Raw genomic sequence first — 113428 nt, 5'->3', positions numbered from 1 at the left:
CCTGGCCCTCGCTGCCGCTGGGGAACCCGAGGGGACGGCCGCCTTGGCGCTGCGCCAGACGGCCGGTCGGGGCCAGCATGGCCGTGCCTGGCAGTCCCTTTCCGGCAACCTGCATCTCTCGCTCCTGTTGCGTCCGCGCGAGGCACCGCGGGAGCTGCCGCAGTATTCGCTGCTGGCGGCGGTGGCCCTGGCCGATGCCGTGGCGGGTGTCCTGCCGGCCAGCGTGCCGCTTTCCCTGAAATGGCCTAACGACCTGTTGCTGAACGGCGCCAAATGCGCCGGCATCCTCTTGAACTCCGGCCTGGACGAAGAAGGGGCGCCGTGGATCGTGCTGGGGATCGGAGTCAACCTCACCCATGCACCGCAGATTCCTGATAGATCCGTGACATGTCTTGCCGATGTCTGTGGGGCATCGCCTGGACCGGAGGCCTTCGCGCGCAGCCTGCTGGAGCGTCTCGACCATTGGCGGCAGCGCCGGGCGGCGGAAGGCTTCGGTCCCGTCCGGACCGCCTGGATGGCCCACGGGCCGGCACCCGATGCCATCCTGACGGTACGGGGATCACGCGGATCGATCACGGGGCGGTTCGGGGGGCTGGCCGAGGATGGGGCGCTCCTGATAGCGACGGAAGAACGCGTTCACACCGTTGTCGCGGGTGAACTCGCGGGCTGAGGGAGGCCAAGATCCATGTTGCTGGCCATTGATGCAGGCAACACCAACGTCGTCTTCGCGGTCCATGACGGCCGGGAATGGCGCGGCCGCTGGCGCATCGCCACGCGGGATGACCGGACCAGCGACGAATACGCCGTCTGGCTCCTGGCCTTGTTCCGTCATGCAGGGCTGAACCCCTCGGCGATCGACCGCTGCGCCATCGGCACCGTGGTGCCGGCCGCCCTGTACAACCTGCGCCGCCTGTCCCGCGAATGGTTCTCCTGCGAGCCGCTGGTGGCCCGGGCCGCGGTGGAGTGGGGCTTCCAGATCCTGGTGGACCGCCCGAAGGAGGTCGGCGCCGACCGGCTGCTGAACGCCCTGGCGGCGCACCACCATTATCACGGACCTCTGGTGGTGGTGGATTTCGGCACTGCCACCACCTTCGATGTCGTGGACGGGAAGGGCAGCTATCTCGGTGGCGTGATCGCTCCCGGCATCAGCCTGTCGATCGAGGCGCTCCACCGGGCCGCCGCCCGCCTGCCGCGGATCGGCATCGGCCGGCCGCAATCGGTGATCGGGCGGGACACGGTGCCGGCCATGCAGTCCGGGATCTTCTGGGGCTATGTGGGGCTGATCGAGGGGATCGTGGAGCGCATCCGCGCGGAGTTCGGCGCGCCGATGAAGGTGGTGGCCACCGGCGGACTGGCGCCGCTCTTCGCCGAGGGTACCGCCGTGATCGAGAAGACCGACCCCGATATCACCCTGGAGGGGCTGCGGCTGTTGGCGGATCGTAACCCCACGCCCATCTTCCACCGCACCAGTTTGCCCGACGTGCTGAAACCGGACCCGGATTAGATGTTTATCAGAACGAGAACAGAATGACAGAACCCACCTCCGGCCTCGCCCTGATCCCGCTCGGAGGGACCGGGGAAATTGGCCTCAACCTGAACGTGTATCGCTGCGACGGTGCCCTGCTCGCAGTGGATTGCGGCATCGGTTTCGGCGGCACCGACACGCCGGAAGCCGAGGTCATGGTCCCCGATGCCGGCTGGCTGGCGGAGCGGCGTGGCAAGCTGGTCGGGCTGGTGATCACCCACGCGCATGAGGACCATCTCGGCGCCGTGGCACCGCTCTGGCCGCAGCTCCGCTGCCCGATCTATGCCAGCCCCTTCGCCTCCGCCGTCCTGCGGCGGAAGCTGGGCGAGGCCGGGCTGCTGCACCAGGCTGAACTGCACACCATCCCGCTCGGCGGCAGCCTGGAGCTGGGCCCCTTCGCCATGCGCTTCCTCCGGGTGGCGCATTCGGTGCCGGAGGCGCAGGCGCTCTCGATCCGGACCTCCTATGGCACGGTGCTGCACACGGGTGACTGGAAGCTCGACCCGAACCCGCTCCTGGGCCTGCCGACTGACGAGGAAGGTTTCGAGGCGCTGGGGCGCGAGGGCGTGCTGGCCATGGTCTGCGACAGCACCAACGCGCTGGTCGAGGGCTATTCCGGCAGCGAGGCGGATGTCCGCCGCGAGTTGACGTCGCTGATCGGTGAGTTGCGTGGCCGGGTGGCGGTGACCTGCTTCGCCACCAACGTGGCGCGGGTGGAGAGCATCGCCCATGCCGCGCGGGCCAATGGCAGGCAGGTGGCGCTGTTCGGGCGCTCGTTGCGCAACGCCGATGCGGCGGCGCGGGAATGCGGCTACCTGAAGGAGACGCCGCCTTTCCTGAGCGAGGACGAGGCAAGCTACCTGCCGGACGAGGAGCTGCTGAGCGTCTGCACCGGCAGCCAGGGCGAGCCGCGCTCGGCACTGTCCAAGATCGCCGCCGACACCCATCCCAACATCTCGCTGGGGGAGGGGGATACGGTGATCTATTCCTCCCGCCAGATCCCCGGCAACGAGCGTGCCATCGCCCGGGTGCAGGACCAGCTCCGCCGCGCCGGCTGCCGCGTGGTGACCGCCGACGAGCGGCAGGTGCATGTGTCCGGCCATCCGGCGAAGGGTGAGCTGAAGCGCCTCTATGAGCTGGTGCGGCCGCGCTTCTCCGTGCCGGTGCATGGCGAGTGGCGCCACCTGGAGCAGCATGCCGAACTGGCGCGTGCGATCGGCGCGACGCCGATCCTGATCGAGGATGGCGACGTGCTGGAACTGTCGGGCAACAAGCCGGATGTGGTGGATTCCGTCCCCACGGGGCGCCTGGCCATCGATGGCGACCGGCTCCTGCCGCTGGAAGGCGGGGTGCTCTCGGCGCGCCGGCGGATGCTGTTCAACGGGGTGATCGTCGCCTCCCTGGCGGTGGACCGGGAAGGGCGGGTGCGCGGGGAGCCCCAGGTGTCCGCCCCTGGCCTGTTCGAGCAGCTGGACGCAGAGCCCGGGCAGATCGCCACGGAACTGGCCCGGGCGGTGGAGGAACTGCCGCTCAACCTGCGCCGGGACGACGACCCGCTGCGCGAGGCCGCCCGTGCCATCCTGCGCCGGGCGCTCGGCCGCCGGTTGCGCAAGCGGCCGATGGTGGACGTGCATCTGCTCCGGGTTTGAGCCATGGGCGTCGTCACCGGGATCGTGGTGTTCTTTCTGGTCTGGTGGACCGTCCTTTTCGTTACCCTCCCTCTTGGGGTGCGGCCGGACACGGATGCTGAATCGACACCTGGTGGCTGGCGGGGTGCGCCGCTGGCGCCCCGCCTGGGGCGGAAGGTCCTGCTGACCACCGCCATTTCGGCCGTGGTCTGGGTCGGATTGGAGATGGTCATCCGCAGCGATTACCTCTCCTTCCGCCATGGCTGGCTGGCGATGCACTGATTTCAGGCTTTTCGCTTAATGTTTGAACTCATCAGCTATGGGAACGGGCTTCTCCGGTAAAAATAGCCTAATTTGTGCTCTGCAACCTGGGTTTTGCGATTGCGAAGAGGGATTGGAACGGTCAGATTCAGGAACAGGAAGAGGGTTGGTCCTCTTCCTGCCGTGTGACTGGCGTTTCCTCCCTAAACTTCGGGCCGTGCCTCCTGGCGCGGCCCTTTCTTTTTGTCGCTTTCCGGGCCGTTTCGCCGCAGCGCGATCCGCTCTAGGTTGCGCTCCCTGAACCGCTTCCCGGGGGGCCTTCCCCCTGGGCCCCGCTTTCCCGGAGACGACTGCCTTGCGCCTGTCCCGCGCCTTCCTGCCCACGCTGAAGGAAACGCCCGCCGAGGCGCAGATCGCCTCGCACCGCCTGATGCTGCGCGCCGGGCTGATCCGCCAGACGACCGCCGGCATCTATGCCTGGCTGCCGTTGGGTCTGCGCGTGCTGCGCAACATCGGGCAGATCGTGCGCGAGGAGCAGGACCGCGCCGGATCGCAGGAGATCCTGATGCCCACCATCCAGGCCGCCGAGCTCTGGAAGGAGAGCGGACGCTACGAGGACTACGGCAAGGAGATGCTGCGCATCCGCGACCGGCACGATCGTGAGATGCTCTACGGCCCGACCAACGAGGAGGTCATCACCGACATCTTCAAGGGCTTCGCCAGGTCCTACCGCGACCTGCCGCGCAACCTGTACCAGATCCAGTGGAAGTTCCGGGACGAGGTGCGCCCCCGCTTCGGCGTGATGCGCGGCCGCGAATTCCTGATGAAGGACGGCTATTCCTTCGACATCTCGCCGGAGGCGGCGCGGAAGTCCTACCACCGGATGTTCGTCTCCTATCTGCGGACCTTCGCGCGGATGGGGCTGAAGGCGATCCCGATGCGGGCGGACACCGGCCCGATCGGCGGCAATCTGAGCCACGAGTTCATCATCCTGGCGGAGACGGGCGAGAGCCAGGTCTTCCTGCACCGCGACCTGCTGGCCTACGACCCGCTGGCCGAGGCGCCGGACTATGATGGCGACCTGACGCCGCATGTCGATTTCTGGACCAGCCGCTACGCCGCCACCGACGAGATGCACGACGAGGCCGCCTGGAACGCCGTGGCGGCGGAGGAGCAGGTCTCGGCGCGTGGCATCGAGGTCGGCCATATCTTCTATTTCGGCACCAAGTACTCGGCGGCGATGGGCTTCCAGGTGACGGGGCCGGAAGGCAACCCGGTGCATCCGGAGATGGGCTCCTACGGCATCGGCGTGTCGCGCCTCGTGGCAGCGGCGATCGAGGCCAACCACGACGAGAACGGCATCAAATGGCCGGATGCCATCGCGCCCTACAAGCTCGCCATCCTGAACCTGAAGAGCGGCGACGCAGCCTGCGACGCGGTCTGCGAGCGGATCTATGCCGCCTTTCCGGAAGACGCGGTCTATGACGACCGCCCCGAGCGTGCCGGCGTGAAGTTCGCCGATGCCGACCTGATGGGCTTCCCCTGGCAGGTCGTGGTCGGCCCGCGCGGCGCAGCGGCCGGCAAGGTCGAGCTCAAGCGGCGCATGACCGGGGAGCGCGAGGAGCTGTCGGTCGAGGACGCACTGGCCAAGCTCCGCCCCTGATGTTCAACGCCTTCGAGCGTATGGTCGCCTTCCGCTACCTCAAGGCGCGGAAGGGCGAGCGCTTCGTCTCGGTGATCGCGGTCTTCTCGCTGGTGGGCATCGCCCTCGGCGTGGCGACGCTGATCATCGTGATGAGCGTGATGAACGGCTTCCGGCAGGAGCTGCTGGGCCGCATCCTCGGGCTGAACGGCCATATGGGCGTCTATTCCGCCGCGGGCGGGAAGCTGCCGGATTTCGACGACATCGCCGCGAAGGTCCGCGCCGTGCCCGGCGTGGTCACGGCCACGCCCATCGTGGAAGGGCAGGTGCTCTTCACCTCCGATGCCGGCGGCGCCTCGGGCGGCATCGCCCGCGGCATCCGGCCGGAGGACCTGCGCACGCGCCCGCTGATCGCCGGCAATATCCGCCTCGGCAGCCTGGAGCGTTTCGGCGGCGACGACACCATCGTCGTCGGCACGCGGCTGGCGCAGAAGCTCGGCCTGCGGCTGGGCGACCGCATCACCCTGGTCTCGCCGCAGGGGCGCACCACCGTCATCGGCACCGTGCCGCGCCTGCGATCCTATGAGGTCGTGGCGATGTTCGAGGCGGGGATGAACGAGTACGACAGTTCCTACGTCTTCCTGCCCTTCCGGGCGGCGCAGGTCTATTTCCAGATGCAGGACACGGCCTCTCAGGTCGAGGTCTTCGTGGACAATCCCGACCGCGTCGGCACCATCGCGCGGGAGATCTACGCCGCGCTGATGCCAACCCGTGTGCGCATCCTCGACTGGCAGAGCGCCAACTCCTCCTTCTTCAACGCGGTACAGGTGGAGCGGAACGTGATGTTCCTGATCCTCACCCTGATCATCGTCGTGGCGGCCTTCAACATCGTCTCCTCGCTGATCATGCTGGTGAAGGACAAGACCAAGGACATCGCGGTGCTGCGCACGGTGGGCGCCACGCGCGGCGCGATCATGCGGATCTTCCTGCTCTGCGGCGCCAGCGTCGGCGTGGCGGGGACGCTGATCGGCTTCCTGATCGGCATCGTCTTCTGCGCCAATATCGAGCGCATCCGCGAGGCGCTGCAGGCGCTGACCGGCACGGAGCTGTTCAGCCCGGAGGTCTATTTCCTCACTCGCCTGCCGGCGGTGGTGAACCCGCACGAGGTGGCGCAGGTGGTGCTGATGGGCCTCGGCCTGTCGTTGCTGGCGACGCTCTATCCCTCCTGGCGGGCGGCGAAGACCGACCCGGTGGTGGCGCTGCGCAATGAGTGAAGCCCATGATTCCCCGCTGCGCCTCGCGGGGCTGGAGCGGCGTTACCGCACCGAGGCGGGGGAGCTCCCCGTGCTGCGCGGCGCCGAGCTGACCCTGCGGGCGGGGGAGATCGTGGCGCTGGTCGCCCCTTCGGGCACCGGCAAGTCCACCCTGCTGCACCTGGCGGGGCTGCTGGAGCGGCCGGACGGAGGCGAGGTCTTCGTCAACGGCCGCGCCGCCGGGGGGCTGGATGACGGCGCCCGCACCGCCCTGCGGCGGGAGGCGATCGGCTTCGTCTACCAGTTCCACCACCTGCTTCCCGAGTTCACCGCGGAGGAGAATGTCTGCCTGCCGCAGATGGCCGCCGGGGTGCCGCGCGCCCGTGCGGTGGAGCGTGCCCGGGAACTGCTGGCCGGCTTCGGGCTGAACGGGCGGGAGCATCACCGCCCCGGCCGCCTTTCGGGCGGCGAGCAGCAGCGCGTGGCCATCGCCCGTGCCCTGGCGAACGGGCCGCGCATCCTCCTCGCCGACGAGCCGACGGGGAACCTGGATGTCGGCACCTCCGACCGGGTCTTCGCGGAACTGCTGGAAAGCGCGCGGGAGCGGGGGCTGGCGGCGCTGATCGCCACGCACAACCCGGAACTGGCGGCCCGGATGGACCGCGTGGTGGAGCTGCGGGACGGGCATCTGCGCGAGGCCTGAGCCCGCCCTGGCCGGTTCCTAGTGGCTTCCGGAATCGGCGCCGGGCAGGTCGAGCGTGACGCTGGTCACGTTATCCTGGCGGCTCATCACGATCCGGCCGCCATAGGGCTCGGACAGGCTCCGCATGAGGTGCATGCCGTCGCCATCCGCGGCACCGGGGGAAGGGCCCCAGCCGTCATCGGTGACGCGGAGCTGCCAGCCCTTGCCCAGCCGGGCGAAATCCACGGCGATCTGTCCGCAGAGGCGGACATGCAGGCCATGCTTCACGGCATTGCCCACCATCTCATGAGCGACGCACAGCACGACGCTTTCCAGGTGATCCGGGCAGGCGCCGTCGATCCGCAGCGCCAGGGCGATGCGCTGGTCCGGATCGGCCATCAGACCGACCACCTTCTCGCAAAGGGAGCGGAGGCGCTCATCCAGCGGCTGCGGCTCCCGGGTGAAGCCGAAGAGGTCGTCGGAGATCCCGGCGGAAAGGCTGATCCGGTTCTCCAGGTCCCGCACCAGGCGCCGCCCTTCCGGGGTGGCCTGGAGATCCTCCGAATGCCAGAGCTGGGCCAGGATCCGCTGCAATGCGTTCTTGGAGTGGTGGCGGAACTGCCGGAGTGCGTCGTCGCCGACGGAGCGCTGCGGATGGTTCATCATCCTGGTCAGGGAAGCGATCAGCGAAGCATCGGAGACGTCGAGGGACAAGGAACCGCTCCAGGGAGTGATGTGACGGGCGGATCATTTGTGGGAAAAAATCCCACGCAAGTGGCGGAAGCCATCCTTGTGGGCGTTTTTCCCACATGAGAAGCGTGGTAGTGTAGGCTGAGCCTCAGGACCCATCCCTCCGGATGCCAGTTGTTCCCGACCGCGCCGGCCTGCCTCTGCCGGACAGCCTGACCAAGCCCCTGCGCCGCCTCCTGCGCCCCCTGGTGCGGCTGCTGATCCGCAGCGGCGTGACCTTCCCGGTGCTCGCCGACCTGCTGCGCGGCCTCTATGTGGAGGTGGCGGGGCGGGAACTGCTCACGGACCCGAAGAGCCGCACGGACAGCCGGATCAGCCTGCTGACCGGCGTGCACCGGAAGGAGATCCGCCGGCTGCGCGAGGAAGGCGGCGACCTGGCGGAGGTGCCGGCCGTGGTGACGCTGGCCACCGGGATCATCGCGCGCTGGCTGGGGCAGCCCTCCCATACTGGCCCGGACGGACAGCCGCTGCCCCTGCCGCGCAGCGCGCCGGAGGGCGTGCCGTCCTTCGAGGCGCTGGTCGCCTCGGTCACCACCGATGTCCGGCCGAGGGCGGTGCTGGACGACTGGATCGCCCAGGGAGTTGTGCGGCTGGACGAGGAGGATCGCGTACACCTGCTGGCCACGGCCTTCCTGCCGGCGCCGGGCAAGGAGGAGCAGCTCTTCTTCTTCGCCCGCAATCTGCACGACCACCTCGCGGCGGCCACGGCGAATGTCGTGGCCTCCGGGCCGGCGCCCTTCCTCGACCGCAGCGTGCATTACGATGGGCTGAGCCCGGAGGTCGCGGCGGTGCTGGAGGCGGCCGGGCGCGAATCGGCGCAGCGGCTCCTGGTCGAGATCAACCGCCTGGCGCTGGCCATGCTGGAGGAAAGGGGCGAGGCCGTGGCCGTGGCCGTGGCCGGGACCGCGACGCGCCGGTTCAATCTCGGCGTATATCTTTATGCCGAGGATGACGGGAACCGCGTGGAAGGGTGACACGCATGCGTTGGGCTGCGCGATCCCGGCGGGACGATCGTGGCGACGCGCATCGACCGCCGCGCGCCCGGGCCGGTCACCGTCCATGGCCCGCTGGCGCGCGACGCGGATGGCGGCCTGCGGATCGGTGCGCTGCCCGTCAGCCCGGATGCCGGCATTGATGTGCGGCCGGGCGGCTACGTGGTGGCCAGCGGCCCCCTGTCCGGCGGCCGGATGCTGGCGCGCTCGGTGGCGGCGGACCGGCTGCTGACGGACCTGCCGGCCAGCTTCGGCCCCGGCGTCGGGCGCTTCGTGGTCGAGTCCTACATCGGCTGGGATGGCGGCTATCTCCGCCCCGGCTATGGGCTGGGGCCGGTCGCGCCGCCGCTGCAGGGCGGGGCGGCGGGGCGCGGCGTTCTCGACCTGCGGCGGGAACCCGGGCGCGGGATCGTCGCGACCGGGCTGCGGAACGCACCCTTCGCCACAGGGGCGGTGGGCGGGGGGCCGATGGGCCCGCAAGCCCCGGCCATGGGGTCCGGCAGGGGTGGCGGCGCAGCCGGACAGGCGGCGCCTCGTGGGACTCCGGGCGCGGCGCGGGCCGAGGCCGTCCCGATGGGGGCAAACGATGCGGGGCGGGCGGGCGGTCGCTGGGAGCCGGCCCCGGTGCCGGGCGGCCGTGGCCAGGGCGGCTCATTTCCGCGGGACCAGGCCCGCGGGCAGAGGCCGGGCCCGGGTCAGGGCATGCCGCTGGATGGGGCCCCCGGGGGAAGCGATAGCCAGGGTGTGCCCGCCGGGCCGATGCGGGGGCGCTGAGGCGATCATGCGGGCGGGGGAGGGGTGCATTGCCGCCCACTCCCGGCCCGAATCGGCCGCCTGTGCTACAGGGGGAGACATGTCCGGCAGCTTCGTCCATCTCCACGTCCATTCCGCCTATTCCCTCGCGGAAGGCGCCATCAAGGCCGACAAGCTTCCCGGCCTCGCCCGCAAGCTGGGCATGCCGGCGGTGGCCCTGACCGACACGGCCAACATGTTCGGCGGGCTGGAATTCGCCCAGTACGCCACGAAGGAAAACGTGCAGCCGATCATGGGCTGCCAGCTCTGGCTTTCCCGACGTGCGACGGAGGAACGGCCGGAGCCGATGCGCTGCCAGCCCGATCCGGTGGTGGCGCTGGCGATGGACCGCCAGGGGCTGGTCAACGTGCAGCGCCTCTCCTCGCTCGGCTGGCTGGGCGAGGACATCTCGGGCCTGCCCTGCATCGATCTCGACCAGCTCCGAGAATGCAGCGAGGGCGTGACGCTGCTGACCGGCGGCACGCGCGGGCCGCTCGGCCGGCTGCTGCTGGAAGGGCGGCGCGACCCGGCGGAGCATCTGCTGCACGCCCTGCACGAGGCCTTCGGCGATCGGCTGGCGGTGGAGCTGACCCGCCATGGCACCGACCGCGACCGCGCGGCGGAGCCGGGGCTGATCGCGCTGGCCGATCTCGTCGGTGTGCCGCTGGTGGCGGCCAACGACGTGCATTTCGCCGAGGCACGGATGTACGAGGCGCATGACGCGCTGCTCTGCATCGCGCATGGCCGCACCCTGGCCGAGCCGGACCGGCCGCGCTGCACGCCGGAGCACTGGTTCAAGCCGCCCGAGGCGATGCGCAAGCTCTTCGCCGACCTGCCGGAGGCCTGCGACAACACGCTCGCCATCGCCCGCCGCTGCGCGGTGATGGCGGAAACGCGCAAGCCGGAGCTGCCGATCTGCCCCAAGGTGCAGCCGGGCATGACCGAGGCCGAGACGGTGCGCGACATGGCCAAGCGTGGGCTGGAGGCGCGGCTGGATGCGCAGGGCACCACGGACCGGGAGCCCTATCGCGAGCGCCTCGCCTTCGAGCTCGACATCATCGAGAAGATGGGCTTCGCGGGCTATTTCCTGATCGTGGCCGACTTCATCCAGTGGGCCAAGGCGCAGGACATCCCGGTGGGGCCGGGGCGTGGCTCGGGCGCCGGCTCGGTGGCGGCCTGGGCACTGACCATCACCGATCTCGACCCGATGCAGTTCGGCCTGCTGTTCGAGCGGTTCCTGAACCCCGAGCGCGTCTCGATGCCGGATTTCGACATCGACTTCTGCCAGGACCGGCGCGACGAGGTGATCAACTACGTCCGCCGCGAATATGGCGAGGACCGGGTGGGGCAGATCATCACCTTTGGCCGCCTCCAGGCCAAGGCGGTGGTGCGCGACGTGGGGCGCGTCATGGGCATGCCCTATGGTCAGGTGAACAAGATCGCCGAGCTGATTCCCTTCAACCCCGCCAAGCCGGTCAGCCTGCGGCAGGCGATCGACGGCGAGCCGCGCCTGCAGGAATTGCAGAAGGCGGACGAGACGGTGGCGCGGCTGATGGAGACGGCGCTGGAGCTGGAGGGGTTGTTCCGCAACGCCTCCACCCATGCCGCCGGCGTGGTGATCGGGCGCAAGCCGCTGATCGACATCGTGCCGCTTTACCGCGACCCGCGGGCGCCGGACCTGGTGACGCAGTACTCCATGAAATACGTGGAGAGCGCCTCGCTGGTGAAGTTCGACTTCCTGGGCCTGAAGACGCTCACCGTGCTGCAGCGCGCGGTGCAGATGCTGGCGAAACAGGGCATCGAGGTCGATCTCGCCCGCATCCCCCTGGATGACACGAAGACCTACGAGATGCTGGCGCGGGGCGATTCCGCCTCGGTGTTCCAGTTCGAATCCCAGGGCATGCGCGACGTGCTGCGCATGATGCGGCCCGACCGGTTCGAGGATCTGATCGCCGCCGTCTCGCTCTACCGGCCGGGGCCGATGGCCAATATCCCCGCCTATTGCCAGCGCAAGCATGGCGAGGCCTGGGACGCGCCGCATCCGAAGATGCGGGCGCTGGTCGAGGAGACCTATGGCATCCTGGTCTACCAGGAGCAGGTGATGCAGATCAGCCAGGAGTTGGCGGGCTATTCGCTCGGCGGCGCCGACCTTCTGCGCCGCGCCATGGGCAAGAAGAACCGCGCCGAGATGGAGGCGCAGCGCAAGATCTTCGTCGAGGGCGCCACGAGGAACGGCGTGCCGGAGAACAAGGCCGGCGAGATCTTCGACCTGATGGAGAAGTTCGCGGAATACGGCTTCAACAAGTCGCACGCCGCCGCCTATGCCCTGGTCGCCTACCAGACCGCCTGGCTGAAGGCGAACCATCCGGAGGAGTTCCTCGCGGCCTCGATGTCGCTCGACCTCGGCAACACGGACAAGCTGGCCGGGCATATGGGAGAAGCCTCGCGCCTCGGCATCAAGGTGCTGCCGCCGGACGTGAATCTTTCCGAGGCGGAGTTCAACGTCGAGATCGCCGAGGACGGGAAGAAGTCCATTCGCTTCGCCCTGGCCGCGGTGAAGCGCGTCGGGCTGGGAGCCATGCGCGACCTCGTGGCCTCCCGCAAGCAGGGCGGCCCCTTCCGCTCGCTGGTGGATTTCGCCGCCCGCGTCGATCCCAAGCTGCTGAACAAGATGCAGCTGGAGAACCTCGCCCGCGCCGGGGCCTTCGAGGGACTCGACCGGAACCGCGCCCGGGTGATGCATGGGGCGGAGGCGATCCTGCGCCGCGCCCAGTCCTCGGCCGAGGAGCGGTCGAGCGACCAGATCGGCCTCTTCGGCGGGGTGGCGGCGGAAGAGGCGCCGCTGCGCCTGCCGGAGCGCCCCGACTGGCCGACGCTGGAGAAGCTGGCCGAGGAGGCGGAGGCGATCGGCTTCCACCTCTCGGCGCATCCGCTGGACAGCTACAAGGAAGTCCTGGCCAAGCTGCGCGTCACCCCCATCGCCCGGATGGAGGCGGCGGCGCGCGGCGGGGCGGGGGTCATCAAGCTGGCCGGGACCGTGGTCGGCACCAAGGAGCGCACCACCAAGACCGGCAGCCGCATGGCCTGGGTCCGGATCTCCGATTCCAGCGGCAGCACCGAGGTCACCTGCTTCTCCGAGGTGCTCTCCAAGTCGCGCGAGATCCTGAAGGAAGGCATGGCGGTCATCTTCGCCGCCGATGTGCGGATGGATAGCGATGCGCTGCGCCTGACCGCGAGTTCCTGCGAATCGCTCGACCAGGCGGCCTCGGCGGTCGCCACCGGCATCCGCATCCTGGTGGCGGAGGAGGAGGCGGTGCACAGCGTCGCCGAGATCCTGCGCGGCGAGGGCAGGGGCAAGAGCAAGGTGGTGCTCGTCCCCTGCCTGGGCGAGACGCAGGAGGTGGAGATCACCGTGCCGGGCACCTGGAACGTCTCGCCGCGCCTGACGCAGCGGCTGCGCGTCCTGCCCGGCGTGACGGATGTGCGGGCGGCCTGATCCGCAGCCGGCGTGACGGCCCCGGCGGGACCGCCCCCCTCCGGCGGTGGCCGGGCCCCGTCAGAAGGCGATGGTCCTGCCCGGCTGGGCGGCCTGCCCGCGCGTATAGGACACGCCGTGCACCTTCACCCCGCGGCTGTCGAGCAGGGTGATGATGCCGCCACGGTTGGACAGGGTCATGGGGGGCTGGACCCCGACCTGCCGCGTCGCCCCGGCCGCGATCGTGCCGGAAAGCGGCATTCTGTCCTTCATCCGGTCGGCCAGCGACCAGTTCTCCAGGCTGACATCCTCGTGCGAGGTGTTCAGCAGCGTGACCGTCTCGCGCTCCGGGCTGGCGGTGTCGTTCACCAGGGCCGCGACGATGCGGACCAGCCCGTCCGGCATGTCCACCGTAGGCAACCGGTCCGGCGCGACGATGCCGGGCTGGCGCGCCGCCGCATCGCCCGCCGGGCCGCTGCCCGCGAGGTCCAGCGCATCCGCCGTCCGGTCATCGGTATGCCAGGCCTGGGTGGCGAATTTCAGGAAGATCGCCACCCACTGGCCCTGCCGGGGGAACTGGAACAGCAGGCCGCCATCCTGCCAGGGGCCGTTGTCGCCGGCGAAGCGGCCGGGCGGGTTGCCCTGGTTCATGTGGATGTCGTGGATGCCGCGGCCGGGCAGGAAGCCGAAATAGTTGTCACGCTTCTTCGGCTCCGGGCCCCAGGGCTCGCCGAAGGCGTAGATCGCCGCCATCTCGTCGGCCATGGCGCGCTGGACATACATGCCGATCTTCTCGTTCAGGTCGTTGTCCGGCCCGGGCGCCTGGATCGGCAGCCCCACCATCTGCTGCGGCTGGAAGAGGTTGCCGCGGATGAAGTCGAGCGCGATGCCGCCCGGCCGCGAGGGGACCGGGTGCATGCCCGGCTCGATCGCCGACAACTGCTCCAGCATCGGATGCTCGAAGCGCGTGTCGACGTAATAGAGCACCTGGCTGCCGTCCTGCGACTGGACGTTGACGGCGATGCGGTAGCGCTCCGTGTCGTCGACGACCAGCACCTGATAGTGCGGGCTGGTGCCGGAGCCCTGACGGACATCCACCGGCCGGCCCTTCAGGACAGAATACTGCTTGAGCGGCATGTTCGGCTCCCTGGGGGTTGGGGGTCCCGCTACGCCACGCCGGCGAAGTAGAGCCGCCTCGCATGGCGGGCGTTGCGGTCGCCCGGCGTGAAGTAGTCCTCGGTCCAGTCGCCCTCCTCGACCAGGAAGCGCGACGCGAAGTCCTCGGGCGTCTTTCCCGGGTTGTTCCGCAGGAAGATCCCGACCGCCTGCCGGAAGGCGTAATGCGCGTGCAGCCGGAAGAACTCGCCGAGATAGATGTCGGCCACCCGCGTATCGCCGCGGATCACCAGCATGTTCTCGTCGTTGGCGCTGATGCCGGCCTCGCTGAAATTCGCCGAGCCGGTGACAACCACGGGGTCGTCGGAGAGCGGGTCCGCGAGCATGAACTTGGTGTGGATCCACTGGACATGCGTGTCGGGAACGATGCGGTCGATCTCGCCCAGCCACTGGTCGAAGCCGCTCAGCGGGATCCGGTTGCCGATGGCGATCACGACATTGGGTCGGGCCTGGAGCGCGCGGATCGCGGCGATCTGCGCCTCCTTGTTGCGGCCGTTCCACTCCTTCTCCATGAGGCCGAGGCGCAGCACGGCGTCGTCGCGGCCATAGACGTTGCGGAAGCGCTCGTTCATCCCGAAGGCGAAGGTCATGCACAGGGCACGCCGCGCCTGCCCGGCGATCTCCGCATACCAGTCGAGGGCCTCCAGGCCGGAGCGCGGCGAGAAGACCGGCGCCATCCCGCCCTTCGGGACCTCCGCCGGGGCGGGGCTGTGTCCGGTGTTCCAGGCGCGGTAGGCGGGCCGGGCCCGATCGGTCGGCGGATCGCGGCGAAGCTGGCCGAAATAGTCGAGATAGGCCTGCGCCACCCCGGCATCCTCGACGATGTGCACGCAGTTGGCGTGGCCGAAGAGCCCGTTCTCGGTCAGGTTGGTGGAACCGAAGAGCAGGGCCTGGGGCTTGTCCCGGTGCAGCAGCACCAGGAACTTGTTGTGCATCAGCTTGCCCTGGGTGCGGGGGGTGCAGATGCCGCGGATCCGCGCGGCGCGGATCGCCGCCTCGTTCTCCGCATGGGCGCTGCCGCCCGCGATGTCGTCGAAGACGATCTCGACATCCGCCCGGCGGCGTCGTGCCGCGCCCAGCGCCTCCAGCACCGCCGGCCACTGGAATTCATAGAAGGCGCCCCTGAGCGCCCAGCTCTCGTCCTTCGCACGGGCGACGAAGCCCAGGATGCCTTCCTCCAGCCCGCGCGACAGCCATGCATAGGCGGCCGGCCCGACCGCCGAAGGCTTCCTGTTCTGGAAGCGCCGCGCATACTCCTGGGTCGCGACGGCGCCGCGGTTGAACAGCACGCTGTGCGCCGCCCCCTCCACCGGCTCCGTCCGGATGTCCAGGCGGACCGGATCACCCTGCCGCAGCGCGCCGGGCACGCCATACATGGGCACGGCCTCGTAGGTGTAGTCGCGGCCGGGCCTGGCCGAGTAATCCGCCCACTGGAAGGTCTGGAACGGGTGCAGCAGGCTGGAGAACTGCTCGCCGGCGCCGATCGAGGGCCTGACCGAGCGGAAGGTCTTGCTGCCCTTCATCCAGACGCTCTCGTCCTCCGCCCTGTCGGTGCGGCGCACTGCAAAGCCGCGCAGGCCGCGCCGCCCCCGTGCGTCGATGTCGAAGCCCAGCAGGACGACATGGCATCCGGCCACGGCCTGGACCATCATGCCGGGATGGAGGTGGCGAACCCGCATGGTTTCCCCCTCGGCCGGGCCAGCCGGCGGCGCGGCCCCTTGCATTCCGGTAGCAGAATGGAATGCCCGGGCCCGGAGCCGTCTGTGTCCCAGGGCACCGGGCGGCGGAGGAGAAGGAGGGGGAAAGCCCCGGCTTTCCCCCCCCGCTGGGCGATACGTCAGCCCATCTTCAGCTTCCGATCACCCCGCCATCCTTCCGGACGATGCTCACCACCGAAGGGCGGGGCGGCATGTCGTCGCGGAAATCCGGCCAGCGGGTGGTCGGCGCGGCATAGGTCGTGGTCGGGTCGTCATTGGCCGGGTGCTGCACCGCCACGAAGAAGCCGCGGCTGTCCGGCGTGAACACCGGGCCGCACATCTCCGCGCCCGTGGGGGTGCGGAAGAACATGCGGGTGACGGCGCGGCCGCGGCCGGTGGTGTCGCAGGCCCAGATGCCGTCGCCGATGCCGTTCGCCGACTGCTGCTCGCCCTGGTCGGTGGCGATCCAGAGCCGGCCCTGGCCGTCGAAGGCGATGTTGTCGGGGCAGGCGAACCAGCCGGAAGGGGAGACGCCGGCACCGTAGGAGGCGTGGTGCTCCTCGATCTCCGGGTTCCCGGCCATGATGAACATCTCCCAGGCGAAGCGGGCGGCGCCGTGGTCCGGCTTCCCGTTGCGGTCCGGGGGCGTCATCTCCAGGATCTGGCCATAGAGATTCTTCGCCCGCGGATTGGCCTTGTCGAGCTGGTCCGCCTTGCGCTGGTTGTTGTTGGTCAGCACCACATAGACCCGCCCCGTCACCGGGTTCGGCTCCACGTCCTCCGGCCGGTCCATCGGCGTCGCCCGCAGCAGGTCGGCGGCGCGGCGGACATCGATCATGACATCGGCGGCGGAGCGGAAGCCGTTCTCCGGGGTGAGGGGGCCCTCGCCGAAGACCAGCGGCAGCCATTCCACCTGGCCGTCATCGCCAAAGCGGGCGACGGAGAGGGTGCCGTGGTCCAGCAGGTCGCGGTTCGCCTCGCGGTTCTGCGGGTCGTAGCGGTCGCGGCTGACGAAGCGGTAGAGGTACTCGAAGCGCTGGTCGTCGCCCGTATAGACGGCGACATGGCCCTCCGGCGTGAGGGCGGTGGTGGCGGCCTCGTGCTTGAAGCGGCCCAGGGCGGTGCGCTTCACCGGGGTGGAGTCCGGGTCGTAGGGGTCGATCTCGACCACCCAGCCGAAGCGGTTCGGCTCGTTCGGCTCCTTGGCCAAGTCGAAGCGGTCGTGGAAGCGCGCCCAGCCCTGGTTGGACTTGCCGTTCAGCCCCATGCGCTTCCAGGCGGCGGCCTCCGGCCCCTTCGTGGCGTCGCCGGAGAAGTAGGTGTCGAAGTTCTCCTCGCAGGTCAGGATCGTGCCCCAGGGCGTGACCCCGCCGGCGCAGTTGCCGATCATGCCGAGGACGCTGCGGCCCTCCGGGTCGGCGCCGGTGCGCAGCCGCGTGTCGCCGGCGGCGGGGCCGGAGATCCGCATCGAGGTGGTGGCGGTGATGCGGCGGTTCTGCGGGCCCAGCACGACCTGCCAGGCGCCGTCCTGCCGCCGGACCTCGACCACGCTGCCGCCGATCGACTGCATGGTGATGTCCACCTGCTCGCGCGTCAGGGCATCGCCCATGGTCTTCGCGTCCAGGCTGGGAAACATCATCTGCGCCTCGGGATACTCGTGGTTCACCCAGAGCAGCCCGTGGTCCGAGGAGGCCGAGCCGCGAGGCAGCGGCAGAAAGGCCTGGAAGTCGTTGTTGTAGCCGAACTGCTGCGCCTGGGCGGCGGCGGTCTGGCGGTGCGGGTCGAATTCCGGCGCCCCCGGCAGGACCTTGTCGCCCCAGCGGATCAGCACCCGGGCCTCGTAGCCCTCCGCAACGGCGAGGTCCGGGCGCGGCCCATGCTGGATCTCGGGAAAGGTCAGGCTGGACAGGCGCTGGCCCTGGCCCGCGGGGACGCTGCCCGCGGCCAGCGCCGGGCGCGAGCCGGGCAGGGCGGAGCCGAGGCTGGCCACGGTGGCCGCGCCCAGCACGCCGCGGAAGAAGGAGCGGCGCACGAGGCGGCGCCCCAGCACGGTCTGGAAATCGGGTTCGGGGGAAACGTTCACACCGATCTCGTCGAGATCGGCATCCGCCGCGGCGAGCGGCTGCTCCACGGTGATGGACATGGGTCCTATTGATCCCTTGAGGTCGTCGGCGGCTGCGGCATAGCGGCCGCAGGGATCGCGGAACAACCGCGCTTCCATGTTAACGCGCTGATTTAACGGTACTGTCTTATTTGCGTCCGGCACCGCCGGGCGGGGTGGCGGAAGCGGGGCGGAACGGCATGGCGGGCCCCGGCGCGGACGCCGCCTCTTGCGCGGGCGGCACGGCTGTGCCATGTGCCCCACGCCGCCGGCGGGATCGTTCCGCCGGCGGCAAATCCGCACGCGGCGCGCCCTTCCGAGACAAGCGGCAAGGGTCCGGTCCTCCCCGACGCCATCAGGGCAAGGGGGGCTCAGCGCCGCGGAGGTTCAACCGGACTCCATCGGAAGGAAAGGAACGCCAATCATGGCGATGCCGGAAGTTTCCCTGCGCGGCCTGCTCGAAGCGGGCGTCCACTTCGGCCACCACACGCGGCGCTGGAATCCGCGCATGGCGCCCTACATCTTCGGCGTGCGCAACCAGGTGCATATCCTGGACCTGCAGCAGACCGTGCCGATGATGGAGCGCGCCCTGAAGGCCGTGCGCGACGTGGTCGCCGCCGGCGGCCGCGTGCTCTTCGTGGGCACCAAGAAGTCCGCCGCCGAGTACGTGGCCGAGGCCGCGACCCGCTGCGGCCAGTACTACGTGAACCACCGCTGGCTGGGCGGCATGCTCACCAACTGGAAGACCATCACCGGCTCCATCAAGCGCCTGAAGCAGATGGAGACGCAGCTCGCCGGCGACACCCAGGGCCTCACCAAGAAGGAGGTCCTGATGCTGACGCGCGAGAAGGAGAAGCTGGACCGCGCCCTGGGTGGCATCAAGGAGATGGGCGGCCTGCCCGACATCATCTTCGTGATCGACACCATCAAGGAGAAGCTGGCGATCGAGGAGGCCAACAAGCTCGGCATCCCGGTCGTGGCCGTCTGCGACAGCAATGCCGATCCGCAGGGCGTGACCTACCCGATCCCGGGCAACGACGACGCCATCCGCGCCATCAACCTGTACTGCGACATGGTCGCCGGCGCCGTGTTCGACGGCATCAGCGCCGAGCTGCAGGCCTCCGGCGTGGACCTGGGCGCGGTCGAGGAACTGCCGGAAGAGGGCCTGCCCGAGGGCACGCTGCCGGAGGAGCTGGCCGGTGACGTGGCGCTGGAGGGCGAGGTCCAGTCCAGCCCGACCAGCGGCGTCTCCACGGCCGACATGGAGACCATGGTCCAGGCCAACGAGGACGACGGCAACCGCGCCGGCTGAGGCCGCGGCCGCCGCAATCCACTGGAAAACGGGCCGCGCGCGGGGTTCTATGCCCCGCGCGCGTGCCTTGCCAATTGAGGAGAACACCATGGCCGAGATCACGGCTGCCCTCGTCCGCGACCTTCGCGAGAAGACCGGCGCGGGTATGATGGACTGCAAGAAGGCGCTGGTTGAGGCGAATGGCGACATGGAAGCCGCCATCGACTGGCTGCGCAAGAAGGGCCTCTCCGCCGCCGCCAAGAAGTCCGGCCGCGTCGCCGCCGAGGGCCTGGTGGCCGTGGCCTCCGCGCCGCTGAAGGCCGCCATGGTCGAGGTGAACGCCGAGACCGACTTCCTGGCCCGCAACGAGCAGTTCCAGAACTTCGTCGCCCAGGTGGCCGAGGTCGCCCTGGAAGTCGGCGAGGATGTGGAGGCCATCAAGGCCGCCCGCTATCCCGGCGGCGAAGGCACGGTGGCCGACGAGCTGACCCGCCTGATCGCCACGATCGGCGAGAACATGTCGATCCGCCGCGCCAGGACCTTCTCCGTGTCGCAGGGCGCGGTCGCGACCTACATGCACAACGCGGTGAAGCCCGGCCTGGGCAAGATCGGCGTGCTGGTGGCCGTCGAGGGCGCCTCCGAGGTCGCCGCCCTGGAGACCCTGGGCCGTCAGGTCGGCATGCACATCGCCGCCACCCGTCCGGACGCGCTGGACGTCGACGCGGTCGATCCGGCGGCGTTGGAGCGCGAGAAGGCGGTGCTGTCCGAGCAGGCCCGCGCCTCCGGCAAGCCCGAGAACATCATCGAGAAGATGGTCGAGGGCCGCATCCGCAAGTACTACGAGGAAGTGGTGCTGCTGGAGCAGGTCTGGGTGCATGACGGCGAGAGCCGCGTGCGCAAGGTCGTCGAGAAGGCCGGCGCCAGGCTGACGGGCTTCGCCCGCTTCCAGCTCGGCGAGGGCATCGAGAAGCAGGCCGGCGACTTCGCCGCCGAGGTCGCGGCCGCGGCCGGCGTGGGCGGCTGAACGCTCCTGCCGCCTTCCACCGGCCACGGCCACGGCCGGGGCCGGTGTGTTCCGGGGGATACGCCCAAGGGCGTGCGTCCTCCGGCCCCGGGGCCGCTGGCCGGGCGACCCTTGCCCGGCCCGGGTGCCGTTGAGTAACTTCCCCGACCTTCAAGGATAGCCCGCCGATGTCCTCCCCGACCTACAAGCGCGTCCTGCTCAAAGTGTCCGGGGAGGCCCTGATGGGGTCGCGGGACTATGGGCTGGACACGGCGACGCTGAAGGCCATCGCGCAGGACGTGCGGGACGTGGTGGCGCTGGGGGTCGAGGTCTGCCTCGTGATCGGCGGCGGCAACATCTTCCGCGGCATCTCCGGCGCCGCCTCGGGCATGGACCGGGTTCAGGCGGACGGCATGGGCATGCTGGCCACCGTCATGAACGCCCTGGCCATGCAGAGCGCGCTGGAGCGGCAGGGCGTCACGACCCGGGTGCAGAGCGCCATCCCGCTGCAAAGCCTGTGCGAGCCCTTCATCCGCCGCCGCGCGATCCGCCACATGGAGAAGGGCCGGGTGGTGATCTTCGCCGCCGGCACCGGCAATCCCTACTTCACCACCGACACCGCCGCCGCGCTGCGCGCCGCGGAGATGAGCTGCGACGCGCTGCTGAAGGGCACGCAGGTGGATGGCATCTACTCCGCCGACCCGCGCAAGAACCCGCAGGCCGAGCGCTACGAGACCCTGACCTACCTGGACGTCCTGGCCCGCGACCTCGCGGTGATGGACGCCGCCGCGATCAGCCTGGCGCGCGAGAACAAGCTGCCGATCGTCGTCTTCAACATCCACGAGCCGGGTGCCTTCACCGCCGTCATGAAGGGCGAGGGGCGATTCACCACGGTCGTCGAGAACTGAGGAATACCGTTTCATGGCCGCCGCCCCGGATTTCGCCCATCTCAAGCAGGATCTCGTCCGCCGCATGGACGGGGCCCTCGACACGCTGAAGAAGGAATTCTCCGGCCTGCGCACCGGCCGTGCCAGCCCGGCGCTGCTGGAGCCGATCCGGGTCGAGGCCTACGGCGCCAACCAGCCGCTGAGCCAGGTCGCCAACGTCTCGGTGGCCGGGCCTGGCCTGCTCTCGGTGCAGGTCTGGGACAAGTCGGTGGTCAAGGCCGTCGAGGTCGCCATCCGGGATTCCAGCCTGGGCCTGAACCCGCAGGCGGAGGGACAGGTGATCCGCGTGCCTCTGCCGCCGCTGACCCAGGAGCGCCGCAACGAGCTGGCCAAGCAGGCCTCCCGCTATGCCGAGGCCGCCAAGGTGGCGGTGCGCGGCGTGCGCCGCGACGGCATGGAGACGGTGAAGGCCTGGGAGACCAAGTCCGAGATCTCCAAGGACGACGCCAAGCGCCATTCCGACGAGATCCAGAAACTGACCGATCAGGCGGTCAAGCGGGTGGACGAGGCGCTCGCGGAGAAGGAAAAGGATATCAAGGCGGTCTGATCGGGCGGCCTTGCACAGGATGAAGACCAGCGGATGAGTGCGGCGCCCGAACGTCGGCCCGAACCGGCGTCGGCCGCGATGCCGACCCATATCGGCATCATCATGGACGGCAACGGCCGTTGGGCCGCGGCACGGGGCCTGCCCCGCGCCATGGGCCACCGCGCCGGGGCCGAGGCCACCAAGCGCGCCATCGAGGCCACGGCCCAGGCCGGCATACCCTGGCTCACGCTCTTCGCCTTCTCCTCGGAGAACTGGCGGCGCCCGGCGCAGGAGGTGCTGGAGCTGACCGGCCTGCTGCGGCACTACCTGCGCCACGAGGTCGCGCAGCTCGTCCGCGACGGGGTGCGGCTGCGGGTGATCGGCGACCGGGCGCGCTTCGGCGCGGAAACCGGGGAGGCCATCCTGCGGGCGGAGCGCGACACCGCCGGCGGCACCCGGCTGAACCTGAACGTGGCGCTGTCCTATGGCAGCCGGGCGGAGATCCTGGCCGCCGCCCGCGCCGTGGCCCAGGCCGTGGCCGAGGGGCGGCTGGACCCGCAGGCGCTGGACGAGGAGCAGTTCTCCCGCCACCTCTCCACTGCCGGGATGCCGGACCCGGACCTGATCATCCGTACTTCCGGCGAGCACCGGCTGTCGAACTTCCTGCTCTGGCAGTCCGCCTATGCGGAGCTGTTCTTCACGGACGTGCTCTGGCCGGATTTCAACGCGGGTCATCTCCGGGCCGCCCTGGAGGAATTCGGGCGGCGGGAGCGCCGCTACGGCGCCATCGCGGGCTGATGGCGGAAGCGAAGTCCGAGGAGAAGCGATGGCGCGACCTGCGCAAGCGCTTCCTTTCCGCCCTGGTCCTGGGCCCCACGGCGCTGCTCTGCGTCTGGCTGGGGGCCGAACTCTACACCCTGCTGATCGCCATCTGCATCGCCATCCTGACCTGGGAATGGGTGCATCTCTGCGGCATGCGGACCCGGGTCTTCCCCGGCCTGGGCGTGCCGCTCGCCATCTTCCTCGCCGGCATCGTCGCGGTGATCGGGCATTCGGCCCTGTCCTGGGCGGTGCTGGTCGCGGGGTTCTTCCTGGCCTGGACAGGGGCGGAACGATCGCGCGGACGGCGGGGCGTGCCGCAGCAGCCGGCGCTGAGCCTGGCCCTCGGCGTGCTCTATATCGGCATTGCCGGCCTCTGCCTGATCGAGCTGCGCCACGACAACGAGGCCGGGCGGGACAACATCCTCTTCCTCCTTTCCGCGGTCTGGGCCAGCGATATCGGCGCCTACATGGCCGGGCGGGTCTTCGGGGGGCCGAGGCTCTGGCCGCAGGTCTCGCCGAACAAGACCTGGTCCGGGTCCATCGGGGGCCTCGTCTTCGCCATGCTGGTGGGCGCGCTGCTGACCCTGGTGCTGGCCCCGGGCTCCATGGCGCGGGCGGCGGCCGTGGCCGCGATCCTCGCCGTCGCCACCCAGGCCGGCGACCTGCTGGAAAGCGCGATCAAGCGGCATTTCAAGGTGAAGGACACCTCCAGCCTGATCCCCGGCCATGGCGGGCTGCTGGACCGGCTGGACGGCCTGCTGGCGGCGGCGCCGGTGGCGGCGCTGCTGGCGCTGGGGGTGGGCTACGGGGTGCCGCTGTGGCGCTGACGCCGCGGCGGAAAAAGAAGAAGTGGGTGACGCAGGGGCGATGACGCGACGGATCACGGTTCTGGGCTCCACGGGCTCGGTGGGAAAGAGCACGGTGGCGCTGCTGGAGGCGGCCGCGCCGGGCGAGTTCGCGGTCGAGGCCCTGGTGGCCGGGCGCGACGCCCGGGCCCTGGCGGAGCAGGCGCTGCGCCTGCGCCCCGCCATCGCCGTCCTGGCCGACGAGAGCTGCCTGCCGGCGCTGCGCGAGGCCTTGGCGGGCAGCGGCATCGCCTGCGCCGCCGGGGAGGCCGCGGTGCTGGAGGCCGCGGCCCGCCCGGCGGACTGGACCATGGCGGCGGTGGTTGGCGCGGCGGGGCTGCGCCCGACGCTGGCGGCGCTGCGGCGCGGCGGCACCCTGGCGCTGGCCAACAAGGAGAGCCTGGTCTGCGCCGGGGCGATCGTGATGCGGGTGGCGCGGGAGGCCGGGGCGCTGCTGCTGCCGGTGGATTCCGAGCACAACGCGATCTTCCAGGCGCTCGACGCGCACCAGCCCTCGGCGCCGGAGAAGATCATCCTGACCGCCTCGGGCGGCCCCTTCCGTCAGGCCAGCCTGGCCGAGATGGCCGTGGCGACGCCGGAGGCGGCCATCCGGCACCCGGTCTGGAGCATGGGCGCCAAGATCAGCATCGACAGCGCCACCTTGTTCAACAAGGGGCTGGAGGTGATCGAGGCGTCGCATCTCTTCCCCGTGCCGCATGAGCGGGTCGAGGTGCTGGTGCATCCGCAATCCACCGTGCACGGGCTGGTGCAGTATGCCGACGGCTCGTTGATCGCCCAACTGGGCACGCCGGACATGCGGACCCCGATCGCCCATGCGCTGTCCTGGCCAGGGCGGCGCCATGTGGATGTCGGGCGGCTGGATCTGGCGGCGCTGGGACGTCTCGAATTCTTTCCGCCCGATCCGGAACGTTTCCCGGCGCTGCGGCTGGTGCGGGAAGCCTTGTCCGCGGGCGGCGGCGCTCCCACCATCCTGAATGCCGCCAACGAGGTCGCGGTGGCACGTTTCCTCGGCCGGCGGCTGGGCTTCCTGGGCATTGCCCGCGTGGTGGAGGCTGTGATGGAGCGGTTCGGCGCGCCGGCGATCCCCGATCTGGAGGCCGTGCTGGCGCTGGACGGGGAGGCGCGGCGGATGGCCGGGGAAGAGGCGGAGCGGATGGGGATGGCTGCCTAGGCGGAGCCAGCCCATATGAGGATTTCGGGGGCGAGACCCTGAGAGGACACTGAGTTGGAAGCATTGCTGGGCTCTGGCCGGACGATCCTGGCCTTCGTGGTGGTGCTGGGCGTACTGGTCTTCATCCATGAGGCCGGGCACTACTGGGCCGCGCGCTGGCGCGGGGTCTATGTCGAGCGCTTCTCCATCGGCTTCGGCCAGGCCCTGGCCCGCTGGACCGACCGGCGTGGCACGGAATGGCGCATCGGCTGGCTGCCCCTGGGCGGCTATGTGAAGCTGCACGGGCAGGAGCAGCCGGGCGACGTGGACCCGGCGGTGCGGGCGGCGTGGCGCCCGGGCGAGACCTTCCACGACAAGCCGGTGCTCGACCGGGCCATCGTGGTGGCGGCCGGGCCCATCGCCAATTTCCTGCTGGCGGCGGTGCTCTTCGCCGGGCTCTTCATGACCGTCGGCCAGCCGGTGATGAACGCCAATGTCGGCACGGTGGTGGCCGGCAGCGCCGCCGAGCGGGCGGGGCTCCAGGCGGGGGACACGATCCTCTCGGTGGATGGCCAGCCGGTCAGCCGCTTCACGGACCTGCAGAGCCGGATCGAGCCGCATCCGGGCCAGCCCATCACCCTGTCGGTGCGGCGCGGGACGGAGGAGCTGACCGTCTCCGCCACCCCAGAATCGCGGCAGCGCGACGGGGCGGCGCCGGTCGGCGTGCTGGGCATCGCGGCCGGGGCGCCGAGCTTCGAGCGGATGAACCCGGTGCAGGCGCTCTGGGGGGGCGTGGCCAATACCTTCGAGGTTTCGCGGCAGACGCTGGTCGGGGTCTGGCAGATGATCACCCGCCAGCGCGGTACGGACGATCTGGGCGGCCCGCTGCGGATCGCGCAGATCTCCGGGCAGGCGGCGGCCCTGGGCCTGCCCAGCCTGATCACCTTCATCGCCGTGCTCTCGGTGAACCTGGGCCTGATCAACCTCTTCCCCATCCCGGTCCTGGATGGCGGGCACCTGGTCTTCTACGCGGCAGAGGCGATTCGCGGCCGGCCGCTGCCCCCGCGGGCCATGGAATACGGGCTGCGGGCCGGGCTGGCGGTGCTGGCGGCCCTGTTCATTTTCTCGACCTGGAACGACCTGAGCCATCTGGGCGTTGTCCGATGGATCACAGGGCTGGCTGGATAACCATACGCTTCGCCTTGGTTGTTGAGACGGGGTTGGCGTTCCCGGGGGGTTGCCGCTAGTTTGCGCCCGCCCCCGTCCGGCCCTCTAGGGGACCGGGCGGGAAATGCCGGCTCGGAACCTGGAACTTGAACGCCACACGCGCCCTGCTTCTCGCTGCTACCTGCCTCGTCCCCGTGCTCGTGACCCCCGCCAGCGCCCAGCCGCAGCGCGGCCGCGCCGGCACCCCGGCCGCCGCTCCCCGACAGGGCGTGGGGCAGGGCACCGTCAGTGGCATCGATGTCGTCGGAAACCAGCGTATCGAGGCGGATACCATCCGCTCCTACATGCTGCTCCAGCCGGGCGACCGCTTCGATTCGGAACAGCTGGACCGATCGCTCCGCACCCTCTTCGCGACCGGCCTGTTCCGGGACGTGCAGGTCGGACGCCAGGGGGACCGCGTCGTGGTGCGGGTGCAGGAGAACCCGATCGTCAACCGGGTGGCCTTCGAGGGCAATCGCAAGATCTCCGACGACCAGCTGCAGCCGCTGGTCTCCATCCGCCCGCGGGCGGTCTTCACGCCCCAGGCGGCCCAGTCCGACCGGGAGAAGATCCTGGAGCTCTATGCCCGCCGCGGCCGCTTCGCCGCCACGGTGGAGCCGAAGGTCATCGAGCTGCCGCAGAACCGCGTCGATGTCGTCTTCGAGATCAAGGAGAACGAGACCGCGCTGATCGGCCGGATCAACTTCGTCGGCAACGAGGCCTTCTCGGACAGCCGGCTGAAGGAGATCGTGGCCAGCCGCGAGGCCGCCTGGTACCGCCCCTTCAGCTCCTCGGACTCCTACGATCCGGACCGGCTGAACTTCGACCGCGAGCTGCTGCGCCGCTACTACCTCCGCCACGGCTATGCCGACGTGCAGGTGACGGCTGCGACGGCCGAGCTGGCGCCGGACCGTTCCGGCTTCTTCGTCACCTATACGATCAACGAGGGCAAGCGCTACCGCGTCTCCAAGATCGAGGTGACCTCGCAGCTGCGCAACATCAAGCCGGAGCAGCTCCGCCCCGAGATCAATCTCTCCCGCGGCGACTGGTATGACGGAGAGGCGGTGGAGAACGCCGTCCAGGCGATCCAGGACCGCGCCAACGAGCTGGGCGCGCCCTTCGCCGAGGCCCAGCCGCGCATCCAGCGCGACCGCGAAAAGGGCACGGTCGAGATCACCTTCGACGTGCGCGAGGGCGAGCGGCTCTATGTCGACCGCATCGACATCACCGGCAACACCCGGACGCAGGACCGGGTCATCCGCCGCGAGTTCCGCGTCGCCGAGGGCGACCCCTTCAACGCCGCGCAGATCCGCCGCTCCCGCCAGCGCGTCCGCGACCTCGGCTACTTCAACGACGTGAACATCACCACCTCGCCCGGCTCGGCGCCGGACCGGGTGATCGTCAATGCCGCGGTCTCGGAAAAGGCCACCGGCGAGATCAGCCTCGGCGGCGGCTACTCGACGGATGCAGGCGCGCTCGCCGATATCGGCCTGCGCGAGCGCAACCTGCTCGGCACCGGCATCGATGCGCGCATCAACGGCACCATCGCGCAGCGCCGCTCCTCGATCGACGCCTCGGTCACCGACCCGTCCTTCCTGGACCGCAACCTCGCCGTCGGCGCCGACGTCTTCTACGTGACCCGCGACCTGCGCGACTATTCGGGCTACGAGGAGCGCCGCTACGGCTTCGCGCTGCGCGCCGGCTACGAGTTCAACGAGTTCCTGCGCCAGTCCTGGACCTACACCCTGTCGCAGCGAAACATCTTCGACATCAGCAACGACGTCACCAGCAAGTACATCCTGGAGCAGAAGGGCAAGACGCTGCTGTCGCAGCTGGGCCAGACCCTGACCTGGGACAAGCGCGACTCCCGTCTCGACCCGTCGCGCGGCTACGTGCTGCGCTTCGGCACGGATTTCGCCGGCATCGGCGGCGACGCGAAATACGTCCGCTGGCGCGGCGACGGTGCCGTTTACGTGCCCTTCGAGAAGCTGCTGGGCGATCCGAAATACGTCCTCGCGATCAGCGGCAGCGTCGGCTACCTGCAGACCTGGGGCGGCGGCAAGGACCTGATCGTTGACCGCTTCTTCCTGGGCGGCGAGAACCTGCGCGGCTTCGAGGTGGCGGGTGTCGGCCCGCGCGACCGCTCCATCGTGAGCGGCGTGCAGAACGACGAATCCCTGGGCGGCCGCTTCCTCTGGACCCAGTCCACCGAGTTCCGCTTCCCGCTGCCGATCCCGGACGAGCTGGGCATCACCGGCCGGACCTTCGTGGATGTCGGCGCCCTGAGCCAGTCCGACAAGGGCGATGGGGTGTTGAGCGACAGCTCCCCGCGCGTGGGTGCGGGCGCCGGCATCTCCTGGGCCAGTCCCTTCGGTCTGATCAACCTCGACTTCGCCGCACCCGTGGTGAAGAAGTCCTACGACCAGACGCAGGTGTTCCGCTTCGGCTTCGGCACCCGTTTCTGAGAATCTCCGGAGTATCGATGATGAAGGCGCGCACCGCTCTCGCCGCCCTGGCCGTCCTGATTCCCGCCACCCAATGGGCCATGCCGGCCCAGGCGCAGGACTGGTTCGTGCCGCAGGGTCAGCAGCAGACCCGCCCCGCCCAGCCGGCACAGCAGCAGCGCCCGGCGCAGCAGCCCGCGCAGCGTCCGGCGGCGCAGCCGGCCGCCGGACGCCCGGCGCTCGCCCCCGGCCAGGCTCCGCCCGATGCGATCATCGGCGTGGTGGATGTGCCGGAGGTGCAGCGCAACTCCACCGCCTTCAACGGGGTGCGCGAGGAGATCGAGCGCCGCCGGCAGAAGCTGAACGAGGACCTGCAGAAGGAGCAGGCAGGCTGGCGCGACGCGCAGCAGCAGTTGCAGCAGGAACGCGCCGCCCTGACGCCGGACCAGCAGCGCAACCCGCCGGAGGCGCTGCGCAACCGCGAGCGTGAGTTGCAGGAGAAGATCACCGAGAGCCAGCGCGTCTTCCGTGACCGTTCCCGCGCCATCGAGCAGGCGGCGCAGACGGCGCTGAACGAGATCGAGCGCGCCCTGGCGGGGGTGGTGCGGCAGGTTGCGGCGAACCATAAGGTCAACCTGGTCCTGCCGCGGCCGTTGGTGATCTATAACGATCCGCCCTTCGACCTGACGGACGAGATCAGCCAGCAGCTGAACAAGGCGCTGCGCAGCGTGACCCTGGCCAAGGAAGAAGCGGCGCCCGCGGCGCAGGCCGAGCCGCAGGCGGCCAAGCCGGCACAGCAACGCCGCTAAGCCATGGCGGACCCGCGCTTCCATATCCATGCCGGGACGCGGACGCTGGAGGAGGTTGCGCGCGCCGGCGGCGCCGAGATCCTGCGCGGCGACCCCGCTTTCTTCCTGACGGACGTGGCGCCGCTGGACCAGGCCGGGCCGGGCGAGATCGCCTTCGCCGAGGGGCGGCGCAACCGCGACGCCCTGCGGGCGACGCAGGCGGGGGCGGTGATCGTCGCCGCCGCGATGCAGGCGGATGTCCCGGAGCAGGCTGCCGTGCTGCTGGCACGCTCGCCACAACTGGCCTTTGCCAGGATCGCCGGGCTGTTCCATCCGCCGCCGGTGCCGCGCCCGGGCATCCACCCGACCGCCGTGGTGGGGGAGGGCGCGGAGATCGGCGAAAGGTCCGAGATCGGTCCCTATGCCGTGATCGGTGAGGGCGCGAAGCTGGGGCCCGGCTGCATCGTCGGGCCGCATGCCGTCATCGGCCCGAACTGCGTCTTTGGCGCCGGCTGCCGCATCCATGCCCAGGCCAGCGCCTATTTCTGCCTGGCCGGGAACGGGGTGGTGCTGCACCAGGGCGCGCGGGTGGGAAACGAGGGCTTCGGCTTCGTCCCCGATCCATCCGGGAACTTCGTCACCGTTCCGCAATTGGGGCGCGTGGTGCTGGAGGACCGTGTCGAGATCGGTGCGAATTCCTGTGTCGATCGCGGGGCGGCGGGCGATACGGTCCTCGGCGCGGGAACCCGGACCGACAACCTCGTGATGATCGGCCATAATGTCCGCACCGGGCGCGGCTGCATCATCGTGGGACAGGCGGGAATCTCCGGCTCCACGGTCCTGGGCGACTATGTGACCGTGGCCGCGCAGGCAGGCTTGACGGGACATCTCTCAATCGGAACAAAGGCGCGTATCGGCGCGCAGGCGGGCGTCATGAATGATGTGCCGGCAGGCATGGACGTTCTGGGCAGCCCGGCCATGCCGGCGCGGGACGCCATGCGCGGCTTCGCGGCGGTGCGCCGCCTGGCCGCCAAGAAGGTTTCAACGGACAGGACAGAATGAGCGGGCAGGAAGAGCCGCGGGCCGAGGGCGAGACCTTCGAGACTTTCGATATCGCGCAGATCATGGAGGCGATCCCGCATCGCTATCCCCTGCTCCTCGTGGACCGCATGGTGGAGGTGGTGCTGGGCGAGCGCGCCATCGGCATCAAGAACGTCACGGTCAACGAGAACTTCTTCCAGGGCCATTTCCCACGCCATCCGGTGATGCCGGGCGTGCTGATCATCGAAAGCATGGCGCAGACGGCAGCCGTGCTGGTGGTGCGGACGCTGGGGCCCTCCGCGAATGGCAAGCTGGTCTATTTCATGAGCGTCGAGGGCGCGAAGTTCCGCCGTCCCGTGGTCCCGGGCGACCAGCTCCGCATCCATGTGGTGAAGGAGCGGCAGCGCGGGAACGTGTGGAAGTTCAATGCGGAAGCCAAGGTCGATGGCACGGTCGTGGCCGAGGCCACCTATGCCGCGATGATTCTGGACAAGTGAGCGTGGCAGAGATCCATCCCAGCGCTATCGTCGCCGAGGGGGCCCGGCTGGGCGCCGGCGTCAAGATCGGCCCCTGGTGCAGCGTCAGCGCCCAGGCGGTGCTGGAGGAGGGCGTCGAGCTCGTCTCCCACGCCGTCGTGGACGGCGACACGCGGATCGGGCCGGGCACGAAGCTCATGCCCTTCGCCTCGGTCGGCCTGCCGCCGCAGGACCTGAAGTACAAGGGCGAGCTCACGCGCGTGGAGATCGGTGCCCGCTGCACTTTTCGCGAGCATTCGACGATCCATCGCGGCAGCGTCGGCGGCCATGGCCTCACCCGCATCGGCGACAACTGCCTGATCATGGCCTGCGCCCATGTCGGCCATGACTGCCAGCTGTCGGACAACGTGATCCTGGCTAACAACGTCATGCTCGGCGGCCATGTGGAGATCGGCGACACGGTCTTCGTCGGTGGCGGCGCGGCGGTGCACCAGTTCGTTCGCATCGGCCGGCAGGCGGTGATCGGCGGCATGAGCGGCGTCGAGGCGGACGTCATTCCTTATGGCGCCTGCCTGGGCGACCGGGCGCGGCTGACCGGCCTGAACCTGATCGGGCTGAAGCGCCGCGGCTTCTCGCGACCCCGCATCCATGCCTTGCGGGCGGCGGTGCGGAGCCTTTTCGCGGGCGACGGCGTCTTCTCCGAACGCCTGGCGCGGACCCGGGCGAGCTGGGGCGAGGACCCGGCGGTGGCCGAGATCCTGGCCTTCATGGACACGCACAGCCGCCGCGGCCTGATGCGCGCCCGCGTGCATGGGCTGCGCGAGGACGAGGCGTCGGGCGAGGCCGCGTGACCTCGCCGGCCGCGGCCTCCCATGCCCCCCCTCTGGGCATCTTTGCCGGGGAAGGGGAGTTGCCGCTCCGCGTCGCCGCCACCGCCCGGGCGGCGGGGCGGGAAGTGCGTCCCGTGCTGCTGGAGGGTTTCGCCGATCCCGCCGCCTGGGCCGGCTATCCGTCCCTGCGGCTGCGTTTCGGTGCTCTGGGCTCTTCGATCCCCTGGCTGCGGGGTGAGGGGGTGCGCGAGCTGGTGCTTTGCGGCCATGTGCGCCGCCCCTCGCTGCTGTCGCTGCGACCGGATGCGGCGACGGCGCGCTACCTCGCCCGGATCGGCGCGCGCGCCTTTTCCGGCGATGACGGGCTGCTGAGCGCGCTGCGGAAGGTCCTGACGGAGGAGGGCTTCTCGCTGGTCGGGCCGGATTCGGTGCTGGACGGGTTGCAGGTGCCGCCGGGCCTGCTCGGCCATGTCGCTCCGGATGCGGGGCACCGGGAGGATGTCCGCCGTGGCGTTGCGGTGGTGCAGGCGTTGGGCCGGCTCGATGTGGGGCAGGGGGCCGTGGTGCAGCAGGGCCTCGTGCTGGGCGTCGAGGGGATCGAGGGCACGGATGCGCTGATCGCCCGCTGCGGCGCGCTGCGGCGGGAGGGCCGGGGCGGTGTGCTGGTGAAGCTGGTAAAGCCGCAGCAGGACCGCAGCCTGGACATGCCTTCGCTCGGGCCGGCCACGGTGCGGATGGCGGTACAGGCCGGGCTGGCGGGAATCGCCTTCGAGGCGCGGGGAGCGCTGGTGATCCAGCGGGAGGAGATGGTCCGCCTCGCGGACGGGAACGGGATCTTCCTCCTGGCCATCAGGCCCGAGGATTACGCCGGCGGCTGAGCCCGGTGGCCCGTCTTTGCGCGGCGCCCGGAATATCCCGGGCCGTGCTGCGGAAAGCGGCCGCCGGCTGGCGTATCGGGACGATGTCCGGCCGGCGGCTCCGGATCAGCTCGCGCTGCTGCCCGCGCTGCGGGCGGCCTTGCGCTTGGCCTTCTTCAGCCCGGCCAGCGCCGATTCCTTCAGGGCCGGCGAAGGCTTGAATCGCACGGTGGCGCCGGCCTTCACGGCGACCTTCTCGCCGGTGCGCGGGTTCAGCGCGGTCCGCTTGGGCGTCTCGCGGACGCTGAAGGAACCGAACTCCGGCAGCGAAAAGCGGCCGGTCTCGATGATCTCCTTCTTGATCGCCTCGATGAGATCGGTTGCCAGCCGGTTGGCGGCAACGCCGGTCATCTCGCTGGACTCCACGATCACGCCAGTGAGGAACTTCTTGCTCATGCAACCCCTCCAGTAGTGCGGCTTCCATAACGCAGCCGTTTCACGCTGTCTCGGTCAGATGCGAGTAAACATCAAGGGAATCGCATCTTCCACCGCTTCCCCGCGCCCTCGCGGCGAGGGGAGGATGGGCGGGATGCCTTTTGTGCACTGCGAAAGCGGCGATCGGAGGTCAGTCGCGCAACCCGTCGCGAATCAGCTCCGTGTTGACGGCGACGGCTGCCGTGGCGCCCTGCGCGGCGGCGACGATCGCAAGCTGATAGCCCCCGGCGATATCGCCCGCGAGATAGAGGCCGGGCACCGTGCTCGCCTCGTGCCGTCCGGTGCGGGCTGTGTCGTGTTCCGTCATCTCGCAACCCAGCGCCTCGGCGAGATCGCAGCGTTGGCGCCACGGCGTGGCAAGGAAAAGCCCTTCGCGCGGCAGCCGGTCGCCCTGCGCGAAGAGGATGGCCGAAAGGTTCCCTGCCTCAGATTCGAGCCGTGCGATGCGGTCCGTCCTGATCGCGATGCCCTGGCCTTCCAGGCGCTTCCCCCAGCGGTCCGGGTATTCCGGCGGCCCATCGGTGCAGAGCACGAGATCCGGCGTCCAGTGCCGGATCTCCAGGGCGAAGCGCACCGCGTCCTCGCTGTTGCCATGGACGGCCAGCGGGCGTCCGCGGTGCTCCCAGCCGTCGCAGATGGGGCAGCGCCAGGCGCTTCGCCCCCAGACGGCGTCCAGGCCCTCCAGCGGTGGCAACTGGTCCACCACCCCGGTGGCGAGGATCAGCTTCGGCGCGACGACCACCCGGCCATCGGAGAGTTCCAGGCGGAAGGCACCGTCGTCCTGCCGCACGGCTTTCGTTGCCGTCACCTGTTGCACGGAGACGCTGGGATAGCGGGCGATCTCCTGCTGCGCGATTCGCAGCATCTCGGACGGTGGCGTGCCGTCGCGCCCGAGATAGCCGCGCATGGCCTTGGCGGCGGCATTGCGGTGCTGCCCCGAATCGCAGACCAGCGTACGGCGGTCGCAGCGCCCCAGGATCAGGGCGGCGCTCAGGCCCGCAGGCCCGGCGCCGACCACCACGACCTCCCATCCGGCTTCCGTCTCCACGCGCCTTGGATCTGCCATGGTGCCCTAGCGCGGCTGGATCTGCGGATTGCCGCCGGGCGAGCCGGGCGGCGGGATGACCGGCGTGGTATTGGGCCGGGGATCGGGAACGGTGGTGTGGATTCCCGGGTCCACCCGGCCGGTCGCGGGCGGCTGGATCACCCCGCTGCGCGGCATGGGGTTGGAGCGCTCCGGCGCGGTATTCCGACCCGGCGCGGAAGGTTCCGGCATGGGGGCGTAGGGGCTGCCGGGCGTCGTGGGCGAGGGAGCCTGCGCCAGGGCAGGTCCGGACAGGAGGGCGAGAAGCCCGGCGAGCCGGGGCAGGCTGCGCCATGCGGGTATCGGCTTGCTTGGCGGTTGCGGCATCGTGTGGCCTCCCTCGGACATGGGGCTTGGAGCGGCTGTCCGCCCTCTGGAACGCCCGGCACGACGGGGAGGTTTGCCCGCCACGCGAATCGCCGCGCGGCGCCCGCTTCAGGAACGGTTGGCGAAGCGACCCGCCATGGCCCGCTCCACGGGATGGGCGCGCTGCTCCCGCTCCGGCGTGCAGGGACGGAAGCCCTCGTAGCCCTGCCAGACCCGGCAGAGTCCGGCGGCCCGCCAGCCGGAAGCGAGGTCCGGCTTGCCGAAGGTTCCGCAGCCCGCGCAACTCAGGATCAGCGCCACCACCAGCGGCTCGAAGGCGGAGCCGGTCCGGCAGAGGGGCAGGGACCAGGTGCCCTTCATCGGCCAGGCGAGGCGCAGCCCGCCGGGCGTGAGCAGGTCCGCCACCAGATGCGAGAGATAGCCCACCAGCAGAGGCGCCATCACCCAGCGCGGCAGGTCGGTCTGCAGCAGCAGCACGAAGCAGGCCGCGACGGCCAGGGCGGAATGGGTGATGCCGCGATGGCCGAAGATCCAGCCGATGACATTGGAGACCGGCCGCGTGCGCTTGCCGACCCAGGATTTCGGATGGTCGATATCCGGCAACAAGGCGCCGAGCACGGCAAGCCCCAGGGAGGCGGCATCCACGGCGGGAAGGCCGAATTTCGGTGCCGCCACCAGCCAGGCCGCGGCGCCGAGCGCGATATGCGACCCCGCCATCATGCCGGTGGCTGCGTCCTTGTTGAACCTGCTTGAGATTAGATCTCAAAGAATCGGCCTACAAGGCTGAATCCCGACGTTTTTCTCGGAAACTATGCGATTCCTGTGCGAAACGCGCCCGATTCCGGTCCCGCGCGTGTTCCGCACTGTCCTTGCCCGTCCCGCTGGCGCAAACTGGGCGCATGGACAACCTGACAGCTCTCGCCCTGGCCGAGTCGGCCGCAAGGGTGAGCCGGGATCTGCTGCGCGCCGGCGGCGGCGTGGCGGAATCCGCCATCGGCCGGGACATCAAACTTCAGCAGGACAAGGCCTCCGAGGCCCTGATCATCGCCGCGCTGCGCGAGGCCGCGCCCTTTCCGGTGCTCAGCGAGGAGGCCGGCTGGATCGGCGGCCAGCCGGCGCCGGGCGAGGCCTGGTGGGCGGTGGACCCGCTGGACGGGTCGTGGAACTTCTTCCGGGGCGTGCCGCTCTGCTGCGTCTCCGTGGCGCTGTGCCGCGACGACAAGGCGGTGCTGGGCGCGATCTACGACTTCAACCGGGACGAGCTCTTCTCCGGCGGACCGGGGCTGGGCTTCCGCCAGGACGGCATGCCGGTCGAGCCGCCGGCCCGGCCACGCGCGGTGCTGTCCACCGGCCTGCCCGCCAAGGCGGACCATTCGCCCGAGGGCCTGGCGCGGGTGATCGGCCGCTTCGAGGGCTGGACCAAGATCCGCATGATCGGCAGCGCCGCGCTCTCCCTGGCCTGGGTCGCCTGCGGGCGCTTCGACGGCTACGAGGAGGAAGGCATCAACTGGTACGACGTCGCCGCCGGCTGCGCGCTGGTGGAGGCCGCGGGCGGCGAGATCGCCGTCACCGGCGAGGTCGGCGGGCCGATGCATGTGCGCGCCGTGACGGGGAGGGCACCCTCGTGAGCGGGTTGGCGGAGCGCCGCGCGCTGGCGGCGAAGCTGATCGCGGCGGTGCGGGACCGCGCCGTCCTGGCGCCGCAGCCGGCCGAGATCCCGGCCAGCCTGGCGGAGGCCGAGGCGGTGCAGGACGCGGTGGTGGCGGGAACGATCCGGAAGATCGGGGCCTGGAAGCTGGGCGCCACGGTGAAGTCGGTGCGCGAGGGCTTCGGGCTGGAACGCGGCTTCTTCGGCGTGCTGCCGGCGGAGCGTGTGCTGCCTTCCGGCGCCGAGCCGCCCGCGTCGGACCTGCCGCAGGCCGGGGTGGAGAGCGAGATCGCCTTCCGCTTCGGCCGCGACCTTGATCCGCGCGGCGCGCCCTGGTCGGCGGAGGAGGTGCGGGCGGCGATCACGGGCGTGCATCCCGCGATCGAGGTGCCGCAGACCCGCTTCGCCGCGCTGGGGCAGTTCGGCGCCTTCGGCCTGATCGCCGACAACGGCGCCTCGGGCCTCGGCATCGTCGGGGAGGGCGTCGCGGACTGGACGCCGGAGGAGCTGCTGGAGCTGCGGGTGTCGGTCAGCTTCGACGGAGCCGAGGCGGCGTGGGGCACTGGTGCGCTGGTGGAAGGCGGGCCCTTCGGCGCCACCGTGGCCTTCGTGGCCCTGGCCAATGCGCGCGGCTACACGATCCAGGCGGGGCAGTACGTGCTGACCGGTTCCTGCACCGGCTGCCTGCAGCCGCCGCGACCCGGGCTGGTGCGCGCCTCCTTCGGCCGTTTCGGCGCGGTGGAGATGCGGGTTCCGGCCTGAGCCGGAAAGGACGAAGCGCCGGGAGGTCTCCCTCCCGGCGCTTCCTGTCGGGTGATGCATCGCGCCGTCAGGCGGCGGCGGCATCCAGCGCCGCGGCGGGACGGTGCACCGTGTCCCAGAGCGCCTCGGCGATGTCGAAATCCTCCTGCGTCTTGATCACGTGCCCGGCCATCCGGCCCACCGGCCAGGTGCCGATGCGGCCGGAATAGGTGGCGCAGCGTCCGGCGGCGAAGGCCTCCAGATAGGTCTCGCGCCGCCAGCCGGTGATCGACCAGGTGATCCGCTCGACCGGCAGCAGGTCCTGGCTGTTGGTCTTCTCGGCGAAGGTGAAGTTCACCGGCGCGCCGCGATGCATGCATTCCAGGTTCTCGTGGATGACGCTCATCAGCGCGTCCTCCTGCCCCTCGCGCAGCCGGTTGACGAAGGAGCGGACCTCCTCCGCCGTCAGCAGCGGCGCGATGGAATGCACCTGCACCACCGCGTCGCAGGTGCGCTTCTCCAGGAACTCCGCGACGAACTGCTCGGAGGTCGCGGTGTTGGAGCCGAGATGCTCCGGGCGCTGGTGGAAGCGGGCGCCTTCGGCCAGCGCCACCGGCCCGAAGGCCGGATGCTCCGAATTCACCCAGATCTCGTCGAAGACCCCGGCCTCCTGGCACTTGCGGATCGCATGCGCGATCAGCGGCGCGCCGCGGATCTCCTTGAGGTTCTTCTGCTTCAGGCGCTGGCTGCCCATGCGGGCAGGGATCATGGCCAGGATGCGCATGGCGTCAGACCACGCTGTACTCGGCCTCGCCGACCAGCATGTCGACGACGGTGGTCAGCCAGATGTTGTGCACGCCCTCGACCACGTTGTAGGCGCCCGAGGGGATGTGGAAGTTGATGTCGCCTTGCGCCTTCAGCGGGTTCTCCGGCGACTTGCCGGTGAAGGTGACGACGCTGACGTCGTTCCTGCGGGCCCATTCGGCGGCCTTCACGGCATTCGGCGAGGTGCCGCTGACGGAGATCAGCACCACCGCGTCGCCCGGATCGGCATAGCGCTCCATGGCGCGCCAGATCCAGTTCTCATAGCCGTAGTCGTTGGCGAAGCAGGTGATCAGGTTGGGCTCGTTGAAGTCCACCGCGCGGACCCGGCCCTGCTTGGTGAAGTCCACCGCGCCGTGCGAGGAGATCGAGGCCGAGGCGCCGTTGCCGGCGAAGAGCAGCTTGTTCTTGCTGGCGCGGATCTTGAGGCAGAGATCGCGGAAGGCGATCAGCGCCGGGTAGTGCTTCTCGTCGAAGGCCTCCGACGTGTAGCGCTGGAAGTAGTTCTCGAGCCAGCCGTGCCAGTCATTGGTCACGACGGCGTCCTTGACGTTGGTGTCCATCACTCTCTTCCCCTCAGTCCGCATGTCCCAGGAGCATCTCGCGCAGATCGGCGGATTCGTGCCGTTCATGGGCGTAGATGCGGTCGATCAGGTCGAGCACCTGCAGCGCCTGCGCCGAGGAGCCGTAGGTGACGGCCGAGCCGGTGCGAACCGACTCGAAGAAGGCGTCCACCTCGCGCTGCCAGGAGGCATCCACCTCGAAGTGGATCTTCTCCTCGCTGTCGAAGCTCGCGGCCGGCGCCCTGGCGCGGTTGCGCGCGATGGTCAGGACTTCCTCGCCATAGGTGCCGGAGGAGGTCTTGAGCCCGTTCAGCGTGAGGTAGCCGCGCTCCAGGAAGACCTCGAGCGAGAAGAGGTGGCGCCACTGCGTCATGGTCGAGTGGAAGGAGACGGCGCAGCCCGTGGCGCTGTCGCGCATCAGGGCGAAGACGTTGTCCTCGATGCCCGGCGTCTTCCAGTAGAGGTTGGAGACCATGGCCTGCACCTCGTCGAACGGACGCCCGTTCAGGTGCAGCAGCAGGTCGAGCATGTGGATGCCCTGGTCGAGCAGGATGCCGCCGCCGGCGAGGCTCCGGTCGGCGCGCCAGCCCTTCAGGTAGTCGCCGTCCACGCTCTTGCCGTAGCGGCCGCGCATCCAGAGGATCCGGCCGAACTCGCCTTCCTCGACCATCTCCTTCATGCGCAGGATCGCGCCGTGGTGGCGATGGTTGAAGCCGTACATCAGGACCCGGCCGCATTCCTGCTCGACACCGATGATCTCGCGCATCTCGGTGCCGTTGAAGCAGGGCGGCTTCTCGCAGAACACGTGCTTTCCGGCCCGCAGGGCGGCGATGGTCAGGGGGCGGTTCAGCCAGTTCGGCGTGCAGACGAAGACCGCGTCGAGGCTGGGATCGGCGATGATCTCCTCGGCCGAGGCGGCATAGGGATATGGGCAGTCGGGCAGCCGTACCGTGTCGAAGACGGTGGCGATCTCCGCGTGCCGCCCAGCCTCGATGGCGTCGGCCCGGATCTGCCCCATCTTCCCGTAGCCGATGATCCCCACTTTCATGCGGTGAGTCCCTTTTTGGTGGCTGCCCGGGTTGACGACCCAGGGGGCGACAACCATGGGTGGGTAAACTAAGGGTTATTTTGCACCGCAAGATTGCATGACACAACCATTTAGTGTGTAAGACCTTTAGAACGCTTCTCATTAGTTGAGACAATGGAAGCGTTCGCGTCCGTCTATTTACTTAAACGTGATTAACCCTTGCTATGGTTGTGGGCATGCTGAAAGGTGCAACTTCAATGTTCCGCGAGCGCCGACAACCGGACATGACCGCTTACGAATCCGAGGGTGAGGGCTGCCCTGATACAGCCATGCCAGGGCAGGTCATCGAGGCCAGCCTCGACGAGGCCGGCTTCTTCACGTTGCGGATGAACGCGATGGGCACGGAGATCGAGAGCGTCCTGCTCGATACCGGCTACGGGCCGCCGGAGGTGGTGCACCCGCTGGACGGGGGCCGCTTCGAGGCCAGGCTGCATCTGGCGGAGCGCGATGCCGCGCCGGTCCTGACGGTCACCACGAAGGATGGGCGTCACGATCTTGCCCTGCGGCCGCATGGCTGCCTTGGTCCGCTGGCCGCGAACCGCCCGTCGCCGGCCCTGGTCTCGCGCCGGGCCGATGCCGTGGCCGCCCTGCGCGAAGGGCCGGGCGCCGTGGTGCTGTTCCTCGCCACGGACACCGAGGGCGAGGGCTGGGACCGGCTCTGTGCCCTGGGCGGAGGGTTGCGCGCGGAGGGGCATTCCCCCTGGCTCCTGCTGGTGTCCGATGCCGCGGGCTTCTCCGGCGCCACGGCCCGGATGCTGGCCCATTTCGACTTGGCGATGCTGGCGGTGCCGGCGCGTGGCCTGCCGGCCTCCGAGTGGGAGCCGTTCCCCGGCGACCCGGCGCTGGAACAGGTGATGCTGCGGATTGCCAAGCCCGCCGAAGGTGTGCGCCTGCCCGCGCTGCTGCTGGCCGAAACCCCGCAACTGCTGCAACGCTTCGGCAAGCCCGCGCTGGCCTTCCCGCGTGCCTGCCTGCTGCCCGCCGAGGCGGTGACGGCGCCACGCTTGGTCTATATCCCGCAGCACCGGCAGAAGCTGGTGGGGCAGATGCGCGACAGGCTGCGCGGCATCCGCGTCATCCTGTCCTCCGAACCGCTGCGCGCCAGCCTGTCTCGTCTCTGTCCGGAGGTGCCGACCCTGGTGCTGCGGGACGGGGTGCCGGCCACGGGGCTGGCACGCGGGCTGGGCCTGCCCATGGCGAGCCCCTCGGCCGAGGCCCTGGACCGCGCCCTGCGTCAGCTGGTGCTGGAGGCACGCCTCGCCGATCCGGAGGGCGAGGGGCGGACCGGCCTGCTGGTGGACGGCACGGAGGGCGACACCCTGACCGGGGAACTATCGAGACTGGCCCAGGGCCGGCTCTATGCCCTGGGTGGCGGCAATGCCTTGGGTGGCGGCACAGCATCCGGCGTGAAGCCCCTGGCCCGCGCCATGCGCGACGGTGTGGAGCGCCTTCTGGTGCCGGCCGTCGGCGCGGAGGGGGAAGCGCTCGGCGCCATTGTCGAGGAATGGGGCCTGGAAGCCATTCCGCTGCTGCCGGGTCCCTCGACCGCCGACCGGCGCGCCCTGGCGGCGCTGCGCGGCATCCGGGCGGGCGGGATCGCGCTGCTGGCCGACGCCGCCGTCTACCGCCCCTCGCCCAGCGAGGAGGACTTGGTGCTCCTCGCCGGCGGCGAGGCGGGGCTGGAGGCGGATGTTGTGGAACTCGGCTGGGCCGGCGATCCGCGCCGGGGACGCCTCGCCAGCCTGTTCGATGCGCGGGCGCCCGCCTTCTGGGGCCGGCCGCCGGCAAGGGGCATGGGGGCGACGATCGGCTACGGGGCGGAACTGGCCGCTCCCCTGTTCGCCGGAACGCCGGCCGCGCCCTCCCGGCTGCTGCCGCTGCTGGCCTTCGTGCTGCATGCCGGCTGCGTCTCGCTGCGCCTGGCCATCCCGCCGGCCGAGGAGGCCGCCCTGGCCCCCGCGCTCCGTCGGCTGGAGGCGGAGGGCATCCGGGTCTTCGCACGCGATCGGAGGAGGGCCGCCTGATGCGGGTCGCGATCTTTGTCACCAACGCGCCCGGCAACTACGGCGGCGGCCGGCTCGCGGCCTATGTGCTGGCGCAGTGCCTCGCCCGCGCCGGGGCCGACGTGGCCTTCGTCACCAACCACGTCCCCGTCTTTCACGAGGACCTGCACGCCTTCGGGCGGCCGGGCCGGATCGGCATCCATGTCACCAAGGACTTCCTGACGGCGCTGCCGGAAGGGCGCTTCGACGTGGTGGTGCTGATCCCGACGCAGTCGCTGGACCGCATGGTCTATGTCGGCGCGCGCGGCTTCGCGCAGCGGCGCGGGGCGCGGATGTGCATCTTCAACTTCGAGACGCCGAACTGGTTCAACGCCGCCGTGCCGGTGCCGCGCGACGAGGTGCTGTGGCGCGAATGGAAGCTGGCCACCGAGGATGTCGCCGAGAACGGCGTGCTGATCCTCAGCAATTCCCGCGAATCCGAGAAGTACGCGCGCCTCTGGTACGATGACGAGCGGCTGGAATTCGGCCACTGGCACCAGCCGATCAACCTCGACGCGGCGGCGCGGGCGGCGGTGCAGTACCGCGAGAAGCGCATCCTGAGCTTCGTGCGGCCGCGCGACCCGCACAAGGGCGCGGGCGACCTGATCGACGTGCTCTGCGAGGAGATGCGCGGCTGGACGCTGTCGCTGATCGTCGGCAGCCCGAAGCTGGACGAGGCCTATCGCGACGCGCTGGTGCCGGTGGCGCGCCGCTATGGCGTCGAGGTCGAGGTGCATCCGCTGGCCAGCGACACGCAGAAATTCGTCGAGCTGCGCCGCGCCCGGATGCTGCTCTACCCCTCCTGGTTCGAGGGCTATGGCCTGCCGCCGATCGAGGCGCTGACCGTGGGCACGCCTTGCGTCTGCTACGACCTGGACGTGGTGAAGGAGGTCTGCGGCGACGCGCTGATCACCGCGCCGGTCGGCGACGTGGCGAAGCTGCGCGAGGGCGTGCTGCGGGTGATGAAGTCCTCGCCCGAGGACTGGGCGTACCTGCCGCAGGTGGTGGAGGCGGTCTCCTCCGTCGAGCGCTGCGGCCAAGCGGCGCTGGCGGAGCTGGAGCGCTTCCTGGCCAGGCCGCTGCCGCCGAAGCCGCAGCTTTCCACCCCCGCGAAGCTGCCGAAGCGGCCGGAGCCCAAGCGCCTCAACCTGGGCGCGGCGGTGATGCATCCGGGCTGGCTGCTGGAGATCAAGGGCTGGGCCGCCGCGCCGCCCGATGCGCGCGTGGTGCTGCGCGCGGATGGCGAGCTGCTCGGCGAGGCGGTGCGCGGCATGGTGCGCAAGGACGTGCTCAAGGAGAATCCCTGGATCGGCACGGAGGAGTGCGGCTTCGGGCTGGTCCGCCCGCATGTCGCCATGGGCCATGCGGTGCAGGTCAGCGCCGTGGTGCTCTCCGCCTCGGGCGAGGTGCTGGACCATGCCACGCGGGTCTATGACCTGGTGGAGCTGGCCAAGGCACGGCCGGCCAAGCCGCCGAGCTGGTGGCGCAGCGGCGGCATGAAGTTCCTGCGCGAAGCCGGCAGCAGCCTGGTGCATGGCTGGGCCGCCGGGGCGCCGGTTCCCTTCCTGCTGGAAGGCTTCGCCGGGCCGCGCCGGGTCTGGATGCAGGGCGGCCGGGCGCGGCCCGATGTGATGGGCAAGCTGGAAGGCTTCCCGCAGCAGACGCCGGGCTTCAGCGCCCATCTCGGCCCCGAGGAAAGCTGGATGCTGGAGGCGGCGGGCGCCTTCACCCTGGTCGGCTACAGCCGCGCCGGCGTCGCGGTGCAGGCCCTGCCGGCGAAGTGGGAGAAGGCCGCGCCGGGGGCGGTGGAGCCGCATCTCGCGCAGGGCGAGGACCCGACCAGCCTGCCGGTCCTGGCCGAGCTCAAGCGCGTCGCCCTCGACGAATACGGCGTGCTGGAGGTGGAGGGCCATGTCCTGTCCCGCCCTCGCATGGAGGCGATCCGCGTGCTGCTCGACGGCGAGCTGCTGGGCGAGACCCTGCCGGACCGGTTGCAGACCGGCCTGCACAACAAGAACCGGGCCTATGGCGACGCCTATTCCGGCTTCGCCCTGAACGGCCGGGCGCCGAACCTGCCGGGGGAGGAGGTTCGGGTGGAGTTCATCCGGGGCGGGGAGGTGGCGCATGCGATCGCCACCGCGCCGACGCGGATGCGCCGGGGCAAGGGCGCGCGCTACGGCGCCGATCTCGCCTGGCTGCCGCCCGGCCTGCTGGAGGATGCCGGTTCCGGCGTGACCCTGGTGGTGATCGAGAAGGGGACGACCCTCGACCACCTGCGCGGCGCGGCGGAGCGGGCGCTGCTGGCCGAACTGCGCCGGCGCGGGCCGCTGCTGCTGCTGCTGCACGGCAACCCGCACGGCTTCACCCCGGACCTGTCGCGCTGGCAGGAGCTCTGCGACGGGCTGCTGCTGGTGAACGACCTGCATCCGGGCGAAGACGCCCTGGCGCACAGCCTGGCTCTGCTCGCGGCCGAGCCGGGTCTGGGGCGGGTGATCATGCGCGGCGCCAAGCGGCGCAGCGCCATTCCCGACGGGCTGCGCACCACCACCCTGCTGCCCGGCGCGGAGCTGGGCGCTTTCCGGGCCGGGCGGCTGGGCTTCGGCATGCAGCCCGGGCCCGGGGTGATCGGCCTGGACGGGCCGGGGCTGCTGCGCGCCCTGGCCCTGCCCGGCATGGCGCCGCCGGAGGGGCTGGGAGAGGGACCCTGGCTGCTGCTCGATGCCACCCTGGCCGAAGCGGCGGTGCTGCGCGACGCCCTGTCGCGCCTTGCCACGCCGCTGCGCAAGGCGGGCCTGTCGCTGCTCTGCGTGGTGGATGCGCCGCCGCTGGAGCCCACCGAGAGCCTGCGCGCCCGGCTCGGCCTGCCGCGCGACCTGCCGGTCGCCTGGGCGGCCTCCGCGCTGCTGCTGGCGCCCGCCACGGTCCGCGCCGTGGTGGACCTCGCCCCGGCAGTGGGCGTCGCGCCCTTCTGCGGCGCCATGGCGGCGCGGGGCGTCCCCGTGCTGGCCCTGGCCGGCGCTTCCGCGACGGGCAGCCCCTGGCCGCTGGTGACGCCGAAGGAGCTGGCTTCCGGCATGCTGCCGGTCCCGGTCCTGCCGGGCGATCCCTATGCGGCGCTGGAGGCCATCGAGCCCGCGCGGGCGGTCCGGGACGAGGCCGAATCCCTGCCCCTTTCCACTGCGGAGGCCGCATGAACGCCCTGCTTCCCGTCGCGCTGGCCCATGCGGCGGAGGCGCGCCGCGTCCTGCTGCGGGAGAACCTGACCCTGTCCGGCTTCTGGGAGGTGGAGTTCCTCCAGGGCCTGCCGTCGCGCCGGATCGGCCCCGCCCCGGCGGCCATGCTGACCCTGCCGCCGGTGGAGGAGCCGGTCGGCCGCCTCCGCCTGCTCCTCGCGCCCGCCGACCTGTCGCCCTTCGGCACCCTGACCGTGGCGCTGGAAGGCAAGCCGCTGGCGCTGCGGCCCGTGCCGGTTCCGGCCGAGTTCGCCGGGCTGGACGACGTGGTGGCGCTGGAGGCCCCGGTGGAGGGAGCGGGGGCCGGGCGGCTGGAGCTGCGCCTGACCCGCAGCCTGCCGCATCCGGACGGCACCCGCCTCGCCGGGCCGCTGCTGCTGGTCGTGGACCGGCCGCTGGCCCCCAGGCCCGCCGTCGTCAGCAAACCGGCGGAGAAGGCGAAGCCAACCGCTCCCGAGGCGGAGGCAAAGCCCAAGCCGGCGGAGAAGCCTGCCGGCGCCGTGAAGGCGGCCGAGGCCACCGAGCCGAAGCCCGCCGCCCCCAAGGCCGGGGCCAAGCCCGCGGCGGCGGAAAAGCCCGGGAAACCCGCCGTGGCCGCCAAGGTGGCCGCACCCGCCGAGGCGGCGCCCGCCACGCCCGAGGCCACGAAGCAGCCCGCCGAGGCCAGACCCGCGGACAAGGAAAAGGCGAAGGTGGCGGCATGACGTTCGTCCATGTGAACGCGGCGGATGCCGACCTGGCCGAGGAATGGCTGCGCGCGACGCCGAACCGCCTTTTCGGCGGCGGCGCGCCGGTCATCCTGTCGGATGAGGAGGACGCGCCGATCGCCGCCGGCATCGCGCGGCGCCACGGGCTGGCGCACCACGCCATCCCCGACGCGCCGGACCGGCCGGAGGCGCTGCGGCTGCGCCCGCTGCTGGGGCCGGTGGGCGCGCGGGAGGCGGTGATCCTCAGCGAGCCCGCACGCATGTCCATGGTCTTCCTCAGCGGCGAGGAGCAGCCCGCCTGGAACGACCGCTATCCGGCGGTGCGGGTGATGCACGCGCTCGGCGCCCGGCGCTTCCACTTCCTGGGCCGGACACGGGAGCTGCGGATCGAGGTGCCGCTGCTGCTGGACACCTTCCGCAACCGCCATGCCGGCAAGCGCGCCTTCGTGGTCGGCAACGGGCCCAGCCTGCGGCAGATCGACATGGGGCGGCTGAAGGGGGAGATCGCCCTCGGCTCCAACCGCTCCTTCATGGGCTATGCCGACTGGGGACTGGCCTTCCCCTACTGGGCCATCTCGGACCGGCTCCAGATCGAGATGTACCGCGAGGAGTACGAGGCGGGGATGGATGCGGACTCCATCAAGTTCATCCCCTTCGAGTATCTCGGCTTCCTGCGCATGCCGAACCAGGTGCCGGTGCCGATGCCGGGCGAGATCCTGGCCGGCGAGCAGATCCTGGGCTTCCCGCAGTTCGGGGAAACGCCGGCGATGCTGTTCAACAGCTTCACCGTGACGATCGTGCTGATCCAGCTTGCCGTCATGATGGGCTGCAACCCGGTCGTGCTGGTGGGGGTGGACCATTCCTACCCCATCGCCAAGGTGCGCCGGCGCGGGCAGGACGAGCAGGACCCGAATCCGACGGCGCATATCCCGCCGGAGGAGTTGGTGAAGCGCACGCGGCTCGGCTTCGACTTCTGGGAAGGCAACACCGCCCAGGGGCCGACGCACTTCACCAACAACTACACCAGCAACCGCATCTTCGTGCCGCCGCGCACCGCCTGGTCGGAGGTCTGCTACAGCTATTGCAGCCTCTGGGGCGCGGCGAACGGGGTGGAGGTGCTGAACGCCACGCCGGGCACGCATCTCGACGCCTTCCCGAAGGTCGGCTTCGAGAGCCTGTTCTGAGCCTGGCCCGGCCACCCGGGCCGGAGGGGGGAGGGGCCGGGAACATAAATATGATGCCGGAACGGAATCCCGGCCTGCTTTCGGTCACCGCATCAGCGGCCGGGATGCCCTAGCTTCCGGGCAGGCCCGGTGCCGCCACGTGGCGGCACCGGGACCACATCCCGGGAGATCCGATCATGGCCCCTGCGTTCCTCCGCCTCCTGCTGCCGCTGCTGTGCCTCGTCCTTTCCGCCCTGCCATCCCCAAAGGCGAAGGCCGCCAGTTTCGACTGTGCCAAGGCAGGCTCTGCCGTGGAACGGATGATCTGCCGCGACAGCGGGCTTTCAAGACTCGACGAGGAGATGGCGGCCGCCTTCCGCGCCGCCGGCGGGGGCGGCGTGCCGGAACTGCGGGCCGGACAACGCGAATGGCTGGCCGAGCGCAACCGCTGCCGCACGGAGTCCTGTCTCAGGACCGCCTATGAGCAACGGGTCGCGACGCTGTCCGCGATCCCGGAGGCAAGGGAGGCAAGCCCGGCGCCCGCCGCGCCCGCCGGTGTCGCGGGTGACGGGAAGTACTGCAATTTCGGCCCTGGAGAGAGCTCCGACATGCTTCTCGTCCGGCGCGCTGCGGGAGGCGGCCTGAACTTCGTCCTGTCCTCCTGGACCAGTCGGGGCAGCAACTTCTCCGTGGAGGGTCTCGCCAGGCCGGCCGCCTCTCCGGGGGCCTTGAGCCCGGATGCCAGCTGGCGTTTCGAATCGGGCATGCGGTCCCGCGACCCGGCGGAACATTGCGCGGTGACGATCCGGCGGACGGCCGAGGGGGCCTATGCTGTCGCCACGGAGGAGGGCGCACGCTGCGAAAGCATGGCGGGCCAGGGTGCCGTGCTCTATGGAACGCTGGTGTTTCCGCCGAACTCGCGGCAAGGCAACGCGCCGGCCACCATGGGGCCGGAAACCAGTATGCGAATCGGCTGCGACCGCCCGGCCCGGCGCGTTCCGTCCCGGCGCTAGGCGCCGCCGGGCGCCCGCCGCTGTGGCGAAAGCTGCGGGCCGGGGTCGCCAGGGCCATCGCGGCAGGGGCCAAGGGGCCCGAAATGTTCTAGAAGATGGTGCGCCGCACCGAGGGTCCCCCGCATGTCCACCACCCGCAAGACCATGCTGCTGACGGGCGCCAGCCGCGGCATCGGCCATGCCACGGTCAAGCGCTTCCAGGAGGAAGGCTGGCGCATCCTCACCGTGTCGCGGCAGCCCTTCTCCGAGGAGTGCCGCTGGCCCGAGGCACGGGAAAGCCATCTCCAGGCCGATCTCTCCGATCCGGTGCAGGTAGGGGAGCTGATCGCCCTGGTGAAGCAGCGCCTGCCGGACGGCAGGCTGCATGCGCTGGTGAACAACGCGGGCATCTCTCCCAAGGGGTCCGATGGCGGCCGCCTGGGGGTGTTGCAAACGGACTATGCCGCCTGGAACGCGGTCTTCAACGTCAACCTCTTCTCCATCGCCCTGCTGGCGCGCGGGCTGTTCGAGGAGCTGCACGCGGCGGGCGGCAACATCGTCAACGTCACCTCCATCGTCGGCTCGCGCGTGCATCCCTTCGCGGGGCCCGCCTATGCCTGCTCCAAGGCGGCGCTGAACGCCCTGACGCGGGAGATGGCGCATGAGTTCGGCGCCCATGGCATCCGCGTGAACGCCATCGCCCCGGGCGAGATCCGCACCAGCATCCTCTCCCCCGGCACGGAGAAGATCGTCGAGGAGCAGATCCCGATGCGGCGCCTGGGCGAGGCGCGGGAGGTGGCGGAGACCATCCTCTTCCTCTGCTCCCAGGCCTCCTCCTACATCAACGGGGCGGAGATCCACATCAACGGCGGCCAGCACGTGTGACCTTGCCGGGCGAGGACCGGGAGGGAGGGCTGGGAATGCCGGGCCCGCGCCACCCGCATCACGAGCCCGTCACCCAAGCCGATCCGCCGCGCCGCCCGCCTAGATAAGCCTCCGGGCGGTGCCGTTCCCCGCTGCCGGGGACCACGCCGCGGCATCCTGTCCGGCTCCGTCCGAGCACAGAGGAGGCTCCCAGCATGGCGATCGCGTCGGTGAATCCGGTGAATGGCCGGACCGTCAAGGAATACGAGGCCCTGACCCCCGCCCAGGCGGCGGAGGCCGTGGAGGCGGCGCAGCGGGCCTTCCTCGGCTGGCGCCGGACGTCCTTCGCGGAGCGTGCGGCGCCGATGCGGCGGGCGGGTGCCGTCCTGCGCGACCGGGCCACGGAGTTCGGCCGCCTGATGGCCATGGAAATGGGCAAGCCGGTGGCGGCGGGCGAGGCCGAGGCCCGCAAATGCGCCACGGCCTGCGACTTCTATGCGGAGAACGCGGAACGCTTCCTCAGCCGCGAGGACGCGCCCACGGAATCCCGCAGGAGCTTCGTCGCCTTCAACCCGCTCGGCGTCGTGCTGGCGGTGATGCCCTGGAACTATCCCTTCTGGCAGGTCTTCCGCTTCGCCGCGCCGGGGCTGATGGCGGGCAATGCCGGGGTGCTGAAACATGCCTCCAACGTGCCCGGCTGCGCCCTGGCGATCGAGGAGGTCTTCCGCGATGCGGGCTTCCCGCGCGACCTGTTCCGCACCCTGCTGATCGGCAGCGACGCGGTGGATGCGGTGATCGAGAACCCGCTGGTGCGCGCCGTGACGCTGACCGGCAGCGGCCCCGCCGGGCGCAAGGTCGCCGCCAAGGCGGGCTCGGTGCTGAAGAAGACGGTGCTGGAGCTGGGCGGCAGCGACGCCTACCTGATCCTGGAGGATGCCGACCTGGAGGCGGCGGCCACGGCCTGCGCCAAGGGGCGGCTGATCAATTCCGGCCAGAGCTGCATCGCCGCCAAGCGCTTCATCGTCGTGGAGCCGGTGCGCGAGCGTTTCGAGGCGCTGCTGGTGGCGGCGATGAAGGCCGGCCGCTTCGGCGACCCCTTCGACAGGGACACCGAATACGGCCCCATCGCGCGGCGGGACCTGCGCGACGATCTGCACGGGCAGGTGCGGCAGAGCGTCGAGCAGGGCGCGCGGCTGCTGCTGGGCGGGGAGGTGCCGGAGGGGGAGGGCGCCTTCTACCCCGCCACGGTCCTCACCGACCTCAGGCCGGGCATGCCGGCACATGACGAGGAGATCTTCGGCCCCGTCGCCTCGGTGATCGGGGTACGGGACGAGGCGGAGGCCATCGCCGTGGCCAATGCCTCCGCCTTCGGCCTGGGCGGCGGCGTCTTCACCCGGGACCTGGCGCGCGGCGAGCGCATCGCGGCGGAGGCGCTGGAATGCGGCGCGGCCTTCGTCAACCAGCCCGTGGTCTCCGACCCACGCCTGCCCTTCGGCGGCGTCAAGGAGAGCGGCTATGGCCGCGAGCTCTCGCATTTCGGCATCCGGGAGTTCGTGAACATCAAGGCGGTCTCGATCGCCTGAACGTTCCGGGCGGCGCCGGTCCCCGAAGGAGGGGCGGCCCGTCCGGTGCCGCATTCCACGGACGCCTTGCCGCCCGGATGGACGCCAGCCCAGGGGCCGGATCGCGGGCCGGTGGCCCGGTGGCGGTGGCGCGAGGCTTTTCGCGCCCGCCACCCGGGGGCAGGATCGGGGAAGCAGGATCGGCGGACCCCCGGCATGTTCCTTGCTGGACCGCAGCCGATCCATGCGCCGGGGCTGACTGTATTCGCCTTTTCCCCTGCCCCGGGCGCGGCCTGAACCGTGGAGTGATGTCGATGCCGCAGCGCCTCTTTGCGCCGCAACCCCTTTCCCCGATGGACCCGGGCCGATGAGCGCCGATATCCGTCTCGCCGCCGATATCGGCGGCACCTTCACCGACCTCGCGGTGGAGCGGGTCACGGAAGCCGGCACGGAGCGCTGGACGGCCAAGGTCCTGACCACCCCCTCCGCGCCGGAGAAGGGGCTGCTGGAAGGCGTGGCGCTGGTGCTGGAGAAGGCCGGGCTCGCCGCGTCGGATGTGTCGCTGCTGGTGCATGGCACGACGCTCGCCACCAATGCGGTGATCGAGCGCAAGGGCGCCAGGACCGCCCTGCTGACCACCGAGGGCTTCCGCGACGTGCTCGCCCTCGGCAACGAGAGCCGCTACGACCAGTACGACCTGAACATCGCCCTGCCGGAGCCACTGGTGCCGCGCCGCCTGCGCCTGCCGGTGCCGGAGCGGCTGGACCATCGCGGCCAGGTGTTGCTGCCGCTCGACGAGGATGCGGTGCGCGCCCAGGTCGCGGCGATGCGGGAACAGGGCGTCGAGGCGCTGGCGATCGGCTTCCTGCACAGCTTCGTCAACCCGGAGCATGAGCGCCGCGCCGCCGCGGTCGTGCGCGACCTCTGGCCGGAACTCTCCATTTCGCTCTCCTCCGAGGTCAGCCCGGAGATGCGGGAATGGGAGCGCTTCTCCACCACCGTCGCCAATGCCTATGTGCAGCCGCTGATGGCGCGCTATCTCGCCCGCCTTCAGGTCGGCCTGCGGGAGATGGGGCTGGACGCGCCGCTCTTCATGATGCTCTCGGGCGGCGGCCTCACCACCTTCGAGACGGCCTCGCGCTTCCCGATCCGGCTGGTGGAATCCGGCCCGGCAGGCGGGGCGATCTTCTCCGCCCATGTGGCGCGGCAGCGCGGACTGCCGAAGGTGCTCTCCTTCGACATGGGCGGCACCACGGCAAAGGTCTGCCTGATCGAGGACTACGCGCCCCATGCCAGCCGCAGCTTCGAGGTGGCGCGCGTCGGCCGCTTCAAGAAGGGCTCCGGCCTGCCGCTGCGCATTCCCGTGCTGGAGATGGTGGAGATCGGCGCCGGCGGCGGCTCGCTCGCCGGCATCGACAGCCTCGGCCTGATCCAGGTCGGCCCGGAAAGCGCGGGCGCCGATCCGGGCCCGGCCTGCTACGGGCGCGGCGGCGAGAGGCCGGCGGTGACGGACAGCAACCTGATGCTCGGCCGCTACGACCCCGCGACCTTCGCGGGCGGCAACCTGACCCTGCATCCGCAGAAGTCGGCGGCGGCGCTGGAGGCGCATGTGGCGGGCCCGCTCAACCTTTCCCCGGAAATGGCGGCGCTGGGCGTGATCGAGATGGTGGACGAGAACATGGCCAACGCGGCCCGCGTCCATGCCATCGAGGCGGGCACGAGCTTCGACGGCTGCGCCATGATCGCCTTCGGCGGCGGCGGGCCCGTGCATGGCTACCGCGTCGCGGAAAAGATCGGCATCCGCCGGATGCTGGTGCCCTCGGGCGCCGGCGTCGGCTCGGCCATCGGCTTCCTGCGCGCGCCGGTGGGCTACGAGGTGGTGCGCTCGCTCTACCAGCGCTTCGCCACCTTCAACCTCGGCGCGGTGAACGCGCTGCTGGAGGAGATGTCGCGCGAGGCCAGCGCCATGGTCGCCCCGGGCGCCTTCGGCCGCCCGACCGAGGAGAAGCGCATCGCCTATATGCGCTATGTTGGCCAGGGGCACGAGATCGCCGTGGAACTCCCGGCGCGCGCCCTGGCGGAGGCGGACATCGCCGCGATCCGCGCCGCCTATGACAGCGAATACGCCCGCTTCTACGACCGGGCGGTGCCGGGCTCGGATGTGGAGATCCTGAGCTTCGCGCTGACCGTCGCCACCCTCACGGACAAGCCCGCTCCGGCCGCCCGGGCCGAGGCCGCGCCGGCCCCCGCGCCGGTAAGGACGCAGCGGGTGCGCGACACGGTGACGGGCGAGGTCGCGGACTGGCAGGTCTATGACCGCGCCGGTTTCCCGCCCGGCGCGGTGGTGCAGGGCCCCTGCATCGTCGCCGAGGCGGAAACGAGCACGCTGGTCGGTCCCGGCTGGAGCTGCGCCATGGACGGACTAGGCTATCTGGAACTTATTCGCGCATGAAATTATCGCTCACGCGCCTTATCAGGATACAGCTCGTAACCGGCGATCCTGAGGGTTTGCGCTCAGCAAGTATTGCTGGACGTACGACAGAGATTTCTGGATGCCCATGGACCGATCTTCCGACGTTACTTAGGCGGCCGGAAGCCGAGCGGCCTGCAGTCTATTTCCTCATCGGCACTCCTCTATCTGAGAGTCAGACTGAAGGGCTTCAGGAAGCGATTTATGTCGGAGAATGCGATTCTCTCAAAGATCGATTTTCTGGAAAACACCACAAACAAGAGGCTGCTGACTGGACCCAAATTTTTCTAGCGACCGAAACTGGAGATACATTTAACAAAGCACATGGGCGGCTAGCTGAACATTTGCTGACGCGCAAAGCTAGAGATGCAGGTCGGGCATTGGTTCTAACTAGGCAAACTAGCGAAGGAAATATATCGGACGGAGATACGGCGTTTACGCAGGAGTTCGTGGAGAATGTTGTAATTTTGGCCCAAGTTCTTGGGGTGACTCTGTTCAGGCCATCAATACACGCAACCAAATCTTTGCTGCAAGACCAGCCTGGAACAAATGCTTTAGTCTCGAGTGATCAAATATGGGTATACCGTTATGGCAAACAAGCTGTGTCAGCAAAAATGGTCCAGGATGGAAAAAGATTCGTGATATTGGCTGGTTCCGAAACTAGAGCTACCCCTGATCCAGTGGGGCAATACTTCGGTAAAAGTATTCGCACTGCGGCCATCGAGGCTGGTGCATTAGTTAAAGACGAGAAAGAAAACGTCTATCGTTTTGTGAAAGATTTTCAGGTTGGTAGTTTATCTGCTGCTGCAGCGGCGATTTATGGGCAAAACGCTACCGGTCCAGATGCTTGGTATGACGAAAAAACCAATATGTCTTATCGTGATTGGCTTAACAAAAAGGCTTCGACCGCCGCGGAGATAAATAATGGCAATTGATGCACTCGCCGCCATCCAGCGGCAGATCCAGTGGAACCGCCTGATCGCCGTGGTGGAGGAGCAGGCGCAGACCATGATCCGCACCGCCTTCAGCACCACGGTGCGGGAGGCGGGCGACCTGTCCGCCGGCATCTTCGACCTGCGGGGCCGCATGCTGGCCCAGGCCGTCACCGGCACGCCGGGGCACGTGAACTCCATGATGGAGAGCGTCGGGCATTTCCTCGCGAAATTCCCGGTCGAGACCATGCGGGAGGGCGACCACTACATCACCAACGATCCCTGGCTGGGCACGGGGCACCTGCACGATCTGACGGTCGTGACGCCCGCCTTCCGCCGTGGGAAGATCGTCGGCCTCTTTGCCAACACCGCGCATGTCATCGATGTCGGCGGGCGCGGCATGGGGCCGGAGGCGCGCTCGGTTTTCGAGGAGGGGATCTACATCCCCATCGTGAAGTGCTTCGACCGGGGCGTGGCGAACGAGACCTTCTTCGACATCCTGCGCGCCGGCACCCGCACCCCGGCGGAGCTGGAGGGCGACGTCTACTCCCTCTGCGCCTGCAACGACGCCGGCGTGCGGCGCCTCGTCGAGATGATGGACGAGTTCGGCATGGAGGGCGTGGACGAGCTCGCTGCCTTCATCTTCGACAGCAGCCTGCGCGCCACGGTGGCGGAGATCGCGAAGCTGCCGCAGGGCACCTACCGCGCATCGATCCGTTCCGACGGCTACGAGGCACCGGTCGAGCTGCGCGCGGCGATGACCGTCGCGGGCGACCATATCGAGGTGGACTACGAGGGCACATCGGGACTCTCGGGGCGTGCCATCAACGTCCCGGCCGCCTATTGCCGCGCCTATGCCTGCTTCGGCATCAAATGCGTCGTGGCGCCGGAGATCCCGAACAACTGGGCCAGCCTGCTGCCCTTCCGCATGGTGATCCCGGAGGGCTGCATCCTGAACGCGCCGCGCCCCTATCCGGTGGCGGTCCGCCACATCATCGGCCAGCTCCTGCCCGACCTGATGATGGGCTGCCTGCACCAGGCCGTGCCGGACCGGGTGACGGCGGAAGGCGCCTCGGCGCTGTGGAACCCCCCGCTGCGCGGCGGCTCCGAGGTGAGCGGCCAGAACGCCGCCCTGCCGGATTTCGAGATCATCACCTTCAACTCCGGCGGCACCGGCGCGCGCCCGGCGCGGGACGGGCTGGACGGCATCGCCTTCCCCTCCGGCGTGCGGACCATGCCGGTGGAGGCGACCGAGAACGTCGCCCCGGTGATCTTCTGGCGGAAGGAGCTGCGCCCGGATTCCGGCGGCGCCGGCCGCACCCGGGGCGGCATGGGCCAGATCATGGAGATCGGCACGAAGGGCGAGGCGGAATTCGCCGTGAACGCCATCTTCGACCGGGTCGAGAACGCACCGAAGGGCCGCGACGGCGGCGAGGACGGCGCGCCGGGCTGGGTCGGCCTGGATGACGGCACGCTGCTGCGGCCCAAGGGCTACCAGGTCATCCCGGCCGGGCGGCGCCTGCTGCTGAAGCTGCCGGGCGGCGGCGGCATGGGCGACCCGGCGGCGCGCGACCCGGCGCTGGCGGAGCGCGACATCGCCGACGGGCTGGTGACGCGCCGCTGAGGCGGCGGGCCGGGGAGACCCGATCCCTGGCCCCCGCCTGTTTCCGTCAGAGGCGGCGCAGCAGCGAAGCCTTGCTGTCCCGGAACTCCTCCTCGGTCAGCAGGCCCTGCTGGTAGAGCCTGCCCAGCCTTTCCAGGGCGGAAAGGGGCTCGCCCGTGCCCGCCGCTTCCGGCGTGCCGGGCAGGGCGGCCCCGTGCCCCGCGGTCCCGTGCCCGGCCGCCGGTTCCGGCTGGGCGGAGGCGTCGTCCGTTCCCTCGGCCAGCGGCAGCTCCGACAGGCGCAGCTCGCCATGCTGGCTGCTGAAGCGGAGCTGGCCCGGCCCGGACCCCGATTGCGACTGGGACACGCCGCCGATCCTGTGCTCTCCCGTGTCATAGAGGGTGACGGTCCCCGCCGTCTCGATGGCCAGCCGCCGCGCCTCGGGAAACCAGGCATAGCGCTGCCCATTCTGCGCCCCGCTGGTGGCGGGCGTGCCGAGGCCCTCCGGCCACCAGCTCCGGCCGGACCGTTCCGGCAAGGCAGCCTCCGGCTGGTCCTCCGCCGGCATGTCCCGCATCCGGGCCGACAGGTCGCCGAGCAGCGCATCGACCCTGATCTTGAGCGCGCCGTTGAACATGTCGCCGATCATGACCATGCCGTCGCCGGCCCACTGGCCCATGCCGCCCAGCTCGGGATGGCTGAACTGCGCCTGCCGCCCCTTGCCCGCACGGAGCGCCTGGTAGGCTTCCCACGCGGCCTCGTTGCTGAAGCCATGCCGCCGCGCCAGCATGTCCAGAAAGGCCGGGCCGGTCTTCGTGCTGTCGCTCATCCTGCTTCCTTCTTGGGCCGCCACCGGTGCGCCGCGGCCCCGGAGAAAGGCCAGGAAGAAAGGAGCATCCCGCCCCGTGCCGCTCGCTGTCACCCACGGCTTCAACGTCATGGGGCCGACTTCGTCACGAAACCCCTGTCACCACCTGACCTGAAATCTGTGCAGGGAGCAGTCATGCGGGAAAGCCGCTGTTAAAAAGTTGCATATGCCGTATGAAATGCAACTATAGGGGTGGGGAAGGCTGGTGCTTTCGTGGAACGTTGTTTGAAACACGATATCCGCCAACACGCCGTGGCTGGTCAGATTGATCCGCCCCTTGCGGAAGCCATGCCTGACGGATTGGAAACCATCGGCGTCATCGGCCAGATCCTCGACAGCCAGGGGCTGGCGCTCTGCCTCTTCGATGCCGAGGACCGGACCCTGCTCTGGAACCGGACCTTCCTGCGCTTCTTCCCCGAGCATGATGGCCACGTGCATGTCGGGGAGCCCTATGCCAGCAACCTGGAGCGCTTCTACGCCGCCCGGCTCAACGGCCCGGAACACGACCGCCTGCCGGAATTCGTCGCGGCCGGCATCGCGCGCCACCGCACCCAGACCCGCCCCTTCAGCTTCGAGCATCGCGGGCGCCGGCTGCTGGTCTCCTCCCTTCCCTTGCCGCAGGGTGGGCGCGTGCGGGTCTGGAAGGCGTTGGCGGAGGCCCTGCCGGCGAGTGAGTCCAGGATGCCGGTCGATCCCTTCGCGCACCTGGCGGATGGCGCGACGGTGCTGGACCGGGAGGGCCGGATCACCGACGCCAACCAGGAATTCGTCGAGCTCTACGACCTGCCCTCCAAGGAGGTCGCCATCGGCCGCACCTTCCGGGAGGTCCTGCAACTCCTCTGGGAGGGACAGGCCGATGCGGCGCTCGATGCCTTCCTCGACAATGCGCGCTTCGCCGGCGCCGCCTTCGAGGTGGAGCTGCCGGGGGACCGCTGGCGCCGCGTGATCGAGCGGCGCATGGAGGACGGTACGGGCTATGTCAGCCATGCCGACATCACCACGCTGAAGCGCCAGCAGCGCGAGCTGCAGGAAGCCTATGAGCGCATCGCAACCATGGCGGTCACCGACGGGCTGACCGGCATCGCCAATCGCGGGCATTTCGAGGCGGTGCTGGAGGAGGAGGCCCGGCGCGGCGGCCGGAACCGGCAGCCGCTGTCCCTGCTGCTGATCGACATCGACCACTTCAAGCGGATCAACGACCGCTTCGGCCACCCCACCGGGGATACCTGCCTGCGGATGGTGGCGCGCTACATCGACCGGGGCATCCGCCGCCCCGGAGACCTGGCCGCCCGCTTCGGCGGAGAGGAATTCGCCGCCATCCTGCCGGGCACCGATGCCGAAGGCGCGCGCGTGGTGGCCGAGGCGATCCGCCTGGCTATCGAAGGCGACCACACGCATGACTTCAATGCCAGCCAGCCGGTGACGGTCAGCATCGGCGCCGCCTCGCTGACCCCGGCCCCCGGCGGCGTGGAGGATGCGGGGCGGCTGATCCGGGAGGCCGACGACGCGCTGTACCGCGCCAAGCGCGCCGGCCGGAACCGCGTGATCCTCGCGGCCTGAACCTCTCCCCGGCCGGGCTGGCCAGGACCCCGCTTCAGCGCAGGTCCAGCGCGTCCTCGAAGCCGATGCGCGGAAAGATCTCCAGCATCCCGCCGCGCGTGGCGTTGCGGACCCAGCCGCCCTCCGCCTCCGCCAGATGGCGCGCGAGCAGGAAGCCCGTGCAGATGTCGCGCCAGGAGGGCGGGATCCAGCTCCGGCCACCGCGGTAGCCGGGGATGAAGTGGTTGCCCTCGGCATGGGCGAGGCCGTCCTGCCCGGGTTCCGCGCCCTCGAAGTGGAAATCCGCCCCGTAGATCACGAAGCGGCGCACCCCCATCCACCACAGGAGCTGGAACGCGGCGAAGGGCGAGGAGCCGCCGGCCCCCACCACGCGCCGCGGATCGAGCGAGAAGAGGGTCGGCCAGACGGCGGCCTGACGCAGCCAGATCCAGTCGCCAGGCAGGTCCGGCCGCGTTTCCGCCGCCAGGAAGACCGGGCCGCCGGCCTCGCGGACGATCTCCCCGCCGAAATCGCCGATCACCTGCCCATCGCCGCTCAGCGTATAGGTCGGGCGGAAGCGCATGCTGCCCTGCGCGAGGTGGAAGCGGTTGAAGGCGATGCTGAGCCGCCCCTGGAGGCGGTCCAGCTCCTCCGGCCGCACCGAGGGGCCGTTGCCGATCAGCCAGGCAACCTGCCCGGCATGGCGGCCATGCAGGGCATCCAGGCACGGGTCCGGTGCCGGGTTGGGCGCCATCCAGGCGGAAAGGGGGTTGGTGACCAGCCCCCGGTCCGGCCCCAGCGTGACGGCGAGCCGCACGGGGGCCTCCGGCAGGCACGCCTGCCAGAGGCCGCCCCCCGCCGGCTGGAGCGGTTCCGCGCGGTGATCCACCAGCAGTCCAGGGGACAGGCCGGCTTCGGCCCAGGCCCGCACGGCGGCACCGCCTCCATCGAGGGGCTCCAGCGTGGCCAGCCCGGCCCGCTCCTGGACCGCCGGCAGGGGCGCCAGGGACAGCAGCGGCGCCTCGCCGCTGGACAGCAGCAGCCGCACCGCTTCCGGCCCCACCCCCGGCGGCAGCACGGCGGTGGCCTCGACACGGATCTCGCCACCTGGGGCCGGGATGATCTCCACGGCGGCATTGGTCAGGGGCGGCAGGCCGCGCAACCGCCCATGCACCGTTCCGGGTGGCAGGGAGCCGGCCAGCCGCAGCCCGATCTGCAACAGGCCGGAGGCCGGGCTGTGGCGGATGTTCAGTCCCTCGACCCGGTTCATGGCCGCGCCTTTCCCGGAATCCGGGCCGGGCCGAGGGCCGAGACCATGGCGACGGCAAGGGCCTGGCTGGCCACCCACCAGGGCTGCCACGCGCCATAGGAGAACAGGAAGGTCACCAGCGCCGAGGCCAGGACGCCCAGGGCCAGCGGTCCCGGCGCCCGGAAGGCCAGCGCGGCCCAGATCCCGGCGCAGAGCAGCAGGCCCGGCCAGCCCAGCTCCAGCCGCAGTTGCAGCGGCGCGTTGTGCGGGTGCAGCGGCAGCGCCTCCACGCCCGGCCGGTCGAAGAAGGCACGCGCCTCGGGGCCGGTCATGCCCAGCCGGCCGAGGTTCTCCGTGGGGAAGTTGTCGCGGCCGCCGGGAATGGCGCGGCTGGATTCCATGCCCCAGCCCAGCCAGGGGCGCTCGGCGGCGCGGCTCCGCGCGAAATCCCAGATCAGCACCCGGTGGACCGCCGAGAGCGGCAGGTGCGCGGCGACCTCCGGCCGGGCGAGCAGCGCGGTGGCCATCGGGGCAAGCAGCACCACCGCCGCCACCCCGGCGGCGGCGAGGGTCCGGCCCGGGCGGGCGGGCATCCAGGCAAAGCACGCGGCCACGGCGAGGCCCACCAGCCCGGCGATGCGCGCCGTATCCCCCGGCAGGGCGAGCAGGGCGATGGCGCCCAGCAGCGTGCCGCCGATCCGCAGCGCGCGGGGCAGGGGGGCGGCCGGCAGCAGCGGCAGCAGCAGCGCCATGACCGAGGCGGCGGGCTTCAGCCCGAAGGTGATCTCCGGCCTCCAGACATGCAGGCCGCGCACCCCCATGCGGACGGCATTGCCGGTCAGGTTGTCGATCGTGGCCAGCGCCAGCCCGGCCAGCACGCCCCAGAAGAGGTAGAGCGCGAGCGGACGGGCATCCTCGCCCTCCACGCCACGCGCCGCGGCGGCGGCCAGCAGGGCGATCCCGCCGAACTGCGCGGCGGCGGCGAGGCTCTGGCGCGGCTCGACGGCCCAGAGGGCGGACAGCCCGCCCCAGAGCGCGAGCGCCAGCGCAATCCAGAAGGGAAGGCCGGCGGGCAGCGGCCAGCGTCCCTGCTCCCGCCGGGCGGCGAGGACGGAGAGCAGCAGGCAGGCCAGGGCGATGGGCGCCATCGCCTTGGATTGCAGGACCGCCGCGACGGGCGCGATGGCGGCCCCCAGCGCAAGCGGAAAGGCCGGGCTCCTCCAGGAAGCCCGGCCCGGCAGGCCCGTGGAAGCGAGGCTGGTCAAACGACCGTCAGGTTCTCGCGGCGCAGCTCCACCGCGAAGGCGTCGAGCGCGCGGGAGAACCGCTCCAGCATCTCGTCCACCTCGCCCTCGGTGGCGATGATCGGCGGCGAGAAGGCGATGCTGTCATTGCCCAGGGCGCGGGTCAGCACGCCTTCCTTCTCGCCCAGCGCGGCGAGGCGGTAGCCCAGCTTCTTGCCGGCGTCGAAGTTCCGGTGGCTGGCCTTGTCCTCGACGATCTCGACCGCGCCGATCATGCCGATGCCGCGCACCTCGCCCACCAGCGGATGATCGGCGAAGCGGCGGCGCAGCTCGGCCTGCATATGCGCGCCGACTCGCTGCGCGTGCTCGACCATGTTCATCTCGTCATAGATCTTCAGCGTCTCGATCGCGACCGCCGCCGAGACCGGATGGCCGGAATAGGTGTAGCCATGGCCGAACACGCCGACCGAGGCGCTGCCTTCCGCCAGCCCGTCGAAGATCTGCTGCGTGACCAGCACGCCGGAGATCGGCAGGAAGGAGGAGGAGAGCGCCTTGGCGCAGACGACGATGTCCGGCTTCAGGTCGAAGGTCTGCGAGCCCCAGTAGGAGCCGGTCCGCCCGAAGCCGCAGATCACCTCGTCGGCGACGAAGAGCACGTCGTACTTCTTCAGCACGGCCTGCAGCTTCTCGTAGTAGGTGCGCGGCGGGATGACGACGCCGCCGGCGCCCATCACCGGCTCGGCCCACATCGCCGCGACCGTGTCCGGCCCCTCGCGCAGGATCAGCTGCTCCACCTCGTCCACGAGGCGGGAGGCGAAGGCCTCCTCGGTCTCGCCCGGCTCGGCGCCGTGGTAGTGGTGCGGCGTGGAAACGTGGAAGAAGCCCGGCAGCGGCAGGTCGAAGAGCTTGTGGTTGGTGGGCAGGCCGGTCAGCGAGGCGGCGGCCACGGTGATGCCGTGATAGGCGCGCAGGCGGGAGATGATCTTCTTCTTCTGCGGCCGGCCGATGGCGTTGTTGTAGTACCAGACCATCTTCACCGCGGTGTCGTTGGCCTCGGAGCCGGAATTGGCGAAGAAGGCGCGCCCCATCGGCACCGGCGCGCGCTGCACCAGCATCTCGGCCAGCTCGATCATCGGCTCATGCGACTTGGCGCCGAAGCCGTGATAGTAGGGCAGCTTGCGCATCTGCCGGTCCGCGGCCTCGCGCAGCCGGTCGCTGCTGAAGCCGAGCGAGGCGCACCACAGGCCGGCGACCGCCTCCATGTACTCCTTGCCGCTCTCGTCCCAGACGCGCACACCCTCGCCGCGATCGATGACCAGCGAGCCGTTCTGGCTTTGCGCCTTGAGCTCGGTGCTGGGATGCAGGACATAGGCGGCGTCGCGGGCAGCGGCGGAGTTCGCGCGGGGAGGCATGTCGGAGGCGCCCTTCTGCTGGATCGGAAGGCGGCATCCTAGGCCCGTATCCAAGCGGGCGCCCAGGGGGGAGGAGGCAGGATTCCGCGCACGGAGGCATGATCCGCATGGCCCGCCGCCAACCCACCCATCCCGAGGCATGATATGCCGCCGGCAGGCCCATCCGTGGCATGATCCGCCTCCATCCCAGGGGCAGGCTGTGGCAGAGATGGCCTGATCCCGCACACCGCACCGCAGCACGACAGCCGACGAGAGCCCCCGCCATGACTCGCACCCATCCGCACAGCGCCCATTGGGGAGCCTTCGACGCGGTGGTGGAAGGCGGCCGGCTGCGCGAGGCCCGGCCCTTCGCACGCGACGCGGCGCCGGGGGCGCTGCTGGCCAGCATTCCCGGCGCGGTGCATGCGCGCAGCCGCATCGACCGCCCCTATGTCCGCGAGGGCTGGCTGCGCGGCGGGCGCGCCGGGTCGGAGCGCGGGCGCGACCGCTTCGTGCCGGTGCCCTGAGACCGTGCCATCCGCCTCGCCGCGGAGGAAACGCGGCGGGTGCGGGCGGAGGCGGGGGATGCCGCCATCCTCGGCGGCTCCTATGGCTGGAGCTCGGCCGGGCGCTTCCACCATGCGCGCTCGCAGCTGCACCGCTTCCTCGGCCTGGGCGGCGGCTTCACCGCGCAGGTGACGAACTACTCCTACGGCGCGGGCATGACCTTGATGCCGCATGTGCTGGGTACCAACGACGTGCTGCAGGGGCCGGTGACGGACTGGGACGGCATCGCCCGCCACGCGCGGCTGATGCTCTGCTTCGGCGGGCTGCCGCTGAAGAACGGGCTGGTCACGGCGGGCGGGGCGGGCAGCCACGACTACGCGCCGCAGATGCGCCGTGCCGCCGAGGCGGGCGTTCGCTTCGTCAACATCTCCCCCTTCCGTGGAGACTGCGCGGAATTCCTCGGCGCGGAATGGGTGCCCATCCGCCCCAACAGCGACGCCGCGCTGGTCCTCGCCATGCTGCACGCGCTGGTGACGGAGGGGCTGGAGGACCGGGACTTCCTTGCCCGTTGCACCGTGGGCTGGGAGCGGCTGCGCGCCTATGTGCTGGGCGAGGCGGACGGCGTGGCGAAGAGCCCGGACTGGGCCGCGCCACTCTGCGAGGTCCCGGCGGAGACCATCCGCCGCCTGGCGCGCGAGGCCGCCGGGGCGCCCACGATGATCACCGCCACCTGGTCGCTCCAACGCGCCGAGCATGGCGAGCAGCCCTGGTGGGCGCTGGTCGCCCTGGCCAGCGCCCTGGGCGGGATCGGTGAGCCGGGGCAGGGCATCGGCTTCGGCTACGGCTCGATGAACGGCATGGGCACGCCGCGCCGCCGCCTGCCCAGCGTGAACCTGCCGGCCACACGCAATCCCGGACCTTCCATCCCTGTTTCCCGTGTCGTGGAACTGCTGGAGCGGCCAGGGGAGGTGCTGTCCTACAACGGCCGCGACATCACCCTGCCGGAGATCCGGATGATCTGGTGGGCGGGCGGCAATCCCTTCCACCACCACCAGGACCTGAACCGCTTCCGCCGCGCCTGGAACCGCGTGGAGACGGTGATCGTGCAGGAGCCGTGGTGGACCGCCCCGGCGCGGATGGCCGACATCGTGCTGCCCGCCACCACGACGCTGGAGCGCAACGACATCGGCTCCTCCTCCTCCGACCGCTTCGTACGCGCCATGCACCGGGCCGTGCCGCCGCAGGGGCAGGCGCGCAACGACCACGACATGCTGGCCGACATGGCGGAGGAGCTCGGCTTCCGCGAGCGCTTCACGCAGGGGCGGGACGAGGAGGCCTGGCTGCGGCACCTCTACGGCCAGTGGCAGCGCTCCTGCGCGCATTTCGGCGTGGCCGTGCCGGATTTCGACCGCTTCTGGGCCGAGGGCCATGCCGAGATCCCGCCGCCGAACGAGGGCTTCACGATCTTCGACGGCTTCGCGCGCGATCCGGCGGCGAATCCGCTGAACACGCCCTCCGGCAAGGTGGAACTCTTCTCCGAGACCATCGCCCGCTTCAACTACGGGGAGATCCCCGGCCACCCGGTCTGGCGCGAGCCGCGCGAATGGCTGGGCGCCCCGCTGGCGGAACGCTTCCCGCTTCACCTGCTCTCCTACCAGCCGGCGACACGGCTGCACGGGCAGATGGATGACGGGCGCGTCTCGCTGGCGAGCAAGATCCAGGGCCGGGAGCCGATGCTGATGCACCCGGCGGATGCGGCGGCGCGTGGCCTCGCTGACGGGTCGGTGGTGCGGGTCTTCAACACGCGCGGCGCCCTGCTGGCCGGGCTGCGGCTGAGCGCGGAGATCCGCCCCGGCGTGGTGGCGCTGGCCACCGGCGCCTGGTGGGACCCGCAGGAGATCGGCGGCGAGACCCTCTGCGTCCATGGCAATGCCAACGTGCTGACGCAGGATGTCGGCACCTCCCGTCTCGGCCAGGGCTGCGCGGCGCAGTCCTGCCTGGTGCAGGTGGAGGCCTGGACCGGCGCCCTGCCGGAAATCCGGGTGCACTCGCCGCCGCCGGTGCTGGAGGCGGCGGAATAGCGGCCCTCCGGCCCGGGGATCAGGCGCGGCTGTAGCGCTCCGCGGCCGGGCGGAAGCGTGCCGCGCCCTGGCCGACCGGACGGTAGGCGGGCGGGGCGGACAGCCGCGTGCCGTTGTGCAGATAGGCCGTGATCCGCTGGAACTCCTCCGGATCGAGCTCGCCCGGGCGCAGCGATTGGCCGGCCTCGACGGAGCGGTGGGAGGCCATCAGGGCGACGAGTTCGGTGAGACCGATCGAGCGATAGCAGGTCATGGCGGCAATTCCGTGCCTCGAAAGGGGTCCGGCGCGACCCGGCAACGGGCCGGGAAGGAACATCCGCAGGTTATTCGATATTGAGATGCATTCGCAAGTAGCGATCGCAGGGTGGAGGTGCGGCACCGCGCGCCCCCTGTCCCGGCCGTCAGGCCACCCGCGCCATCGCCGGTTCCAGGGCCTGGATCGCCGGCGCCGCATCCGGATGCAGCACCAGCGCGTGCCCGCGCGGCACCTCCCGCCAGTTGGCCCGGTTCTCGTCGATCGGCTCGGACACCAGCACGAGCCCGCTCGGGGTGTGGCGGAAGTAGAGCGAGGGCGGCTGGGCGTCGCAGGCCCAGCGGAAGGCCCAGAGGCTGCGGCCGTCCGAAAGCGCGGCGGTGAAGCGCAGCGGCGACTTGATCCCCGCCTCGTCCATCAGCCCGCGCACCCGGTGCAGCGTCCGCATCACCGCGCCGACCGGCTCCTCCTCCATGCCCGCGGCGAGGGCGGCCAGAAACAGCGCCTCGCTGTCCGAGGTGCCGCCCCGGGCGGTGTAGAGTTCGTCGGGGATCAGGGCCTCCACCCGGCGGCGGATCGTGCTCCAGCCCCCGATCTGGCCGTTGTGCATGAAGAGCCAGCGGCCATGCGTATAGGGGTGGCAGTTGGCGCGGGTCGTGGCCGTGCCGGTCGCCGCCCGCACATGGGCGAAGAAGAGGCGCGAGCGGACCTGCGAGGCAATGGAGAGCAGGTTCTCGTCCGACCAGGCGGGCCGCAGCTCGCGATACAGGCCCGGCACCTCGCGCTCCCCGTACCAGCCGAGGCCGAAGCCGTCGCCATTCGTTTCCGTCTTGCACTCGGAGGCGTGCAGGGACTGGTGGATCAGCGAGTGGCAGGGCGTCGCCACCAGCGTATCCATGAGAATGGGCTCACCGTGATAGGCAAGGAATCGGCACACGATCGGGGCCTTTGGCGGTTTCGAGGCAAGGCCGTTCTAAACCCGATCCACGGGGCAGAAAAAGTTTCCTCGGCGTCATTCCGGCTGTGAGGGCATGTTTTCCCGCTCCTCCGGCCATGCTCAGTGCCGGCGGACACCATCCGCCAGCAGGGTGCAGCCCGCCACCGCCAGCATGATCGCGAGGCCCGGCCAGATGGCGACCTCGGGCGCGGAGAGCACCAGATCCTGCGCATTGGCCAGCATGTTGCCCCAGGAGGGCGCGGGCGGCTGGATGCCGAGTCCCAGGAAGGAGAGGGTGCTTTCCGCCAGGATCGCCCCGGCGGCGGTGAGCGAGGCCGCCACGGCGATGGAGGGGGCGAGGCTCGGCAGCACATGGCGGAACAGCACCCGCGCCTCGCCCGCGCCCAGCGCCCGCGCCGCGCGCACCCAGTCCCGCGCCAGCACCGAGCGGGCGGCGGCGCGCACCAGCCGCGCCACGCCGACCCAGCCGAAGGCGGACAGGATCAGCACGATGCGCGTGACATCCGCCGCCGTCTCGCCGCGCGGCAGGCCAATGGCGCTGGTATCCATGGCCGCCAGCAGCACCAGCAGCGGCAGGGCAGGCAAGGCCAGCAGCCCGTCGGCGAGGCGCATCAGCAGCGCGTCCAGCCAGCCGCCGCGCCAGGCGGCCAGCAACCCGATCCCCGTGCCCAGCGCCGTGGCGAGCAGGGCGGTGGCCAGCCCGGCGGCGAGCGAGACCCGCCCCCCGGCCAGCAGCCGCGCCAGCAGGTCGCGCCCCAGTTCGTCCGTGCCGAGGGGATGCTCCGCCGAGGGCGGCGCGAAGCGTGCGAGGAGGTCCTGCGCCTCCGGATCGAGGCCGAGGGCCTGGCTGATCGCCCCGGCCAGCAGGGCCAGCAGGAGCAGCGCCACCAGCAGCACGAGGCCGAGGCGGAAGCGGATCATCGCGGCTCCTCCCCACGCAGGCGCGGGTCCAGCGCCTGTTGCAGCAGGTCGGCGCCCAGCGTCGCCAGCATGGTCACCAGCGCCACCAGCAACAGGGCGAGAAGGGCGAGGTTGTAGTCGTTGCCCATCACCGCGTCGTAGAGCAGCTTGCCCATGCCGGGCCGGGCGAAGACCGTCTCCGTCACCAGCGCGCCGGAGACCAGCGCCCCCACATCCACCGCCGCGATGGCGAGGACCGGGATGGCGGCGTTGGGGAAGGCATGGGTCCAGGCGATGCGCGCCCCGCCCGCCCCGCGCGCCCGCGCCGCGAGGATGAAGTTCTGCCCCAGCACGCCCCGCATCGCCGCCGCCGTGTGCCGCGCATAGGCGGCGAGGCCATGGAAGGCCAGCGTCACCACCGGCAGCAGGGCGAAGCGCCATTCCGCCGGCCAGCCCGCCTCCGCCGTGCCGCCCGCCGGCAGCCAGCCGAGCCGCACCGCGAAGAGCAGGATGGCCAGGATGGCGAGCCAGAAGACGGGCACCGACTGGCCCAGGATCGCCACCGCCTCCACCGCCGGGGCGAGGCGCGGGCGCAGCGCCGCCAGCATCCCCATCGCCACGCCGAGCCCGGCGGACAGCAGCAGCGCGGCGCCGAGCAGTTCCAGCGTCGATCGCAGGGCCGGCAGCAGGATCTGCGCCGCCGGGCGGGCATAAAGGCGGGAATAGCCGAACTCGCCCCGCAGCACGGCTTGCGCCCAGGCCCACCAGCGCAGCAGCAGCGGCTGGTCCAGCCCGTGCAGCGCGCGCAGCCGCGCGACATCCTCGGCGGTGAGATGCGGGTCGTTCAGCGCGGCAAGCGAGACCGGGTCGCCCGGCATCAGCCCGATCGCCAGCCAGGCAAGCAGGGACAGCAGCGCCAGCGACAGCGCCATCTGCGGCAGGCGCCAGCCGATCAGCCGCAGCACGGGGTCAGCCCGCCTTCCAGCCCGTGACCCAGAGGGAGGAAGGGTTCAGGTGCCCGGTCGGTTCCACCCCCGAGAGCCAGAGCGGCCAGACATGCGCCTCCGCCCGGTGCCAGAGCGGCAGGGCCGGGAGCTCCGTGGCGGTGATGGCCTGCAGCCGCGCCCAGAGCGGCCTGCGCTTCGCGGGGTCCAGCTCCTGCGGCAGCGCCTCCAGCAGCGCGTCCGTCTCCGCATCCCGGAAGCCCGGATAGTTCTGCCCCGACCAGTTCCGCTCGGCGATGGGGATCTCGCTGGAATGCAGGGTGCTGCGGGGCACGTTCTCCGGGCTGCTGACCCAGGCAAAGAGCGCGGCGCCGGTGAAGCGGCGCTGCGACAGGGTCTCGCCGAACAGCACGCGCGGCGGCTCGTTGCGGATGCGGGCCTCGGCGCCGATCGCCTTCCACATGCCCTGGACGATCTGCTGCACCTGTTCCCGCGCGCGGTTGCCGGCGGTGGTGTTGAACTCCAGGCTCAGCCTCTCGCCCCCCGCATGGACGCGGATGCCGCCGGGTCCGGGCTTCCAGCCGGCTTCCTCCAGCAGCGCCTGGGCGCGCTTCGGGTCGAAGGGCCAGTCGGGCGTCTCCGCGCCGTACATCGGGTCGTCCGGATGCACGGCGCTGCGCGCCAGGGGCTGGCGGCCGCCATAGAGGGTCTGCGCGATGCGGGCGCGGTCCATGCCGCAGAGCAGGGCCTGCCGCACCCGCCGGTCCGCCAGCACGGGGTTGTCGAGCCGCAGGTCGATATGCTCCCAGACCAGGCCCGGGCGGGTGAAGAGGCGGAAGCGGCCGGACTCGCGCTTCTCCAGCGCCAGCGCCTGTTCCAGCGGGAAGCCCATCTCGCCCGGCACCATGTCGATCTGCCCGGCCAGGAGCTGCGCCTCCAGCGCCGCGGTGTTCTCGACGGCGCGCAGCAGGATCCGGCGGAAGGCGGGGGCGGGGCCGTTCCAGTGCTCGTTGCGCTCCAGCGTCAGGCCGCTGCCCGGCTGCACCGCCGTGACGCGGTAGGGGCCGCACCAGAGGCCGGGATTCGTGCTGTCCGTGTCGTAGAGGGTGCGGGAGCGGTAGTTGCGCCGGTCGGCCTCCCAGCGGGCACGTTCCAGATGCGCCGGCAGCGGCACGAAATTCCCGGCCGAGCCATAGTCGAAGGACAGCCGGTCCAACCGCAGCGTGACGGTGCGTGGATCGGGCGCGAGGAACTCATAGGCGCTGCGGTAGAACTCGGCATTGCCGAAGCCGGTCTCGAAGCTGCGCCCGGCCTCCCAGGCGAAGCGGAAATCCTCCGCCGTGACGGGCGTGCCGTCGCCCCAGAGCCAGCCCTCCCGCAGCCGCCAGGTGACGCGCATCCCCGGCTTGCCCCCGGGCGTGGTTTCCAGCGCGGCGAGGCCGTTCTCCAGGCTGGGCAGGGTCTCGCAGCCGAGGGCCTGGAGCTTCCAGTCCGGCCCGTAGGCCGTCAGCGGGCGGTGCACGAAGCCGAGCGCATAGGCCTTGGCCATCATGCTCTCGATGTTCGGGTGCAGGGTGGAAGGGTACTGGGTGATGCCGATGGTCAGGCTGTCGCGCGCACCCTGCGCCCGGGCAGGCCGTGCGGAGGGGGCGAGGCCCAGGGGAGCAACGAGAGGCGAGAGCAGCGAGGCGCGGAGGAGCGAACGGCGGCCCGCGTGGCGGGCGGCGGGGCGTGGCGGCGGCTCTGCGTGGTCCTGGCCCAAGAGGTGTCGGCTCCCTGCTTCCGGTGCTGTCCGCGGACTCCAACACAAGGCGGCCGGTTTTGGAACTCGGCGCGCGCGCCCCTGGGGGGAAGGGGACACCGCCCCCGTGGGCGGCGTCCCGGGATTTCAGCCTTCCGTCTTGGCCTTCATCAGCGCCTTGGCTTCCTCGGCGCTGCTCACGCCGCCATGCGCGCCGGACCAGCTCACCGGGTCCTCCAGGAACTTGCGGACCTCGCGCAGCGCGCTTTCCTCGAAATAGGGGCGCTCGCGGCAGACCTCCAGCACGTCCCACCAGGTGGCGAGGTGGTGCAGGCTGAGGTTCATCTCCTTCATCGTGTCGAAGGCGCCCGGGAAGACGCCGTAGAAGAAGACGACGAAGGTGTGGTCGCAGATCGCGCCCGCGTCGCGCAGCGCCTGGGTGAAGCGGATCTTGGAGCCGCCATCGGTGGTCAGGTCCTCGACCAGCAGCGTCCGCTTGCCCTCGGGCACGTCGCCCTCGATCTGGGCGTTGCGGCCGAAGCCCTTGGGCTTCTTCCGCACATAGGCCATGGGCGCCATCATGCGGTCGGCGATCCAGGCGGCATAGGGGATGCCGGCGGTCTCGCCACCCACCACGGCCTCGATGGTCTCGTAGCCGATGTGGCGGCCGATCTTCTCCACCGCCAGCTCGCAGATCTTCTGGCGGGCCCGGGGGAAGTAGATGATCCGGCGGCAATCGATATAGACGGGGCTCTTCCAGCCGGAGGTGAAGGTGTAAGGCTCCTCGGGCCGGAAGTTGACCGCCTTGATCTCCAAGAGGATGCGCGCGGTGGTCAGTGCGGCATCGCGGTCCCAGTCAGAGGCGTGTCGGGCAGTCATGCGTGGTTCTCCTGATCTGGCGTGGGTTAGCCTCCGCGCCGTGTCCCGTCCATGACCGATCGCATGGCGGCGCCCCGCATCTGGGTGCTGGCCGATCCCCGCGCCGGCACGGCGGCCCAGGCCCTGGGCATCGCGGAGCGGCTGGAGGAACGGCTGGGCGAGCCCTTCCGCACCGTCCCGCTCGCCTGGGGCCCCCTCGCGCGCATCCCCTGGCCCTGGCCAACCCTGGCCGGGCTGGCGCCGGCGGCACAGGCGGAGCTCCGCCAGGGCGCGCCGGCGCTGGTGATCTCCGCCGGGCGCCGCTCCGCCCCGGTGGCGCTCTGGCTCGGGCGGCGCGGGGCGCGGACGGTCCATTGCATGCGGCCGGGCTTCGGCGCCAGGGACTTCGACCGGCTGGTGCTGGGGCGGCACGACCTCGCCGGGAAAACGCCACCCCTGCCGCCCAATGTCCTGCCGGTCCTGGGCGCCACGCACCGCCTGTCGCCCTCGCGGCTCGCCGCGGCGCGGGCGGAATGGGCGGCGCTGGCGGAACTGCCCCGGCCCCGGACCGCACTGCTGGTCGGCGGCCCCATCCGGGGCGAGGGGATGGACCCCGCCGCCGCCGGGGAGCTCGCCGCCCGCGTCGCCGCCGGGTCCGGCAGCATCCTGGCCACCACCAGCCGGCGCACGGGCGAGGCCGCCGCCGCCGCCGTGGCGCAGCGCCTGGAGGCAAAGCCGGCGCGGCTCTTCCGCTGGGGCGATGCCGGGCCGAATCCTTTCGCGGGCTTCCTGGCCTGGGCGGATGCGGTGGTGGTGACGGGCGACAGCGTCTCGATGCTCTCGGAGGCCCTGGCCGCCGCCGCGCCGGTCTTCGTGGCCATGCCGGGCCTCGATCCCTTGGCGGCGCCGCGCCACGCGGCCCTGCACCAGAGCCTCTACGGGGCGGGGCAGGCGCGCCCCTTCGACGCCTTCCCGGAGCCCTTCGCACGCGCACCCCTGGACGAGAGCGGGCGGGTGGCGGCGGAGATCCTGGCGGCGGGGCTGCTGCCGGCGGCAGGCGGCGTCACGGCGCGCTGAAGGCGCGGGCACCCCGGCTTGTTCCGGCCATCCATCCGGGGCAGGATTCCGTCCACGGCCTTTCCCGGGCAGACCGGGGCGGCCGCACGACAATGCCGGAAAACCGGGCTGGGGAAGAGAAACATGTCCATCCGTCGCCGCACCCTGCTGCACACGCCGCTGCTGGCCGCACCTTTCCTGGCCCCGCGGCGGGCGGGGGCGCAGGCCGAGAGCTTCCCGTCCCATGCCGTGCGGGTGATCGTGCCCTATACCCCCGGCGGTTCCGCCGACATCGCCGCGCGGCTGCTGGCGGAGCCGCTGTCGAAGCAGTGGGGCCAGCCCGTGGTGGTGGAGAACCGTGCCGGGGCCAACGGGATCATCGGCACGGACGTGGTGGCGAAGGCGCCGCCGGACGGGCACACGCTGGCGATGATCTCGGTGAACCACGCCGTCAACGTGCCGCTCTACACCACGCCCTTCGACACGCTGAAGGACCTGACCGCGCTGACCGTGGTCTACAGCGTGCCGCTGCTGCTGGTCGCCGCGCCCGACTTCCCCGCCAGCACCCCGCAGCAGCTGGCGGAACTGGCGCGGCGCAAGGAAGGCAGCATCAGCTTCGCCGGGACCGGCGGCGCGGTGCACCTGGCGGCGGAGATGTTCGCCGCCCGCGCCGGGGCGAAGATGACGCACGTGCCGTATCGCGGCTCCACCGCCGCGCATCCGGACCTGATGGCGGGGCGGGTGGACGTGATGTTCGATCCCTTGCCCTCCGTGCTCGGCCATGTGCAGGCGGGCAAGCTGAAGGTCCTGGCCACGACCTCCGCGCAACGCCTGCCGAACCTGCCGGATGTGCCCACCGTGGCGGAAAGCGGCTTCCCGGGCTTCGAGGCCGCGACCTGGGGCGCGCTCATCGGCCCGGCGCGCATCCCGGCGCCGGTGGCGCGGCGCATCGCGGCCGATGCCGCCGCCCAGTTGCAGGTGCCGGCCGTGCGGGAGCGGTTCGGCACGCTGGGCGCCACCATCGTCGGCAGCGGCCCGGAGGAGGCGCAGCGCTTCGTCGCCGCGGAGGTGGCCAAGTGGAGCGAGGTGGCGAAGACCGCCGGGATCGAGAAGCAGTAGGCGTCCGCCCGGTCCGGGGAGGAAGCCGGCGGGGCGCGTCAGTCCTTGGTGCGGATGGCCCAGCTCGCATGGCTGACGCCGGGCAGCGCCCCCAGCCGGAGGGCCAGCGCATCCATCTCCACCGGGTCCACCGCCGTGCTCACCAGCGTGGCCACGATCTCGACCATCTCCTCGCCGCGCTCCTCCGTCTCGATGTCGCCGGCGGGGTAGTGCGCGGCTTCCAGCGCCTCCGACAAGGCCTCGCGCACGGAAGGCATGTCGCGTTCCCGGGCGGTGAGGCTGACCTCGTAGGTCGCCTCGGTGGTGCGCTCGTCGATGGGGCTGCGGTCGATCGCGTTCACCAGCGGCCGCAGCAGCGTGTTGCCGGCGATCACGAAGACGGTGAGGAGCCCGGCCTCCGCCACCATGTCCGCGCCGGTGCAGGCACCGACCGCCGCCGAGCACCAGAGGGTCGCGGCGGTGTTCAGGCCCCGGACGTTCATGCCCTCCTTCATGATCACGCCGGCACCAAGGAAGCCGATGCCGGACACGACATAGGAGATCACGCGCGTGGCCTCGGTCGCGCCGGCGATCCGCATCGCCAGGTCCACGAAGGCGGCGGCCCCCACGGCGACGAGCACATTGGTGCGCAGCCCGGCGGTGCGCTGGCGATACTGGCGCTCCGCCCCGATGGCGGTGCCGAACACGAAGGCCGCGGTGAGGCTGACCACCGTGTCGAGGAAGGGCCAGAATTCGAAGGTCTCGATGAAGCGCACGGGCGGTGGAGTCCGGATTCGCGAAGGTCCAGCCTGCCCAGTAGCAGGCCCCGGCGCCGCGATCAGGAGAAGAATCCGGGACAGCGCCGCCGGGCGCGCTTCCCGGCCTGCCGGACAGCGATCCGCCATGGCGCCGCAGCCGGAAAGCGGCCGCGGCGTTCTGCCCCTGTGCCGGGCCCGGCCTGCGGTCCGGATGTGACACGAACAGGAGGCGGGATGTCGGATTCGAGCCCCACGCTCCGGCCACAGCCGGATGAGGAAACCATCGCCTTCGCCGGGCGCGTCTTCCAGCTCGCGCGCAGCGGCGGCGCGGAGCAGATGCGGTCCCTGCTGGCGCAGGGGCTGCCGCCCAACCTGCGCAACGACAAGGGCGACACGCTGCTGATGCTGGCGGCCTATCACCTGCAGACAGACACGGTGCGCGCGCTGCTGGAGGGCGGGGCCGATCCGGAGATCGCCAACGACCGGGGCCAGACGCCGCTGGGCGCCGCGTGCTTCAAGGGCGGCGAGGAGATCGTGCGGCTTCTGCTGGAACACGGCGCGCGGATCGAGGGGCATGGCGGCGACGGGCGCACGCCGCTGATGATGGCGGCCATGTTCAACCGCACCGGGCTGGTGCGGCTGCTGCTGGAGCAGGGCGCCGACCGCGAGGCGCGGGATGCCCGCGACATGACCGCGCTGGACGCCGCCCGCGCGATGAACGCGCCCGACACGGCCGCCCTGCTGGCGGAGGGCTGACCGCCTCCGGGCAGCACGGGCGAGAACCAGGCGACGCAGCAAGGGCGCCGGGTGGTCCGGCGCCCTTTCCGTCGTGCCGGAATGAAGCGCCCGTCCGCTACTTGGCGGGCACCGGCTCCCGCGCCTTGCCGGCGGCCGCGGTGCCTTCCTCGCGCTGGCCGCTGGTATAGGTCGGCCCGGGCCGCCTTTCGCCGGGGGCCGGCTTGCCGGGCAGGGGTGGCAGGGCCAGGGCCTTCTTCAGGTCGATCCCGGCGCCCTCGGCCACGCGGCGGCCATAGTCCTCGTCGCAATGCCACCAGTGCCAGACCATGCGCAGGGCGATCTCCTCCGGGCAGGCCTTCATGTCGGCGACCATGTTGCCGATCAGGTCGTCGCGCTCCCAGTCCTCGAAGCTGCGGTAGCGGTCCCCGGCCTGCCTGTAGTCGGACTGGGTCATCGTCGTCTGGTAGCGGCCGAGATGCCCGTGGACGAGCTGGTGATAGTCCCGCTCCGGCTGCGGCGCCTCCCGCAAGCCGCCCTGCGAGCTGGGCTCGTAGTTGACGTGCCTGTTCTCGCCGCCGCCATCCACCTGGAAGGCCATCTGCCCATCCCGCTGGTTGGTGCGCTGGCCGTTCTTCGGCGCGTTGATCGGCAGTTGCAGGTAGTTGGCGCCGACGCGGTAGCGCTGCGTGTCGGAATAGGACAGCGTCCGCCCCTGCAGCATCTTGTCGTCCGAGAAGTCGATGCCGTCGACCAGCACGCCGGTGCCGAAGGCCGCCTGCTCGGTTTCCGCGAAGAAGTTGTCCACGTTCCGGTCCAGCACCATGCGGCCGACCTTCAGCAGCGGGAAGCGGTCCTCCGGCCAGCGCTTGGTATCGTCCAGCGGATCGAAGTCGAGCTCCGGATGCTCGCCATCGGCCATGACCTGCACGCAGAATTCCCATTCGGGATAGTCGCCGCGCTCGATGGCCTCGTAGAGGTCCTTGGTCGCGTGGCCGACCTCCTCGGCCTGGATCCTCGCGGCCTCCGGCGTGGTGAGGTTCTTCACGCCCTGCTTCGGCACCCAGGAGAACTTGGCGAGCACCGCCTCGCCCCGGTCGTTGACCAGCTTGTAGGTGTTGACCGAGGAGCCCTCCATGTGCCGGTAGTCCGCCGGGATGCCCCAGGGGCTCTTCACCCAGGTGACCATGTGCAGCGCCTCGGGATGGTGCTGCACGAAGTCGTAGAAGCGCCAGGCTTCCTGCCGGTTGGTCACCGGATCGGGCTTGAAGGCATGGATCATGTCCGGGAACTTGATGGCGTCACGGATGAAGAAGATCCGCAGGTTGTTGCCGACCAGGTCCCAGTTGCCGTCCTCGGTGTAGAACTTGACCGCGAAGCCGCGCGGGTCGCGCGCCGTCTCCGGACTGTCCTTGGAGCCGATGACGGTGGAGAAGCGTACGAAGAGCGGCGTCCTGTGGCCCGCCCTGGTCAGCACCTTGGCGCGTGTGTACTTCGTGGCGGGCTCGTCGCCGATCTTGCCATAGGCCTCGAAATAGCCGTGCGCGCCGGTGCCGCGCGCATGGACCACGCGCTCCGGGATGCGCTCCCGGTCGAAATGCGTGATCTTCTCGATGAACTGGTAGTTCTCCAGGGTGGCGGGGCCGCGTTCCCCCACGGTCCGCATGCTCTGGTTGTCGCGGACGGGATGGCCCTGCCGGGTCGTGAGGATGGAGTTCCGAGGCGTGTCGGCCATTCTGCTCTGCCTTCTGCTTTTTCGCCGGAAGCCCGGAAAATAGCAGCGCGGCGGCGGGCCGCTTCATGCCAATCGCGTTATGCCGCGCCGCAACGGGATGCTGCGGCGCGGCATGGGGGCGTCAGTCCAGCCGCAGCCGGGGCTTGGCGAGCCTTTGCAGCAGCTCCGAGGCCCAGATCAGCGGCACGCGGCGGCCATGCACCACGTACTGGTACTGGCGGTAGAGCATGTTGTAGCTGAGCTGGGCGAAGCGCCCCTCGATGAAGCCGCCGGGCAGCACGCCGAGCCGCCCCAGGCTGCCGAAGGCGTCGTAGCCGCCCAGCGAGACCAGGGAGCCGCGCTCCTTGTAGCGGAAGGGCGGCAGCTCCCGCCCCGCCAGGAAATCCGGCAGATGCGCGGCGAGGTGCCGGGCCTCCTGGTGCGCCACCTGGGCGGTGGCGGCGAGGGGGCGCTGGGCACCCTCCGGCACCAGGGAGCTGCAATCGCCCAGGGCGAAGATCGCCGGGTCGCGCGAGGTCTGCAGCGTGGGCCGCACCACGAGGCGGTCCGCCCGGTCCACCTCCAGCCCGTCCATCTCCCGCAGCACCGAGGGCGCGCGGATGCCCGCGGCCCAGACCCGCAGCGCGGCGTCGATCCGCCGCCCGCTCTTCAGCGTCAGGCCGCCGGCATCGACCGAGGCGACGGGGTCGCCGGTCAGCACCTCCACCCCGATCTCGCCCAGCACCCGGGCCGCGGCGGTGGAAACCCGCTCGGGCAGGGCGGGCAGGATGCGCGGCGCGGCCTCGATCAGCGTGATGTGGATGCGCTGGCGCAGCCCCGGCAGGCCATAGCCGGCGGCGAGGTCGAGCGCGTGGTTGATCTCCCCGGCCAACTCCGTGCCCGTGGCGCCCGCCCCGACGATGGCGATGGAGAGCGACCGGTCCGGACGGTCGGCGAGCGTCCGGATGATCTCCTCGCGCATCGCGACGGTGAAGGCTTCCGCCTGGTCGCGGCTGTCGATGAAGCGGCAATGCTCCTGGGCGCCGGGCGTGCCGAAGTCGTCGGCATGGCTGCCGACCGCGAAGACGAGCGTGTCATAGGTCAGGCGGGTGGTGACCGTGTCCTCGCCGCCCGGTCCCTGCAGCGTGCCCAGCGTCAACCGCCGCCGTGCCCGGTCCAGCCCGCGCAGCAGGCCGGGCCAGTAGGTGAAGCCGTGCCGCCGCGCATGGGCAAGGTAGGAGACCTGTTCCTGCGCGGTGTCGAGCGTGCCGGCCGCGACCTCGTGCAGCCGCGGCTTCCAGACATAGCTGCCGCTGCGGTCCACCAGGGTGACGGCATAGGGCACGGGCCGGCGCCGATGGCTCGCCAGACGGATGGAAAGGTCGAGCCCCGCCGCGCCGCCGCCCACCACCACGATGCGGTGCGGCTCCACCGTGCCCCGCGCGCCACCCTGACTGCCCGCCATGCATTCCTCCTCGGCCCGGAAGGCCGGCCCAATGGCCCCGTCCCGGGGTCTGGCCATGGTGGTCCGACCATGGTGGCCCGACCCCGGGACGGCCCGACCTTGCCGCATGCCCGCGATGGCGCCAACTTGCCGCCAACACCGAGGGAAATGCCGATGGCCGAGCCGCGCAAGCACCGTATCGCCGTGATCCCCGGCGACGGAATCGGACGCGAGACCGTGCCGGAGGGGCTCAGGGTCCTGGAAGCGGCCGGGCGCCGATTCGGTTTCTCGCTGGAATGCAGGGAATACGACTGGTCCTGCGACCGCTACCTGCACACCGGGGCGATGATGCCGGAGGACGGCCTGGAGCAGCTCCGCGAATCCGACTCCGTCTTCCTGGGCGCGGTGGGCTGGCCGGGCGTGCCGGACCATGTCTCGCTCTGGGGCCTGCTGATCCCCATGCGGCGCGGCTTCGACCAGTATGCCAACGTGCGGCCCTGCCGCCTGATGCCGGGCGTGCGCACGCCGCTGGCCGGACGCGGCCCCGCCGATATCGACTTCGTGGTGGTGCGCGAGAACACCGAGGGCGAGTACAGCAGCAGCGGCGGCCGCATGTTCCCCGGCACCGAGCGGGAATTCGTGACGCAGGACAGCGTCTTCACCCGCACCGGCGTGGACCGCATCATCCGCTATGCCTTCGACCTCGCGCGCACGCGCAAGCGGCGCAAGTTGACCTCGGCCACCAAGTCCAACGGCATCACCTTCACCATGCCCTTCTGGGACGAGCGCTTCGCCGCCATGGCGGCGCAGTATCCGGAGGTGCAGACGGACCAGTACCACATCGACATCCTCTGCGCCCATTTCGTGCAGCATCCGGACTGGTTCGACGTGGTGGTGGGCTCCAATCTCTTCGGCGACATCCTTTCCGACCTCGGTCCGGCGGTGGCGGGCTCCATCGGCATCGCGCCATCGGCCAACATCAACCCGGAGAAGCTGCATCCCTCGATGTTCGAGCCGGTGCACGGCTCCGCGCCCGACATCGCCGGCAAGGGCATCTGCAACCCGATCGGACAGATCTGGTCCGGCGCCATGATGCTGGAGCATCTGGGGGAGGCGGAGGCTGCGCAGGCGATCACCGATGCCATCGAGAAGCTGCTGGCCGAGGGCGGTCCGCGCACCCGCGACATGGGCGGGCAGGCCGGGACGGAGGATCTGGGCAAGGCGCTGGCGGCGCTGGTCGGGGCCGCCTAGCCTGGCCAGCCAGGGTCTCCCTGTCGTCCGGGCCTGGGCGATCCGCCCATGGTCCGGACGACAGGGAGTGACGGCGGGCGGATCTTCGCCTTAAATCCGTCCCTGCCCGGTCCGGATTGAGGGAATCGCGCCAGGGCCAGGGACGTAACGGCTTGAACGCTTGAATAGGCGTTCATGCGAGAATATAACCTAGGAACGAATTGCGAGCGATTCTCAAATAACTCGCAAACGCTGGAGTGTATGATGGGTCAGGAGTTCAGCCACATCGCCCGCCGCTGCGAGCGGGCCGTTGTGACCGCCTACCGCGAGCTGCGGGAGGGCGGCAATGACGACCTGTCGTCGTTCCGCGCCTGCACGGCCCTGTACCGCATCCACCATCCGGAAGCCTCGGTGAGCGAGGCGCAGCGCCTGGTGGCCGAATGGGTGGACCACCACATCATCCGTGCCGACACCGGCCCGACCATTGGCTGCGAGTGCGACGACGACTGAGCCTGCCCCGGCTGTCCCTGGCGGCCGGTTCCCTGCGTGACCAGCTTCTCCGCAACCGGCATGGACAAAGACCGGCCCGCTTCCTGATCCCGCCGGCCGGTCCTTGCTTCCGCGCCGCTTCCTACCCGGCCTCCCCCCTGGCCCATGCGATCGAGACGCGGGCCAGTGCGTCGATCGTGTCCACCACCGGAAAAGGCAGGACGGGTCCGGCCTGGATCCCGAGCGGGATCTCCGTGCAGCCCAGCACCACCGCCTCCGCGCCGCGTGCGATCAGGCTCCCCGCCACCTCCGCCAGGGGCGCATAGGCTTCCGCGACCCGGTTCGCCTTCACCAGCGCGATGCCTGGTCCGACCTTGTCGCGCATCTGCGCCTCGTCCGGCGTGATCACCTCGTGGCCGAGGGTGTCGAAGCGTTCCTGGTACAGCCGCATCGCCAGCGTGCCCGCCGTGGCCAGCAACCCGACCCTGGCGCCGGACAGTCCCTGGCGGCGCAGGTCATGGGCCGCCGCATCGACGATATGAAGGATCGGCAAGGAGGTGGCGGCGCGCATCGGCTCGTACCAGCCATGAGCGGTGTTGCAGGGAATGGCGATCGCGCCGCAGCCGGCCGCCTCCAGTCCGCGTATGCCGCGCAACAAGCCGGGCAGCGGGTCCTCCCCGCCATGCAGGCGCGCCTGGGTGCGGTCGGGAATGCGGGGGTCGGACCACAGCACGGCGGGGACGTGATCCTGATCCCGTTCCGCCGGTGTCAGCAACGTCATCCGCAACAGGAACTGCGCCCCGGCCAAAGGACCCATTCCGCCCAGGATTCCCAGCATCCGCTCCGCCATGGCCTCACTCCCCTTCGCCTCGATGCGGCGGCAGAGGAAGCATGGAGGGCGGGGGACGGGAAGGGGTCAGGCTGCCGGGGCCGGTCCGCGCCCGGCGCGGCGGTGCCAGAGCGCCAGGGCGGCGTCGTAGGGAATGGCCGGAGCCTCGCGCAGGCGCCAGCGCCAGTCCTGGAAGCCGGGGGCCGCGCGGGCTGCCGGGCCACGGCGCGCCGGGAGGCCCAGCAGGCGCAGCAACAGCACGCAGCGCGGGATGTGATAGGCCGAGGAAGACACCAGCACGGGGCCGCGCCAGCCTTGCAGCAATCCGGCAACGGCGCGGGCGGAGGACAGCGTGTCCGTGCCGGTCGGCTCCTCCAGGATATCGCCGGACGGCACCCCACCCTCGCGGAGCAGGCGGGCCATGACGCTCGCCTCGCTCGGCCCGTGCCGCCCCTTCGCCCCGGTCGGTACGTAAAGCGGCGGGGGATGCCGGTGGCGGCCATGCGACAGTGCCGCCTCCACCCGCCGCCGCAGGGTCTGGCTCGGGGAGTCGTCGGGCCGCACCGCCGCGCCAAAGATGACGATGGCGGCGCGGGGCCCTGGCGCGGCCGGGTTCAGGATGCGCGGCCGCCCGCCTGTTGCAGCATTTTGTCGGCGTCCTCGGCCGCGTTGCTGGCGACCTCCAGACGCAGGGAGGACCCATCGACCGTAAGGCGGCTGCGTTCGGCCAGCCCGGCACGGACCACGCCTTCACCGGCCAGCTTGGCCTTCTCCTGGCTGTCGAAGGTATAGGACACGGTCTTCCCGTCCGCGAGCGGGGCGGGGTCCTCATCCTGCATCTCCGAGGCCGGAACGGCGCGCGAGCCCCTGCCGCCTTCGTTCCCCACCGGGTCGCTGGCGGGAAAGGTGTCCTTCAGCGCCTCCTGTTCCTTCTCCTGTCCGTTGCCGGAGCCGGAAGCCGGATGCATCGTGGTCGGATCGGCGGCCATGGCGTTTTTCTCCTTCCGGGTGGTCCCGGTCCTGCGTCGGTCGGTCAGTCGGCGCCTCGCGGGCCGGGAAGATTTCCAGGGGGGTAACGATGCTGGTGCCATCGGGTTCACCGCCGCCGGACCGGCGCGGCTTCAAGGCGGTCGGGAGCGGCCTGGCCTGGACCGGGGCTGCCCGGGACGGCATGAACCCTGCATGGGCGCCGCCGGGCGGCAAAGGGCCAGCCCGGGCCGGCGCCCGGCTTCATGGAGGCCGCCGCCGCCGCGTGGGGCCGCAATCGGGGGCGAGCGAGTGATTGTTCTGGTGAAGTCGGGTGGCGAGGAAGCGGTGCCGAAATGGCGCAAGGCTTTCCAGGCCGTGGATCCGCGCCTGGATATCCGCTGGTGGGACGATGCCGCCGTGGCGCCGGAGGACGTGTCCTATGTCGTGGTCTGGGACCCGGAGCCCGGCCGGCTGAAGCGCCTGTCCAACCTGCGCGTCGTCTTCTCCTCCGCCGCCGGGGTGGACAACATCGTGCGTGACCCGGAATGGCCGCGCCATCTTCCGCTGGTGCGGATGGGCGGGCTGGAAACGGGCCAGCGCATGGGCGAGTTCGTGAGCTGGGCCTGCCTGTCCCTGCTGCGCGGGGCGCGGCGCATGGCGCTGGCGCAGGCGCAGGCGCGCTGGGACAACTTCAACCCCCGCTTCACCGCGCCGGAGCGGCGCGTCGGCATCATGGGGCTGGGCAGCCTGGGCGGCACGGCGGCGCGGATGCTGCGGGCGCTGGGCTTCCCGGTCGCGGGCTGGTCGCGCACCCGCAAGGAACTGCCGGGCGTCGAATCCTTCGCGGGGGCGGAGGAACTGGAGGCCTTCCTGGCGCGCACCGACATCCTGGTCTGCCTGCTGCCCTCGACACCGGAAACCCGCGGGCTGATCGATGCGCGCCTGCTGTCCCTGCTGCCCCGCGGCGCGCAGGTCGTGAATGTCGGGCGCGGCTCGCATCTCGTGGTGCCGGACCTGCTGGCGGCGCTGGACGACGGCCATCTGGACGGCGCGCTGCTGGATGTCTTCGAGCCGGAGCCGCTGGCCTCCGACAGCCCGCTCTGGTCGCATCCCCAGGTGATCGTGACGCCGCATCTGGCCTCGATGGCCAGCCTGCGCGAGCGTGCGCGCTATATCGCGGAGGCGATCGCCGCGCATGAGGCGGGCGATCCGCTGCCCAATCTCTACGACCCGGAACGGGGCTACTGACATGCTGCTCTACGACCCGCCCCGGAAGCCCGATCCGAAGCATGTGCCGACCGAGGCGGAGCTGCGGCGCGACCTCGCCGCCGCCTACCGGCTGATCGCCCTGCACGGGATGACCGACACGGTCTACACGCATCTCTCGGTGCGCGTGCCGGGGGAGGGGCATCGCTTCCTGGTCAACCCCTATGGGCTGCTCTTCGAGGAGATCACCGCCTCCTCCCTGGTGCTGGTGGATGCGGCGGGCGAGCCGGCGCAGAAGACGAGCTGGCCGGTGAACCCGGCGGGCTTCGTGATCCACTCGGCGCTGCATCTCGCCAGCCCGCGCGCGCAGTGCGTGATGCACACGCACACGCTGGCCGGCATGACCGTGGCGGCGACGGAGCAGGGCATCCTGCCGCTGAACCAGATCAGCATAGAGTTCCACGGCCGCGTCGCGATCCACGACTACGAGGGCATCGCCGCCGACGACAACCTGTCGGAGCGCGAGCGCCTGGTGCGCGACATGGGCGACCGGCCCTGCCTGATCCTGCGCAACCACGGGCTGCTCACCGCCGGGCGCACGGTCGCGGAGGCCTTCTACTGGATGTACTACCTGGAGCAGGCCTGCCGCATCCAGGTCGCGGCGCTCTCCGCGGGCGCGCCGCTCTCCATGCCGCCGCCCGAGGTGGTGGAGCGCACCCGGGCGCAGTCGCCCGACAGCCCGACCCAGGGCTGGCTGCTCTGGCAGGCGATGTGCCGCAAGCTGGACCGCGAGCAGCCGGAGTACCGGTCGTGAGCGGCGTGCTGGAACGCCCGGCCGTGGCGCGCGGGGCCGGGGCGGGCCATGCGCTGTCGCTGCGGGGCGTCACCCGCCGCTATGGGGAGGCGGCGGCGGTGGCGGATGTGTCGCTGGAGGTGGGGCGCGGCGAGTTCCTGACGCTGCTCGGCCCCTCGGGCTCCGGCAAGACGACGCTGCTGATGACGATCGCGGGCTTCGTCGAGCCCTCCGCCGGGCAGGTCCTGCTGGACGGGCGCGACATCACCGCCCTGCCACCGGAAAAACGCTCCTTCGGCATGGTCTTCCAGGGCTATGCGCTGTTTCCGCAGATGACGGTGGCGGAGAATGTCGCCTTTCCGCTGCGCGTGCGGCGGATCGGCCGGGCCGAACGCGAGTCCCGGGTGCGCGCCGCGCTGGATCTCGTGCAGCTGGACCGCTTCGCCGAAAGGCGGCCGCACCAGCTTTCCGGCGGGCAGCAGCAGCGCGTGGCGCTGGCCCGCGCCCTGGTCTTCGACCCGGCGCTGCTGCTGCTGGACGAGCCGCTTTCCGCACTGGACAAGAAGCTGCGCGCCGAGCTGCAGGACGAGCTGAAGGCGCTGCACCGCCGCGTCGGCCGCACCTTCATCAACGTCACGCACGACCAGGAAGAGGCGCTCTCCCTCTCCGACCGGATTGCGATCCTGAACCACGGGCGGCTGATCCAGCAGGGCTCCCCGGCGGAGCTCTACGAGCGCCCCGCGACACGCTTCGTGGCGGGCTTCCTGGGGCAGAGCAACTTCCTGTCCGGCACGGCCGAGGAAAGCACGGGCGACACCATCGCCTTGCGCCTGGGCGGCACGCGCCTGCTGGCGCAAGGCACCGCGCGGGTGGGGGAGGGCGTGGTGCTGTCGCTGCGACCCGAAAAGATCCTGCCGCTCGGCGAAGGGATGGAGGAGGACAACATGGTGGAGGGACGGGTGCTGTCCTGGTCCTATGCCGGAACGGCCTTCCACCTGTCCGTGGCGACCGGGGATCTCGGTGTGCTGCGGGTGCAGCTGCCGGCCTGGCGCGCGCCGTTGCAGCCGGCGGAGGGGCTGCCGCTGCGCCTGGGCTGGAGCCGCACGGCGGCGGTATCGGTGCACGACGACGGCTGATCCCCTCCCAGTCCGCCGTGTGGCCGCGGCCGGTCGGATCTTCGCCCCGTGGTTGCGCAGAAGTCACGTGACTTCCCTGGATGGTTGCTGCCACTCTTCCATCCTTGTGGCCGCAAGTAAAACGAACAGAATCCGAAACAACTTCGAGGCCCATAAAATTATATAAGACAAAACTATCCGAATATCCTGTCAGTATTCATGGATGCTCCATGAAAAATACGTCGGATTCGCCCTGTTACTATCCGATGTGCTGGCGGCCGGAAAGAAAAGCCGATAGGCGAAGCCTCCCGCGACATGGTGCGGTGCAACGAATCCTTCCGGAACAGGAAGGTTTCCGCGTGCCTGTCCTGATGCTTGCAAGGCTCCGCCGGATGAACGCTGCTGGCTTCCCGCTTCTATCGACCCTGACATTCCTGCCGCTGGCCGGCGTGGCCGCCATCCTGTGCCTGAGAGGCGAGGAGGAAAGGATCGGGCGGCTGGTGCGTGGAATCGCGCTCGGCACCAGCCTGGCCGTCCTGGCGCTCGCCTCCCTGCTCTGGTTCGGCTTCGACGGCGCCAGCGGCGCCTACCAGTTCCAGGAACACGCGAACTGGATGCCGGAGACGGGCATCAGCTACCACATGGGCGTGGACGGCATCTCCGTCCTCTTCGTGTTGCTCACCGCGCTCCTGACGCCGATCTGCATCCTGGCCTCCTGGCGGATGGAGCAGACCCGTATCCGCGCCTACATGATCGCCTTCCTGCTGCTGGAAACGGCGATGATCGGCGTCTTCTCCGCCGTCGACCTGCTGCTCTTCTACGTCTTCTTCGAGGCAGCGCTGGTGCCGGTCTTCCTGATCATCGGCATCTGGGGCGGGACGCACCGCGTGCGGGCGGCCTTCAAGCTGTTCTTCTACACGCTGGCGGGCGCGGTGCTGATGCTGCTGGCGGTGCTGGCCATCTGGTACGATGCCGGCTCCACCGACCTGACGCAGCTGATGGGCCTGCACCTGTCGCACGGCGCGCAGATGTGGATGTTCCTGGCCTTCTTCGCCGCCTTCGCGGTGAAGATGCCGATGTGGCCCTTCCACACCTGGCAGCCGGAGGCCTATGCCGAGGCGCCGACCGCGGGCTCGGTCATGCTGGGCGGCGTGATGCTGAACATGGGCGCCTATGGCTTCCTGCGCTTCTCCATCCCGCTCTTCCCGCAGGCGACGGAAACGCTGGCGCCCTTCGTCCTGGCCCTGTCGGCGATCGCCGTGGTCTATGCCAGCCTGGTGGCCCTGCTGCAGCAGGACATGAAGAAGATCGTGGCCTATTCCTCGATCGCCCATATGGGCATCGCCACGATCGGCGTCTTCTCCATCGACGAGCAGGGCATCTCCGGCGCGCTGCTGCAGATGCTGGCCCATGGCGTGGTCTCGGGCGCCGGCTTCCTCTGCATCGGCGTGCTGCAGGACCGCGTGCGCTCGCGCGACATCGGGCATTTCGGCGGGATCGCGAAGGTCATGCCGGCCTACGCCGTGGTGGCGATGATCTTCACCCTGGCCGCCATGGCGCTGCCCGGCACCGCCTCCTTCCCCGGCGAATTCCTGGTGCTGGTCGGCGCCTGGAAGATCAGCCCCTGGCTGACCCTGGCGGCCGGCAGCAGCATGATCCTGGGCGCCGCCTACATGCTGCGCATGTACCGGGCCGTGGTGTTCAGCCGCCTGCAGCGGACCGAGCTGCGCCAGCTCCTGGACCTTTCGGTGCGGGAGAAGCTGATCTTCGCGCCGCTGGTGCTGCTGACGCTCTGGATCGGCATCCATCCCGGCACCTTCCTGCATGTCTTCCAGGCCAGCGTCTCCACCCTGGTCCACCGGCAGGAAGCCGCGCTCGCCACGGCGCATCTCGCGGGCCTCTGATCCGCCGCCCGCGCCTTCCGGGGGGAGCGGGCACGCCGCCGTGAGACGGGGGCCACCGCCACCGCCCCGGCGGAACCGCCCGGAGGGGCGGGACGTTGAGGGGGGACGGAAACGGAGACCCCCGCCATGCCCGATGACAGCTTCTCCGCCACGCGGCGCGGCCTGATCCGCGCCTCCGGCCTGTCGGCCATGGGCCTCGCCATCGGCGCGGCGGGCGGGGCATCCAGCGGGGCGCCGGGCTATCCGGCCCCGTCGGAGATGGACACCGGTCGGGTGCAGAACGGCCGGGTCGTCTTCCCGAACTGGCGCAGCGAGGCGGAGCCGCGCACGCCGCCCCCGCCCGCGCCGCGCGCGCCGGGGGAGCGCCTGGGCTATGCCGTCGTGGCGCTGGGCAGGCTGAGCCTGGAGGAGATCCTGCCCGCCTTCGCCGAGTGCAGGAGCTCCTATCCGGCGGCGCTCGTGACCGGCAGCCCCGAGAAGGGCAGCGTGGTGGCGCGTCAATACGGCATTCCGCAAACCGCGGTGCTGGGCTACGCGGATTTCGAGACGCTGCGCGACCTGCCGGAGGTGAAGGCGGTCTACGTCGTCCTGCCCAACGGCATGCACCGCGAATACACGCTGCGCGCGGCGGCGATCGGCAGGCATGTGCTCTGCGAGAAGCCGATGGCGAACACCGCCGCCGAGGCGCAGGAAATGGTCGAGGCCTGCGCCAGGGCGGGCGTCAGGCTGATGGTCGCCTATCGCTGCCAGTACGAGCCCTACAACCGCGCGGCGATCGCGCTGGTGCGGTCCGGCGAGCTGGGCAGGCTGCGCTTCATCGAGGCGACCAACGTCCAGGCCAACGGGCCGGGGCCGCAATGGCGCTACTCCAAGGCCCTGGCCGGGGGAGGGGCGCTGCCGGATATCGGGCTCTACTGCCTCAACGCCACGCGCTACATCACTGGCGAGGAGCCGGTGGAGATCACCGCGCGCCGCTACAGCCCGCCGGGCGACGAGCGCTGGAAGGAGGTGGAGGAAAGCATGAGCTTCGGCCTGCGCTTCCCGTCCGGCGTGATGGCGAACTGCCTCTCCTCCTATGGCGCCTTCAACGACAAGACGCTGCGGCTGCATTTCGAGGGCGGGACCGTCGAGATGCCGGATGCCTTCTCCTATGTCGGGCAGCGCCTGATCGTGTCGCGCAAGTCCGGCAACGTCGTCGGGCAGGAGGAGCGCAAGATCCAGCACAAGAACCAGTTCGCGCTGGAGATCGACCATTTCTCCGAACGCATCCTGGCCGACGAGCCGCCGCACACGCCGGGCGAGGAAGGGCTGCGCGACATGCGGCTGATGGAGACCGTCTATCGCGCCGCCGCCGAGAACCGGCCCCAGGCGGTGGAGCCGGTACAGGCCACGACCCGTGGGCCGGACCCGCGGGAGGAGTGATGCCCGGCGGCGGAATTTCCGGCTTCAGCGGCCCGGCATCGCGCACGGGGCCGTTGGGGCAGCCGCGCCCCGGGGATGTTCCGGGGACGCCTTACCCGGCTTCGTCGCGGACATCATGGATGCCGGCCAGGCTGCCGATCTCGCCATGCCCGCTGGCATCCCGGACGACGCTCAGGCTTCCATCCGTCTCCAGCACCACGGCGGCGACCTGCCGGGGGTCGGAAGCCCCGGAGCCGCGGAGGGCAGCCAGGACTTCCGCCTCGGTGATGCGCTGGGCGCGCATCGCCCCCCGGAGGAACTGCCCCCGGTGCAGCAGCAGGGTCGGCTCCGACTTCACCAGGTCGCTGAAGCCCTGGAACCGGACCGAAAGCCAGGCGACGACGTATTGCAGCCCGGCCAGGAGCACGAAGGCCAGCAGCCCCTCCATCAGGGCCACCGACTTGCTGAGCAGCACGGTGGCCAGGGTGGAGCCCAGTGCCACAGTGACGACCAGGTCGAAGGCGTTGAGCTTGGCCAGGGTGCGCTTGCCGAAGATGCGCAGCAACACCACCAGGGCCAGGTAGGCGAGGGTTCCGACCACCAGGACCCGGAGCAGCCCGAACCAGCTATCGAAGAACATCAGGCCCCCATGGTCCGGGCCATGCCCGGCATATGCTGGTGACGACACTGGCGCGCCCGGCCGCCCCTCACCGGACGGAACCCGCGCCGCGGCCGGGGATGACATCCCCGCGAGGCCGCAGGAACCGGACGGCCAGCAAGCCGGCGAGCACCGCCCCGAGCGTGTCCATGACGATGTCCAGGATGCTGTCGTGCTTGCCTTTGATGACATTGCCGGGCGCGAACTGGTCGAAGCCCCACTCGGCGACCTCCCACAGCGCCCCGATCGCGATCCCGACGCTGGCGAGAAGGAAGAAGGCCAGAACCGGCTGCGGCGGCGCCGCCCGGAGAAACCGGCCGAAGACGACGATGGCGAGCCAGAAGGTGATGGCGAGGATGGTGCAGCCGTGCAGCACGCGGTCGAACCACCAGAACGGCTGATACAGGTCGAAGGCATAGCCCGCGATGTTGGCGACCCCGGCCAGGATGAGCAGCATCCAGGCCGTCGCATATCCGGATGTGGCGATTCCCATTGTCGTGCTCCCGGGCGGCAGGCAGGTCTGCACCCCTTCGCCCGCCATGTCGAACCTCCGTGGCGGCGCCGGAGCCGGTCCGGCGTGCCTCCGGTGCGCCGGGACGCCCGGCACAGGCCCCCGCGGCCGCCTCAGCGGCGCTCCATCACGTTCAGGAAGCGATGCGCCAGGGCGCCGTAGAGCGGGCGGCGGCAGATGAGGCGCGAGGCGCCGGTCGCGATAAAGGAAGTGGCCATCAGCGGGATGATCATGTTCTGCCCGTCGGTCATCTCCATGACGATGACGGCGGCGGTGATCGGCGCCTGCACCACGCCGGAGAAATAGGCGACCATGCCGAGCAGCACCATGGCGCCCAGCGGCGCGACCGGCAGGAACTCCGCCAGCGTGGCGCCGAAGCCGGCCCCCACCGAGAGGGAGGGCGCGAAGATGCCGCCGGGAATGCCGCTGCAATAGGACACCACCGTCGCCAGCAGCTTGGACACGAAATAGCTGGCCGGAAGGGTGGTCTCCCCCTCGATCAGCCCCCGCGCCTGGGCATAGCCCGTGCCATAGGTCAGGCCGCCACTGGCCAGCCCGATCAGTGCCACCAGCAGCCCGCAGAGCGCGGCGAAGCCCACCGGATGGCGCGCCAGCAGGCGCCCGGCCAGGCCGGGCAGACCCGTGGAGGCGCGCACCAGCATCCAGCTGAAGACACCGCCGCAGAGCCCGCCCAGCACGGCGCAGAGCGGGACGGCGGCCCAGGCGGCGCCCATCGGCAGATCCACCTGGGTAACGCCGAAATAGGTGTAGTTCCCGACCAGGGCCAGGCTGACCACGCCGCCGATCACCACGGCGGTCAGGACATTGCCGCTGGTGCGGCCCTCATAGGAATGGCTGAGCTCCTCGATGGCGAAGACGATTCCCGCCAGCGGGGTGTTGAAGGCGGCCGCGACGCCGGCGGCACCACCCGCCAGCACCATGGCGCGCTGGGTCTCGGGCCGGGGGAGGTGCAGCCGCTGGGCCAGCGCCTGCATGATCGAGGCGCCGACCTGCACGGTCGGCCCTTCGCGCCCGATCGAGCCGCCGCCAAGCAGGCCGAGCAGCGTGAGCAGGACCTTTCCCACCGCGATCCGCAACGAAAGGATCCGGGCGACGAGCCTCGGGTCGTCCATGTGCAGCGTGGCGATGACCTGGGGGATGCCGCTGCCCTGGGCGCCGGGAAAGACGGTGCGGGTCAGGTAGCTGGCCAGGGCGAAGCAGGCGGGCGAGACCACCAGCGCCAGCAGCGGCCAGTGCGTGACCAGGCGGTGGAAGCCCTCTCCCGCCCGATCGGCCAGGGCGGCGAAGGCGATGGCCACGAGGCCCACCAGCACGGCGCCGAGCCAGAAGACCATGCGGCGCAGCCAGAGGCGCGGCGACACCAGGGGGAGCCGCCGCAGCCGCCGGAAGCGCTGACGCCGCGGGCGAGGGGCGGTCCGGGCCTGCTCCGCTGTCTCCGACACCTCCAGCCGTTCCATGCACCCTATCCTTTCGTCCTCCCGATCTCCTTAGGCGAGATCGGGCGGCGCGGCAGCGGTTCAGGCCGCGGATCTGCTGCCGGGACAGGGGATGGCAGGCTGAAAGGAGCACCGGAATCGAGAACGGCGGGTTTCTCCGCCGTTCGCCACCCGATCATTCACATCCGCGCCGCTCGCGACAGGGGCCGGAGAGCCCCCGCCACGGCGATGGTTCAGGTGATGGCCAGACGCTGCTCGGCGATCTGGTTCTTCATCGACTTCTGCAGCTTCTCGAAGGCGCGGACCTCGATCTGGCGGACGCGCTCGCGCGAGATGTTGTACTGCTGCGAAAGCTCCTCCAGCGTGGTCGGCTCGTCCTTCAGCCGGCGCTCGATCAGGATGTGGCGCTCACGCTCGTTCAGCGTCTTCAGCGCCGTGTCGAGCAGGTAGCGGCGGTTGGACATGTCCTCCCGGTCCGCGAGTTCGCTCTCCTGGCTCTCGCCCTCGTCCACCAGCCAGTCCTGCCACTCGCCCTCGCTGTCGGCGCGCACGGGCGCGTTCAGGCTCTGGTCGGAGGAGGCAAGGCGGCGGTTCATGGACACCACGTCCTGTTCCGGCACCTGCAGCACGCGGGAGATCTTCTCCACCTGCTCCGGCTGCAGGTCGCCTTCCTCCAACGCGGCCATCTGGCCCTTCAACCGGCGCAGGTTGAAGAACAGCTTCTTCTGCGCGGCAGTGGTGCCCATCTTCACCAGAGACCAGGAGTGCAGGATGTATTCCTGGATCGCGGCGCGGATCCACCACATGGCATAGGTGGCGAGGCGGAAACCACGGTCCGGGTCGAACCGCTTCACCGCCTGCATCATGCCGACGTTGCCTTCGCTGATCAGCTCGCCCACCGGCAAGCCGTAGCCGCGATATCCCATGGCGATCTTCGCGACGAGGCGGAGGTGGGAGGTGACGAGCTTGTGTGCGGCCCCTTCGTCCCCCTTGTCCTTCCAACTCTTGGCGAGGTTGTACTCCTCCTCCGGCGCCAGCATCGGGAACTTGCGGATCTCCTGGAGGTAGCGGGAAAGATTGCCCTCGGGAGCCATTGGAATCATGGAAGTGGAAGCCATGTATGTACTCGCCTCCTCTCCGGTTTCAGGAGCCCCCGTGACGGCTGGCTCTGAGACCGCTGTGGAATGTGCCCATCCGTTGCCAGGCCCAGCGCGTCGCGGTCGCTCCGGTCACGTCGGAACATGTCTCCGCGACTAACGCCTCAAAGCGGCACCTGGCTGCGGCGGCGCAGCGAGTTTTTAGCGCGTTCGCCCTTTGTTTGCAAGAAAAACCGACTGTCACAGTCGGGTTACTCTCCGTCGCGCTTCAACACGTCCAGCAGGGCCGCCATGTCCGGCGGCAGGGGGGCGGAGAAGCTCAGCGCCTCCCCGGTCACGGGATGGCGGAAGCCCAGCGTGGCGGCGTGCAGGGCTTGCCGCGGAAAGGCCAGCAGGGCCTCCCGCGCCTCCGGGCCGAGCGACTTCGCCGAGGCCGGGGTGCGGCGGAGATAGACCGGGTCCCCCACCAGCGGATGGCCCTTGTGCGAGAGGTGGACCCGGATCTGGTGGGTCCGCCCGGTCGCCAGCCGGCAGCGGAGCAGGGCACAGGCGGCCGCCCAGGCCTGTTCCGTGGCATAGCGGGTGAGGGCGTGCTTGCCGTTCCGCGTGACCACGGCCATGCGCTTCCGGTCCATCGGATGGCGGCCGATATCGCCCTCGATCTCCCCCTTGCCGGGGGAGGGCAGGCCCCAGACCAGCGCCAGGTATTCCCGGTCCAGGTCGCGGGAAGCGAAGGCCTCCGACAGCGCATGGTGCGCTGCCTCGGACTTCGCCACCACCATCACGCCGCTGGTGTCCTTGTCCAGCCGGTGCACGATGCCCGGCCTCTTCTCGCCGCCGATGCCCGTCAGCTCCTCCCCGGCATGGGCCAGCAGGGCGTTCACCAGGGTGCCGTCCAGGTTGCCCGGCGCGGGATGCACGACCAGCCCGGCCGGCTTGTCCAGCACGATCAGGTGCGGGTCCTCGTACAGGATGGTGAGCGGGATCGCCTGGGCCTGCGGCGTCGCCGGCTCCGGTGGCGGGACATGCAGGATGTAGCGGGCCCCCGGCCGCACGGCCTCGGAAGGGTTGGCCACGGGCTGGCCGTCCCGCAGCGCCTCTCCGGCCTCGATCAGCGCCTTGACACGGGATCGGGACAATGCCCCTGACACCTCCGCCAGGACGCGGTCCAGGCGCTGCCCCGCTTGTTCCGGCGTGGCGATGAAATCCAGGGAAAGATCGGGGGTCTGATTGCGCGCGCTCAAGGTGCTCGTCATCGTCATGGGAGTTCTGATTGTCGCGGGCACCGTGGGGCTGATCGCGGTGATCGTCCAGCGCATGTCCGCCGCCACGCCATCCGCCCAGAGGATCGAGGGCGGGTTGGGACAGCCGGCGGGCACCCGCATCCGCGGCTTGGCCGGTGCGGGGGACCGGGTGGCGGTCTGGGTCGAAGGGCCGCAGGGCGAGCGCGTGCTGCTGCTGGACCCGCGTTCCGGCCGGGTGCTGGGCGAGCTGCGCCCCACGGAGTGAATCGGCGGCGCCTGCCCACGCCTGGAACGGTTTCCGCGTGAAGACCCACCCACGCGAGGCAGGGATGCAAATAAGCGGCCCGAGATGGCTTGATCCCCGGCAGAGGCTCCGATAGAAGCCACCTCACCGATGGCCACGTCCCCTTCGTCTAGAGGCCTAGGACACCGCCCTCTCACGGCGGCAACAGGGGTTCGAATCCCCTAGGGGACGCCATTCCGGCAGGTTTTCTGCCGGTTTGAGCCTCACCAAAGCGAACCACCCCAAAATCCTCCCATAGAAGCCAGGGCGCGTTTCGCCCGTCACTTCTGGTCCTTCCAGGTCTGTGGCCAGAACGTCGCGGTTGGATTCAGACCGGCCGCTGTCGTCACCAGAAGGATAATCTCCCGGGCGGCTGGAACAGGCCTGGCTTTGCCTCACCTATCGCCCCGGGTCGTCAAAGCCTCATCCGAATGGATGACGCCGGGCACGGCCGCTTGCGCCAAGACGGAACAGGTTCTTCCACAGTCGCAGCGTGAGTGTATGGCATCGGACGACAAAGGGATGGGTGAAGCCCGTCTTCTGACCTTCCAAGGCCTCAGGGGCGGCCCGACCTGGGAATACCGTGGCGCCCTCATCGAGACGACGGGACAGCGGTTTCCGGATCAGAATTTTCTTCGCATGGCAGGCCATCCGCAGGATGGCGCGCGATTCCCGACGCCCGGCGCCGCCAAGGCGGCCGTGGATGAATGGCTCGACCGGATATAGGGGCGGGCCGTGACCACCATCCCGCGGCGCGTGTCCTCAGTCGATCGCGTCGCCCACCGCATGGATCGGCTTGCCGACAGGCCCCCCGACGACAGGCACCACCTGCACCACATCGCCCGTGGCGCGGAAGGGCAGGGCCACCAGTCCACAGCCGCTCAGCATGAGAAGCGCCGCAAGGCACAAGATCAACCGCATGGTCGTCCTCCCTATCCGTCCATCCCGGGTCGCTTCGGAAAGCGTTGGTGAAGGGGGCTGTTTCAGCGCCGCCGGATCGGCGCCGGCGCGGCATGGTTCGCGGCATCCGCTACGGTGAGCCGAACGAAGCCGCTCCGATGCTGCGTCGGAGATAAGGTCTTCTGGCGGGCGGCACCCGATGAAAATGAGCGCTATGAGATCGTCACAACCCTTCGATGATCATGCAGATTCTTCCTGCTATTCGGCAAACGGCGGTTCTCGGCGGCTTCTAGGGGTCTGACGGCGGCCATTTCGGACGTTTGACGGAGTATTCCAGTTCGCCCCAGGTTGCCTTCCTCCAGTCGCCCTTTGGATCTACCAGTTGGTCCAACCTGCGCGGCTGATTGATCAAATGTCGAGAATGGGGACATTGCCGCCCGACAGCTATCGGGCGCATCGAAGCGGATAGCTGACGCAGCGGAACCTTTGCCGCACACTCTTTCCCACACGGGTTAACGAACACTGGCCTGCGGCAGCAGCCGGCCCTACAGGACCGTCTGACGATGTTCACCAAACGGCCAGGGCTGTTGAAAAAGGCGCGCCCCGCCGACCTGTCTCGCAAGGGATCGAGTCCTGAGAAGACCTTGCCCCGCTGTTCTCCTAGCGGTGGGGTCTCGTTGTATTAGTGGCTGCGAAGGAACTCAGCTAATGGCAGCGGGACATCCAGCTGCTCGGCCGCCGCCAGAACAAGCCCGTTGTCCTTGCGGCCGATGGCCGAAGCAGCAGGGCGTGGAGCGTCAGGTTGATCGACCATGCGCTGTGCGTACCCTGCGAGCACGCCAGGCATGAGAGTATCCAGCAGCGCAGCCTTGGTCTCCGCGCCATCGATCCCGCCGGCGCGCAGGAAGGTGAAGGTCTCGCCCAGCAATTCTCCCATGGTCAGGATCATGTGGTTACCGATCAGCTTGACCAGCATGGCCTGCCCGACATCGGAGCCGACCCACCGCGTGGAGCCTGCCGCCGACAAGATCGGAGCCGCGACATCGTAGGTGTCTTTCGGTCCCGAACATATGATTGAGAGTTGTCCGGCCGCAGCAGCCTGGGGACGCCCGAAAACGGGGGCGGCGATATAGCGTTGGCCGCGTTCTGCGTGGGCATCGTGCAACTCCTGCGACAAGGCAGGGGAGATAGTCTCCATCGCCACATGGATGGCTCCCGGCCGCATAGAATTGATGAAGCCCGCCGAGCCAAGTACAACCTCTCGCGTCGCTTCATCGTCGAACACGACGGAGATCACCACGTCGGCTTGGCCGATCTCTCCGAGTGACTGCACGGCGACAGCACCTCTTTCAACAAGCTCGGCCATGGTGGATGGCCGTCGTGCCCAGACGGTGACGGGATGACCCGCGGCAAGGATATGCTGCGCCACTGCACCGCCGATCTTACCCAGCCCAACCATGCCGACTGACTGTAAACCTGCTTCCGACATAACACCTCCGGTAGCGTCCCCCGTCACATAGGCCCGCGATATAGAACGACATTGGGGCATTTGGACCTTCTCGCAAAGGAACCTTCAACGGGACAGCCGAGGCAGGATCGGTTTCCCGATGCCTCCAGGTTGGGACGTTTTCCCAGAACCTGTTCCCGATGGCTCTTTCCCGGAACGATCCGTCGGACATGGAAAAACGGGACTGCTGCGAGTTGGTGGAACGGCCGATTTCGGGATGCCCCGCCGATCTACCGAACGGCCGGAAACGGGTCGGAAGCTGCCGCACTGCCAGCTCGGGCACGCTGGTGTCGAACTACGGCGTGGAAACGGCGGTTTGCTAAACCGCACGGTGTCGGCGGCCATCGGCGGGAATATCGCGCCATGGAGGACAATCGGCGGGGTTGGCGGACAGGGTGGGATTCGAACCCACGATACGCTTTTGACGTATACGCACTTTCCAGGCGCGCGCCTTCGACCACTCGGCCACCTGTCCGATGACGGGGCGGATAGCCGAGCCCGGAAGGCAGGGCAAGCCCCCGGACCGCGGATTCATGCCGCGGATCTGTCATGAATGGCGTGCCCGCCTCCGCCACCGCCCTTCCCGGTCCGCTCCGCTCATGCCACCCGGTGCGGCGGCTCCTCGCCACGCCGCAGCAACGCGTCGAGGTTGTCGAGGCAGCGGAAGCCCATGGCGTCGCGCGTCTCCTCGGTGGCGCTGCCCAGATGCGGCAGCAGGGTGACGTTGGGCGCGCCATGATAGCCCTCGAAGATCCGCGGCTCGCCGGCGAAGACATCCAGCCCGGCGGCGCGCAGGTGCCCCGAATGCAAGGCGGCGCAGAGCGCGGCGTCGTCCACCGTGCTGCCCCGGCCCGTGTTCACCACGATGGCGCCCTTGCGGAGCTGCGCGATCCGCCCCGCGTCCAGCCAGTTCCGCGTCGCGGCGCCGCCCGGGATATGCATGGACAGCACGTCCACCGTGCCCAGGAAGGCCTCGTCCGTGGCATGGAAGACCGCACCCTCCTCCTGCTCCGGGGCGAGGCGGCCGCGGTTGCGGTAGTGGATCTCCATCCCGAAGCCCCGCGCCATCCGGGCCAGCGCCTGGCCGATGCGCCCCATGCCCAGGATGCCGAGCCTCTTGCCCTCCAGCGTCACGCCCAGGAGCTGCGTGGGCGACCAGCCGACCCATTCCCGCGCCCGCACCATCCGCTCCGCCTCCCCGGCGCGGCGGGCGCACATCAGGACCAGCAGCATGGCGATCTCCGCCGTGGCCACGCTCAGCACGTCGGGGGTGTTGGTCACCACGATTCCCCGGCGCCGCGCGGCCTCCAGGTCGATATGGTCGGTGCCGACGCTGAAGGTGGCCAGGACCCGCACGCTGTCCGGCAGGGCCGCGATGGTGGCGCCGTCCATCGGGTCGCCCGCGGCGCAGAGGATGCCCTCCACCCCCGCCGCGAGGCGGCACAGCGCCGCCCCGGTCAGCCCGCCATCCTCCGCCCGCGTCACGCAGGCATAGTCCCGCGCCGCGCGTTCCATCACGGCAGGAGGGTAGTGACGGGTGAGCAGGATGCTGGGCTTCGCCATGGCGGGTTCCTTCCCGGAAAGTCCGGCGCGCAGCATGGACTCGCCGGCTGCCCTGTTCCAGGCCGGGCGGCGGCTTGCCTTGGGCCGGCCGGCGGTCCAGCTTCCGGGCGAAACCTGACGGGAAGGGAAAAGCCGATGGATCTCGGTCTGCGGGGCAAGCGGGCGCTGGTGATGGGCGCCTCCAAGGGCCTCGGCCGTTCGGTGGCGGAGGCCCTGGCGGCGGAGGGCGTGGCGCTCGCCATTTCCGGGCGCGAGCAGGCGAGCCTGGACAAGGCCTGCGATTCGCTGCGCTCCCTGGGTGCGCCCAAGGCCGTGGGCATCCCCGCCGATGTCGCGAAGGCAGCCGACATGGATGCCCTGGCCGACGGCGCGCTGGCGGCGCTGGGCGGGGTGGACATCCTCTTCCTGAACCATGGCGGCCCGCCGCCGGGCACCGCGCTGGGGCTGACGCCGGAGATGCTGGAGACCTGGTTCCGCCCGGCCGTGCTCTCGCCGATCCAGGTCGCCAACCGCCTCCTGCCCGGGATGCGGGAACGCCGCTGGGGCCGGATCATCGCGGTGGGCAGCATCGGGATCGAGCAGCCGATCGCCAACCTCGCCATCTCCAACACGCTGCGCGCCGCACTGGCGGGCTGGAGCAAGACCCTTTCGGCCGAGGTGGCGGGGGAGGGGATCACCTGCAACATCCTGGCCCCTGGCGCCTTCCGCACCGCCCGCACGACGGAAACCGCCGAAGCGACGGCGAAGAAGAGCGGCAAGAGCCTGGACGAGGTGATCGCGGCCCGCGCGAAGACCATCCCCGCCGGCCGCATGGGCGAGCCGGACGAGTACGGGCCGATGGCGGCCTTCCTGGCCTCGGACAAGGCCGCCTATCTCACCGGCTGCATCGTCCGGCTCGATGGCGGCGCGACGCTGGGCACCTGAGGATGACGGAAAGGCCCGAGATCTTCGTGGACGGCGATGCCTGCCCGGTGCGCGACGAGGTCTTCCGCACCGCCGCGCGCCTCGGGCTGGTGACGCATGTGGTCTCCAACGGCGCGCGCGGGGTGCGGCTGCCGGAATCGCCGGACATCCGCCGCGTGATCGTGGAGGCCGGCGCGGATGCCGCCGATGACTGGATCGCGGAACATATCCGCCCCGGCGATGTCTGCGTCACCGCCGATATCCCGCTGGCCTCCCGCTGCCTGAAGGCAGGGGCGCGGGCGGTGGCGCCCGGCGGCACCGTCTGGAACGAGGACAATATCGGCCAGGCCCTGGCGGGGCGGGAGGTCTCGCGCCACCTCCGGGAGCTCGGCGTGGAAACGCGAGGACACGGGAGCTTCGGCGCGAAGCAGCGTTCCCGCTTCCTTCAGGCGCTGAATGCCGAGATCCAGACCAGCCTGCGCGGCGCGGCGCCGAAACCGGCCTCCTGGCCGGATTTCTTCGCCTGAGAACACCGCCACCGGGGACAGGGCGATCACATGAAGGATCGTCCATCTTGCAGTGGCCGCGCCCGGTCCCGACATGGGACGCATGATCGACGCCAAGAACCTCCTCGACCGTTTTCTCGGCCAGGGCGCCGCTGCCGGGGCGCTGCGCCAGATGGCCGGGGGCTCCACGCCGGCACGCCGCCCTGAGCCGGCGCCGGGGCAGGGCGGAAATTCGCCCTGGACCAGTCCGGGCGGCACCTCCGCGGGAGGTTCCGGCCTGAACCTGCCCGGTGGCTTCACCGGCGGCTCCACCGGTGGCTCCCTGGGCGGGCTGGCCGATGCCGCGCGGCAGGCGATGGGCCAGTCCGGCAAGGGCGGGCTCGCGGCCGGCGGCGCGGCGGGCGGGCTGCTGGGCCTGCTGGTCGGCGGCGGAAAGAAGAAGAGCGGGCTGAACCGCGCGCTCACCCATGGCGGCGCCGCGTTGCTCGGTGCCCTGGCCAGCCGGGCCTACGAGAACTGGCAGAAGGGGCAGGCGCCCCATCAGTCGCCGCTGGCCACGCCGCAGGAGGCCGAGCGGGTGGAGCAGCGCTTCCTCCCCGCCGCGAAGCCGGCCTCGGACGGCCAGCCCTTCGAACTGGCGCTCATCCGCGCCATGATCGCCGCCGCCAAGGCGGACGGGCATATCGACGCGGAGGAACAGCGTCGGATCTTCGCGAAGGTGGATGAGGCCGGGCTGGATGCCGAGGCCAAGGGCTTCGTCTTCGACGCGCTGGCCGCGCCGGCCGGCGTCTCGGAGGTCGCAGCCTCCGCCAGCACGCCGGAACAGGCGGCGGAGCTCTATCTCGCCTCCCGCCTCGCCGTGGACCCGGACCAGCCGGCGGAACGCGCCTATCTGGAGGCGCTGGCCCACCGGCTGAAGCTGCCGGAGGGCCTGGCGGCGCATCTGGACCGCCAGGCGGAAGGCACGGCGGAAGGCTGAGCCTCCCGCCCGCGCCTCAGCCCTCCACGCCCTTCGGCATCCCCATCTCCACCAGCCGCGCATACATGGCGGAGCCATAGGGGATCGAGGCGTCGTCGAACCTGTAGCCCGGGTGGTGCGGCGAGAAGCCTTCCTCGCCGTTGCCCACGTTCAGATAGGCGCCCGGCACCTTCTCCAGCATGAAGGAGAAGTCCTCCGACCCCATCACCGGCGGCTTGCCCACGGTCAGCTTCTCCTCGCCGACCAGGTCCTTCGCGGCCGCGATCACGCTGTCCACATGCTCCGCCGTGTTGACCGTGGGGGCGAAGATCAGCCGCCACTCCACGCTCGCCGTGGCGCCGAAGCCTGTGGCGATGCCGTCGGACAGCCGGCGCATCGCCTCCTCGATCTGCTGGCCCACCTCGCGCGAGAAGAAGCGCGCCGTGCCGGAGATCGTGGCGGTCTGCGGGATGACGTTGTAGGCGTCGCCCCCCTGCACCTTGGTCACGCTCACCACCGCCTGCTCGCGCGGCGATAGGTTGCGCGAGACAATGGACTGCAGCGCGGTCGCGATGTGGCAGGCCGTCAGCACCGGGTCGATGCTGCCCTCCGGCCGCGCGCCATGCGAGCCCTTGCCGCCGATGGTGATGTCGAAGAAGGCGCCGCCCGCCATGGCCGGGCCGTTGCGCACCGCGAAGGTGCCGACCGCCATGCCGGTGTGGTTGTGCATGCCGAAGATGCGGTCGCAGGGGAAACGCTCGAACAGCTTGTCCTCCAGCATCGCCAGCGCGCCGCCGCAGCCTTCCTCGCCCGGCTGGAAGATGAAGTTCACCGTGCCGTTGAAGTTCCGCGTCTCGGCCAGATACCGCGCCGCGCCCAGCAGCATCGTGGTATGCCCGTCATGGCCGCAGGCATGCATCTTCCCCGGCACGGTGGAGGCATAGGGCAGGTCCGTCATCTCCTGCATCGGCAGCGCGTCCATGTCGGCGCGCAGGCCGATCGACTGCGCGCCGTTGCCGGAACGCAGCACGCCGACGACGCCGGTCACGCCGACGCCGCGATGCACCTCGATCCCCCATTCCTCCAGCTTCCGCGCCACGATGTCGGCGGTGCGGTGCTCCTCCAGCCCCAGCTCGGGATGCATGTGCAGGTCATGGCGAATTGCCTCCAGCTCGGGCTGGTAGGCCTTGATTCTCTCGAACGCGGTCATCGTGTCTTTTCCGGTTTCAGGCGCGCTTGATGCCCCAGAAGACGAAGAGCCCCTTCGGCACGTCGCGGAGATTGCTGCGATAGGCGGTCTTGTAGAGATACTGGCCGGTGGGCAGGAACGGCACCTCCTGGAAGGCCACGCGCTGGATGTCGCCCGCGATCCTCTTCTGGGTCTCCAGGTCCGGCGCGTCGAGCCAGGCCTCCTTCAGCCGCTCGATCTCCGGGATGTCCGGCCAGCCGAAGAAGCCGCTCCTGCTGCCGCCGCAGCGGAGCACCTGCGTCACCACCGGGTTCACCATGTCGAGTCCGGCCCAGGTGGTGTTGAACATGCTCCAGCCGCCCTTCTCGGGGGAATCCTTGCTGGCACGGCGCTGCACCAGCGTGCCCCAGTCGGAAACGACATAGTCCACATTCATCCCGAGGCGGCGCAGCAGGTCGTTGCAGACCTCGCCCAGCGCGGCGAGGACGGGGTTGTCGCTCGGCGCCATCAGCACCACGCGCTCGCCCTTGTAGCCCGCCTCGGCCAGCTCGCGCTTCAGCGCCGCCATGTCCCGCTTGCCGGTGATCACCGACAGGTCGGTGTCGTTGGCCATCGGCGAGCCCGGAGTGAAGATGCCGATCCCCGCCTTCCACAGCGACGTGTCGGTGCCCGCGGCGGCGGTCATGAAATCCTCCTGCGACATGGCGCGCAGGACGACGCGGCGGACCGCTGCCTTGTCGAAGGGCGGGAAGAGATGGTTGAAGCAGCCGGTGCCCAGCGTGCCAAGCGGCGTGGCGACCTCCGTCCGGATGCCGCGATTGCCCTCCAGGATCGGCAGCAGGTCGTTCGGCGGGTTCTCCCACCAGTCCACCTCGGCGTTCTGCAGCGCGGCGGTGGCGGTGCCGGGGTCGGGCATCACGTTCCACTCGACGCGGTCGAAGTTCACGATCTTCGGCCCGGCGCCCCATTCCACCGTGCCGTCCCCGCGCGGCACGTAGTCCTTGTTCTTCTCATAGACCACGCGGGCGCCGACCACGCGCTCGTCGGCCTTCCAGCGGAAGGGGCCGGAGCCGATCACCTCCTTGATCTGCACCGCCGGGTCCGTCTGCGCCAGGCGCTCGGGCATGATCAGCAGCGCGGGCGGGCCGACCTTGGCCAGCGTGTCCAGCATCGCGCCGAAGGGACGCTTGAGGCGGATCACGAAGCTGCGGTCGTCGGGCGCGCTCATCTCCTCGGTGCGGGCCATCAGCGCGCCGCCCAGCGAATCCCGCTGCGCCCAGCGGCGGATCGAGGCGATGCAGTCGCGCCCGCGCACCGGCTCGCCGTCATGGAACTTCAGCCCCTCGCGCAGGCGGAAGGTCCAGAGCTTGCCATCGTTCCCGACGGTGTGGCCCTCGACCATCTGCGGCTGGGGCCGGAGCTGCGAATCCAGGCCGTAGAGCTGGTCCCAGATCATCAGCCCATGCGTGCGGGTGATATAGGCGGTGGTCACCACCGGATCGATCACCGTCAGATCCGCCTGCGGCACGTAGGTCAGGACACGGGAGCCGGCGGATTGCGCCAGCGACGGGCGCGGCATGACAACGGCGGCCGCGGCCCCGGCCAGCAGGGTGCGTCGGTACATGGTTCGGGAAGCTCCACCGCAGGAATGGATCGGGCCCGGGACTGGCATGGCGGCTTCGCCGCTTCTGGCGGCACAGAAAGCACGCGCCGGGAGATCGGGGCAAGGGGCCGGCCCCTCCCAGCGGGGCCATTGACCTTCATCATGCCGGGACCACGTCACGCCCATGCCGATCCTCCTGTCGCGACGCGCCATGCTGGGGCCGCCGCTCCTGAGCGTCCCGCTGGCGCTCGGCTTGGCGCCCTTCCTGCCGCGTCCGGGCCTGGCCCAAGGTCTGGCCCCGCGCCCTGCCGCCGCCCTGGAGGCGCTGCGCCAGGCCGCGGGCGCCGTGCCGAAGCTGCACACGCTGATCGTGGCGCAGGAAGGCCGGACCCTGCTGGAGGAAGGCCTCCGCGGACCCGGCCCGGACCGTCCGGTGAACGTGAAATCCGTCTCCAAGTCGGTCCTGTCGCTGCTGGTCGGCGCCGCCCTCGCGCGCGGCGTGCTGCGCGGGCTGGACCAGCCGGTGGCGCCGGTGCTCGGCGGCCTCGTGCCGGCGGAGGCCGATCCGCGCGTGCGCGACATCACCTTGGAGCACCTGCTCTCCATGCGCGCGGGGCTGGAGCGCACCTCGGGCGAGAATTACGGCGCCTTCGCCAGCAGCCGGAACTGGGTGCGCCACATCCTCTCGCGCCCCTTCGAGGAAGAGCCGGGCGGAGCGATGCGCTATTCCACCGGCGACACGCATCTGCTCTCGGCGGTCCTCACCCGCGCCTCGGGACGTTCCACGCTCGACCTCGCGCGGGACTGGCTGGGCGGGCCGCTGGACATCGCCATCCCGCCCTGGCCACGCGATCCGCAGGGCATCTATTTCGGCGGCAACGACATGCTCCTCTCGCCACGCGCGCTGCTGCGGATCGGGGAGATGCTGCGGCTGGACGGCCAGTGGCAGGGGCGGCGCGTGCTGCCGGCAGAATGGATCGCGGATTCCTGGACACCCCGCACCCGTTCGCCCTGGAGCGGCCAGCTCTACGGCCTCGGCTGGTGGATCGGGCAGGCCGGTCCGTCGCGCAACCTCTTCGCCTGGGGCTATGGCGGCCAGTTTCTCTTCGTGCTGCCGGAACTCGCCGCGACCGTGGTGATGACCTCGGAATCCAGCGGGCCGCGCGACAGGGCCCATACCGGGGCCCTGCACGCGCTGCTGGCCGAGGCGGTCCTGCCCGCCCTGGGCGCCGCGCCCGTGCCGGCCGCGCGCCCGGCGGCGGAGCCCGGCACGCTCTGACCCATGGCGGGCCGCCACCGATCTTTCCGTTGACAGGCCTTCCCACGCCGTCCTAGGCATCGCCCCGCCGCGACGGTCCCGCCGCGGCCTCAGGAGGAACGGTTCATGTCGGAGATCGCGGAAACCCGCTGATCGGAGCGCTTCGGCAGCTCCCCCGGCCATGCCGATCACGGCATCGCCGCCCCGCATGATCCCTTCCCGGTCATCCCCGATGAATCCTTTCCGCCGGATCAGGCCCTCCGCCTGACCAGTCCCCGCCGGTCCCGCCCGCGCCGAATCCGGCCCGGGCCGGCCGGCTCCGACCTTTCCCGCCAGGGTCGTCGCCCGCGCCGCCATGCGCCGGCGGCCATACAGGACATGCCATGCAGGTCACTCTCTCCGCCGGGCGCCGCAAGGCCGCGACCGGCTTCATTCTCGTCACCGCCATGCTCGACATCATGGCGATGGGCATCGTCATCCCCGTCCTGCCGGTGCTGATCGAGGAGTTCTCCGGCTCCAATGCCCGGGCCGGGATCGTCAACGGGCTCTTCGTCACGCTCTGGGCGGGGATGCAGTTCCTGGCCTCGCCGCTGATCGGCTCGCTCTCCGACCGCTACGGGCGGCGGCCCACCATCCTGGTCTCGGCGGCCGGGCTGGCGGCGGACTACGTGCTGATGGCCCTGGCGCCCAGCCTCTGGTGGCTGGCGCTCGGCCGGCTCATCGCGGGGGTCACCTCGGCCAGCTTCACCACCGTCTATGCCTACATGGCCGACGTCACCGCGCCGGAAGGGCGGGCCCGCGCCTATGGCCTGATCGGCAGCGCCTTCAGCGCCGGCTTCGTCGCCGGGCCGCTGCTGGGCGGGGTGCTGGGCGACATCTCGCCGCGCATGCCCTTCTGGGTGGCGGGGGGCCTGAGCGGCGTCGCCTTCCTCTACGGCCTGCTGGTCCTGCCGGAATCCCTGCCGCCGGAGCGGCGCATGGCCTTCTCCTGGCGCCGCGCCAACCCCTTCGGGGCGCTGCGCCTGCTGCGCTCGAAGGCGGAGCTCACGGGCCTCGCCTGCGTCACCTTCCTCCTGCATTTCGGGCACACCGTCTTCCTGGCGGTCTTCGTGCTCTATGCCGGGGAACGCTACGGCTGGGGTCCCTGGCAGGTCGGGCTGCTGCTGGCCGCGGTCGGCGCGCTGGACATGGTGGTGCAGGGGCTGGTGGTGGGGCCGGTGGTCCGCCGCCTCGGCGACCACAGGACCATGGTGATCGGCCTGTTCTGCGGCACGGTGGGCGTGGCGGGCATGGGGCTCGCCCCCACGGGCACGCTCTTCGCCCTGACCCTGCTGCCCAACGCCTTCTGGGCCCTGGCCATGCCGACCCTGCAATCGCTGATGACCCGGCAGGTCTCGGAGTCGCAGCAGGGGCAGCTCCAGGGCGCGGTGATGAGCGTGGTCAGCATCGCCGGGATCGTGGCGCCGCTCTTCTTCGGGGGCATCTACGCCGCCACGGTGGAAGAAGGCTCGGCACTGCCCTGGCCCGGCCTGTCCTTCCTGATCGCCGCCCTGCTGCTGCTGGCGGCGGCGCTGCTCGGCTGGCGGCTCGGCCGGCGCCCTGCCCTCGCGGCGCCCTGAGGCTCGGACGGGGGCCGGGAGTTGGCAGCCCCCCTTGCCCCCGGCCGCGCCGCCCGGCAGGAAAGCGCCATGAGGAGCCCAGCGAAACTTCCGCCGGCCGCCGCCGCCCGGTCCCGGCTGCTGGAAGACCAGGCGATGCTGCGCGCCCGCTTCATGCGGGCACGGCTGGCCGAGGTCTCGGCCCGCTTCGAGCCGGCCTTCCGCAACCTGCTGCTGGCCCGCCTGAAGGAGGCCTCGGCCCGGGATTCGCGCTTCGCGGACCTGGCGGCCCGCCTGCTGCACCTGCCGTCGCGCCCCGGCCCGCATCTCTGACACGGCGAAAGGCGCGGCGCCGTCCTTCAAGTCTGTGCCAGGGAAGCGCGGCGCCATTCTTCAAGTCTGTGCGGCCCGGGGGATGACGTCTAAGCCTCCCCGAAAGTGACTTTCGAGGAAGGCCGCCCATGCCACGGAAACTGCCGCTGCTCCTGTCCTGCTCGCTGCTCGCCCTGGCGGCGGCGGGACGTGCCGGGGCGGCGGAACTGCCGGTCCGCGCCGTGACGCTGTCCTCCGCCGGGATCGCGCAATACGAGCGCACCGGGCGGCTGGAGGCCGGGGAGGGGGTTTCCTTCCGCGTCCCGGTCGATTCCGTCGACGACCTGCTCAAGAGCCTCGCCGTCTCCGACCCGGCCGGGCGCGTCCTGGGCATCCGCCTGCCGGCGCGCGACCTGGCGGAGGCGGCGCTGCGCGGCCTGCCGCTGCGGCCTGAGGATTTCGCCGGGCGCGCGGCGCTGCTGAACGCCCTGCGCGGGCAGGAGGTCACGGTGGGCGAGCTCGCCGGCCGCCTCGCCGGGGCGAGCGAGGACGAAAAGGGCCTGCACGTCTCCCTGGTGACGGAGAAGGGCATCGCCGGCGCCACGGTCGGGGAGGGGGTGGAGGTCACGCTGCGCGACACCGCCCTGGCCGCCCGCATCCGCCGCGCCGCCGAGGCCCTGGCCGCGGCGGGGACAGGGCAGGAGCGGCAGGTCGAGATCGCGCTCCAGGCCGACCGGGCGCGGGAGGTGACGCTGCGCTATGTCGCCGGGGCGCCGCTCTGGAAGCCCTCCTGGCGCATCGAGGCGCCGGCCGCCGGGACCGCCGGCGATGCCGCGAAGGCCCGGCTGCAGGGCTGGGCGGTGGTGGAGAACCTTTCCGGCGCCGACTGGGAGGGGGTGAGGCTGACCCTGCTCTCGGGAGAGGCCGCGTCCTATCGCCAGAACCTCTACGACCCCATCCTGGTGGAGCGGCCGGAGATCCCCGTGGCGCATGCCGCGCCGGTGCTGGTGGACCCCGATACCGGCGCCCGCCCGGCCCCGCCCGCGCCGCCGGCACCCCCAGCCGGGGCCGCGATCGGCTCCCTGGCCGCGCGCCCGGCCTATCGCATGGGGGCCGATGCCGCCGAGGCCGCGGCGCCCGCCTCCATGGCGCCTCCCGCGGCCGAGGCCACGGCGGAGCTCGCCCCGGGCCGGATCGCCTTCACCCTGCCGGAGCCGCTCAGCCTGCGCGGCGGGGAAACGGCGAACATCCCCTTCCTGGATGCGGGAATCCCGGCGGAACGGGTCTGGTGGGTGCAGGACGCCGGTGCCCGCTTCCCGCTGGCGGCGCTGCGCCTGCGCAACGACACCGGCCGCACCCTGCCGGCCGGGCTGGCCACGGTCTATGGCGCGACCGGTCCGGAGGCGGGCAGCTTCCTCGGCGATGCCCAGCTCGCCACCCTGCCGCCGGGGGAAAGCCGGGTGATCGCCTTCGGGCGCGACCGCGACGTGCAGCTCTCCAGCCGCATCAGCCGGACCGAGCGTTCCACCGGCATCCGCTTCGAGCGCAACCGGGTGATCCGTGACTTCGACCGGATCGAGGAAGTGGCCTTCGCCATCGACCCGCATGGCGCGAAGGGCCGGATGCTGATCGACCTGAAGCGGCGGCCGGAAATGGAGCCGGTCTTCGAGGCCGCCCCGGTGGGTGGCGACAGCCTGCGCCACGAGACGGTGCTGGACGGAAACGCGGCCACCCTGCGCCTCGCCTTCCGCCAGCCCGGGCACCAGCCCATCCCGCTCTGGGACCCCGGCCTCGGCGACCCCGCGCTGCTGCCCTGGCGCGGCCTGGACCTGAACGCCGACCTCTCGCGCCTGCCCGGCGGACCGCTGAACGGGCCGGGGGCGCTGGAGCGCCTGCGCGAGGTGCTGGCCGACCTGCCCGAGGCCGCCGGCGGCCGGGCGGAGCTCGCCGGGCTGGTGGAGGCCCTGGCGGAACAGCGCCGCCTGCTGGGCGTGTTCCAGGCGGCGGCGCGGGAGGCCGGGCTGGCCGATGCCGCCCTGGTCCGCGCCCGCGCCGCGGCGGAAGACCGCAGCGGCCAGGCCCGGGAACAGGCGCGGGCCCAGCTGAACCGCGCCTCGCAGGAGGCCGAGCGTACCGGACAGGCGGCGGACGCGGCCTGGGCCGCCTGGCAGAAGGGCGTCCAGGCGCTGCGGGCCCGCACCGGCTGAGGCCAGGCTGGGGATCGGACATGGGGATCGGGCATGGCCGGGGGCACAACCCTTGGCCCTGCCGTTCGTTTTTCCGGCCAGGCGGAGCGTGGCGCTCAACATGCCGTGCACCCCCCCGGTTCAACGGAATGACGAGGAGTATTCCCATGGCAGACGCGAAGAACCGCAAGGTGGCCATCCTGGCGACGGACGGCGTCGAGCGGGTGGAGCTGACGGAGCCGATGAAGGCGCTCCGCGACGCCGGGGCCGAGGTCGTGGTGCTGTCCCTGAAGTCCGGCGAGATCCAGGCCATGGACGAGGACGTGAAGCCCTCCGAGAAGATCAGGGTGGACCTGGAGGTTTCGGCGGCGAAGCCCGAGGCGTTCGACGTGCTGGTCCTGCCCGGCGGCACCACCAACCCCGACAAGCTGCGCCAGGATGAGTCGGCGGTGGCTTTCGTGAAGGGCTTCGCGCATTCCGGCAAGCCGGTGGCGGCGATCTGCCACGGCCCCTGGATGTTGGTGGAAGCCGGGGCGGTGAAGGGACGGAAGATGACCTCCTACCCCTCGCTGAAGACCGACCTCCGCAACGCCGGGGCGGAATGGGTGGACGAGACCTGCGTGGTGGACGGCAACTTCATCACCTCCCGCAATCCCAAGGACCTGCCGGCCTTCTGTGATGCCGTGGTGCGGGCGGTGGAACAGGCGGCGCCGCGCAAGGCGGCCTGAGACCCGCTGGCCGGACGGCCCTCGCCAGCCGAAATGGCGCGCAGGGCGACCGCGCCCCGGGCCAGGACAGGGGAGACCCTGTTACAGCACGACACCCGGCAGCCGGTTGTGCTGTTCCACTCCTCATGCGACCTCCGCGCCCGATGACAAGGGTAACGGAGGTTTCCATGCTTGGCTGGTCGCGGGCGCTGACGGGGGTTCTCTGCCTGTCCGTCCCGGCTTTCGCCCTGGCGGCCCCGACCCCAGCCCCGGCGCCGGATACGCCCGCGGCCCGTCCCGGCGATGCCGCGCCGGCCGGGGCGCCGGACCCTTCCGCCCGGCCCCCCGCCGTGCCTGCCAAGCCTTCCCTGGCCGCGCTCTGGAACGCGCTGCCGGGCGAGGCGGGCGGCTTCCGCCGCAAGGAGGTGGAACAGCCTTCCCCCAGTCCGGAAGGGGTGGAAGGGCTGATCGCCCGCTATGCGGGGCCTTCCGGCCGCGCCACCGTCTATCTCTACGGCAAGCCCACGGAAACGGTGCCGGACGGGCCCTTCTCCGCCGTGCTGGCGGCGGAACTGGCCAGCGAGGCCGCCTATCTGCGCACCGAGTTGCAGCGCGGCGAGGGTGGCGTCCGGCTGCTGGCCCAGCGCCATGCCGATCTGGGCGTGGGAGGCGGCACGCCCGTGATCTCCTGCGAGGCCTTCGACCTGATGGCCGGCAAGAAGCCGCAGGAGCAGACCCTGTGCATGAGCGGCGTGGCCGGCCGCATGCTGAAGCTGCACCTGATCACCGAGCCGAAGCCCAAGGAAGAGGAGGAGCTCCGCCGCAACATCGCGCGCTTCGCGGTGGAGATGGTGCGCGCACTGCACGGGCCCGGGCGCGGCTGACCCGGCGGAGCCCTGGCGGCTGTGGCGATGTGCCGCATAATGCCGGCATCCCCGCCCGAGCAGGAGCCTTGCCGATGGTCGCCCGAATCGTTTTCCTCGACCCTCTGAGCCCGCAGCGCATGGAGGCGCTGAACGGGCTCCTGCCGCCCGGCTTCTCGATCTTCACCACCACCGCGCGGGACGAGGCCACCCAGGCCGCCGCGATCGCCGAGGCCGACTACGCCATCTCCGGCGACGTGCCGGTGACCGGCGCGATGATGCGCGGCGCGAAGCAGCTCCGGGGCGTCCACAAATGGGGTGTCGGCATCGACAACTTCGACCTCGGTACGGCGCGCGAGCTGGGCATCCGCATCATGCGCACCACCGGCAGCAACGCCGTGCCGGTGGCCGAGACGGCGCTGGCGATGATGATGGCCACGGCGCGCGGCATCCTGCCGGGGCACAAGGGGCTGGAGCGCGGCGAATGGCTCAAGGGCGCCGTCGGGCAGCACTGCTTCATGCTCAGCGGCAAGACCGTCGGCATCGTCGGGCTGGGCTATATCGGCAAGAGCCTGGCGCGGCTCCTGCGCGGCTTCTCCTGCCGCGTCCTGTACAGCAAGCCGAACCGGCTCGATCCGGCGGAGGAGGCGGAGCTCGGCGTGGAGCACGTGCCCCTCGAGACGCTGCTCGCGGAATCCGACGTCATCTCGCTGCACTGTGCGCTGACGCCGCAGACGCGCGGCCTCTTCGCCGCGCCGCAGTTCCGGGCGATGAAGAAGACCGCCGTGCTGGTCAACGTCGCCCGCGGCGGCGTGGTGGTGGAATCCGATCTGGTCGAAGCCCTGCGCGCCGGCGAGATCCAGGCCGCCTGCGTCGATGTCTTCGAGACCGAGCCGGTGCCGGCGGACCATCCGCTGCTGCACATGGAGAACGTGATCGTCACGCCGCATATCGGCGCCGCCGCACGCGACAACTTCGCCGCCACCGTCACCCGCATGTACCGCAACATCGCCAGCGTCGAGCATGGCGAGCCGGTGGCGCCGCTCGACCTCGTGGTCTGATGCCGGTGCCGGTGCCGGTGCCTGGGCGGGCTCAGCCCCGGCCCGCCACAGGCGTGCGGGTGGCCAGCGGGATCGGGACGGCGCGGTAGGCCGCCAGCCCGCGGCCGCTGGAAGTTCCGCCCGGAGTCCCGCCTGCCATGCCGCCCAGCGCCGCCCCGGCGACGGGCATGCGGTTCACCACCGCCGGCGCCCCGGCATAGGGCACGCCGCCGAAGGGTAGCCCGCGCCCCACCGGCTGGCCCCCCACCGGGTGGCCCCCCACCGGCTGGCCCATCGTGAGGCGCGTCGCCGCGCCGCCGGGCGCCCGCCCCGCCGGATTCCAGCCCGGATTCCAGCTCGGGGCCAGCCCCGCCTCGCGCCGCGCCTCCGGCAGTTGCGCCTCCACCGCCGCGAGATAGGCGGCCGCGCGTTCCGGCGTGTTGCTGTGGTAGTTCGCCGCCGAGCGCATCCAGTCGCCGCGCGTGGCATTCAGATCCTTCAGGAACCGCGCGGCATAGCGGGCATTGGACAGCGGGTCGAAGGCTTCCTCCAGGCTGGCGAAGGCGTTGGGATGGTGGTGCAGGTTGATCTGCATGCAGCCCACGTCGATCAGCCTCATCCCATCGGCCCGAAGCTGCCGCACCTCGGCAACCGCTTCCGCCTTGGTGCGGAAGAACTTGCCGCGTCCCTCCGCATTCATCGTCCAGGGCCAGGGGCCGCGCTCGCCGGTCTCCGGGTCCCGCCGCCCCGATTCCACCCGCCCGATGGCGGCCAGGAGCCCCGCCGGAAGGCCGTATTCCCGCTCTGCCGCGGCGATCGCGGCCCGGCAGAGGGTGGAGGGGGATGGGGCGGAGGTCTGGGCCCTGGCGCCCGCTATGCTGGCGAGAAGGATCAGGAGGAGGGTCAGGCAGCGGAGCATGGCCATCCAGAAGCGAGGCCCATGCCAGCATTCCCAGGCTCCGCCGGGCGGCCGGAATAGGTCAACGATCCTGCCTTGTGCGCCGCGGGAGGCTGGTCTGACCACAATTCATGCTGCGGCGCGCAAAAACGCTTGCGAACAGGTGTTTGGGAGGCTAGCTTTCGTCTTGCAGCAACACGGTGATCCCGGGTTGTTTGCCTTTCTTGGACGTTTCCTCCCTAAACTCGGCGGTGCTTTCGGGCACCGCCTTTCTTTTTGCCCGCTGCCCGGCGCGATCCGGCCGGGATCAGCGGCCCAGGAAGCTCCAGTCCGTCTCCGAAAGCCTTTGCAGCAGCGTCGTCATCCGCTGCCGCAGCGTCTCCATGGCGGGCAGGGGCGTGATCCGCCGCTCATCCATGTACAGGCCGCGCGAGATCTCGATCTGCAGCGCATGCACGTGCTGGCGCGGCCGGCCATAATGGCGGGTCACATAGCCGCCGGCATAGGGATCGTTGCGCCGGACCCGGTAGCCCAGCGACAGCAGCCCATCCTCCACCGCCCGCGTCGCGCGGGGAGAGCAGGCGGTGCCATGCGCATCGCCCAGGATCATGTCCGTGCGCCCCGCGGCGGGAACGCTGGAGGGCATGGAATGGCAGTCGATCAGCAGGCAGAAGCCGAAGCGGTGCCGCGTCTCCTCGATCAGCGAGGCCAGGGCGCCGTGATAGGGCTCCCACAGGTTCTGCACCCGGTCCATCGCCTCGGTGAAGCGGAGGCGGCGGTCATAGACGTTCTCCCCCGTGCCGGTGACGCGGGCGATGGTGCCCAGCCCGGCCCCGACCCGGGGGGAGGCCGTGTTCACCCATTCCGGCAGGGGCTCGTCGAACATGCCGGGGTCCAGCTCCCAGGGCTCGCGATTCGCGTCGCAATAGACCCGGGGAAAGGTGGCGGCGAGGAGCGGCGCGCCGAAATCCGGGGCCGCCGCGAAGATCTGGTCCACGAAGCTGTCCTCGGACCGCCGCAGCGTCAGCGGGTCCAGCCGCGTGCTGCGCAGCAGGTCGGCCGGATAGCTCCGCCCCGAATGCGGCGAGGCGAAGACCAGCGGAATGGCCTGGTGCCCGGGCCGCGAGAGAATGAAGGGCGGCTCGGTCAGCGGCGCGACATTCTCAGGCGGCGGCAGATCCATCCTGACTTTCTTACATGCCGCGATGCGGAACGTCACGCGCGGCATCTTGCTAAACCCATCGGGCCGCGATACAGGGGCGCCACACCGCGAGCGGGCGCGTAGCTCAGCGGGAGAGCGTCCCCCTGACACGGGGAAGGTCACAGGTTCAATCCCTGTCGCGCCCACCACGATTTCAATAACTTAGCGGTTGATCCCAGGTAGCAGCTACCTCCCTAGGTAACAGATAGGTAGCGCCAGCGAGGGGATCGTTAGCGATAATTCGGACTGGTAGTTAGCGCGATAGCAGTTCGCGGCAGCCGTCCAACTCTTCGAAAAATGGGCTTAGGTTAGGGCGGCAGCGGGTGGCGTTGCCACCCGGTTTGGTTGCAATCCCTCAACCTAAGCGTGCGAGAAAATAGGTACGATACTAATCATCAGCATTCAAATAGTTCGCATACATTCTTTTTAGCTTGAGGGTGCAGGGGCGTCGCGAGCCTTTTCCGAAGCTTCAAGCGCCCTGGGATAGCCGCCGTCTCTCCGTCTCTAAGAGACGCGAAATCAGCCCTGAAGTTCGCCTCAAGTGACAGCCCCTGTCTCTACCTGTCACTCGTCTTTGTCACTCGAAATTCGGCAGATTTCGGCCAATTTTGCTGTATATGTCACTCCCTGTCTCTGTCTTCGTCTCTCAGTGACGCACCCTCTGTCACTCAAATCCCCCCTATATAGTAGGGGGGATTGAGTGACAGGGCGTTGGTTGTCTCTGGGGATGGGTGAGCATGAGCGCAGGCATACGCTAAGACAAAACCTGTGGTGTATAAGCTCCACGATGTTAGCGATTTAGGATTAACCTTGTGCGACCGATATCAAGAAATCATCACTACGTTCCACAATGCTATTTGAAAAATTTTGCAACCAATAGACGTAAGCCCAAGATAACGGTAATTGATTTGGCTCGCAGGCAAAAATTTTCCTCTCATCCCAAGAATATAGCTGTAGAACGTGACTTTAATTCAATTGATTTGCCTGGAATGAGGTCAGATAGTTTTGAGAACGATTTTTCGTCTTTCGAGCAGAAAGTCAGTGAAGCATTAGAGAGAATATTAAAAGACAAGGCTATAAATACAAACAGTGATAAGGTCACAATTCTGGATTTCATTTCGGTGTTGGCCGTTAAAAACCCTCGCGGGCGGCGAATGATGAACGAATTCCAAAATGAGCTTTTAGACAAAATTCTTCGCATGAGTGTAAGGGATGAGGGGAGTTATTGGGGTATATTGGAAAAAATAATAGGGGGATCTAGTCTTAAGAAAAAGAACTATCCTACTTATCAGAGTTTTCTTGCCGGTATTAATAACGGTTCATTTGAATTGAAAATGACGAGCACCGATAGTGTTCGTTTGGAGTTGGATACGTATATGGCGACGGCCCCCTACATCCACGCACGAAATTGGTGGGTTCTCGTCGCAAAACAGGAGGCTGGAAATTTCATTACATCAGATCATCCGGTAGTTTTGAATTGGTCAGATGGAAGGTATGTAGGAGGCATTAGGCCGCCCGGATACGCATCGCAGAATACGGAAGTTGTATTTCCAATTTCACCTCGAATTGCATTGTTAGGTGGGTTCGATGTGAAGGACAAAGTTGTGAATGTAGGTAGCACTTACGTTGCCGCTGTAAACGGAAAAGTGATTTCTCGTGCTGACAAACAAATTTATACGACTTCCAATGAATTCGATTATTTGTTTGATTTGGACGAAGGCAAGCTAGATGGACAAGACATCCTTCAAAACTTACGAAGGTTTAGAAATGATGCGGAAAAAAGCTAAATTACGATCTTACTGGATTAAAACGAATATCATGCACCCCGAAATCCGCCAATTCCCTGCGCCAGTTTTGGCCTCTAGGCACCCGTCCGCTACCCCTATAGCCCAAACCCTCGAAAAGCCGCCTACGCCAAGCCTAGAGGCTCGGCCCAAGCCAACCCATCCAGGGGGCAACGCCCCCTGCTGCCGCCTCGATAAGCCCTTGCCCTGGCCTCGAACCGCCGCCATGATTGGGGCCGTGAGGTTGGAAATCGCGAAGCAGTAGCGACGCTAGTTCCAACCTTGATCCTGATCGCAGTAGCGATCCTGGCACGAAATCGTTTGTGACGATTTAGCCCGATCAATCCAAATCCATTGATCGGAAATTCATTATGGCCGTTACGCGCCTTTCGGACGTTGTCGTCCCGGAAACCTTCACTTCCTACACTGTTCAGAACACGATGGAAAAGACGGCGCTTCTTAGCTCCGGTGCCATCGTTCGTAACTCTGCCATTGACGCGCAGCTAAAGCGCGGTGGCGAGACTTTCAATGTTCCCGCTTGGAATGATCTTGGCAACGCGGAAGCGGATCGTTCGAGCGATGATCCGGAAGTTTTCTCTACTCCGCAGAAGATCACGGCGTTCAAGCAGCGTGTTCGCAAGTCTTTCCTGCATCAGTCTTGGTCTTCGATGCAGTTTGCCGGTGAGCTTGCCGGAAGCGATCCGCTGGCCGCGCTAAAGGGCCGGGTGACGGATTATTGGTCGCGGCAGCTACAGCGGCGGGTTGTGGCGACGCTACAGGGCATCCTTGCGGATAACCTGAACAATGATGCGTCGGACATGATCGTTGATATTTCGGCCATGACTGCCGAGGCGGCGAACTTCAATGCTTCGGCGGTGATTGATGCCGCTGCGACGCTTGGCGATGCGATGGACAGCCTTTCGGCCATCTTCATGCATAGCCGTGTTTATACTCGCGCGCTCAAGAACGATAATATCGAGTTCGTGACCGTGCCGAGCATGGGCAAGCCCATTCCGACTTATCGCGGCATGGTCGTTAGTCGGTCTTGAACATCTCATAGTTCACTGATTTATCTGAAATGTTTGCTGGATCGGGCGCTCTGAATTTGCAGAGTGCGATTGTTTTCGACGACAAACGCTGCGATTCTGGTGGGCATGAAGCACCGCCCGCGCCCGCCGGAACAGGCTGATCTGCTGCGGCCGCGGCTGGTCGACATGATCGACGGGCGGCACGAACTGGTGCGGCTGGCGGCGCTGATCGACTGGTCCTGGTTCGAGCGGGAATGGGCCGGCTTCTTCCCCGCCGCTGAGGGACGGCCGGCCACCCATCCTCGCCTGGTCGCCGGGCTGATGTACCTTCAGCACGCCCATGG

General features: G+C 70.1%; 101 protein-coding genes, 3 tRNA genes and 2 pseudogenes (1 of these 106 cut by a window edge). 66 read left to right on the top strand and 40 right to left on the bottom strand.

Going from position 1 to position 113428, the window contains the following annotated elements; all coding sequences use genetic code 11:
* The 7 genes from BT98_RS0103075 to BT98_RS0103045 form a co-directional block, all read left to right on the top strand.
* On the top strand, positions 1–670 hold the 3' portion of the coding sequence (locus BT98_RS0103075; protein ID WP_314233781.1) for a biotin--[acetyl-CoA-carboxylase] ligase. The gene continues 86 nt to the left of window position 1, outside the view; the window shows 670 of its 756 coding nt (coding positions 87–756); the start codon falls outside the window, past its left edge; it ends in the stop codon at positions 668–670.
* 15 nt (positions 671–685) lie between these two features.
* A complete protein-coding gene (locus BT98_RS0103070; RefSeq protein WP_019460042.1) occupies positions 686–1504 on the top strand; it encodes a type III pantothenate kinase in 819 nt (272 codons plus the stop codon).
* 23 nt (positions 1505–1527) lie between these two features.
* The gene (locus BT98_RS0103065) at positions 1528–3174 is read left to right on the top strand and encodes a ribonuclease J (RefSeq protein WP_019460043.1); all 1647 of its coding nucleotides are present in this window, start codon (positions 1528–1530) and stop codon (positions 3172–3174) included.
* A 3-nt stretch (positions 3175–3177) separates the two neighbouring features.
* A complete protein-coding gene (locus BT98_RS0103060; RefSeq protein WP_019460044.1) occupies positions 3178–3435 on the top strand; it encodes a DUF1467 family protein in 258 nt (85 codons plus the stop codon).
* A 334-nt stretch (positions 3436–3769) separates the two neighbouring features.
* Positions 3770–5077, top strand: coding sequence for a proline--tRNA ligase (proS, locus tag BT98_RS0103055; protein ID WP_019460045.1), 1308 nt, complete (start codon positions 3770–3772; stop codon positions 5075–5077).
* Entirely contained in the window at positions 5077–6330 is a 1254-nt protein-coding gene (locus BT98_RS0103050) for a lipoprotein-releasing ABC transporter permease subunit (protein ID WP_019460046.1), read from the top strand. Before proS ends, BT98_RS0103050 begins: the two co-directional genes overlap by 1 nt.
* Positions 6323–7012 (top strand): ABC transporter ATP-binding protein, encoded by a 690-nt coding sequence (locus tag BT98_RS0103045; protein WP_019460047.1) that lies wholly within the window; start codon positions 6323–6325, stop codon positions 7010–7012. The genes BT98_RS0103050 and BT98_RS0103045 overlap by 8 nt, the downstream gene beginning before the upstream one ends.
* An 18-nt stretch (positions 7013–7030) precedes the next feature.
* Here the strand turns inward: BT98_RS0103045 and BT98_RS0103040 are convergent, their stop codons facing one another.
* The gene (locus BT98_RS0103040) at positions 7031–7705 is read right to left on the bottom strand and encodes a sensor histidine kinase family protein (RefSeq protein WP_019460048.1); all 675 of its coding nucleotides are present in this window, start codon (positions 7703–7705) and stop codon (positions 7031–7033) included.
* A 143-nt stretch (positions 7706–7848) separates the two neighbouring features.
* Here BT98_RS0103040 and BT98_RS0103035 point away from each other — a divergent pair, with 143 nt between their 5' ends.
* From BT98_RS0103035 to dnaE, 3 genes are all read left to right on the top strand, one after another.
* On the top strand, positions 7849–8715 hold the full coding sequence (locus BT98_RS0103035; RefSeq protein WP_019460049.1) for a DUF6502 family protein: 867 nt from the start codon (positions 7849–7851) through the stop codon (positions 8713–8715).
* Between the two features lie 39 nt (positions 8716–8754).
* Positions 8755–9507 (top strand): hypothetical protein, encoded by a 753-nt coding sequence (locus tag BT98_RS0103030; protein WP_026033009.1) that lies wholly within the window; start codon positions 8755–8757, stop codon positions 9505–9507.
* A 79-nt stretch (positions 9508–9586) separates the two neighbouring features.
* On the top strand, positions 9587–13021 hold the full coding sequence (dnaE, locus tag BT98_RS0103025) for a DNA polymerase III subunit alpha (protein ID WP_019460050.1): 3435 nt from the start codon (positions 9587–9589) through the stop codon (positions 13019–13021).
* A 60-nt stretch (positions 13022–13081) separates the two neighbouring features.
* Here the strand turns inward: dnaE and BT98_RS0103020 are convergent, their stop codons facing one another.
* The 3 genes from BT98_RS0103020 to BT98_RS0103010 form a co-directional block, all read right to left on the bottom strand.
* Positions 13082–14137 (bottom strand): DUF2278 family protein, encoded by a 1056-nt coding sequence (locus tag BT98_RS0103020; protein ID WP_019460051.1) that lies wholly within the window; start codon positions 14135–14137, stop codon positions 13082–13084.
* A gap of 29 nt (positions 14138–14166) precedes the next feature.
* Positions 14167–15855 (bottom strand): phospholipase D-like domain-containing protein, encoded by a 1689-nt coding sequence (locus BT98_RS0103015; RefSeq protein WP_026033010.1) that lies wholly within the window; start codon positions 15853–15855, stop codon positions 14167–14169.
* Between the two features lie 169 nt (positions 15856–16024).
* Positions 16025–18016: a PhoX family protein gene (locus BT98_RS0103010; RefSeq protein WP_019460053.1), complete on the bottom strand. Its 1992-nt coding sequence runs from the start codon at positions 18014–18016 to the stop codon at positions 16025–16027.
* A 382-nt stretch (positions 18017–18398) separates the two neighbouring features.
* Between BT98_RS0103010 and rpsB the strand changes: the two genes are divergently transcribed.
* From rpsB to BT98_RS0102940, 14 genes are all read left to right on the top strand, one after another.
* Positions 18399–19286 carry a 30S ribosomal protein S2 gene (gene rpsB / locus BT98_RS23065; protein ID WP_019460054.1) on the top strand — a complete coding sequence of 296 codons (888 nt, stop codon included), beginning with the start codon at positions 18399–18401 and terminating at the stop codon, positions 19284–19286.
* Between the two features lie 88 nt (positions 19287–19374).
* Entirely contained in the window at positions 19375–20289 is a 915-nt protein-coding gene (tsf, locus tag BT98_RS0103000; RefSeq protein WP_019460055.1) for a translation elongation factor Ts, read from the top strand.
* A gap of 167 nt (positions 20290–20456) precedes the next feature.
* The gene (gene pyrH, locus BT98_RS0102995) at positions 20457–21176 is read left to right on the top strand and encodes a UMP kinase (RefSeq protein ID WP_019460056.1); all 720 of its coding nucleotides are present in this window, start codon (positions 20457–20459) and stop codon (positions 21174–21176) included.
* 13 nt (positions 21177–21189) lie between these two features.
* Positions 21190–21762: a ribosome recycling factor gene (frr, locus tag BT98_RS0102990; protein WP_019460057.1), complete on the top strand. Its 573-nt coding sequence runs from the start codon at positions 21190–21192 to the stop codon at positions 21760–21762.
* 33 nt (positions 21763–21795) lie between these two features.
* The gene (gene uppS / locus BT98_RS0102985) at positions 21796–22539 is read left to right on the top strand and encodes a polyprenyl diphosphate synthase (RefSeq protein ID WP_019460058.1); all 744 of its coding nucleotides are present in this window, start codon (positions 21796–21798) and stop codon (positions 22537–22539) included.
* Positions 22539–23390 carry a phosphatidate cytidylyltransferase gene (locus BT98_RS0102980; protein WP_019460059.1) on the top strand — a complete coding sequence of 284 codons (852 nt, stop codon included), beginning with the start codon at positions 22539–22541 and terminating at the stop codon, positions 23388–23390. The genes uppS and BT98_RS0102980 overlap by 1 nt, the downstream gene beginning before the upstream one ends.
* 40 nt (positions 23391–23430) lie before the next feature.
* Positions 23431–24600 (top strand): 1-deoxy-D-xylulose-5-phosphate reductoisomerase, encoded by a 1170-nt coding sequence (dxr, locus tag BT98_RS0102975; protein ID WP_019460060.1) that lies wholly within the window; start codon positions 23431–23433, stop codon positions 24598–24600.
* A 54-nt stretch (positions 24601–24654) separates the two neighbouring features.
* Positions 24655–25767: an RIP metalloprotease RseP gene (rseP, locus tag BT98_RS0102970; RefSeq protein WP_026033011.1), complete on the top strand. Its 1113-nt coding sequence runs from the start codon at positions 24655–24657 to the stop codon at positions 25765–25767.
* Between the two features lie 125 nt (positions 25768–25892).
* Complete coding sequence (gene bamA, locus BT98_RS0102965) at positions 25893–28250, top strand: outer membrane protein assembly factor BamA (protein ID WP_019460062.1); 2358 nt, start codon at positions 25893–25895, stop codon at positions 28248–28250.
* Between the two features lie 17 nt (positions 28251–28267).
* Positions 28268–29038 (top strand): OmpH family outer membrane protein, encoded by a 771-nt coding sequence (locus BT98_RS0102960; protein ID WP_019460063.1) that lies wholly within the window; start codon positions 28268–28270, stop codon positions 29036–29038.
* Between the two features lie 3 nt (positions 29039–29041).
* Positions 29042–30079 (top strand): UDP-3-O-(3-hydroxymyristoyl)glucosamine N-acyltransferase, encoded by a 1038-nt coding sequence (gene lpxD, locus BT98_RS0102955; RefSeq protein ID WP_019460064.1) that lies wholly within the window; start codon positions 29042–29044, stop codon positions 30077–30079.
* Positions 30076–30555 (top strand): 3-hydroxyacyl-ACP dehydratase FabZ, encoded by a 480-nt coding sequence (gene fabZ, locus BT98_RS0102950; RefSeq protein ID WP_019460065.1) that lies wholly within the window; start codon positions 30076–30078, stop codon positions 30553–30555. The genes lpxD and fabZ overlap by 4 nt, the downstream gene beginning before the upstream one ends.
* On the top strand, positions 30552–31385 hold the full coding sequence (lpxA, locus tag BT98_RS0102945) for an acyl-ACP--UDP-N-acetylglucosamine O-acyltransferase (protein WP_019460066.1): 834 nt from the start codon (positions 30552–30554) through the stop codon (positions 31383–31385). Before fabZ ends, lpxA begins: the two co-directional genes overlap by 4 nt.
* On the top strand, positions 31382–32242 hold the full coding sequence (locus tag BT98_RS0102940; protein WP_019460067.1) for an LpxI family protein: 861 nt from the start codon (positions 31382–31384) through the stop codon (positions 32240–32242). The genes lpxA and BT98_RS0102940 overlap by 4 nt, the downstream gene beginning before the upstream one ends.
* Positions 32243–32413: 171 nt before the next feature.
* Here BT98_RS0102940 and BT98_RS0102935 read toward each other — a convergent pair.
* From BT98_RS0102935 to BT98_RS23060, 4 genes and pseudogenes are all read right to left on the bottom strand, one after another.
* Positions 32414–32677, bottom strand: a pseudogene (locus BT98_RS0102935) (HU family DNA-binding protein); the annotation flags it as partial.
* A gap of 169 nt (positions 32678–32846) precedes the next feature.
* Positions 32847–33782 carry an NAD(P)/FAD-dependent oxidoreductase gene (locus BT98_RS0102930; protein ID WP_076970078.1) on the bottom strand — a complete coding sequence of 312 codons (936 nt, stop codon included), beginning with the start codon at positions 33780–33782 and terminating at the stop codon, positions 32847–32849.
* A 6-nt stretch (positions 33783–33788) separates the two neighbouring features.
* Positions 33789–34127, bottom strand: coding sequence for a hypothetical protein (locus tag BT98_RS26465; RefSeq protein WP_085977393.1), 339 nt, complete (start codon positions 34125–34127; stop codon positions 33789–33791).
* Between the two features lie 108 nt (positions 34128–34235).
* Positions 34236–34847 (bottom strand): metal-dependent hydrolase, encoded by a 612-nt coding sequence (locus BT98_RS23060; RefSeq protein ID WP_019460071.1) that lies wholly within the window; start codon positions 34845–34847, stop codon positions 34236–34238.
* Positions 34848–35026: 179 nt separating this feature from the next.
* Between BT98_RS23060 and BT98_RS23055 the strand changes: the two genes are divergently transcribed.
* A complete protein-coding gene (locus BT98_RS23055) occupies positions 35027–35755 on the top strand; it encodes an inositol monophosphatase family protein (protein WP_019460072.1) in 729 nt (242 codons plus the stop codon).
* On the top strand, positions 35752–36537 hold the full coding sequence (locus tag BT98_RS25890; protein ID WP_139341656.1) for a 2-keto-4-pentenoate hydratase: 786 nt from the start codon (positions 35752–35754) through the stop codon (positions 36535–36537). Before BT98_RS23055 ends, BT98_RS25890 begins: the two co-directional genes overlap by 4 nt.
* Before the next feature lie 67 nt (positions 36538–36604).
* Here BT98_RS25890 and BT98_RS23045 read toward each other — a convergent pair whose 3' ends face one another.
* The 3 genes from BT98_RS23045 to BT98_RS23040 are packed head-to-tail and all read right to left on the bottom strand — an operon-like array spanning position 36605 to position 38949.
* Entirely contained in the window at positions 36605–37285 is a 681-nt protein-coding gene (locus tag BT98_RS23045) for an acylneuraminate cytidylyltransferase family protein (RefSeq protein ID WP_208852667.1), read from the bottom strand.
* A gap of 19 nt (positions 37286–37304) precedes the next feature.
* A complete protein-coding gene (locus tag BT98_RS0102900; protein ID WP_019460075.1) occupies positions 37305–37901 on the bottom strand; it encodes a D-sedoheptulose-7-phosphate isomerase in 597 nt (198 codons plus the stop codon).
* A 13-nt stretch (positions 37902–37914) separates the two neighbouring features.
* Positions 37915–38949 (bottom strand): Gfo/Idh/MocA family protein, encoded by a 1035-nt coding sequence (locus BT98_RS23040; protein ID WP_019460076.1) that lies wholly within the window; start codon positions 38947–38949, stop codon positions 37915–37917.
* A 308-nt stretch (positions 38950–39257) separates the two neighbouring features.
* Here BT98_RS23040 and BT98_RS27570 point away from each other — a divergent pair, with 308 nt between their 5' ends.
* The 10 genes from BT98_RS27570 to BT98_RS0102850 all read left to right on the top strand — a co-directional run bounded on the left by BT98_RS27570 (position 39258) and on the right by BT98_RS0102850 (position 54577).
* Complete coding sequence (locus tag BT98_RS27570) at positions 39258–41012, top strand: hypothetical protein (RefSeq protein WP_019460077.1); 1755 nt, start codon at positions 39258–39260, stop codon at positions 41010–41012.
* A complete protein-coding gene (locus tag BT98_RS0102885; RefSeq protein WP_026033014.1) occupies positions 41012–44224 on the top strand; it encodes a glycosyltransferase family 4 protein in 3213 nt (1070 codons plus the stop codon). Before BT98_RS27570 ends, BT98_RS0102885 begins: the two co-directional genes overlap by 1 nt.
* A complete protein-coding gene (locus BT98_RS25885; RefSeq protein ID WP_026033015.1) occupies positions 44221–44967 on the top strand; it encodes a hypothetical protein in 747 nt (248 codons plus the stop codon). The genes BT98_RS0102885 and BT98_RS25885 overlap by 4 nt, the downstream gene beginning before the upstream one ends.
* On the top strand, positions 44964–46154 hold the full coding sequence (locus BT98_RS0102875) for a motility associated factor glycosyltransferase family protein (protein WP_019460078.1): 1191 nt from the start codon (positions 44964–44966) through the stop codon (positions 46152–46154). The genes BT98_RS25885 and BT98_RS0102875 overlap by 4 nt, the downstream gene beginning before the upstream one ends.
* A gap of 176 nt (positions 46155–46330) precedes the next feature.
* On the top strand, positions 46331–47146 hold the full coding sequence (locus BT98_RS25880; RefSeq protein WP_051544242.1) for a lysozyme inhibitor LprI family protein: 816 nt from the start codon (positions 46331–46333) through the stop codon (positions 47144–47146).
* 123 nt (positions 47147–47269) lie between these two features.
* Complete coding sequence (locus BT98_RS0102865; RefSeq protein ID WP_019460080.1) at positions 47270–48010, top strand: SDR family NAD(P)-dependent oxidoreductase; 741 nt, start codon at positions 47270–47272, stop codon at positions 48008–48010.
* A gap of 194 nt (positions 48011–48204) precedes the next feature.
* Positions 48205–49572 carry an NAD-dependent succinate-semialdehyde dehydrogenase gene (locus tag BT98_RS0102860; protein WP_019460081.1) on the top strand — a complete coding sequence of 456 codons (1368 nt, stop codon included), beginning with the start codon at positions 48205–48207 and terminating at the stop codon, positions 49570–49572.
* Positions 49573–49918: 346 nt separating this feature from the next.
* A complete protein-coding gene (locus BT98_RS0102855; RefSeq protein ID WP_019460082.1) occupies positions 49919–52003 on the top strand; it encodes a hydantoinase/oxoprolinase family protein in 2085 nt (694 codons plus the stop codon).
* The gene (locus BT98_RS26460; RefSeq protein ID WP_079253294.1) at positions 52000–52956 is read left to right on the top strand and encodes a DUF4357 domain-containing protein; all 957 of its coding nucleotides are present in this window, start codon (positions 52000–52002) and stop codon (positions 52954–52956) included. Before BT98_RS0102855 ends, BT98_RS26460 begins: the two co-directional genes overlap by 4 nt.
* On the top strand, positions 52946–54577 hold the full coding sequence (locus BT98_RS0102850) for a hydantoinase B/oxoprolinase family protein (protein WP_019460083.1): 1632 nt from the start codon (positions 52946–52948) through the stop codon (positions 54575–54577). The genes BT98_RS26460 and BT98_RS0102850 overlap by 11 nt, the downstream gene beginning before the upstream one ends.
* A gap of 46 nt (positions 54578–54623) precedes the next feature.
* On the opposite strand, the gene BT98_RS0102845 is transcribed toward BT98_RS0102850, so the two are convergent.
* Positions 54624–55385, bottom strand: coding sequence for an SHOCT domain-containing protein (locus BT98_RS0102845; protein ID WP_019460084.1), 762 nt, complete (start codon positions 55383–55385; stop codon positions 54624–54626).
* A gap of 327 nt (positions 55386–55712) precedes the next feature.
* Here BT98_RS0102845 and BT98_RS0102840 point away from each other — a divergent pair, with 327 nt between their 5' ends.
* Entirely contained in the window at positions 55713–56984 is a 1272-nt protein-coding gene (locus BT98_RS0102840) for a sensor domain-containing diguanylate cyclase (protein ID WP_076970085.1), read from the top strand.
* 34 nt (positions 56985–57018) lie between these two features.
* On the opposite strand, the gene BT98_RS0102835 is transcribed toward BT98_RS0102840, so the two are convergent.
* The 3 genes from BT98_RS0102835 to BT98_RS0102825 are packed head-to-tail and all read right to left on the bottom strand — an operon-like array spanning position 57019 to position 60868.
* Entirely contained in the window at positions 57019–58233 is a 1215-nt protein-coding gene (locus BT98_RS0102835; protein WP_019460086.1) for a hypothetical protein, read from the bottom strand.
* A complete protein-coding gene (locus tag BT98_RS0102830) occupies positions 58230–59477 on the bottom strand; it encodes an O-antigen ligase family protein (protein ID WP_019460087.1) in 1248 nt (415 codons plus the stop codon). Before BT98_RS0102830 ends, BT98_RS0102835 begins: the two co-directional genes overlap by 4 nt.
* Complete coding sequence (locus tag BT98_RS0102825; protein WP_026033016.1) at positions 59474–60868, bottom strand: aminotransferase; 1395 nt, start codon at positions 60866–60868, stop codon at positions 59474–59476. Before BT98_RS0102825 ends, BT98_RS0102830 begins: the two co-directional genes overlap by 4 nt.
* A 263-nt stretch (positions 60869–61131) precedes the next feature.
* Here BT98_RS0102825 and BT98_RS28530 point away from each other — a divergent pair, with 263 nt between their 5' ends.
* Together BT98_RS28530 and BT98_RS23025 are read left to right on the top strand one after the other, a co-directional pair.
* Positions 61132–61374 carry a hypothetical protein gene (locus tag BT98_RS28530; protein WP_323874315.1) on the top strand — a complete coding sequence of 81 codons (243 nt, stop codon included), beginning with the start codon at positions 61132–61134 and terminating at the stop codon, positions 61372–61374.
* 9 nt (positions 61375–61383) lie between these two features.
* The gene (locus tag BT98_RS23025) at positions 61384–63435 is read left to right on the top strand and encodes a molybdopterin-dependent oxidoreductase (protein ID WP_323874331.1); all 2052 of its coding nucleotides are present in this window, start codon (positions 61384–61386) and stop codon (positions 63433–63435) included.
* 19 nt (positions 63436–63454) lie between these two features.
* Here the strand turns inward: BT98_RS23025 and BT98_RS0102815 are convergent, their stop codons facing one another.
* From BT98_RS0102815 to BT98_RS0102790, 6 genes are all read right to left on the bottom strand, one after another.
* Positions 63455–63688: a hypothetical protein gene (locus BT98_RS0102815; protein ID WP_019460090.1), complete on the bottom strand. Its 234-nt coding sequence runs from the start codon at positions 63686–63688 to the stop codon at positions 63455–63457.
* A gap of 148 nt (positions 63689–63836) precedes the next feature.
* Positions 63837–64586 (bottom strand): class II glutamine amidotransferase, encoded by a 750-nt coding sequence (locus BT98_RS0102810; RefSeq protein ID WP_019460091.1) that lies wholly within the window; start codon positions 64584–64586, stop codon positions 63837–63839.
* Between the two features lie 159 nt (positions 64587–64745).
* The gene (locus BT98_RS0102805) at positions 64746–65567 is read right to left on the bottom strand and encodes an ABC transporter permease (RefSeq protein ID WP_019460092.1); all 822 of its coding nucleotides are present in this window, start codon (positions 65565–65567) and stop codon (positions 64746–64748) included.
* Positions 65564–66511, bottom strand: a complete 948-nt coding sequence (locus BT98_RS0102800; RefSeq protein ID WP_019460093.1) for an ABC transporter permease — start codon at positions 66509–66511, stop codon at positions 65564–65566. Before BT98_RS0102800 ends, BT98_RS0102805 begins: the two co-directional genes overlap by 4 nt.
* A 4-nt stretch (positions 66512–66515) precedes the next feature.
* Entirely contained in the window at positions 66516–68252 is a 1737-nt protein-coding gene (locus BT98_RS0102795; RefSeq protein WP_019460094.1) for a peptide ABC transporter substrate-binding protein, read from the bottom strand.
* Positions 68253–68378: 126 nt separating this feature from the next.
* The gene (locus BT98_RS0102790; protein WP_019460095.1) at positions 68379–69110 is read right to left on the bottom strand and encodes an orotate phosphoribosyltransferase; all 732 of its coding nucleotides are present in this window, start codon (positions 69108–69110) and stop codon (positions 68379–68381) included.
* A 63-nt stretch (positions 69111–69173) separates the two neighbouring features.
* Here BT98_RS0102790 and BT98_RS0102785 point away from each other — a divergent pair, with 63 nt between their 5' ends.
* Positions 69174–70166: a mitochondrial fission ELM1 family protein gene (locus BT98_RS0102785; protein WP_019460096.1), complete on the top strand. Its 993-nt coding sequence runs from the start codon at positions 69174–69176 to the stop codon at positions 70164–70166.
* A 123-nt stretch (positions 70167–70289) separates the two neighbouring features.
* Positions 70290–71264, top strand: coding sequence for a Bug family tripartite tricarboxylate transporter substrate binding protein (locus BT98_RS0102780; protein WP_019460097.1), 975 nt, complete (start codon positions 70290–70292; stop codon positions 71262–71264).
* Positions 71265–71302: 38 nt separating this feature from the next.
* Here BT98_RS0102780 and BT98_RS0102775 read toward each other — a convergent pair whose 3' ends face one another.
* Complete coding sequence (locus BT98_RS0102775) at positions 71303–72019, bottom strand: MgtC/SapB family protein (protein ID WP_019460098.1); 717 nt, start codon at positions 72017–72019, stop codon at positions 71303–71305.
* 216 nt (positions 72020–72235) lie between these two features.
* On the opposite strand from BT98_RS0102775, the gene BT98_RS0102770 reads away from it, so the two are divergent.
* Entirely contained in the window at positions 72236–72757 is a 522-nt protein-coding gene (locus BT98_RS0102770; RefSeq protein ID WP_019460099.1) for an ankyrin repeat domain-containing protein, read from the top strand.
* A 97-nt stretch (positions 72758–72854) separates the two neighbouring features.
* On the opposite strand, the gene BT98_RS0102765 is transcribed toward BT98_RS0102770, so the two are convergent.
* Together BT98_RS0102765 and BT98_RS0102760 are read right to left on the bottom strand one after the other, a co-directional pair.
* Complete coding sequence (locus tag BT98_RS0102765; RefSeq protein WP_019460100.1) at positions 72855–74471, bottom strand: catalase; 1617 nt, start codon at positions 74469–74471, stop codon at positions 72855–72857.
* A gap of 121 nt (positions 74472–74592) precedes the next feature.
* Positions 74593–75915 carry an NAD(P)/FAD-dependent oxidoreductase gene (locus BT98_RS0102760; protein WP_019460101.1) on the bottom strand — a complete coding sequence of 441 codons (1323 nt, stop codon included), beginning with the start codon at positions 75913–75915 and terminating at the stop codon, positions 74593–74595.
* A 153-nt stretch (positions 75916–76068) separates the two neighbouring features.
* Between BT98_RS0102760 and BT98_RS0102755 the strand changes: the two genes are divergently transcribed.
* Together BT98_RS0102755 and BT98_RS0102750 are read left to right on the top strand one after the other, a co-directional pair.
* Entirely contained in the window at positions 76069–77145 is a 1077-nt protein-coding gene (locus BT98_RS0102755) for a tartrate dehydrogenase (protein WP_019460102.1), read from the top strand.
* A gap of 243 nt (positions 77146–77388) precedes the next feature.
* Positions 77389–77634: a hypothetical protein gene (locus tag BT98_RS0102750; protein WP_019460103.1), complete on the top strand. Its 246-nt coding sequence runs from the start codon at positions 77389–77391 to the stop codon at positions 77632–77634.
* Between the two features lie 121 nt (positions 77635–77755).
* Here the strand turns inward: BT98_RS0102750 and cuyB are convergent, their stop codons facing one another.
* The 3 genes from cuyB to BT98_RS0102735 all read right to left on the bottom strand — a co-directional run bounded on the left by cuyB (position 77756) and on the right by BT98_RS0102735 (position 79431).
* Positions 77756–78463 carry a cysteate racemase gene (cuyB, locus tag BT98_RS0102745; protein WP_019460104.1) on the bottom strand — a complete coding sequence of 236 codons (708 nt, stop codon included), beginning with the start codon at positions 78461–78463 and terminating at the stop codon, positions 77756–77758.
* A 66-nt stretch (positions 78464–78529) separates the two neighbouring features.
* A complete protein-coding gene (locus BT98_RS0102740; protein WP_314233791.1) occupies positions 78530–79021 on the bottom strand; it encodes a YdcF family protein in 492 nt (163 codons plus the stop codon).
* Positions 79022–79056: 35 nt separating this feature from the next.
* Positions 79057–79431, bottom strand: coding sequence for a hypothetical protein (locus tag BT98_RS0102735; protein ID WP_019460106.1), 375 nt, complete (start codon positions 79429–79431; stop codon positions 79057–79059).
* A gap of 289 nt (positions 79432–79720) precedes the next feature.
* On the opposite strand from BT98_RS0102735, the gene BT98_RS0102730 reads away from it, so the two are divergent.
* From BT98_RS0102730 to BT98_RS0102710, 5 genes are all read left to right on the top strand, one after another.
* The gene (locus BT98_RS0102730) at positions 79721–80659 is read left to right on the top strand and encodes a 2-hydroxyacid dehydrogenase (RefSeq protein ID WP_026033022.1); all 939 of its coding nucleotides are present in this window, start codon (positions 79721–79723) and stop codon (positions 80657–80659) included.
* Position 80660: 1 nt separating this feature from the next.
* Positions 80661–81431 carry a class II aldolase/adducin family protein gene (locus BT98_RS0102725; RefSeq protein ID WP_019460108.1) on the top strand — a complete coding sequence of 257 codons (771 nt, stop codon included), beginning with the start codon at positions 80661–80663 and terminating at the stop codon, positions 81429–81431.
* Positions 81428–82546, top strand: a complete 1119-nt coding sequence (locus tag BT98_RS0102720; RefSeq protein ID WP_019460109.1) for an ABC transporter ATP-binding protein — start codon at positions 81428–81430, stop codon at positions 82544–82546. Before BT98_RS0102725 ends, BT98_RS0102720 begins: the two co-directional genes overlap by 4 nt.
* A gap of 371 nt (positions 82547–82917) precedes the next feature.
* Positions 82918–84429 (top strand): NADH-quinone oxidoreductase subunit M, encoded by a 1512-nt coding sequence (locus BT98_RS0102715; protein ID WP_019460110.1) that lies wholly within the window; start codon positions 82918–82920, stop codon positions 84427–84429.
* 126 nt (positions 84430–84555) lie between these two features.
* Entirely contained in the window at positions 84556–85851 is a 1296-nt protein-coding gene (locus BT98_RS0102710) for a Gfo/Idh/MocA family protein (RefSeq protein ID WP_019460111.1), read from the top strand.
* 91 nt (positions 85852–85942) lie between these two features.
* On the opposite strand, the gene BT98_RS0102705 is transcribed toward BT98_RS0102710, so the two are convergent.
* From BT98_RS0102705 to BT98_RS0102685, 5 genes are all read right to left on the bottom strand, one after another.
* Complete coding sequence (locus tag BT98_RS0102705; RefSeq protein WP_019460112.1) at positions 85943–86470, bottom strand: DUF421 domain-containing protein; 528 nt, start codon at positions 86468–86470, stop codon at positions 85943–85945.
* 67 nt (positions 86471–86537) lie between these two features.
* Positions 86538–86945 carry a hypothetical protein gene (locus BT98_RS0102700; RefSeq protein WP_126281845.1) on the bottom strand — a complete coding sequence of 136 codons (408 nt, stop codon included), beginning with the start codon at positions 86943–86945 and terminating at the stop codon, positions 86538–86540.
* Positions 86946–87112: 167 nt separating this feature from the next.
* Complete coding sequence (locus BT98_RS0102695) at positions 87113–88477, bottom strand: chloride channel protein (RefSeq protein ID WP_019460114.1); 1365 nt, start codon at positions 88475–88477, stop codon at positions 87113–87115.
* A gap of 212 nt (positions 88478–88689) precedes the next feature.
* Positions 88690–89574 carry an RNA polymerase sigma factor RpoH gene (gene rpoH / locus BT98_RS0102690; RefSeq protein WP_171982290.1) on the bottom strand — a complete coding sequence of 295 codons (885 nt, stop codon included), beginning with the start codon at positions 89572–89574 and terminating at the stop codon, positions 88690–88692.
* A gap of 230 nt (positions 89575–89804) precedes the next feature.
* Positions 89805–90815 carry an RluA family pseudouridine synthase gene (locus BT98_RS0102685; protein WP_051004741.1) on the bottom strand — a complete coding sequence of 337 codons (1011 nt, stop codon included), beginning with the start codon at positions 90813–90815 and terminating at the stop codon, positions 89805–89807.
* Here BT98_RS0102685 and BT98_RS0102680 point away from each other — a divergent pair.
* From BT98_RS0102680 to BT98_RS0102670, 3 genes are all read left to right on the top strand, one after another.
* Positions 90784–91062, top strand: a complete 279-nt coding sequence (locus BT98_RS0102680; RefSeq protein WP_019460117.1) for a DUF6476 family protein — start codon at positions 90784–90786, stop codon at positions 91060–91062. The two genes, BT98_RS0102685 and BT98_RS0102680, sit on opposite strands and share 32 nt — an antisense overlap.
* Positions 91063–91199: 137 nt before the next feature.
* Positions 91200–91275 (top strand) — tRNA-Glu (locus BT98_RS0102675).
* 306 nt (positions 91276–91581) lie between these two features.
* Positions 91582–91806 (top strand): hypothetical protein, encoded by a 225-nt coding sequence (locus BT98_RS0102670; RefSeq protein WP_115359251.1) that lies wholly within the window; start codon positions 91582–91584, stop codon positions 91804–91806.
* Between the two features lie 36 nt (positions 91807–91842).
* Here the strand turns inward: BT98_RS0102670 and BT98_RS27105 are convergent, their stop codons facing one another.
* From BT98_RS27105 to BT98_RS0102650, 4 genes are all read right to left on the bottom strand, one after another.
* Positions 91843–92001 (bottom strand): DUF6726 family protein, encoded by a 159-nt coding sequence (locus tag BT98_RS27105; RefSeq protein ID WP_019460118.1) that lies wholly within the window; start codon positions 91999–92001, stop codon positions 91843–91845.
* Between the two features lie 661 nt (positions 92002–92662).
* On the bottom strand, positions 92663–93469 hold the full coding sequence (locus BT98_RS23020) for an NAD(P)-dependent oxidoreductase (RefSeq protein ID WP_162175646.1): 807 nt from the start codon (positions 93467–93469) through the stop codon (positions 92663–92665).
* A 402-nt stretch (positions 93470–93871) separates the two neighbouring features.
* A tRNA-Ser gene (locus tag BT98_RS0102655) sits at positions 93872–93962 on the bottom strand.
* Between the two features lie 122 nt (positions 93963–94084).
* Complete coding sequence (locus tag BT98_RS0102650) at positions 94085–95050, bottom strand: 2-hydroxyacid dehydrogenase (protein ID WP_019460120.1); 966 nt, start codon at positions 95048–95050, stop codon at positions 94085–94087.
* Between the two features lie 135 nt (positions 95051–95185).
* On the opposite strand from BT98_RS0102650, the gene BT98_RS0102640 reads away from it, so the two are divergent.
* The 3 genes from BT98_RS0102640 (at position 95186) to BT98_RS0102630 (ending at position 97438) form a co-directional block, all read left to right on the top strand.
* Complete coding sequence (locus BT98_RS0102640) at positions 95186–95974, top strand: SDR family oxidoreductase (protein ID WP_019460122.1); 789 nt, start codon at positions 95186–95188, stop codon at positions 95972–95974.
* A gap of 2 nt (positions 95975–95976) precedes the next feature.
* Positions 95977–96480, top strand: a complete 504-nt coding sequence (locus BT98_RS0102635) for a YaiI/YqxD family protein (RefSeq protein WP_019460123.1) — start codon at positions 95977–95979, stop codon at positions 96478–96480.
* Positions 96481–96562: 82 nt separating this feature from the next.
* Positions 96563–97438 carry a tellurite resistance TerB family protein gene (locus tag BT98_RS0102630; protein ID WP_027297142.1) on the top strand — a complete coding sequence of 292 codons (876 nt, stop codon included), beginning with the start codon at positions 96563–96565 and terminating at the stop codon, positions 97436–97438.
* A gap of 16 nt (positions 97439–97454) precedes the next feature.
* On the opposite strand, the gene BT98_RS0102625 is transcribed toward BT98_RS0102630, so the two are convergent.
* Positions 97455–98627, bottom strand: coding sequence for a M20 aminoacylase family protein (locus BT98_RS0102625; protein ID WP_019460125.1), 1173 nt, complete (start codon positions 98625–98627; stop codon positions 97455–97457).
* Between the two features lie 16 nt (positions 98628–98643).
* Entirely contained in the window at positions 98644–100230 is a 1587-nt protein-coding gene (locus tag BT98_RS0102620; protein ID WP_019460126.1) for an ABC transporter substrate-binding protein, read from the bottom strand.
* Positions 100231–100393: 163 nt separating this feature from the next.
* Here BT98_RS0102620 and BT98_RS0102615 point away from each other — a divergent pair, with 163 nt between their 5' ends.
* The 7 genes from BT98_RS0102615 to BT98_RS0102585 all read left to right on the top strand — a co-directional run bounded on the left by BT98_RS0102615 (position 100394) and on the right by BT98_RS0102585 (position 108194).
* On the top strand, positions 100394–101488 hold the full coding sequence (locus tag BT98_RS0102615; protein ID WP_019460127.1) for a serine hydrolase domain-containing protein: 1095 nt from the start codon (positions 100394–100396) through the stop codon (positions 101486–101488).
* 362 nt (positions 101489–101850) lie between these two features.
* Positions 101851–103086, top strand: coding sequence for a TCR/Tet family MFS transporter (locus BT98_RS0102610; protein ID WP_019460128.1), 1236 nt, complete (start codon positions 101851–101853; stop codon positions 103084–103086).
* A 69-nt stretch (positions 103087–103155) separates the two neighbouring features.
* The gene (locus tag BT98_RS0102605; protein WP_019460129.1) at positions 103156–103398 is read left to right on the top strand and encodes a hypothetical protein; all 243 of its coding nucleotides are present in this window, start codon (positions 103156–103158) and stop codon (positions 103396–103398) included.
* A 128-nt stretch (positions 103399–103526) separates the two neighbouring features.
* A complete protein-coding gene (locus tag BT98_RS0102600) occupies positions 103527–105584 on the top strand; it encodes a hypothetical protein (protein WP_019460130.1) in 2058 nt (685 codons plus the stop codon).
* A gap of 146 nt (positions 105585–105730) precedes the next feature.
* Positions 105731–106291, top strand: coding sequence for a type 1 glutamine amidotransferase domain-containing protein (locus BT98_RS0102595; protein WP_019460131.1), 561 nt, complete (start codon positions 105731–105733; stop codon positions 106289–106291).
* A 167-nt stretch (positions 106292–106458) separates the two neighbouring features.
* Positions 106459–107154 (top strand): hypothetical protein, encoded by a 696-nt coding sequence (locus BT98_RS0102590; protein ID WP_019460132.1) that lies wholly within the window; start codon positions 106459–106461, stop codon positions 107152–107154.
* A gap of 74 nt (positions 107155–107228) precedes the next feature.
* A complete protein-coding gene (locus BT98_RS0102585; RefSeq protein WP_019460133.1) occupies positions 107229–108194 on the top strand; it encodes an NAD(P)-dependent oxidoreductase in 966 nt (321 codons plus the stop codon).
* Between the two features lie 31 nt (positions 108195–108225).
* On the opposite strand, the gene BT98_RS25875 is transcribed toward BT98_RS0102585, so the two are convergent.
* Both BT98_RS25875 and BT98_RS0102575 read right to left on the bottom strand, forming a co-directional pair.
* Positions 108226–109092, bottom strand: coding sequence for a transglycosylase SLT domain-containing protein (locus BT98_RS25875; RefSeq protein WP_162175645.1), 867 nt, complete (start codon positions 109090–109092; stop codon positions 108226–108228).
* Between the two features lie 286 nt (positions 109093–109378).
* On the bottom strand, positions 109379–110254 hold the full coding sequence (locus tag BT98_RS0102575) for an N-formylglutamate amidohydrolase (RefSeq protein ID WP_027297141.1): 876 nt from the start codon (positions 110252–110254) through the stop codon (positions 109379–109381).
* A 92-nt stretch (positions 110255–110346) separates the two neighbouring features.
* Between BT98_RS0102575 and BT98_RS0102570 the strand changes: the two genes are divergently transcribed.
* The 4 genes and pseudogenes from BT98_RS0102570 to BT98_RS23005 form a co-directional block, all read left to right on the top strand.
* Positions 110347–110421 (top strand) — tRNA-Val (locus tag BT98_RS0102570).
* 663 nt (positions 110422–111084) lie between these two features.
* Entirely contained in the window at positions 111085–112059 is a 975-nt protein-coding gene (locus BT98_RS26455; RefSeq protein ID WP_162175644.1) for a DUF4238 domain-containing protein, read from the top strand.
* Between the two features lie 368 nt (positions 112060–112427).
* Entirely contained in the window at positions 112428–113105 is a 678-nt protein-coding gene (locus tag BT98_RS23010; protein WP_051544238.1) for a hypothetical protein, read from the top strand.
* 105 nt (positions 113106–113210) lie between these two features.
* Positions 113211–113428: pseudogene (locus tag BT98_RS23005) on the top strand (IS5/IS1182 family transposase); the annotation flags it as partial.

It is taken from the genome of Roseomonas mucosa ATCC BAA-692 (assembly GCF_000622225.1).
Lineage (GTDB): Bacteria > Pseudomonadota > Alphaproteobacteria > Acetobacterales > Acetobacteraceae > Roseomonas > Roseomonas mucosa.
Note: the sequence above shows the minus strand (reverse complement) of the source record. Positions and strands in the feature narration are given on the sequence as shown.

Bases quoted from the DNA above. Each gene is read 5' to 3' on its own strand.
- BT98_RS0102900 (WP_019460075.1), bottom strand. From the start codon at position 37,901: ATGGACACCAACGTCAAGGACGCCGTCGTGACCAATGACTGGCACGGC.
- BT98_RS0102770 (WP_019460099.1), top strand. From the start codon at position 72,236: ATGTCGGATTCGAGCCCCACGCTCCGGCCACAGCCGGATGAGGAAACC.
- BT98_RS23045 (WP_208852667.1), bottom strand. From the start codon at position 37,285: ATGATCCCTGCCCGCATGGGCAGCCAGCGCCTGAAGCAGAAGAACCTC.
- BT98_RS0102780 (WP_019460097.1), top strand. From the start codon at position 70,290: ATGTCCATCCGTCGCCGCACCCTGCTGCACACGCCGCTGCTGGCCGCA.
- BT98_RS23040 (WP_019460076.1), bottom strand. From the start codon at position 38,949: ATGAAAGTGGGGATCATCGGCTACGGGAAGATGGGGCAGATCCGGGCC.
- BT98_RS0102785 (WP_019460096.1), top strand. From the start codon at position 69,174: ATGGCGGCGCCCCGCATCTGGGTGCTGGCCGATCCCCGCGCCGGCACG.
- BT98_RS0103035 (WP_019460049.1), top strand. From the start codon at position 7,849: ATGCCAGTTGTTCCCGACCGCGCCGGCCTGCCTCTGCCGGACAGCCTG.
- BT98_RS0102840 (WP_076970085.1), top strand. From the start codon at position 55,713: ATGCCTGACGGATTGGAAACCATCGGCGTCATCGGCCAGATCCTCGAC.
- uppS (WP_019460058.1), top strand. From the start codon at position 21,796: ATGAGTGCGGCGCCCGAACGTCGGCCCGAACCGGCGTCGGCCGCGATG.
- BT98_RS0102605 (WP_019460129.1), top strand. From the start codon at position 103,156: ATGAGGAGCCCAGCGAAACTTCCGCCGGCCGCCGCCGCCCGGTCCCGG.
- BT98_RS26460 (WP_079253294.1), top strand. From the start codon at position 52,000: ATGAAATTATCGCTCACGCGCCTTATCAGGATACAGCTCGTAACCGGC.
- BT98_RS0103020 (WP_019460051.1), bottom strand. From the start codon at position 14,137: ATGCCGCTCAAGCAGTATTCTGTCCTGAAGGGCCGGCCGGTGGATGTC.
- BT98_RS0102585 (WP_019460133.1), top strand. From the start codon at position 107,229: ATGGTCGCCCGAATCGTTTTCCTCGACCCTCTGAGCCCGCAGCGCATG.
- BT98_RS0103070 (WP_019460042.1), top strand. From the start codon at position 686: ATGTTGCTGGCCATTGATGCAGGCAACACCAACGTCGTCTTCGCGGTC.
- BT98_RS0102590 (WP_019460132.1), top strand. From the start codon at position 106,459: ATGCTTGGCTGGTCGCGGGCGCTGACGGGGGTTCTCTGCCTGTCCGTC.
- BT98_RS0102610 (WP_019460128.1), top strand. From the start codon at position 101,851: ATGCAGGTCACTCTCTCCGCCGGGCGCCGCAAGGCCGCGACCGGCTTC.
- rpsB (WP_019460054.1), top strand. From the start codon at position 18,399: ATGGCGATGCCGGAAGTTTCCCTGCGCGGCCTGCTCGAAGCGGGCGTC.
- BT98_RS0102705 (WP_019460112.1), bottom strand. From the start codon at position 86,470: ATGTTCTTCGATAGCTGGTTCGGGCTGCTCCGGGTCCTGGTGGTCGGA.
- cuyB (WP_019460104.1), bottom strand. From the start codon at position 78,463: ATGGCGGAGCGGATGCTGGGAATCCTGGGCGGAATGGGTCCTTTGGCC.
- BT98_RS0103015 (WP_026033010.1), bottom strand. From the start codon at position 15,855: ATGCGGGTTCGCCACCTCCATCCCGGCATGATGGTCCAGGCCGTGGCC.
- BT98_RS0103045 (WP_019460047.1), top strand. From the start codon at position 6,323: ATGAGTGAAGCCCATGATTCCCCGCTGCGCCTCGCGGGGCTGGAGCGG.
- BT98_RS0102865 (WP_019460080.1), top strand. From the start codon at position 47,270: ATGTCCACCACCCGCAAGACCATGCTGCTGACGGGCGCCAGCCGCGGC.
- BT98_RS0102625 (WP_019460125.1), bottom strand. From the start codon at position 98,627: ATGACCGCGTTCGAGAGAATCAAGGCCTACCAGCCCGAGCTGGAGGCA.
- BT98_RS0102600 (WP_019460130.1), top strand. From the start codon at position 103,527: ATGCCACGGAAACTGCCGCTGCTCCTGTCCTGCTCGCTGCTCGCCCTG.
- BT98_RS0102630 (WP_027297142.1), top strand. From the start codon at position 96,563: ATGATCGACGCCAAGAACCTCCTCGACCGTTTTCTCGGCCAGGGCGCC.
- lpxD (WP_019460064.1), top strand. From the start codon at position 29,042: ATGGCGGACCCGCGCTTCCATATCCATGCCGGGACGCGGACGCTGGAG.
- BT98_RS23060 (WP_019460071.1), bottom strand. From the start codon at position 34,847: ATGATGGCGGGGTCGCATATCGCGCTCGGCGCCGCGGCCTGGCTGGTG.
- BT98_RS0102620 (WP_019460126.1), bottom strand. From the start codon at position 100,230: ATGTACCGACGCACCCTGCTGGCCGGGGCCGCGGCCGCCGTTGTCATG.
- BT98_RS0103060 (WP_019460044.1), top strand. From the start codon at position 3,178: ATGGGCGTCGTCACCGGGATCGTGGTGTTCTTTCTGGTCTGGTGGACC.
- BT98_RS0102595 (WP_019460131.1), top strand. From the start codon at position 105,731: ATGGCAGACGCGAAGAACCGCAAGGTGGCCATCCTGGCGACGGACGGC.
- BT98_RS0102850 (WP_019460083.1), top strand. From the start codon at position 52,946: ATGGCAATTGATGCACTCGCCGCCATCCAGCGGCAGATCCAGTGGAAC.
- BT98_RS0102695 (WP_019460114.1), bottom strand. From the start codon at position 88,477: ATGGAACGGCTGGAGGTGTCGGAGACAGCGGAGCAGGCCCGGACCGCC.
- frr (WP_019460057.1), top strand. From the start codon at position 21,190: ATGGCCGCCGCCCCGGATTTCGCCCATCTCAAGCAGGATCTCGTCCGC.
- BT98_RS23020 (WP_162175646.1), bottom strand. From the start codon at position 93,469: ATGTCGGAAGCAGGTTTACAGTCAGTCGGCATGGTTGGGCTGGGTAAG.
- BT98_RS0102835 (WP_019460086.1), bottom strand. From the start codon at position 58,233: ATGAACCGGGTCGAGGGACTGAACATCCGCCACAGCCCGGCCTCCGGC.
- BT98_RS0102575 (WP_027297141.1), bottom strand. From the start codon at position 110,254: ATGGATCTGCCGCCGCCTGAGAATGTCGCGCCGCTGACCGAGCCGCCC.
- BT98_RS0102725 (WP_019460108.1), top strand. From the start codon at position 80,661: ATGCTGCTCTACGACCCGCCCCGGAAGCCCGATCCGAAGCATGTGCCG.
- BT98_RS25885 (WP_026033015.1), top strand. From the start codon at position 44,221: ATGAACGCCCTGCTTCCCGTCGCGCTGGCCCATGCGGCGGAGGCGCGC.
- BT98_RS25880 (WP_051544242.1), top strand. From the start codon at position 46,331: ATGGCCCCTGCGTTCCTCCGCCTCCTGCTGCCGCTGCTGTGCCTCGTC.
- fabZ (WP_019460065.1), top strand. From the start codon at position 30,076: ATGAGCGGGCAGGAAGAGCCGCGGGCCGAGGGCGAGACCTTCGAGACT.
- BT98_RS0102685 (WP_051004741.1), bottom strand. From the start codon at position 90,815: ATGACGATGACGAGCACCTTGAGCGCGCGCAATCAGACCCCCGATCTT.
- BT98_RS0102810 (WP_019460091.1), bottom strand. From the start codon at position 64,586: ATGGATACGCTGGTGGCGACGCCCTGCCACTCGCTGATCCACCAGTCC.
- BT98_RS0102750 (WP_019460103.1), top strand. From the start codon at position 77,389: ATGGGTCAGGAGTTCAGCCACATCGCCCGCCGCTGCGAGCGGGCCGTT.
- BT98_RS0102790 (WP_019460095.1), bottom strand. From the start codon at position 69,110: ATGACTGCCCGACACGCCTCTGACTGGGACCGCGATGCCGCACTGACC.
- BT98_RS0102815 (WP_019460090.1), bottom strand. From the start codon at position 63,688: ATGACCTGCTATCGCTCGATCGGTCTCACCGAACTCGTCGCCCTGATG.
- BT98_RS0102735 (WP_019460106.1), bottom strand. From the start codon at position 79,431: ATGGCCGCCGATCCGACCACGATGCATCCGGCTTCCGGCTCCGGCAAC.
- BT98_RS0102765 (WP_019460100.1), bottom strand. From the start codon at position 74,471: ATGGCCGACACGCCTCGGAACTCCATCCTCACGACCCGGCAGGGCCAT.
- dxr (WP_019460060.1), top strand. From the start codon at position 23,431: ATGACGCGACGGATCACGGTTCTGGGCTCCACGGGCTCGGTGGGAAAG.
- BT98_RS0103010 (WP_019460053.1), bottom strand. From the start codon at position 18,016: ATGTCCATCACCGTGGAGCAGCCGCTCGCCGCGGCGGATGCCGATCTC.
- BT98_RS0102640 (WP_019460122.1), top strand. From the start codon at position 95,186: ATGGATCTCGGTCTGCGGGGCAAGCGGGCGCTGGTGATGGGCGCCTCC.
- rpoH (WP_171982290.1), bottom strand. From the start codon at position 89,574: ATGGCTTCCACTTCCATGATTCCAATGGCTCCCGAGGGCAATCTTTCC.
- BT98_RS0102825 (WP_026033016.1), bottom strand. From the start codon at position 60,868: ATGCCTCCCCGCGCGAACTCCGCCGCTGCCCGCGACGCCGCCTATGTC.
- dnaE (WP_019460050.1), top strand. From the start codon at position 9,587: ATGTCCGGCAGCTTCGTCCATCTCCACGTCCATTCCGCCTATTCCCTC.
- BT98_RS0102875 (WP_019460078.1), top strand. From the start codon at position 44,964: ATGACGTTCGTCCATGTGAACGCGGCGGATGCCGACCTGGCCGAGGAA.
- BT98_RS27570 (WP_019460077.1), top strand. From the start codon at position 39,258: ATGCCAGGGCAGGTCATCGAGGCCAGCCTCGACGAGGCCGGCTTCTTC.
- BT98_RS23055 (WP_019460072.1), top strand. From the start codon at position 35,027: ATGGACAACCTGACAGCTCTCGCCCTGGCCGAGTCGGCCGCAAGGGTG.
- BT98_RS0102755 (WP_019460102.1), top strand. From the start codon at position 76,069: ATGGCCGAGCCGCGCAAGCACCGTATCGCCGTGATCCCCGGCGACGGA.
- BT98_RS23010 (WP_051544238.1), top strand. From the start codon at position 112,428: ATGGCCGTTACGCGCCTTTCGGACGTTGTCGTCCCGGAAACCTTCACT.
- BT98_RS0102650 (WP_019460120.1), bottom strand. From the start codon at position 95,050: ATGGCGAAGCCCAGCATCCTGCTCACCCGTCACTACCCTCCTGCCGTG.
- BT98_RS27105 (WP_019460118.1), bottom strand. From the start codon at position 92,001: ATGCGGTTGATCTTGTGCCTTGCGGCGCTTCTCATGCTGAGCGGCTGT.
- BT98_RS0103050 (WP_019460046.1), top strand. From the start codon at position 5,077: ATGTTCAACGCCTTCGAGCGTATGGTCGCCTTCCGCTACCTCAAGGCG.
- tsf (WP_019460055.1), top strand. From the start codon at position 19,375: ATGGCCGAGATCACGGCTGCCCTCGTCCGCGACCTTCGCGAGAAGACC.
- BT98_RS0102635 (WP_019460123.1), top strand. From the start codon at position 95,977: ATGACGGAAAGGCCCGAGATCTTCGTGGACGGCGATGCCTGCCCGGTG.
- BT98_RS0102930 (WP_076970078.1), bottom strand. From the start codon at position 33,782: ATGGCAGATCCAAGGCGCGTGGAGACGGAAGCCGGATGGGAGGTCGTG.
- BT98_RS0103065 (WP_019460043.1), top strand. From the start codon at position 1,528: ATGACAGAACCCACCTCCGGCCTCGCCCTGATCCCGCTCGGAGGGACC.
- BT98_RS0102855 (WP_019460082.1), top strand. From the start codon at position 49,919: ATGAGCGCCGATATCCGTCTCGCCGCCGATATCGGCGGCACCTTCACC.
- BT98_RS26465 (WP_085977393.1), bottom strand. From the start codon at position 34,127: ATGCCGCAACCGCCAAGCAAGCCGATACCCGCATGGCGCAGCCTGCCC.
- BT98_RS0102805 (WP_019460092.1), bottom strand. From the start codon at position 65,567: ATGATCCGCTTCCGCCTCGGCCTCGTGCTGCTGGTGGCGCTGCTCCTG.
- BT98_RS0102860 (WP_019460081.1), top strand. From the start codon at position 48,205: ATGGCGATCGCGTCGGTGAATCCGGTGAATGGCCGGACCGTCAAGGAA.
- BT98_RS25875 (WP_162175645.1), bottom strand. From the start codon at position 109,092: ATGCTCCGCTGCCTGACCCTCCTCCTGATCCTTCTCGCCAGCATAGCG.
- BT98_RS28530 (WP_323874315.1), top strand. From the start codon at position 61,132: ATGACTCGCACCCATCCGCACAGCGCCCATTGGGGAGCCTTCGACGCG.
- BT98_RS0102760 (WP_019460101.1), bottom strand. From the start codon at position 75,915: ATGGCGGGCAGTCAGGGTGGCGCGCGGGGCACGGTGGAGCCGCACCGC.
- BT98_RS0102960 (WP_019460063.1), top strand. From the start codon at position 28,268: ATGATGAAGGCGCGCACCGCTCTCGCCGCCCTGGCCGTCCTGATTCCC.
- BT98_RS0102715 (WP_019460110.1), top strand. From the start codon at position 82,918: ATGAACGCTGCTGGCTTCCCGCTTCTATCGACCCTGACATTCCTGCCG.
- BT98_RS0102845 (WP_019460084.1), bottom strand. From the start codon at position 55,385: ATGAGCGACAGCACGAAGACCGGCCCGGCCTTTCTGGACATGCTGGCG.
- BT98_RS0102670 (WP_115359251.1), top strand. From the start codon at position 91,582: ATGGCATCGGACGACAAAGGGATGGGTGAAGCCCGTCTTCTGACCTTC.
- BT98_RS0102615 (WP_019460127.1), top strand. From the start codon at position 100,394: ATGCCGATCCTCCTGTCGCGACGCGCCATGCTGGGGCCGCCGCTCCTG.
- BT98_RS0102980 (WP_019460059.1), top strand. From the start codon at position 22,539: ATGGCGGAAGCGAAGTCCGAGGAGAAGCGATGGCGCGACCTGCGCAAG.
- BT98_RS0102885 (WP_026033014.1), top strand. From the start codon at position 41,012: ATGCGGGTCGCGATCTTTGTCACCAACGCGCCCGGCAACTACGGCGGC.
- BT98_RS0102700 (WP_126281845.1), bottom strand. From the start codon at position 86,945: ATGCTGCTCATCCTGGCCGGGGTCGCCAACATCGCGGGCTATGCCTTC.
- BT98_RS0102710 (WP_019460111.1), top strand. From the start codon at position 84,556: ATGCCCGATGACAGCTTCTCCGCCACGCGGCGCGGCCTGATCCGCGCC.
- pyrH (WP_019460056.1), top strand. From the start codon at position 20,457: ATGTCCTCCCCGACCTACAAGCGCGTCCTGCTCAAAGTGTCCGGGGAG.